Here is a 110,096-nt window from a genome sequence, read left to right on the forward strand (position 1 = left end):
CGGATCGCACATCCCAACCGGATAGGGAAACCTCTGTCTCGGTCAGAACACTAGGCGCCCAGGCCCGAGCGTTCTGCATGCCAGTTAACCCAGATCACGTTGCTGTTCCTCAACAAAGCGACATATGACTCCCGCGGGTCGTCGAGTTATCCGGAAGGCCCACGACCCGAAGCGCGTAATAATGCTCAAAGCATTACAACCTCCGAACCCGCCCGCGGTTCCGTTGGCACTGACGTCAGCCGCTCCGGCCGGAGGGGACGCGACCCCGCCCTGGGCCATCGGCCTGGCAGCCCTGCTGCTGATTTGGCCAGCCGCATGGAACGGCTACCCGCTGGTCTTCGCCGATACCGGGACCTATCTCGGCCAGGCCCTGATGGGCTATGTCGGCTGGGACAGGCCGCCCTTCTACAGCCTCTTCATTCACGCCCTGCACTGGAGAATTTCGCTCTGGCCGGTGGTGATCGGCCAGGGGCTGCTGGTGGCGCATCTGCTGCACCTCGTGCTGCGGGTCCAGCGCCAGCCGGGGCCGGTGCCGCTGGTCGTCGCTGCTGCGGCGCTGGCGATGCTGACCGGCCTGCCCTTCGTCGCCGCCCAGATCATGCCGGACGTCTTCACCGGCCTTGTCGTGCTCTGCATCTGGCTGCTTGGCTTTCACTGGTCGGCGCTCGGGCGGTGGGAGCGGCCTTACCTGCTCGGCCTCGCCAGCCTGGCGGTGGTGGTCCACCAGAGCCATGTGCCGCTCGCCATTGGCCTCGCGGTGATCTCTGCCGCGCTGCTCGGCTTCAGCCGGGGGGCTGGGGCGGCGATGCGCGGCCTCGGCCGGATGCTGCTTCCGGCGGTCCTTTCCATTGCCGCCCTGCTGGCGGTGAATGCGGCGGCGCACCGCATCATCTCCATCTCCCCCTTCGGCTCCGTCTTCCTCGCCACCCGGCTGATCTTCGACGGCAGCGGGCGTGCCTATCTCGAGCGGAACTGCCCGGCGATCGGCTACCGGATCTGCGGCGCGCTCGACCGCATCGGCACCGAGCACAACCTCTTCCTTTGGACGCTGGACGGGCCGCTCTATGCTGATCTCGGCGGGCCGAAGGCCTGGACGCCGGAGGCCCGGGCCATCATCCGCGGCGTGATCGCCGATGACCCGCTCGGCGTGGTGGCCGGCACGGTGCGGAACACGCTGCACCAGCTCGTCACCACCGCCAGCGGCGACGGCCTCGAAGCCTGGCCCAGCCTGCCCGGGCCGGAGCCGGTGATCGCCCGCTTCTTCCCAGGGGAGCATGCTGCCTACCGCGCCTCCCGCCAGCAGCAGGGCGAGGCCCGTCCCTTTGCCCACAGGCTGACGCCGCTGCATGTCGGCGCCTTCTGTCTCGGCTTGGTCGGGCTGCTGGTGCTGGCCTTCCGCCGCGGCTGGTCCCTGCCGGAACTGGCGCTGGCGGCGCTGCTGGTCGCGGCGATGATAGGCAATGCGGCGATCACCGGCGGCCTTTCCGGCCCGGCCGACCGCTACCAGGCGCGGCTGCTCTGGCTCAGCCTCTTCGTCGCCCTGGTGGTGCTGCGGCCGAAGCTGCGGGCGGCAACAAGGCCGGGCGGCAGCGAGTTAGTCGGCGCCGGCGGCACCGGCTGAGGCTGCGGGCGGCGCGCCATCCATCAGGATGGCGGCGAGCATGCCGGGGCGCGGCCTCGACGCGTAATGGGAATGCTGCCGGGAAGGGCGGCGCCGCTGCCCCGCCATGCGGCTCTTGAGCGAAGCGGGGCAACGGGCGATCCTGCCCGGCAAGGCCCGCGCTTCACGCCTCGGCCGATGCGAAGGAGGAGCTGGCCGCATGCCCGGACCGCTCGCGGGCATCCGCGTGCTCGACCTGACCACCGTGCTGGTCGGTCCCTACTGCACCCAGCTCCTCGCCGAGATGGGCGCCGAGGTCACCAAGGTGGAGGCGCCGGAGGGCGACATGGTCCGCCTGATCGGACCCGGCCGCAGCCCGGGCATGGGCGGCATGTTCCTCACCATCAACCGCGGCAAGCGCAGCATCGCCCTGGACCTGAAGCGCCCCGAGGCACGCGAGGTGCTGCTGCGCCTAGCACGCGGGGCCGATGTGCTGGTGACCAACATCCGCCCGGCGGCGATGGCCCGCCTCGGCCTCGACTATCCGGCGCTCCGCGCGGTCAACCCGCGCCTCGTCTACGGTGCCGTGCTCGGCTATGCGCAGTCCGGCCCCTATGCCCCGCGCCCGGCTTATGACGACCTGATGCAGGGCGCCGCCGGCATCGCCCACCTGCAGTCCCGCACCGGCGACGGCACGCCGCGCTACGCGCCGCTCGCCATGGCGGACCGCGTCACCGGCCTCGCCGCGCTCGGCGCCCTCTGCGCCGCCCTCGTCCACCGCGAGCGGAGCGGGGAGGGGCAGCTGGTCGAGGTGCCAATGTTCGAGACGATGCTGAATTTCGTCCTCGGCGACCATCTCGGCGGCAAGGTCTTCGACCCGCCGCTCGATGCCGGCGGGTATGGAAGGCTGCTCTCGCCCGACCGCCGCCCCTACCGCACCCGCGACGGCCATGTCTGCACGATGATCTACAACGACCGGCAGTGGCGCAGCTTCTGTGTCGCGGTCGACTGGCCGGACCTGGTCTCGACCGACCCGCGCTTCGCCAGCCACGCCACGCGCACCCGCCATATCGACGCGATCCTGGCGATGCTGGCCGGGGAATTCCTCAAGCGCAGCACCGCCGAGTGGATGGAGCTCCTGGCCGCCGCCGACCTGCCGGTGACGCCCGTGCATACGCTGGAGAGCGTCTTCGAGGACCCGCATCTCCGGGCGACCGGCTTCTTCGGCCGCGAGGAGCATCCGACCGAGGGGCCGCTCACCCGCATGGCCGTGCCCTTCGCCTTCTCCGCCTGCCCGGCCGGCGAGCGCAGCCCGGCACCCCGCCTCGGCGAGCACAGCGCTACGATCCTGCAGGAAGCCGGCTATGGGGAGGCGGAGATCGCCGCGCTGCTCTCGGCCGGCGCCGTCCGCGGCGTCGAACCGGCCGCGCCAGGGGACGTTGCACCGGCATGCGCCCCTGGATGATCCTCGCCCTTCCGCTGCTCGCCGCCTGCACGGATCACGCCGGGCGCCCGGCGCCGGGCCCGACCCGCGGCGACGCGGCCGCCGCCAATACCGGCCTGCTGCGCCCCGAGGCCGGTGTCGATCCCGGCATCCGCGCGCCCCTGCCCAATCGCAGCCCGACGACGACCCCCGTCATCCCGCCCAATCCCGCCATCCAGGGACGCTGACTGGCCGGAGCGCAGGACGGCGCCTATGCTTCCCGCGTGCCCGGCTTCACCCTCACCCCCATCGGCCATCTGGAGACACCATGGCCGAGCCCTGCGGACTGCCCGCGCAACGGCCGCCAGCCCGAGCCGCGCCCGCTCTGCCGCGCCGTCATCGCCGAGCCCTACCGCGAGGGGCTCGACCAGCTCGACAGCTTCTCCCACCTGATCCTGCTCTACTGGATGCACCTCGCGGAGCCGGCGCCGTTGACCATCACACCGCGATTCGCCGCCGGCCCGCGCGGCGTCTTCGCCACCCGTGCCCCGGTGCGGCCCAACCCGATCGCCCTTTCCGTCGTTCAATTCGAGGGCTTCGCCGCGCCCGGCGTGCTGCTGGTCCGCAACCTGGACTGCGCCAGCCTCACGCCGCTGCTCGACATCAAGCCCTATCTGCCGACGGTCGATGCCGAGCCCGAGGCGAGCATGGGTTGGCTCGCGCCCCGCTAGAGCAAACTGCGATCAAGTGGGATCACCTGCTCGGAGGAACTTGCTTGGCGGGACAATAGATGAGAGCGGCTTCCGTGAGCCAGTGCGAACGGAAACCGCTCTCGTCACACGCCGCCGCAGCCCTTCGCGCGCAGCGCCGCCACCACCCAGTCGCGCTCCCAGCGTCCGCCATCGATCGCCTCCTGCGCCCGGGCCTCCTTCGCTTGGTGTCCTTCCGCCGCCGTGATCGCCTCCGCCGCCTCCGCCGCCGGCAGCACGACGACGCCATCCTCATCCGCCATCACGAGGTCGCCCGGCATCACCACCTGCCCGCCACAGGCGACGGGATAGCCGATCTCGCCGGGCCCGTCCTTGTAGGGGCCCGAGGGCGTGATGCCCCGCGCCCAGATGCCGATCGGCAGCTCGCCGAGTTGCGCCGCATCGCGCACCGCGCCATCGACGATGACCGCCGCGATTCCGCGCCGCGCGGCCCAGCCCATCATCAGCTCGCCGGTGATGGCGATGTCGAGATCGCCGCCGGCATCGATGACGATGACATCGCCGGCCTCGGCCATGTCGATCGCCCGGTGCAGCATCAGGTTGTCGCCCGAGCGCGCCCGCACGGTGAAGGCCGGCCCCGCCACGGCGAGCGTGCTGCCGAAGGCGCGGAAGCCGCCGCGCATGGTCTGCATGCGGTTCACCACATCGCCGATATTGGCGGCCGGGATGGCAGCGGCGCGGGCGCAGAGCGCGCGATCGACGCGACTCGTCACCGGCCGGACTCGGAAGCCGAGTGTCATGGGCTGTCTCTCCATTGGATCATGGGCCTGCATCATGCCTGGCGGACGGACTCTGTCGAGCCGCGGGAGTTCGCTTCTCAAATTTGCGTGCGCCGATGACGCTACCGGATCCCTTGGTCCTCCGGCACGTATCGCAACAGTGACGTTACCGGATCCACTCGATTCCAGGACCCAGTTCCGAGAGCCGCCTGGATGATCGCGGCTCCGCTATTCTGGGGCTTAACAGCATCGTGTCCATGGATGAGCAGAGTTACCTTTGTGCGCTAACAGGAACGAAGTATTCCATCCAATAGGTTGAAAAATCATCCTGGCTACAAATCAACCGAGTGCCTGACGCCGACCCCCAACCGGAGGCTTTGATGACGACGCCGCGCCCCATCCTGATCGTCGAGGACGATGCCGCCCTGCGCGCCACGCTGGCCGAGCAGCTTGCCCTTAACGGCGACTTCACGGCCGATGAGGCCGAGAGCGCAGGCCAGGCGGAGGCCAAGCTCGCCGACGCCAATGCCCGCTACGACGCCATCCTGCTCGATATCGGCCTGCCCGATGCCGACGGGCGTGACTTCTGCGCCAAGCTCCGCCGCGACGGCCGCCGCATGCCCGTCATCATGCTGACCGGTGCGGATGGCGAACAAGATGTCGTCCGCGGGCTCGATTCGGGCGCCAACGATTACATCGCCAAGCCCTTCCGCCTGCCGGAGCTGCTGGCCCGTGTCCGCGCCCAGCTCCGCATCTTCGACAACAGCGAGGATGCGATCTTCTCCATCGGGCCATACATGTTCCGCCCGAGCGTCCGGACCCTGATGGAGCCGGCGCGCAACCGCCGCATCCGCCTGACCGACAAGGAATGCGCGATCCTGAAATACCTCTACCGCGCGGGCGGCAAGCCGGTGGGGCGGCAGATCCTGCTGAACGAGGTCTGGGGCTACAACAGCGCGGTGACGACCCACACGCTGGAGACGCATGTCTACCGCCTCCGCCAGAAGATCGAGCCCGATCCCTCCCAGGCGCGGCTCCTGCTGACCGAGGCGGGCGGCTACAAGCTCGCCCCCGCCGCCCTCGGCCTCGGCCAGGCCTGAGGAGCGTCTTGCCAGTCCTTTGGCCGGGCAGCAGCATGGCGAGCCCGCCAAAGGACGCGCCGGATGAGTGAACTGCCGAGTGCCGTCGAGCTGGAGGAGATCACCGGCGCGCCGGCCCCGGCCGCTCCCGACATCTGCCTCGGCGACTGCCTCCTGAGCGAGGGCCCGCCGCTGCCGGGCGCGGCCCGGCTCGCCCTCGCCGCTGCCATGGCCGAGGCCCGCTACCACCGCATCGGCCTCACCAGCTACCGCGATCCGGCCCGCATCGCCGATGCCGAAGCGCTGCTGCGCGGCGCTCCCCGCCGCCCCGGCCTCGTCTGGCAGGTGTTCTGTCCCGACCTCGGGGCCGTTCGCCGTGCCCTCCTCGCCCAGGACAGCGGCTGGGGGCCGGAGGAGCTGCTGCTGCCGATCGCTGCCACCGACGCCGCCGCCCGGGCGCTGTTTGGCGAGGATAGCGCCGCCCGCTGAGCGGGCATCGCCGCGATGGCGGCCGAGGCGAATGGCCGCTTCACCCTCTGCGCCAGCATCGCCGCCGCCTTCGCCGAATCCGCCATGCCCGCCGGCGTGCTGGACGATGCCGAGCGCCTGGCCGAGTTCGGCATCACCCGCATCGCCATCGCCGATGCGGAAGGCGCCGCGACGCCGCCCCGCCTCCGCGACCTGATCGGCTGGCTGCATGGCGGGCTGCCGACTGCAAGCTTCATCGCCCGCTTCGGCGACCGGCGCGGCACCGCCCTCGCCAATACCCTTGCCGCGATCGAATCGGGGATCACGGAGGCCGACGCGGCGCTGGGCGGCGCCGGCGGCTTCTGCTGCGCCGAGGAATTAGCAGCGGCGCTTGCCGCCATGGGCCTCGGCACCGGCCTCCAGCCGGCGCCGCTGCGTCGTGCCGGCCGCGCTGCCGAGCAGGCGCTCGGCCGCGCGCTGCACAGTCGCATCCTGCGCATGGAGGAGGCTGGCTAGAGCAAACCCCGGTCGGATCGAGTGATCGACTCGACCGGAAAACAGGCCGGAGCGCGTTCCGTAAGCCGGGCAGAGGAAACGTGCCCCAACGCTGCTCCCGCCCGATGCCGCCGGCGGAGGTTGCCCTCGCCCGCTGTCCGCGCCGCCGCATGGACCGGCGTGCGGCCTGCGTCAGGCCGCCAGCCGCACCCGCGCCGCCGCCTTCACGAGGTCGGCGCATTTCTCGCCGATCATGATGGCAGGCGCATTGGTATTGCCCGAGACGACCGTCGGCATGACCGAGGCATCGGCGACGCGCAGCCCCTCGATGCCCCGCACCCGCAACTCCGGATCGACCACGCTCGCCGCGTCGCCGCCCATGCGGCAGGTGCCGCTCGGATGGTAGATCGTGATGCCCGTCCGCCGGATGAAGGCGAGGATCTCGTCGTCGCTCGCCGTCTCCGCGCCGGGCACGATCTCCTCCTCCACCCATTGCCCGAGCGCCCGCGTCTGCGCCAGCCGCCGCCCGAGCTTGATGCCCTCGACCATGCAGCGCCGGTCGGTCTCGGTGGCGAGGTAATTGGCCTGGATGCGCGCCTTCGCCATCGGGTCCGCGCTGGCGAGCGTGATGCTGCCCCGGCTCTCCGGCCGAAGCTGGCAGGCGCTGATGGTCATGCCGGGGAAGGGATGCAGCTGCTGCATGCTCTTCTCCGCGCTGAAGGGCAGGAAGTGGTACTGCACGTCGGGCGTCGCGCTGCCCGGCAGCACGCGCGCGAAGAGCCCGGCCGTGCCGGCGCTCACCGTCAGCGGCCCGGTGCGGCGGATGGCGAATTCCGCCCCCATCAGGAACTGGCCCCAGAGGCTCCGAGTCCGGGTGTTCATGCTAACCGGCTTGTTGATCCGAAAGGCCAGCCGCGCCTGGAAATGGTCCTGCAGATTGGTCCCGACCGCGGGCAGGTCATGCACCACCTCGATGCCCATCTCCTGCAGATGCCCTGCCGGCCCGATTCCCGAAAGCAGCAGCAGGTGCGGCGAGGCGATGGCGCCGCCGCAGAGGATCACCTCCCGCTCCGCCCGCACGGCCAGCATCGCACCATGCCGGCGGAAGCGCACGCCGGCCGCCCGGCGCCCCTCCAGGACGAGTCCGGTGCTGTGAGCATCAGCGACGATGATGAGGTTGGGGCGGTTGCGTGCCGGCTTCAGATAGGCCTTGGCCGCGCTCACCCGCCAGCCCTTGCGCGAGGTCGTCTGGTAGAAGCCGGCGCCTTCCTGCGTCTCGCCGTTGAAGTCCTCGTTGCGCGGGAAGCCGAGCTCGACCGCTGCATCGACGAAGGACTGCGCCAGCGGATTGCGGTCGCGCAGGTCGCTGACGGCGAGTGGCCCGCCCGTGCCATGCAGCCGGCTCCCGCCGCGTTCCTGGTCCTCGGCCCGGCGGAAATAGGGCAGGACATCCTCGAAGGACCAGCCAGTGCAGCCGAGCTGCCGCCAATGGTCATAATCCTCCTGCTGGCCGCGAACATAGAGCAGCCCGTTGATGGCGGAGGAACCGCCGAGCACCCGCCCGCGCGGCCAGGGCACCCGCCGCCCCTCAAGCTCAGGCTCCGGCTCGGTCATGAGGTTCCAGGAAAGCGTCGGGTGATACATGGTCTTGGCATAGCCGATCGGCACATGCAGCCACGGGTTCCAGTCCCGCGACCCGGCCTCCAGCAGCACCACCCGCACGGAGGGATCCTCCGAGAGCCGCGCCGCCACCGCGCAGCCGGCCGAGCCGGCGCCTACCACGACATAGTCGGCGCTCACCGGCAGGTTGTCGCTCATCCTCGTCCCTCCCAGACCGGGCCTAGTGAAGCCTTGTTGCCCCCGTGCGCCAAGGGGCTTGCCGGGGCAGGGGAGGGGCGGGAGACTGCCTGCCATGCCCGTGCTCGATGCCCTGGCCGAAGCCCTCGGCCCAAGACACTGCCTGACCGACCCGGCGGATCTGGCGCCCTACGCCGTCGACTGGCGCGGCACCTCCCGCGCCATGCCGCTCGCCGTGCTGAAGCCCGGCACGGTGGAGGAGGTCTCCGCCGCCATGCGCCTCGCCAGCGAGGCGGCCATCCCGGTCGTCCCGGCCGGCGGCCGCACCGGCCTCGCCGGCGCCGCCGTGGCCCGCCCGGGCGAGCCGCGCTCCCTCATCCTCAGCCTCGAGCGGCTGAACCGCATCCGCGACGTCGATGCGCGCGACTTCTCCCTCGTCGCCGAGGCCGGATGCGTGGTGCAACAGGTGCAGCAGGCCGCCGCCGCCGTCGACCGCCTCTTCCCCATCGCCTGGGGCGCGCAGGGGACGGCGCAGATCGGCGGCATGCTCGGCACCAATGCGGGGGGCATCCGCACCATCCGCTGGGGCAATGCGCGGGAGCTGGTGCTCGGCCTCGAGGTCGTCCTCGCCGACGGCCGGGTGCTGAACGACCTCCGCCGCGTGCGGAAGGACAACAGCGGCTACGCGCTGCGCCATCTCTTCATCGGCGCCGAGGGCACGCTCGGCGTCATCACCGCCGCCGCGCTCCGCATGGTGCCGCCGCTGCGCGCCGTCGAGACCGCTTTCCTTGCCGTGCCCTCACCGGATGCGGCGCTCGCCCTGCTCTCCCGCATGCAGGCTGCCGGGGCGGAGCTGGTCGCCTTCGAGCTGATGAACCGCCTCTGCCTGGAGATGGTCGCCCGTCACGGTCCGCAGCTCCGCCTGCCGCTGCCGCTGGAGAGCCCCTGGTTCGTCATGGTCGAGCTCGCCGCGCCGCACCCCGCCGTCCCGGTCCGCGCCATGCTGGAGGCGGCGCTGGAAGCCGCGCTCGAGGCCAGCGAATGCACCGATGCCGTCCCCGCCGAAAGCGAGGCCCAGCGCCTCGCCTTCTGGCGCATCCGCGAGGACTTCCCCGAATTCGCCCGCGTCGACGGTCCGTCCATCTCCACCGACACGGCCGTGCCCGTCTCCGCCGTGCCCGCCTTCCTCGCCCGCACCGAGGCAGCGCTGGCCGAGCGCTGGCCGGAGGGCCGCATGTTCGCCATCGGCCATGCCGGCGACGGCAACATCCATGTCAGCCTGAAGGCCCCGCCCGGCCTCGCCCAGCCGGACTGGGCCGTCCGTGCCGGCGCCGCCGACATGGTGGTGAACGAGATCGCCACCAGCCTCGGCGGCAGCTTCAGCGCCGAGCACGGCATCGGCACCGGCAAGCTCCACGTCATGCAGGCGCTGAAGGACCCGCTGGCGCTGGAGCTGATGCGGCGGATCAAGGCGACGCTCGACCCGCAGGGCATCATGAACCCGGGCAAGGTGCTTCCGTCGAACTAGGCGGGCCTCAGCTCATCCAGTTGCCGCCGTCGATGTTGTAGGTCTGCGCCACGACATAGCCGGCGTCCGGCCCGGCGAGGAAGGCGGCGAGGCCGGCGATCTCCTCCGGCCGTGCCATCCGCCCGATCGGCACCGCCGCGCCGACCTGGCGCTTCTTCTCGCCCGGCGGCAAGCCCTCGTAGCGGGCGAAGCGCCGGTCCACATCGTCCCAATGCTCGTTGTCGACCACGCCCGGCGCGATGGCGTTGACGTTGATGCCGTGCCGGATGAGGTCGAGCCCCGCGCTCTGCGTCAGGCTGATCACCGCCGCCTTGGAGGAGCAGTAGACGGCGACCAGAGCCTCGCCACGCCGCCCGGCCTGGGAGGCGAAGTTGATGATCCTGCCGCCGCCGCCCTGCGCGATCATCTGCCGCGCCGCCGCCTGCAAGGTGAAGAGTAGCCCCTCGACATTCACCGCATAGACGCGGGCATAGCTTTCGCGCGTGATCTCGACGATGGGGGCCAGATCGAAGATGCCGGCATTGTTCACCAGGATGTCGAGCCGGCCGAAGTCCGCGACGGTGCCGGCGATGGCGGCGTCGATGCTCTCCTGCCGCGTGACGTCGAGATGGAGCGAATGCGCGCCCTCGCCGATCGCCTGCGCCGCCGCGGCGCCGGCCTCGGCATTGAGGTCGCCGATCATCACCCGCGCGCCCTCGCGGACATAGCGTTCGGCGATGGCGCGGCCGATGCCGCGCGCTGCGCCGGTGACCAGGGCGGATTTCCCGCGCAGCATCATGACGTCGTCCCCAGGGATGAAAGGGCAGGGTAGAGCGTCCGCCAGCGGGGCAGCCGCTCGGCATAGGCGGCGGCGAGGCCGGGCTCGGGCAGGATGGTTTCCGCCCGCTCCGGGGCGGTGCAGACCGCCTCGGCCGCCTCGCCGGTGACGGCCAGCCGGGCCAGCCGCGCCGCGCCGAAGGCGCCGCCCAGTTCGCCCGCCGCCAGGCGGTGCAGCGGGATGCCAAGCGCCGCGGCCAGGATGCCGACCCAAAGCCGCGAGCGCGACCCGCCGCCGATCACCGTCGCCTCCCGCAGCGCCGTGCCGGAGGCGGCCAGCGCATCCAGCCCGTCGCGCAGCGAGAAGGCGACGCCTTCCAGCACCGCCTGGGTCAGCGTCGCGCGCCCACTCTCCTGCGACAGCCCGGCAAAGGCCCCCCGCACCGCGCCGTCATTGTGCGGCGTCCGCTCGCCGGAGAGGTAGGGCAGGAAGAGCGCCTCGCCCGACGCCCGAACCGCCGGCACCTCCGCCAGCAGCGCCGCCTCCGACGCACCCGCGACGCCGGACCACCAGGCGAGCGAGGCGGCGGCCGAGAGCGTCACCCCCATCTGGTGCCAGGTCCCGGGCAATGCGTGGCAGAAGCTGTGCACCGCCCCCTGGGGCCAGGGCCGGTAGTGCTCCGTCGTGGCGAAGACGACCCCCGAGGTGCCGAGCGAGACGAAGGCATCGCCCGGCCTGATGGCGCCGAGCCCGACCGCGCCCGCCGCATTGTCGCCCGCGCCCCCGGCCAACAGCGGCGGCTGCTCGAACCCCCACTCCGCCGCGAGGGCCGGCCGCAGCCGCCCGGCCGGCGCGCTGCCCTCCACCAGCCGCGGCATGGCCTCCCGCGACAGGCCGGTCGCCCCGAGCAGTTCCTCCGACCAGTCCCGCCGCCCGACATCCAGCCAGAGCGTGCCGGAGGCGTCCGACATCTCCTCGGCCATCTCGCCGGTCAGCCGGTAGCGCAGCCAGGCCTTGGGCAGCAGCACATGCCGGGTGCGGGCGAAGACCTCCGGCTCATGCCGCTGCAGCCAGAGCAGCTTCGGGGCGGTGAAGCCCGGCATGGCGAGGTTGCCGGCGATGGCATGCAGCCCCGGCACCGCCGCATCCATCGCGCGGCATTCCGCGGCCGCGCGCGTGTCGTTCCAGAGGATGCAGGGCCTCAGCACCGCCCCCGCCTGATCGAGCAGCACGGCGCCATGCATCTGCCCCGAGAGGCCCACCCCCCGCACCGCCGCCCAGTCCCGTGGCCGGGCCGCCCGCAACTCGGCGGCGAGGCCGAGCAGCGCCTGCCACCAGGCCTCCGGGTCCTGCTCGCTCCAGCCCGGATGCGGCCGCGTGACGGAAAGGGGCCGCGCCGCATCCGCCAGGATGCGCTGCGCCTCGTCCACCAGCAGCGCCTTGACCGAGGAGGTGCCAAGGTCGATGCCGAGGAAGATGCTCACCCCGCCGCCTCGACCTCGGCCGCCCGCGGCAGGTCCGCCCCGCGACGGGCACAGGCGAGGCCGGCCGCGAGCTCCGCAGAGCCCAGCGCGTCGCCGAGCGCCTCCATGCCGAGCCCTGCCAGGGCCTCGCGCCGCAGCAGCCCGCGATGCCGCAGCCGGGCGAGCAGCGCCGCATGGAAGGTATCGCCCGCGCCCACCGTGTCGATGACCTCGACCGGCCGCGCCGGCACCTCCACCCGCCCGGCGGAGGACCAGCCGATGGCGCCGCGCCCGCCCTGCGTCAGCACCACGAGCGCCGTGCCCTCCGCCAGGCGATCCTGCGCCCAGGCCTCGGCATCCACGCCCTCGCCATAGGCTGTCTCGAGATCCTCGCTGCTCAGCTTGACGATCGCCGCAAGGCGCAGGAAATGCCCGAGCCGCTCCCGCCATCGTCCGAGATCGCCGACCACGGACGGCCGCAGGTTGGGGTCGAGGCTGAGGACCCGCTGCGCCGCCTCGCGCTCCGCCAGGGCGAGCAGCGTGCTCCCCACCGGCTCGACCGCCAGGGCGAAGGAGCCCATGGCGACGGCCTCGACGCCAGGCCCGAGCGCCGCTGGAAGGTCGCCGGGCGACAGGTCCCGGTCGGCGCAGTTCTCGGCATGGAAGCTGTAGGTTGGCTGGCCCTCCGCATCCGCCGAGACGATGGCGAGGGGCGTCGGCCGCGGGCTGCGGCGGGCAAGGGCCGTATCGACGCCCTCCGCCGCCAGCCGCGCGGCGAGGAAGTCGCCAAAGGCATCGCGCGACAGGCCGCCGAGATAACCCGCCGGCACCCCAAGCCGCGCCAGCCCCACCGCGACGTTGAAAGGCGAGCCGCCCGCCGTTGCCCTGACCGGCAGCGCCGCGCCGCCCGCCGCTTCGCCGAGGAAGAGGTCCATCAGCGCCTCGCCGCAGACGAGGATCATGCAGCGAGCGGATGCTGCTCGAGCGCCGGCAGCGCCTGTCCCGCCTCGTCGAAGAGATGGCAGGCAGCGCCATCGACCGCCAGGCGGACCGGCGCCCGCGCCGCCGTCTGGTCCCCGCCCTCGATCTGCACCACCAGAGGCTCGCCCCCTGCCAGCGTCACATGCAGCAGCGTCAGCCCACCGAGCCGCTCGGCCAGCCGCACCTCGCCGGCAAGCGCCCCCTCCGGGTGCGGCCGCAGCGCCTCCGGCCGGATGCCGAGGGTCGCCGTCCCGCCGGCCTGCGCACCGCTCATCGCGGCCGGCACGGTGAGTTCCGCCCCCGAGCGCAGCGCCACCCGCACCCCGCCCGCATCCGCCCCGAGGATCCTCGCCTCGAGGAAGTTCATCCGCGGCGAGCCGATGAAGCCGGCGACGAAGAGATTGGCCGGGTGGTGGTAGAGCTCGAGCGGCGAGCCGATCTGCTCCACCCGCCCCGCCTGCAGCACCACGATCTTGCTGGCGAGCGTCATCGCCTCGACCTGGTCATGCGTCACATAGACCATGGTCGCATCCAGCTCCTGATGCAGCCGGGCGAGCTCGATCCGCATCTGCCCGCGCAATGCCGCATCGAGGTTGGAGAGCGGCTCGTCGAAGAGGAAGATGCGCGGGTTGCGCACGATGGCCCGCCCGATCGCAACGCGCTGCCGCTGCCCGCCCGACAGCTCCTTCGGCCGCCGGTCGAGATAGGGTTCGAGCTGGAGGATGCGCGCCGCCTCGGCGACCTTACGCTCCCGCTCCGCCTTGGCAACGCCCGCCATGCGGAGCGCAAAGCCCATGTTCTGCCGCACCGTCATGTGCGGGTAGAGGGCGTAGGACTGGAACACCATGGCGAGGCCGCGATCCGCCGGCCCGACCTCGTTGACGCGCTTGCCGTCGATCAGCAGCTCGCCCCCGGTGATCTCTTCGAGGCCCGCGATCATCCGCAGCAGGGTCGACTTGCCGCAGCCGGAGGGCCCGACGAAGACGACGAAGTCGCGGTCCGCGACATCGAGGTTGACGCCCTTGATGACCTCATGGGCGAGATAGCTCTTGCGGATATCCTTGAGCTGGAGCGTGGCCATGGATGGGCTCCTACTTCACGGCGCCGAAGGTCAGCCCGCGCACGAGCTGGCGCTGGCTCAGCCAGCCGAAGACGAGGATGGGCGCGACCGCGACCGTCGAAGCGGCCGAGAGCTTGGCGAAGAACAACCCCTGCGGCGAGGAGAAGGAGGCGATGAAGGCCGTCAGCGGCGCCGCCTCGGAGGAGGTGAGGTTGAGGCTCCAGAAGGCCTCGTTCCAGCAGAGGATGAGCGAGAGCAGCCCGGTCGAGGCGATGCCCGGCACGGTGAGCGGCAGCAGCAGGTGCCAGAACTCGGAGCCGGTTCGGGCGCCGTCCATCCGCCCTGCCTCCAAGATCTCGCCCGGCACCTCCTTGAAGAAGGTGAAGAGCATCCAGACCACGATGGGCAGGTTCATCAGCGCGTAGATGACGACGAGCCCCGCGCGGCTGTCGAGCAGGCCGAAGGTGCGGAACAGCAGGTAGATCGGCACCAGCACGCCCACCGAGGGCAGCATCTTGGTCGACAGCATCCAGAGCAGCGTCGAGCGCGTGCGCCGCGTCGGGTGGAAGGCCATGGCATAGGCTGCCGGGATGGCGAAGGCCAGCGCCAGCACTGTCCCGCCGACCGAGACGATGACGCTGTTCAGCGCGAAATGCAGGTAGTCCGCCCGCGCCTGGACTTCCTGGTAGCTCGCGAGCGTCGGCGTGAAGAAGAGGCGTGGCGGCACCTCGATGGCCGCGACCTCGGTCTTGAAGCTGGTCAGCACCATCCAGAAGATCGGGAAGAAGAGCAGCAGCGCCACGCCCCAGCCCAGGATGGCGGTGAGCAGCATCTGCCGTCCGGTGGTGCGCATCGGCTCAGACCTCCAGCCGCTGGGCGATGGAGCGGACGAGGAAGAAGGCGACGATATTGGCGAGGATGATCGCCACCACCCCGCCCGCCGACCCGCCGCCCACATCGAACTGCAGCAGCGCCCGCGCATAGATCAGGAAGGCGAGGTTCGTCGTCGCATTGCCCGGCCCGCCCGAGGTGGTGACGAAGATTTCGGCGAAGACGGTGAGCAGGAAGATGGTCTCGATCATCACCACGACGCTGATGGCGCGCCCGAGATGCGGCAGGGTGATGAAGAAGAATTGCGCGATCGGCCCGGCGCCGTCCATCCGCGCCGCCTCCTTCTGCTCGTGGTCGAGCGACTGCACCGCCGTGAGCAAAATCAGCAGGGCGAAGGGCAGCCATTGCCAGGAGACGATGACGATGATCGCCGCCATGGGATACTCGGCGAACCAGTCCACCGGCTCCATCCCGACCGCCCGCGCCAGCACGCCGAGCACCCCGTAGATCGGGTGCATCATCAGGTTCTTCCACACCAGCGCGCTGACCGTCGGCATGACGAAGAAGGGCGAGATGGCGAGCACCCGCGCGACGCCCTGGCCCGGGAAGGGCTGGTCGAACAGCACCGCGAGCAAGGTGCCGAAGACGACGGTGATGACCAGCACGGAGCCGACCAGCACCAGCGTATTGGTCAGCGAGGCCCAGAAATCCGGGTCGGTGACGAGGAACTCGTAATTCTCGAGGCCGGCGAAGCCGCCCACCTCAGGGTTGAGCAGGTTGTAGCGCTGGAAGGAGAACCACAGCGTCATCACCAGCGGCACGATCATCCACAGCAGCAGCACGCCCACCGAGGGCGCGATGAGCGGCAGGGTGCTGCGCTTGCGCGGGCTCTCCGCGGCCGCCGGCGCGGCCGCCGGCGCGATGGCGGTGGAGGACATGGCGTGCCGGCCCTATTTCGGGTAGCCGGCCTGCCGCATGGTCCGCTCCGTCGCCGATTGCGCGCTCCGCAGCGCCTGCTCGACCGGCGCCCCGGTCAGCGTCGAGGCGATGGTCTGCCCGACCTGCGTGCCGATGCCCTGGTACTCGGGGATCGCCGCGAACTGCGCGCCCGAATAGGGCCGCGGCTCGCGCGTCTGCGCATTCGGGTTGGCGCTCATGATGGCGCGCTGCACGAAGCCGGCGAAGGGCGCCGCCTGCTGGTACTCCTGGCTGTCATAGGTCGACTGCCGCGTGCCCGGCGGCACCGAGACCCAGCCATTCTCCTGCGCAACCATGCGCACATACTCCTTCGAGGTCGCCCAGGTGATGAAGGTCCGCGCGGCGTCCTGCTGGCGGGAGGTGGCGGGGATGGCGAGGTTCCAGCTCCACAGCCAAGTCGGCCCGCCGGTGAACTCGCCCGTCGGCATGGGCGCGAAGCCGATGCGGTCCGCGACCTGCGACTGCTTCGGGTCGAAGAGCAGCCCCGCCGCGACCGTGGCGTCGATCCAGATGCCGCAGCGCCCGCCCGCCATCAGCGCCAAGTTCTCGTTGAAGCCGTTCGAGGTGGCGCCCGGCGGCCCGAATTGCCGCATCGCGTCGCTGTACCAGGTGATCGCGCTCCGCCACTGCGGCGTGTCGATCCGCGGGCGCCACTGCATGTCGAACCACTGGCCGCCGAAGGCGGTCACCAGCGGGGTGATGAAGCCCATATTCTCGCCCCAGCCCGGCTTGCCGCGCAGGCAGAGCCCGTAGACCTGGTTCGCCTTGTCAGTGATCTTCTCGGCGATCTCGCGGATCTGCGCAAAGGTTGGCTCGGCCGGCATGGTGATGCCGGCGCGCTGCAGCAGGTCGGTCCGGTAGTAGGTCATCGCGCTCTCGGCATAGAAGGGCAGCGCGTAAAGCTTGCCGTCATGGCTGATGCCGGCGCGGACGGGTGCGAGGATATCGTTGACGTCATACGCCGCCGGCAGGTTCTCGAGCGCCGAGAGCCAGCCCTGCCGCGCCCAAATCGGCACCTCGTAATTGCCGATCGTCATGATGTCGAACTGGCCGGCCCGGGTTGCGATGTCGGTCGTGACGCGCTGGCGGAGGACGTTTTCCTCCAGGACCACCCAGCGCAGCTTGATGTCGGGGTGCTGCTGCTCGAACTGCGCCGAGAGCCGTTGCATCACCACCATGTCGCCGTTGTTGACCGTGGCGATGGTGAGGGTGGACTGGGCGAGCACCGGCCCCGACGGCAAGGCGGCGGCCATGACGGCTGCCAACGCAATCGCAATCCGGCGCAACATCATTGCTGTTCCTCCCTCATGGCGTGCCGGCCCTGCCTCCGGTTGCCGGTCCCGCTGCAACATTCCTTCGCTCGTATTAGTTCCATCGCCCGCCACGGGGGCATCACGACGAGTTGCGCTAGAACCCTTCCTGCTCGGCCGCGTGCCGCAGGGTTGCCAAGCTGCCCGCAGCGTAGAGCGAGGCAAGCCAGCGCCCGAGCGGCTCCACCAGGCGCTCGTCCTCGACGAGGTCGCCGAACAGGGCGCGGATGGAGAGCAGGGGCCGCGGGTCCGGCCCGCCTTCGGCCGCCCTCTCCTGCAGCAGGGCCGCCATCGGATGCCGGATCTCGATCGTCCGGCCCTGCTCATCCTCGCCCCGGATGCGCCGGAACCAGGCCGCGAGCGCCAGGGCCAGCAGAGTCACCGTCCCGCCCGCCTGCAGCCGCGCGCGGATCGGGTCGACCAACAGGTTGATCGGGGCGTCGGTGTTGACGCGCTCCACCGTGTCCTTGATCGCAGTGTTGGCGAAGCGCTCGATGAGCTGCCGCTTGTAGCCGGCGAGGTCGACCCCCCGCACGGGCTCGAGGCTCGGCCCCGTCTCCCGATCCATCAATGCCGCCATGTAGCGGGGAAAGAGCGGATCGGCCATCGTCTCGTCGATCATGGTGTACCCGGCCAGCCGCCCAAGCCCCGCCACGGCGAGATGGCTCGCATTCAGCAGCCGCAGCTTCATCTTTTCGTAGGGCAGGACGTCGTCGACGAATTGCGCGCCGACCTCGTCCCAGTCGGGCCGGCCCTGCGGGAACCGGTCCTCGATGACCCATTGGGTGAAGCGTTCGGCGAAGACCGGCCAGCGGTCGAGGATGCCGAGCCGCTCGCGCAGCTCCTCCACCTGCGCCGGCTGCGTGACCGGCGTGATGCGGTCGACCATGGTGCTCGGGAAGCTCGCCGCGTCGCGGATCCACTCGGCGAGCACCGGCTCCTGCCGCCCCGCCAGGTCGAGCACCGCCGCCTGCAATACCCGCCCGTTGTGCTCGATATTGTCGCAGCTCAACGCGGTGAACGGCGGAAGCCCCGCATCGCGCCGTCGCCGCAGCCCCTCGACGACGACGCCGATCGCACTGCGCGGCCGCGTCGGCTCGGCGAGGTCGTGGCGGATCGCCGGATGCTCCGGATCGAGGCGCTTCGTCGCGCGGTTCAGGCAATATCCGTTCTCGGTCACCGTGAGGCTCACGATGCGGATCGCCGGATCCTCGATGGCGCGCAGCAGCGCGGCCGAGTCCTCCGCCGCCAACACCATCCCCGCCAGCGAGCCGATGATGGTCGCCTGCTCGCCGGCGCCGCTGCGCTCCACCAGCGTGTAGAGCCAGTCCTGCGGCGCAAGGCTCTCCTGCATCGCCTGGTCGCCCGGCATCAGCCCCGCGCCGAGGATGCCCCAGCGCAGCGCATCCGCCCGCCGCCCCATCAGGTCATGCACGTAGCGCGCCATGTGCGCGCGATGGAATCCGCCGAGGCCGAGATGCACGATCCCCGCCCGCACCGCCGCCACGTCATAGGCCGGCACCGCCGCCCGCGTGCCGAGCAGGGGGAGGTTGCCGCGATTGAGCGCAACCGGCGTCGCAGAATCATCCCTCGCCATGCAGTGATGCTGAAACCAAGGCGCCGCGCTGTCGAGTTCCGCAGCGCGACCCCTCACTTACAGTTGAGCGACCTACCCCTGGGCGAAGGCCGCCAGCATCCGCGCATGGCTGCGAGCGCCTTTGTGCAGGCAGCGCAGCTCGAACTTCTCGTTTGGGCTGTGCACCTGGTCGTCATTCAGCCCAAAGCCGACCAGCAGGCTGTCGAGGCCGAGCAGCCGCCGCATGCTCTCGACGACCGGGATCGACCCGCCGCTGCCGATCAGCACGGCCGGACGGCCGTATTCCTCGGCCAGCGCCCCGCGCGCGGCGCCGACCCAGCGGCTGTCCGCCGGCACCTCGATCCCCGGCGTGGTGGTGAAAACCTGCACCTCCGCCGTCGCATCGGGCGGCAGCCGCTCGGCGACGAAGCGGCGGATGCCCTCTGCCACCTTCGCCGGATCCTGCCCGGGGACCAGCCGGCAGGAGAGCTTGGCATGCGCCTCCGCCGCGATGACGGTCTTGCTGCCATCCCCCGTATAGCCGCCCCAGATGCCGTTGAGGTCGGCCGTCGGCCGGGCCCAGAGCCGCTCCAGCGCGCTGCGCCCCCGCTCGCCCGCCGGCGTCGCCAGTCCGATCTCGCCGAGGAAGGCACGCTCGTCGAAGCCGAGGCTGTCCCACTCGACGCGCTGCGTGTTGGTGACCTCGGCCACGCCGTCGTAGAAGCCGGGGATCTGCACCCGCCCGTTCTCGTCATGCAGCCCGCCCATGACCCGCGAGAGCGCGTTGATCGGGTTGAGCGCCGCCCCGCCGTAAAGGCCCGAATGCAGGTCGCGCGAGGCGGCCTTCAGGTCGATCTGCGCGTAGACCATGCCGCGCAGCCGCGTGGTGATGGCGGGCGTGTCGATGTCCCACATGCCCGTGTCGCTGATGACCGCGACATCGGCCGCAAGCTCCGCGCGGTTCTCGGCGAGGAAGGCATCGAGGCTCGGAGAGCCGACCTCTTCCTCGCCCTCGATCAGGACGGAGACGCGGCAGGGCGGCCCGCCGGCGACCTCGTGCCAGGCGCGCAGCGCTTCCAGCCACATCGCCGTCTGCCCCTTGTCGTCGACGGCGCCTCGCGCGACGACGCGCCGCCCATGCGGCCCGTCGACGGTCATGGGCTCGAAGGGCGGCGAAGTCCAGAGCGCCAGCGGATCGGCGGGCTGCACGTCGTAATGCCCGTAGAACAGCAGGTGCGGCGCAGCCCCGCCCGGCCCCGGATGATGCGCGACGACGGCCGGATGCCCCGCCGTCGGCCGGATTCCGGCGTCGAACCCCATGCCGCCGAGTTGGTCGCACACCCATTCGGCGGCGCGTAGGCAGTCCCCCGCATGCGCCGGTTGCGCGCTGATGCTCGGGATGCGGAGCCATTCGATGAGCCTCGCCTCCGCCGCGGGGGCGTTGGCATTGAGGCGGGCGAGGATGTCGGGGAGATGGGCGCTCATGCGGCTAATCCAGCACGGTAGACCCCGTCCGGGAAGTGGCAGGCGGCCCGCAGCCGGACCCGACGCCGGAACGAACGGTGCTCTGGCAACATGAGGCGGCGCCAGTGCCGTCACGCAAGGGCCGCACCACGGTCCGCCATGCGCGATAAGGACACTGACGATCCCGTTGGGAAGAGGAGGGAGGCATGCAGGTCTATCTCACGCATACGCCGGATGCGCTGGAGAACTATTACGGCCCCCGCGCCGTTGCGGCGCTCCGCCGGGTTGCCGAGGTCCGGCTCAACGAAACCAGCCGCCATCTCTCCGGCCGCGACCTGGCCGAGGCCGCCGCCGGCTGCCAGGCCATCGTCAGCTACCGGCAGTCGCCCGGCGAGGCGGCGACCTTCGAGCATGCCCCGGACCTCGTCGCCTTCCTCCGCTGCGCGGTCGACATCCGCAACGTCGATGTCGAGGCCGCCAGCGCCGCCGGCGTCCTCGTCACCCGCGCCACGCCCGGCTTCATCCCCTCCGTCGCCGAGCTGGTCCTCGGCCAGATGGTGGACCTCGCCCGCGGCATCGGCGCCGCCGCCGCCAGCTACCATCGCGGCGAGGTGCCGGCCGCGCGGATGGGCGTGCAGCTCAGCGGCAGCACGCTCGGCATCATCGGCTACGGCGCCATCGCCCGCCATCTCGCCCCGCTCGGCCTCGCTCTCGGCATGCGCGTGCTGGTGGCGGACCCCTTCGCCCGGGTCGAGGACCCGCGGATCGGGCAGGTCGAGCTGGACCGCCTGCTGGCCGAGAGCGACTTCGCCGTCTGCCTCGCCGTCGCCAACGAGCAGACGGAGAACCTGCTGGATGCCGCGGCCTTCGCGCGGATGCGGCGCGGCACCTTCTTCCTCAACCCGTCGCGCGGCAACCTGGTGGATGAGGCTGCCCTGCGTGCCGCCCTCGACAGCGGCCATCTCGCCGGCTGCGCCATGGATGTCGGCCGCGCCCCGGACCAGATGCCGACGCCGGAGCTGGCCGCGCATCCGCGGGTGATCGCCACGCCGCATGTCGGCGGCCTCACCCCGGCCGCCATCGAGCACCAGGCCTTCGACACGGTGCGGCAGGTGACGGCGCTTGCCGCAGGGCGCCTGCCGGACCATGCCGTGAATGCGGACAGGGCGCATCGCATCGCCCGCCTCGGCATCGGCGCGTAAGGGCGGCTTGCCCGCGCCGGCCGATACGGCACCATGGCCGCAAGGCGGGCGGGAAGGGATGCCATGGCGGGGATGATCGGCGTCGGGATGATCGGCCTTGGGATGGCCGTCGCACCCCATGTCCTGGCGCTTCGTGACCTCGAGGCCGCCGGGCGGGCCTGGCTGATCGGCGGCTTCAGCCCGTCCGATGCGCGCCGCGCTGGCTTTGCCGCCCGATGGGGCGTGTCCGCCTTCGACAGCCTGGACGCCCTGCTCGCCGCACCCGGCCTCGACCTCGTGCTGGTGCTGACGCCGCCTGCCGCCCATCTCCCCGTCGCCGAGGCGGCGGCTGCCGCCGGTAAGCACCTGCTGGTCGAGAAGCCTCTCGAATTCGACCTCGCCCGCGCCGAAGCCCTGGTGGCGATGGCCGGGCGCGCCGGCGTCACCCTCGGCGTGGTGTTCCAGCACCGCTTCCGCCCCGCCGCCCTCCGGCTGAAGGCGGCGCTCGACGCCGGCCTGCTCGGGGCGCCGCTCTCGGCCTCCGCCACCATCCGCTGGTGGCGCGACGCGGCCTATTTCGCCCAGCCCGGGCGAGGGATGAAGGCGCGCGACGGCGGCGGCGTGCTGCTTACCCAGGCGATCCACACCATCGACCTGCTGCTGCACCTGATGGGACCGGTCGCGGAGGCCGCTGCCTTCGCCCGCACCAGCCCGCTCCGCGCCATCGACACGGAGGACATCGTCGCCGCCGCCCTCCGCTTCGCCAACGGCGCCGTCGGCACGCTGGACGCAACCACCGTCGCCCGTCCCGGCTTCCCCGAGCGGATCGAGATCGCCGGCGCCGGCGGCAGCGCCATGCTCGTGGCGGAGCGGCTGGAGCTCCATCTGGCCGGCGCCCCACCCGAGATCCTCGACCATGGCAGCGCCGGCGGCGGCGGCGCCGACCCCATGGCCTTCGACCACGGCCCGCACCGCGCCCTGCATGCGGAAATGCTCGACGCCATCGCGGAGCGCCGGGCCCCCGGCAATTCGGGCGCCAGCGCCCTTGCCGTCCAGCGCCTGATCGAGGCGCTGCTGCGCGGGGCGGGGCAGGGGCGCTTCGTCACGCTGTAGCCCGATGGATACGGCGCCCCGGGTTGCCCCCGTCCCGCGACGGGGCCACATTGCCGGCCGAGCCCGGCGGGGCGAGCCCCGCCTGATCGGCCCCGGCGGGCAAAGGCCCGCCCAAAACAGCCAGGAGACCCCCATGGCCTATCCGACCGTCCAGCTCCACATCAACGGCGAGTGGCGTGCCAGCCGCTCCGGCAAGACCCTCGAGGTGATCAACCCCGCCACCGAGGAGGTGATCGGCGAGGTCGCCCATGCCGGCCGCGACGACCTCGACGAGGCGCTGGAGGCGGCGGCCAAGGGCTTCGCCGCCTGGAAGAAGGTCTCCGCCTTCGAGCGCGCCAAGCTCATGCGCAAGGCCGCCGACATCCTCCGCTCCCGCGCCGACGCGATCGCGGCGCTGATGACCGCCGAGCAGGGCAAGCCGCTGCCCGAGGCGAAGATGGAGACGCTGGCCGGCGCCGACATCATCGACTGGTTCGCGGAGGAGGCCCGCCGCGCCTATGGCCGCGTCATCCCCGCCCGCGCCGAGGGCGTCTACCAGCTGGTGGTGAAGGAGCCGGTCGGCCCCGTTGCCGCCTTCACGCCCTGGAACTTCCCGATCAACCAGGTCGTCCGCAAGCTCTCGGCCGCCGTCGCCACCGGTTGCTCGATCATCGTCAAGGCCCCCGAGGAGACCCCGGCCTCCCCGGCCGAGCTGGTCCGCTGCTTCGTCGATGCCGGCCTGCCCGCGGGCGTCGTCGGCCTGGTCTACGGCATCCCGGCCGAGATCAGCGAGTACCTGATCCCGCACCCGACCATCAAGAAGGTGACCTTCACCGGCTCCACCCCGGTCGGCAAGCAGCTCGCGGCGTTGGCCGGCCAGCACATGAAGCGCGTGACGATGGAGCTCGGCGGCCACGCCCCGGCCATCGTCTTCGACGACGCCGATCTCGATCTCGCGGTGAAGACCCTGGCGGGCGCCAAATTCCGCAATGCCGGCCAGGTCTGCGTCAGCCCGACGCGTTTCCTCGTGCAGGAGAAGCACTACGAGCCCTTCGTCGAGAAATTCGTCGCCGCGGCGAAGGCGGTGAAGGTGGGCAACGGCATGGAGCAGGGCGTCCAGATGGGCCCCCTCGTGCATGACCGCCGCATCCCCTGGATGGAGGGGCTGATGGCCGATGCCCGCCAGCGCGGCGCGGAAGTCCATACGGGTGGCGAGCGCATCGGCAACAAGGGCTATTTCTACGCGCCCACCGTGCTGACCGGCGTCACAAAGGAGGCGCGGATGATGAACGAGGAGCCCTTCGGGCCGCTCGCCATGATCGCGCCCTTCAAGGAGTTCGACGAGGTCGTGGAGGAGGCCAACCGCCTGCCCTACGGCCTCGCCTCCTACGCCTTCACCCGCTCGGCCAAGACGGCGAACGCCATCGCCGCCAAGGTCGAGAGCGGGATGATGACCATTAACCATCTGGGCCTCGCCCTGCCCGAGGTGCCCTTCGGCGGCATCAAGGACAGCGGCTACGGCTCCGAGGGCGGCACGGAGGCCATCGAGGCCTACCTGAACACGAAATTCGTCAGCCAGGCCGGACTCTGAGATTCGGGGAGGGCCTTGCCCTCCCCGGGCTTCGCTTGCCAGGGGCCCGCGGGCCCCTGGAATCCTTGAGTTGGATCAGCGCAGCATCGCCGTCTCGAGGCCGGCGGCCTCGTAGGCGGCCAGCGCCTCCGGCCCGGTCAGCCAGCGCAGCAGCGCCTCCGCCGCGGCCGGCGCCTCGGGCGTCAGCGCCGCGCTGTAGGTCGTGTAGGATTGCAGCTCCGGCGGCAGCGGGCCGACATAGCGCAGCTCGCGCGTCGCCCGGATCTCGGTGATCGGGGCGAAGCCGACCTCCGGCCCCGTCCCGTGCAGCAGATGTGCCATCACCTCCGCCCCGGTCCGGTAGCGGCGGGCCTTCGGCGCCACCACCCCGCCCAGCTCCAGCCGCTCGAACAGCCGCTCCATGTAGAGCCCTGTCGAGGCGCGGTTGAAGACCACCGACTGCACGCTGCTCACCAGCCGGCGTAGCCCCTCCGCATCCGCGACCGGCGGGATCGCAAGGTCCGGCCGCGTCACCACCCCGACCCCGACCCGCCCGAGCGCTACCGGCTCGCCAGCCAGCCGCCCCGCCCGCACCAGCCCGACCATTAACGACTCTGGTCCGACCATCAGCTGCGGCGCCTCGCCATCCGCCAGCGCCTGCTGCAGCATCGGCGCCGTGCCATAGCGGACCTGCACGGCTTGGCCGGAGGCACGGCTGAAGCCCCGCACCGCCGGCCCCAGCCCCGGCTCCATCGCCCCGGCGCTCATCACCTCCAACTCCGCCGCAAGGGCCGCCGGAGCCGCCATCCACCAGGTGGCGAGGGCGATCGCGAGGCGACGACGCATACCAGGACTCCGAAACATATAGGCCGCCTGCTCTACCGCGCCGCCCGCCGCCCGCCTACCGCCGGGCGTGCATGTTCCGCCGCCGTGCCTTGGCCCCTGCAACATCCAAGGCCCAGGCCGATTGCGGGCGCTCCTCCCGCCGCCCGTGGCCGACCTGGCCGCTACGGCCGCCAACCGCATGTTGCGTCGGCCCGCGCGCTGGCCGACCCTCGGCCCGCACCAGCGAGAGGAGAGGGGTATGGATCTCGGCCTTCGTGGCCTGCGGGCTATCGTCACCGGCGGCAGCAAGGGCATCGGCCGCCGCTGCGCCGAGCTCTTCGCGGCCGAGGGCGCCCATGTCGCCCTCTGCGCCCGCGATGCGGCAGATGTGGCGGCAGCCGTCGCCGCGCTTGAGGCGAGGGGCGTGACCGCCTTCGGCCAGGCGGTGGATGTCGCTGACAAGGCCGGGCTGGAGGCCTGGGTCGCGGCCAGCGCCGCCGCCCTCGGCGGCATCGACTTGGTCGTTGCCAATGTCTCGGCGCTTGCGGTCGACGACAGCGAAGAGGCCTGGCGCCGCGGCTTCGAGACCGACCTGATGCACACGGTCCGCACGGTCAATGCCGCGCTGCCGCATCTGGAGGCGTCGAAATCCGCCTCCGTCACCATCATCTCCTCCGTCTCCGGCCGCGAGATCGACTTCACCGGCCCGGCCTATGGCGCCTTCAAGGCCGCGCTCGTGCATTATGCGCAGGGCCTCGCCTACCGTCTGGCCGGAAAGGGCATCCGCGCCAACACCGTCTCCCCCGGCAACACCTATTTCGAGGGCGGCATCTGGCAGTGGATCGAGCGGAACAACGCCCCGCTCTTCGCCGAGGCCCTGGCGCTCAACCCCACGGGCCGCATGGCCTTACCCGAGGAGATCGCCCGCAGCGTGGTCTTCCTGGCGAGCCCCGCCTCCTCCTTCACCACAGGCACCAACCTGGTGATCGACGGCGCGCTCACCCGCGGCGTGCAGCTATGATGCCCGCCTGCGCTCCATGGCAGCGTGCAGGACCACTCAGACCCGCTCCAGCTCCCGCGGCCTTGCCGGGAGCCGCTTCGGGATGAGGCAATCGGGCAGCGGCTTGCCGCTGCCGCCGATCGGCAGGGGCTTCGGCGCCGGCGGCAGCGGATCCGGCCGCCAGCCGCCGCCATCGCCGCGCTTCAGGTTCCGCAGCTCGCGGATGGCAAAGACGAGCGGCACCCCGAAGCTGAGGCTGCCGCTGAGCAGAACGAAGACTTCCGGCGCCATCCACCACCTCCCTCAGATGACCCGAGCATAACGGCCCGGCACCCGGGGGATGCAAGCGCCGCATCGACAAGGCAACCGATAGCGACCTATCCTTCCCGCCCAACGGGAGCGCCGGATGCCGGACCAGACCAACCCCCCCGCCTATGTCCCGGCCCCGCTGCCGCCCGAGGCGCCGCCGCCCGGCGAGCTCCGCACCATCCAGCCCGGCCTGCTGCGCGCCCGCATGCCGCTGCCCTTCGCGCCGGGCCATGTGAACATCTGGCTGCTCGAGCATGAGGGCGGCTGGCTCGCGATCGACACCGCCATCGCCAGCCGCACCACCCGCGGGTTCTGGGACCAGCTCCTGGCCCAGCCCGCGCTCGGCGGCCGGCCGCTGACGGCGCTGCTCGTCACCCATTTCCACCCCGACCATGTCGGCCTCGCCGGCTGGCTCTGCGGGCGCTTCGGCATCCTGCCGATGATGACCCGCATCGAATGGCTGATGGCCCGCGCCCTCTGGTACGACAGCGGCCCGCACATGATGGCGCAGCAGGTCGAGCACTATGCCCGCGCCGGCTGCCCGCCCGAATTCCTCGCCTTCGTCGAGGGCCGCGGCGCCCTCTACCAGCGCGCCGTCGGCGAGCTGCCGCGCAGCTTCCACGCGCTGAAGGACGGCCGCGGCGTCACCATCGGCGGCAGCGAATGGCGGGTGATGACGGGCGCCGGCCATGCGCCGGACATGGCGACGCTCTACAGCCCAGAGCGCGGCCTGCTGATCTCCGCCGACCAGGTCCTGCCCCGCATCTCGCCCTATATCGGCCTCCATCCCGGGGAGCCGGAGGCCGACCCGCTCGGCGACTTCCTCGCCAGCAACGACCGCTTCCGCGCCCTGCCGGAGGACACGCTGGTCCTGCCCAGCCATGGCGAGCCCTTCGCCACGCTGCACCGCCGCCTCGACATGCTGGCCGCCCACCATGCCGAGCGGCTGGATGCGCTCGCCGAGGCCTGCCGCGAGCCGCTCACCGCCTATGAGGCCGCCCAATTCCTCTTTCCCCGCGCCGCGCAGGAGATGGGCCAGGTGAGCTTCACCGTGGGCGAGACGCTGGCGCATCTCCGCCGCCTGGAACGCCAGGGCCGGCTGCGCGTCGAGCCAGGCCAGGTCGCCCGCTTCCGGACCATCTGATGCCCACCGAGACCGAGATCGCCATCATCGGCGCCGGCGCCGCCGGCATCGGCGCCGCCACCCGCCTCGCCGAGCTGGGCCGGTCCTGCCTGGTGCTGGAGGCCGGCACGCGCCCTGGCGGCCGGGCCTTCACCGAGAGCGCCAGCCTCGGCACCCCCTTCGACCACGGCGCCTCCTGGCTGCACGTCGCCGAGCACAACCCGCTGACGCCCATCGCCCGCCGCCTCGGCTTCACCCTCTTCGAGGGCGAGCGGCGCCGCCGCGACATCCTGCTCATCCGCGACCGCCCCGCGACCCCGGCCGAGAAGGCGGCCCACGACGCGGCCTGCGATGCCTGGGAGGAGGCCGCCGAGGCCCGCGCCGCGCAGGGCGGGCCCGACATGCCCATCGCCGAGGCTGTGCCTCGCGGCGGCCCATGGGACGCGACCGTCTCCCACTGGCTTGGCACCACCATCTGCGGCGTCGAGCCGGAGCGGAACAGCCTCCGCGACTACGTCGACACGGGGCTCGACGGCGAGAACCCGCAGGTCGCGGAAGGCCTCGGCACGCTGGTCGCGCGCCTCGCCGAGGGCCTGCCGGTGCAGCTTGCGACGCCCATCCACCGCCTGGAGGCCGACCGCCACATCACCCTCGAGGGCCCCCGCGGCACCATCCGCGCCCGCGCCTGCATCGTCACCCTCTCGACCGGCGCCCTGGCCTCCGGCGCCCTTCGCTTCCAGCCCGGCCTGCCGGCCGAGGTGGAGAGCGCCATCGCCGGCCTTCCCATGGCGCTGCTCTCGAAGATCGCCTTGCGTGGCGGCGCCGGACTCGGCTTCGGCCCCTTCGCCCGGCTCGGCCGCATGGTGGAGGGAGAGGGGGACCGACCGATGTCCTGGGTCGTCAGCCCCTTCGGCCGCGACCATGCCATCGGCTTCCTCGGCGGCGAGGCCGCCTGGGCGCTCGCCCGCGAGGGCCTGGCCGCCGCCGAGGCCTATGCCCGGGCCGAGCTCGCCCGGTATTTCGGCGCGGCCGAGATCGCGCGCGCCTTCCCCCACAAGGCCGTCGCCACCGACTGGGGCGAGAACCCGCTCTTCCTCGGCGCCTATACCTTTGCCCGGCCCGGGGCGGCCGGCGCCCGCGCGGCGCTCGCCGGGGCGAGCCTCGCCGATGGCCGCATCCGCTTCGCCGGCGAGGCCTGCCACACCCGCTATGCCGGGACGGTCGGCGGCGCCTGGGCAAGCGGCATGGCGGCGGCGGACGCGATATCCGCTACGCTCCGGGGATGAACCGCACCACCTTCGCCGCCGAAGCCGCCGCCTGCGGGGATCGGGTCGTCGCCCTGACCCGGGCGCTGGTCGCCATCCCGTCCCCCAACCCGCCCGGCGATGTCCGCGCCTGCGCCGAGGCCGCCGCCCGGCTGATCCGCGAGCTCATCCCGGCGGCCGAGATCACCCTCCACCCGACCTCGGACCAGGTTGCGAACCTGGTCGCCCGGGTGCGGGGCCATGCCCCCGGCCGCCGCCTGGTCTTCAATGGCCATCTCGACACCTATCCGGTGAACGAGGCGCTGCCCTGGACCGTCCCGCCCCTCGGCGGCCTGCTGCGCGAGGGCCGCCTCTACGGCCGCGGCAGCGCCGACATGAAGGGCGGCATCGCCGCCTCCATCACGGCGCTGGCGCTGCTCGCCGCCCATCCCGGGCTCTGGCGCGGCGAGGCGGTGCTGACGCTGGCCGGCGACGAGGAATCCATGGGCCCGCTCGGCACGAAATGGCTGATGGACAATGTTCCCGAGGCCCGCGGCGATGCCGTGATCATCGGCGATGCAGGCAGCCCGCGCGTGCTGCGCTTCGGCGAGAAGGGCTTCCTCTGGATTGAGGTCGAGGCATCGGGCCGCGCCAGCCACGGCGCCCATGTCCATCTCGGCGTGAACGCGCTCGACCGCCTCTGCGCCGCGCTCGATGCAGTGCGGGGGCTGCGCGCGCTGCGGCCCGCGCCGCCCGCCGCCGTCATCGCCGCCATCGCCGCGGCGCGCCCCGTATCCGAGGCGCTGTCCGGCGCTGGCGAGGCGGAGGTGCTCGGCAGCATCACCGTGAATGTCGGCCGCATCGAGGGCGGCACCTCCACCAACCTCGTCCCGGCCTCCGCCCGCGCCGGGATCGACATCCGCCTCCCCGTCGGCCTTCCCTGCGCCGCCGCCGAGACCGCGCTCGCCGCGGCGCTCGACGGCCGCGAGGGCATCGCCTGGCGCATCCTCCGCCGCTTCGAGCCGAACCACACCGACCCGGAGCATGAGCTCGTCCGCCGCGCCGCCGCCGCGGCGATTGAGGTGCTCGGCACCCCATGCGCCGTCAACATGCGCGTCGGCGGCTCGGATGCTCGCTGGTTCCGCATGGCCGGGCTGCCGACCATCGTCTATGGCCCGGCGCCCCACAACATGGGCGGCGCCGACGAGTACGTCCTGGTCGAGGAGCTGCGCCAGGTCGCCCAGGTCCATGCCCTGGCGGCGCTCGACTTCCTCGCCGCATGAGCCTCAGCCTGCCCCGCATCGCCGCGGCGAGCGACACCGCCCGTGCCATCCTGTGGATGCTGGCCTCCGGCCTGCTCTTCATCCTGCTGAACGGCACGCTTCGCCTGCTCGCCCAGCAGCTCGACCCCTTCGTCACCGGCTTCCTGCGCTACAGCTTCGGTGTGCTGGTGATGCTGCCCTTCATCCTGCGCGCCGGCTGGGCCGCCTATCGTCCCGCCAACCTCGCGGGGCAGATCTGGCGCGGCGCCATCCACACCTCCGGATTGCTGCTGTGGTTCATCGCCGTGCCGCATGTGCCGCTGGCCGACATGACGGCGCTCGGCTTCACCACGCCGCTCTTCATCATGCTCGGCGCCGTCGTGTTCCTGCGCGAGCGGATGGTCGCGGCCCGCTGGGTCGCGGCGCTGATCGGCTTCTGCGGCGTGCTCGTCGTCGTCTCGCCCAACCTTTCCGGCGGCGCCGGTGCCTACGGCTTCGTGATGCTCGCCTCCTCGCCGCTCTTCGCCGCCTCCTTCCTCATCACCAAGGCGCTGACGCGGCGGGATTCGCCGCATGTCATCGTCGTGTGGCAGTCGCTCGGCGTCGCGTTGTTCAGCCTGCCCTTCGCGCTGCCGAACTGGGAATGGCCGTCGGCGGGCCAATGGGCCGCCTTCGCCTTCTGCGGCACGATCGGCACGGCGGGGCATATCTGCCTGACGCGGGCCTTCCGCCTCGCCGACATGTCGGTGACCCAGCCGATCAAATTCCTTGAGCTGATCTGGGCCTCGCTCTTCGGCTTCGCCGTCTGGGGCGACATCCCCGGCCCGGCGACCTGGATCGGCGGGCTGATCATCTTCGCCAGCACGAGCTGGATCGCGCGGCGGGAGGCTCGCCGCGCCAACCCTGCCTAGCCCGCCGCCTTCGCCTCCCGCCGCCGCGCCGTCAGGACGAACTCGGTATAGCCGTTCGGCTGCGCTGCACCCTGGAAGATCAGGTCGCAGGCGGCCCTGAAGGCCACGCCGTCATAGTCCGGCGCCATCGGGCGGTAGAGCGGGTCGCCGGCATTCTGCCCGTCGACCACCTTTGCCATCCGCTTCAGTGTCTCCATCACCTGCCCCTCGGTGGCGATGCCGTGCTGCAGCCAGTTGGCGATGTGCTGGGCGCTGATGCGCAGCGTCGCCCGGTCCTCCATCAGCCCGACATCATGGACGTCCGGCACCTTGGAGCAGCCGACGCCCTGGTCGATCCAGCGCACCACATAGCCGAGGATGCCCTGGCAGTTGTTGTCGAGCTCCGCCTGCACCGCATCCGCCGGCCAGTTGGTGTCGGTCGCCAGCGGGATGGCGAGGATGTCCTCGAGCTTCGCGCGGCGCCCGCCCTGCACCAGCTCCTCCTGCCGGGCCGCGACGTCGACCTCGTGGTAATGCAGCGCATGCAGGGTGGCCGCGGTGGGGGAGGGGACCCAGGCGGTGTTGGCGCCGGCCTTCGGGTGGCCGACCTTCTGCTTCAGCATCTCCGCCATCGCGTCGGGCGCGGCCCACATGCCCTTGCCGATCTGCGCCCGGCCGCGCAGCCCGCAGGCCAGGCCGACATCGACGTTCCAGTCCTCGTAGCCCCTGATCCAGGGCGTGCCGCGCATGTCGTTCTTGCGCAGCACCGCGCCGGCCGCCATCGAGGTGTGGATCTCGTCGCCGGTGCGGTCGAGGAAGCCGGTGTTGATGAAGGCGACGCGGTCGCGCGCGGCGCGGATGCATTCCATGAGGTTCACCGTCGTCCGGCGCTCCTCGTCCATGATGCCCATCTTCAGCGTCGCCCGCGGCAGGCCGAAGGCGTCCTCGACGCGGCCGAAGAGCTCGTTCGCCCAGGCCACTTCCTCCGGCCCGTGCATCTTCGGCTTGACGATGTAGACGCTGCCGGCGCGGCTGTTGCGCCCGCGGCCCTGGCCGCGCAGGTCGTGCAGCGCGATCGCCACGGTGCACATGGCATCGAGGATCGTCTCCGGCGTCTCGGCGCCGTCGAGCGTCACCACGTCCGTCATCATGTGGTGGCCGACATTGCGCACCAGCATCACCGAGCGACCATGCAGCGTGACGGCCCCGCCGCCTGGCTTCAGGTAAGTCCGGTCCGGGCTCAGCTTGCGGACGAGCGTCTTGCCGCCCTTCTCGAAGCTCGCCTCCAGCGTTCCCGCCATGAGCCCGAGCCAGTTGCGGTAGACCACCACCTTGTCCTCGGCATCCACCGCGGCGACGCTGTCCTCGCAATCGACGATGGTGGTGACGGCCGCCTCCAGCACCAGGTCGGCGACGCCCGCCGGGTCGTCCTTGCCGATCGGATGGTCGCGGTTGATCACCAGCTCCGCATGCAGCCCGTGATGGACGAAGAGGATGGCGGTGGGCGAGGCCGGTTCGCCCTGGTAGCCGACGCATTGGCCCGCCTGGGCGAGGCCGACGCTCCGCCCGTCCTTTAGCCCAACGGACAGCGCCCCGGCGAGGATCGCATAGGACTTCGCCTCGGCATGAGAGACGCCGCCGGCCAGCGGCGCGATCCGGTCGAGCGTCGCCCGCGCGAAGGCGATGACCTTCTCGCCGCGCTTCGGGTTGAAGCCCCGCCCGCGCTCCGCCCCGCCATCTTCGGGGATGGCATCCGTGCCGTAGAGCGCGTCATAGAGGCTGCCCCAGCGCGCATTGGCGGCGTTCAGCGCGTAGCGGGCATTGGAGACGGGCACGACCAGCTGCGGCCCGGCGACATGGCCGAACTCAGCGTCGACATTGCTGGTGCCGACCTGGAAGGCCGGCCCCTCGGGCACGAGGTAGCCGATCTCGCGCAGGAAGGCCGTATAGGCCGCCGCATCGACCGGGCGCGCCGGATTGGCCCGGTGCCACGCGTCGATCTTCGCCTGCAGCTCGTCGCGCCTGGCCAGCAGGGCGGCGTTGCGGGGGGCGAGGTCGCGCAGGATGGCGGCATAGGAGGCCCAGAACCGCTCCGGCGTCACCCCGGTGCCCGGCAGGGCCTCCTGCTCCATGAAGTCCTTGAGCAGCCGTTCGACGCCAAGCCCCGCAACCTCGACCCGTTCCGCCATGGGTAGCCTCCCTCATTCCCCGGCTAACTAGGCGGAAACGCGCCTGGCCGCAAAGGGGCGGGGGCTGACAGCTCCGGCAACGCCGCGGAGGGCCGGACGGAGCCTTCCGTTGCAGGAGGCGATGCGCCGGATCCGGTGAGGAACCAAGCGGCGGAGCAGGCTGTTAGCGGCGCCAGCGGCCGTCCCGCGGAGCAGCCTTCCCGGCGGCGGCCAAGAGGGGAAATGCCATGATCAACCGACTGTCCCAGGCCGGCTGCGCGCTGGCACTCGCCTCCGTCCTGTCCTTCGCCGACGCCGCCTTCGCCCAGGGCGATTCCGTGCCACGGCGCGACGGACAACAGACCGTCAGCGGCCTCCTCGCCCGGCAGGAGAGCGGCTCCTTCGAGACCGTGACCTTCGATCCCGGCACGGCGCCCTTCGGCCTGCGCAACAACAACTGGGTTGGCCTCAAGGGCCCCAACCTGAGCGGCCGCTGGCCCGGCCAGACCGGGGCCAATGCCAACGGCTTCGCGCGGTTCGACGACCCGGCCTATGCGGTCCGCGCCTTCATCGACCTGATGCAGCAGTACCAGGCCCGCCACAACGCCCGCTCCGCCGCCGACATCCTCCGGCGCTACTCGCCGCCGGGCGATTGCTCCGGCGCCCCCTCCGTGCCGCCGAGCGAACGGCGCGACGGCGGCGGCTGCGTCGAGAATGAGACGACCCCGCCCATCACCGCGGTGCGCGCGGCCCGCGCGGCCGGGGTCCAGCCGACCGAAGATCTCGACCTGTTCGGCCCAGAGGGGCGGATCAACCACCCGGACCGGCTCCGCGCCCTGCTCGACGCGGTGGTGACGCAGGAGATCGGCCCGTCCCACTGCCCGCAGCCGCCGCGCGGCGCGAGCTGGATCGGCTGCCGGGTGGATGACGCGGTTTATGGCCGCGCCGTCGAGCTGTTCGGCAGGCAGGGCTGAGTGGGCCGGGCCCAGGCGATCAGAGGCCGGCTCGGTCCAGCCGCAGGATGGCCCGCGTCATGGCCTGGGCCCGCGGCACGAGGCTAGCGACCTCCAGATACTCCTCCGGGCTGTGCGCCTTGCCGCCCACCGGCCCGACGGCGCAGATGGTCGGCGCCCCGACCGCGGCGGTGAAGCCACTGTCGGCGCAGCCGCCGCTGAACTCGCCGGTGATGGCGAGCCCGCTCTCCCCCGCCGCGGCGCGGTACATGTCGAACAGCCTCGCCGCCGCCTCGCTCTGCGTCAGCGGCAGGAACTCGCCGCGGATGGTGAGGCGGGAGCGCGTGCCCGGCACATAGGCCCGCTCGATGATGGCGTGGATCCTGGCCATCACCTCGTCCCGGTCCGCCGGCTCCTTGTAGCGGAGGTCGATCTGCCCCTGCGCCCAGGGCGCCACGGTGTTGACGCTCTGCCCGCCCGCGACCAGGCCGACATTCAGTGTGATGCCGCGCCGGAGATCAGTCAGCGCATGCAGCGCGGTGATCTTCGCCGCCAGCTCGCCGATGGCGCTGATGCCCGCCTCGAAATTGCCGCCCGAATGCGCCGCCTTCCCCTCGATGTCGAAGACGGAGAAGACGCCGCCCTTCCGCCCCGTCACCACCCCGCCACTGGGCCGCCCCGGCTCCGAGTTGAAGACGACGCGCGCCTCCCGCGCCGTTGCCTCGATCACCGCCCGCCCTTCCGGGCTGCCGATCTCCTCGTCGCCGGTGAAGAGCCCGACCAGCGGCCCCGCCGCCCCGCCGAAGCGCTGGAAGCCGGCGAGGACGAACATGTTCATCACCAGGCCCGCCTTCATGTCGGCGACGCCCGGGCCGGTGGCGATGCCGCCCTCGATGCGGAAGGGCCGCCGCTCCGGCTCGCCCTTGGGGAAGACCGTGTCGCGGTGCCCCATCAGCACGATCGCCTGCTTCTCGTTGCCCGAGGCCAGAGCCTCGCCGCCCGCCACCCGCGCCTTCAGGCAGTCGCCATAGCGCTCCTGCGGGATGACCTCGACCGGGATGCCCTCCGCGGCCATGAAGTCCTGAACGACCCGCCCGACCGCATCGACGCCGGGCTTGTCGTAGCTGCCGCCATCGGTGTTCACCATGGCTTCCAGCACCTTGAGCATCGCCTCCTGCTGGGTGGCGAGCCAGGCGGTGACGGCGGATTCGGTGCTCATGCGGGCCTCGTCGAAGGGCGGAGGCTCAGCCTGTCCCCGCCGCCCCCGCGAGGCAAGGGCCCCTTCCGCTCCCGCCTCGCGCCCCCATCTCGGCCCGGAAAGCGAAGGAATGCGAATGTCGGGACCTGTAGCCATCCTCGGCGCCACCGGCGGCATCGGCGGGGCGCTCGCCTGCCGCCTCGCCGCGCGTGGGGCGCCGCTCTTCCTCATCGGCCGCGATGCCGGCCGGCTTTCGGCTCTGGCCGAGGAGCTGCGCGCCCCCTCCGCGCCCTGCGACGTCACCGACCCGGCCGCCCTGAAATCCGCCATCGCCGCCGCCGGCACCCCGCTTTCCGGCCTTGCCTTCTGCATCGGCTCCATCGTGATGAAGCCGCTCGCCCGCGCGACGCCGGCGGATTTCGCCGAGACCTTCGCCCTCAACGTCACCGCCGCCGCGCTTGCCGTGCAGGCCGCGGCGCCGGCGCTGGCAGCGGGGCAGGGGAGCGTCGTCCTCTTCTCCTCCGTCGCCGCCCGTGCCGGCTTCCCGGCCCATGCCGTGATCGGCTCCGCCAAGGCCGCGGTCGAGGGATTGTCCCTTGCGCTCGCCGCCGAACTGGCGCCATCGGTGCGGGTGAACTGCATCGCCCCGAGCCTCACCCGCACCGGCATCGCCACCCCCATGACGAAGAACCCGCAGATGGCGGAGGCCATCGCCAAGCTGCATCCCATCCCCCGCCTGGGCGAGGCCGAGGATGCGGCGGCGCTCGCCGACTTCCTGCTCTCCGAGGCCTCGGGCTGGATCACCGGCCAGGTGATCGGCGTCGATGGCGGACGGTCCAGCCTCCGCGGCCGCGGGTGATGCTGCGCCGCCGCCTACCGCTGCTGACGCTGCCGTTCCTGGCCAGTCCCGCCGTTGCGCTCCCCGCCGTCACCCGTTTCCGCATCATGCGCGAGGGCAGCGACATCGGCACCCATACGGTGACGCTCAGCGAGGCCGGCGGCGAACTCACCGCCCGCACCGAGGTGGCGGTCCATGTGAGGCTGGTCGGCATCACCGTCTTCCGCCTCAACCACGACTTCACGGAGGTCTGGGCCGGCGACCGCCTGCGCTCCGCCACCTCCCGCCATGACCGCAACGGCACGGTGACGGCCATGACGGCGCGGGCCGAGGGCGGCGTCATCCTGGTCCAGGGGCCCGGAGGCCCGCAACGCCTCCCGGCCGAAGCGGCGCCGCTGACCTGGTGGGACGCGCGCCGCTTCGACCGCCCGCTCTTCGACAACGAGACCGGCAAGCCGCTCCGCCTGCAATGGGACCGCAAACCCGGTCCCGGCGGCGGCGCGACCTGGCGCGCGACCGGCGACGAGGAGGGCGAGGGGCAGTACTCCGCCGACGGCACCTGGCTCGCCTGGCGCACCAGGGGCGACGACGGCAGCCTCGTCACCTACGAGAGGGCCTGATGGGCGCCCTTCGCCTCATCCTCGGCGACCAGCTCACCCCTGACATCGCCGCCCTCGAGGGCCTCGATGCGGCCCGCGACGTCGTGCTCATGGCCGAGGTCATGGGTGAGTGCACCTATGTCCCGCACCACAAGCAGAAGCTGGTGCTGGTGCTCTCCGCCATGCGCCATTTCGCGGCAGAGCTCCGCGCCCGCGGCGTCACGGTCGACTACATCCGCCTCGACGATCCGGGCAACACCGGCACGCTGACCGGCGAGCTGGCCCGCGCCATCGCCCGCCACCGGCCGGAGGGCGTGGTCTGCGCCTTCCCCGGCGAATGGCGCCTGCTGGCGGCGATGCGCGGCTGGGAGGAAAGCCTCGGCCTCCCCGTCGAGATCCGCGAGGATGCGCGCTTCCTCTGCACGCTGCCGCGCTTCCGCCGCTGGGCCCAGGGCCGGCGGCAGTGGCGGATGGAGTTCTTCTACCGCGAGATGCGCCGCGAGACCGGCCTGCTGATGGACCCTGACGGCCCCGTCGGCGGCCAGTGGAATTACGACGCCGAGAACCGCCGCCCCCTCACCCCCGGCCTCGCCGCCCCGCCGCCCCGTCGTCCGGCGCCGGACGCCATCACCGGGGAGGTGATCGACCTGGTCGAGGCGCGCTTCCCCGCCAATTTCGGTACGCTGGAGGCCTTTGCCTGGCCGGTGACGGCAACCGAGGCGGCCGCGGCGCTGGACGACTTCATCGCCACCCGCCTCGCCCGCTTCGGCGACCACCAGGACGCGATGGCGACCGGCGAGCCCATCCTGTTCCACGCCCTGGTCTCGACCAGCCTCAACCTCGGCCTCCTTTCGCCCCGTGCCTGCTGCGAGGCCGCCGAGGCTGCCTATCGCGCCGGCCGCGCACCGCTTAACGCGGTCGAGGGCTTCATCCGCCAGATCCTCGGCTGGCGCGAATATGTCCGCGGCCTCTACTGGCTGAAGATGCCCGACTATGCGGCGCTCAACGCGCTGGAGGCGACGCGGCCGCTGCCCTGGTCCTGGTGGGGGGGCGAGACGCGGATGAACTGCTTGAAGCAGGTCGTCCGCCAGACCCGCGACCTGGCCTATGCCCACCACATCCAGCGCCTGATGGTCACCGGCAATTTCGCCCTCCTCGCCGGCCTCGACCCGGCGCAGGTGAACGAGTGGTACATGGCCGTCTATGCCGATGCCTTCGAATGGGTGGAACTGCCCAACACCCATGGCATGGCGCTGCATGCCGATGGCGGCATGATGGCGAGCAAGCCCTATGCGGCGAGCGGCGCCTACATCAACCGCATGTCGGACTACTGCCGCCGCTGCTGCTACGACGTGAAGGCGGCGACCGGGCCCGATGCCTGCCCGATGAACGCCCTCTACTGGGACTTCATCGCCCGGCACGAGCGCCGCTTCACCGGCAACCCGCGCATGGCCATGCCGCTGCAGACCCTGCGCAAGATGGCGCCCGAGAAGCGGGACGCGCTGCGCGCCCAGGCCGCCGCCTTCCTCGCCGGGCCGGAGATGCGCCCCGAGGCTTGACCCGCCCCGGCGCCGGCGCATCATCCCTGGGCAGAGCGCCGCAGGGGGCGGGGTGGGGATCATGGCCGACGAGATCGAATGGATGCGCCTCACCGCCGAGGAGCTCCGCGCCCGCGCCGCGGCGGATGCGCTGGTCGTCATCCCCGTCGCCTCGCTCGAGCAGCACGGTCCGCACCTGGCGACCGGCGTCGACATCATCCTCGCCACCGCCGTCGCCGAGGAGACGGCGCGGCGCCTCGGCGGCCCCGTCGTCGTTACGCCCTGCGTCTGGACCGGCCTCGCCGAGCACCACATGGATTTCGGCGGTACCGTCACGCTGGACTATGCGAGCTTCGCCGGCATGCTGCGTGGCATCGTGAAATCTGCCGCCCGCCACGGCTTCCGGCGGATGATGCTGCTGAACGGCCATGGCGGGAATGCCGAAGCCGTCGCCGTCGCCGCCGGCGAGTTCTCGATCGAGTTCGGCATTCGCGTCGCCGCCGCCACCTATTGGCACGCCACGCCCGAGGTCATCGCCCCGATCCTCGAGCGCCAGCCCGGCCTGATGCATGCCTGCGAGGCGGAGACGAGCATGATGCTCCACCTCCGCCCGTCCAGCGTCCGCACCGGGCGACTGCCCGAGGCGCATGGCCCGCACACCACCCGCGTCGAGGGCCAGCCCACCGGCCTCGCCCTCCGCCGCTCCTTCAAGGCGATCTCGCCCTCCGGCGTCATCGGCGACGCCCGCCTGGCGACGGCGGAGAAGGGCGAGCGCCTGCTCGATGCCATCGCCGGCCGCATGGCGGAACTCCTCCGCAACCCGAAGCTCTGGGCCTGACGCCGATGTCCGACTACCCGCTCGTCACCGGCCATGCCGCCTGGGTTGCGCTGGCGTCGCCGCCGCCCGGCATCGCCTTCGCCCGCGAGGAGGGCTGCCTCGACCCGGTGGAATACACCGCCGTGGTCCGCGACTCCGGCCTCGTCCGCCCGGTGGATGACGCGGCGCGCATGGCCGCCATGGTCGCCGGCTCCAACCTCATCGTCACCGCCCGTGACCAGGCGGGACGGCTGGTCGGCGCCGCCCGGAGCTTCACCGACTTCGCCTATGGCTGCTACCTGTCCGACCTCTGCGTCGTCCGCGCGGGACAGGGGAAGGGCATCGGCCGCGCCCTCATCGCCGAGACCAAGCGCATCCTCGGCCCCGGCTGCATGCTGCTGCTGCTTTCGGCGCCCGATCCTATGACCTGGTACCCGAAGCTCGGCATGGAGCCGGTCGGGAACGGCTTCATCATCCGCCGCGACGGTTAGGGCGGATTCCGTGAGCCAGGTCGGACGGAACCCGCTCTAGTCGCCATCCTGGTCCAGCGCATAGCCGGCGGAGCGCACGGTACGGATCACATCCGCCCCGCCATCGACGTTGATCGCCTTGCGCAGCCGGCGGATATGCACGTCGACCGTCCGCGGCTCGACATGGATGTCCCGCCCCCAGACGGCATCCAGCAGCTGTTCCCGGCTGAAGACGCGCCCGGGGTTCTGCAGGAAGAACTCCAGCATCCGGTACTCGGTCGGGCCGAGATGCAGCGGGCGGCCGGCCCGCGTCACCCGATGCGCATCCTGGTCCATGGTGATGTCGAGGTAGGAGAGCGTCCCCTTGGTGGCGATGCTCCCCGAGCGCCGCAGCAGGGCCCGGATGCGCGCCAGCAGGCTGTCCATGGCGAAGGGCTTGGCGATGTAGTCGTCGGCGCCGGTATCGAGCGCCCGGACGGCATCCTGGTCCTCGGTCCGCGCCGTCACCATGATGATCGGCAGGTCCCGCGTCGCCGGCTTGCGGCGGAGCTGCCGGCAGACCTCGATCCCCGACAGCGCCGGCAGCATCCAGTCGAGCAGGACGAGATCAGGCCTCGCCTCGGCGACGCGCAGCAGCGCCTCCTGCCCGTCGGCCGCCTCCTCGACGCGGAAGCCCTGCTTCTCGAGGTTGTAGCGCAGCAGCGTGATCAGCGGCGCCTCGTCCTCGACGACCAGGATGGTCGGCTTGGCATGGCCCTGGACCATGTCCGGCATGAGACCTGTTCCTCCCTCAGCCTGGCGGCCGGACCACGGCATAGGCGGAGCCGTCGCCCTTCGGCCGCTCATCCGGCAGGTTCTCGCCGCTCACCGCATAATGCACCGTCTCGGCGATGTTCGTCGCATGGTCCCCGATGCGCTCGAGGTTCTTGGCGACGAAGAGGAGGTGGGTCGCCGCGGTGATGTTGCGGGGATCCTCCATCATATGCGTCAGCATCTCGCGGAAGATGCCGTTATAGACCTGGTCGACCGGCTCGTCCGCCTCCCAGACCTCGTCGGCGCGCGCGGCGTCGTCATTCACCAGGGCGTCGATCGCGCCCTTCAGGTTCTCCTGCACCAGCACGGCCATGCGGTTGAAGCCATTGAGGCTGCCGACCGTCGGCTGCTGGGCGAGGACGATGCTGCGCTTCGCCGCGTTGCGCGCGTAGTCGCCGATACGCTCCAGCCCATGGCTGATCTTGAGGCAGGCGATGACCAGCCGCAGGTCCTGCCCCACCGGCTGGCGCAGCGCCAAGATGCGGATGCAGAAATTCTCGACCTCCCGCTCCAGCGCATCGATCGCGCCGTCGCGCCCCACCACCTCGGTGGCGAGGTCGGAGTCGCGCCGCACCAGCGAGGCTACGGCATCCGCCACCTGCCGCTCGGCGAGGCCGCCCATGCGGGCGATCATGTCGCGCAGCCGCTGCAGCTCCTCGCCATAGGCGCGCACGGTATGCTCGGCCATCGGTTCCATCTTCACCGCCTCCGCCTCCGCCTCAGCCGAACCGGCCGGTGATGTATTCCTGCGTCTTCGGATGCTTCGGCGCGGTAAAGAGCTGCCCCGCCGGCGCCACCTCGATCAGCTCGCCCAGGTAGAAGAAGGCCACCTGGTCGGCGCAGCGCGCGGCCTGCTGCATGTTGTGGGTGACGATCGCGATGGTGAAGTCGCGCTTCAGCTCGTCGATCAGCTCCTCGATCTTGAGGGTCGAGATCGGGTCGAGGGCCGAAGTCGGCTCGTCGAACAGAATCACCTCCGGCCGCACCGCGATGGTGCGCGCGATGCAGAGCCGCTGCTGCTGCCCACCCGACATGCCCATGGCCGAGGTGTTGAGCCGGTCCTTCGCCTCCGACCAGAGCGCCGCCCGCGTCAGCGCCCACTCCACCCGCTCGTCCATCTGCGCCTTGTTCAGCTGCTCGTGCAGCCGGACGCCGAAGGCGATGTTCTCGTAGATGGTCATCGGGAAGGGGGTGGGCTTCTGGAACACCATGCCGATCTTCGAGCGCAGCGCGTTCAGGTCGACGCTGCCGTCGATGATGTTCTCGCCGTCGAGCAGCACCTGCCCCTCCGCCCGCTGCCCGGGATAGAGGCTGTACATCCGGTTCAGCACCCGCAGCAGCGTCGACTTGCCGCAGCCCGAGGGGCCGATCATGCCCGTCACCTGCCGCGCCGGGATGTCGAGGCCGATCCCCTTCAGTGCCCTGTGCGCACCGTAGTAGAAGTCGAGCTCCCTGATCGCCAGCTTCGCCCCGTTCAGCGCGGCGTCGGAGCGTGCCTGCATGGCGCCGATATTCGGCCGGGCGGCGATCTTGTCGTCCATCGCGGACTGGCTCATAGATTGGGACTCCTTCACTTGCCGCTGCGCAGCAGGCTGCGCGCGCCGATATTCAGCAGCAGCACGGCGAGGGTGATGATCAGGGCGCCGGCCCAGGCCAGCTCGATCCAGTCCTGGAAGGGCGAGCCGGCATAGGAGTAGATGGTGATCGGCAGGCTCGGCATCGGCGCCGCGAGGTTGGTCGACCAGGCGTTGTTGCCGAGGCTGGTGAAGAGCAGCGGCGCCGTCTCGCCCGCGATGCGGGCGATGCCGAGCAGCACGCCGGTGATGATGCCCGAGATCGCCGAGCGCCAGCTCACCAGCACGATCATCTTCCATTTCGGCGCGCCGAGCCCGATCACCGCCTCGCGCAGCGTGTTGGGGACGAGGGTGAGCATGTCTTCCGTCGTCCGCACTACGATCGGGATGATGATGATGGCCAGCGCCGCGACGCCCGCCCAGCCCGAAAAGCCGCCGAAGGGCAGCACCAGCAGCTGGTAGACGAAAAGGCCGATCAGGATCGAGGGCGCCGATAGCAGGATGTCAGAGACGAAGCGCACAACGTCGCCGAAGCGCGAGCCCCGGGCGTACTCGGCGAGATAGGTGCCGACCAGCATGCCGATCGGCGTGCCGACCAGCGTCGCCAGCACCACCTGGATGAGGCTGCCGACGATGGCGTTGAGCAGCCCGCCCTCCGAGCCCGGCGCCTTCGTCACCTCGGTAAAGACCGAGAGGTTCATCGCCCCGAAGCCCTTGACGAAAAGCGTCACCAGGATCGAGGCGAGGAAGAGGAGCCCAATCCCCGTCGCCACCAGCGAGAGGCTGCGGATGACGAGGTCGGTGCGCTTCCGCCGCCGGCCGAGCCGGGCTGCCGCGCCGGCATCCTTGACCGGGGTCAGCGCGGGATGTGCCGTGGCGCTCATCGGATCAGCCCTTCAACCGGGAGCGCAGCAGGAAGCGCGAGGTGGCCAGCACGATGAAGGAGAGCACGAAGAGGATGAAGCCGAGCGCCAGCAGCGCCGACAGCTTCAGGCTTCCCGTCTCGCTCTCGCCGAACTCCAGCGCCACCACCGAGGCGATGGTGTTGCCCGGCCCGAACAGCGTCGTCGTGATGCGGTTCGCGTTGCCGATGACGAAGGTGACGGCCATCGTCTCCCCGAGCGCGCGGCCGAGCCCCAGCATGACGCCGCCCGCGACCGAGATGCGCGTGTAGGGCAGCACGACGCCCCGCATCACCTCCCAGGTGGTGCAGCCGAGGCCGTAGGCGCTCTCCTTGAAGACGGGTGGCACCTGCTCGAAGACGTCCCGCATGGTCGCCGCGATGAAGGGCAGGATCATGATGGCGAGGATGAGCGCCGCGGTCAGGATGCCCGTGCCGAAGGGCGGCCCCTGGAACAGGAAGCCGATGCCCGGCAGCTCGCCGAGGCTGTCGATCAGCGCCGGCTGGACATGCTGCGCCATCAGCGGCGCGATGACGAAGAAGCCCCACATGCCGTAGATGATGGACGGCACGGCCGCCAGCAGCTCCACCGCCGTGCCCACCGGCCGCCGCAGCCATACGGGTGCCAGCTCGGTGAGCGTAAAGGCGACGCCGAAGGCGAGCGGCACGGCCAGCAGGATCGCCAGCACCGCCGTCACCACGGTGCCGTAGATGGAGACGCCGGCCCCGAAGACCTCGGCCACCGGGTCCCATTCCGTCGACCAGAGGAAGGGCAGGCCGAAGGCCCGGAAGGCCGGCAGCCCACCGATGAAGAGCTCGACTATGATGCCGCCGAGCAGCAGCAGCACGAAGGCGCCCGCTGCCTGGCAGGCCGCCGCGAAAAGCGCGTCGCCGAGATTGCCCCGGCGCGCAGCCGAAGCCCGCCGCACGCCCGTCGTCATAGTGCTGGCCTGCGACACGCGCCGCTCCTCCGATGGTCCCGGGTCAGCCGTTCCAGACCGGCTGGCCGTTCACCTTGATCTCGGACTTCCAGGCGGCGCGGATCTTGTCCTGTACCGGCTTCGGCAGCGGGATGTAGTCGAGCTGGGAGGCCAGCTGCCCGCCATTGCCGTAAGCCCAATCGAAGAACTTCATCACGTTGCGGCTGCGCTCCGCATCGGCCGGGTTCTTCGGCAGCAGGATGAAGGTCGGCGAGACGATCGGCCAGGAGGTGGCGCCGTTCTGGTCGATCAGGCTGGCGGCCATGCCCGGCGCATCCCAGTCGGCACTCTGCGCCGCGGCGATGAAGGCCTCCTGCGTCGGCTTCACGAACTGCCCGGCCTTGTTGCGGATCTGGGTGGTGATCAGCTTGTTCGAGACCGCATAGGCGTTCTCGACATAGCCGATGGCGCCGCGGATGTTCTTCACCGTGCCGGCCACGCCCTCATTGCCGCGCGCCCCGGTGCCGGAGGGGAAGCGGACGGAGGTGCCGATGCCCACCTTCTCCTTCCATTCCGGCGACACCGCCGAGAGGTAGGAGACCCAGACAAAGGTCGTGCCCGAGCCATCGGCCCGGTAGACCGGCGCGATGGCAAGGTTCGGCAGGGTGACGTCGCGGTTCAGCTCGACCAGCTTCGAGTCGTTCCACTTGATGATCTTGCCGAGATAGATGTCGGCCAGCAGCTCGCCGGTCAGCTTGAGCTGCCCGTCCTCAAGGCCCGGGATGTTCACGATGGCGACGAGGCTGCCCATCACGGAGGGGAACTGGAGCAGGTTCGCTTCCGTCAGCTGCTGCGAGGTCAGCGGTGCGTCGGAGGCGCCGAAATCCACAGTACGGTTGCGGATCTGGTTGATGCCCGCGCCCGAGCCGACCGACTGGTAGTTCACCGTGATGCCGGTCGCGCCGCGCGCCGCCTCGGCCCATTTCTGGTAGACCGGGTTGGGGAAGGTTGCCCCGGCGCCGGTGATTTGGCCACCCTGGGCAAGGGCGCGGCCGCCGAAAGCGGTGCCGGCGGCGAGCAGGCTGGCCGTGGCCAGGAGTTGGCGACGTTGCACGAGGGTCTCTCCACGGTTGGTTCGCCGGGACTCTGTGGCCCCGGTGGCGGCGCCTTCCTAGTGTCCCCATAAGACGAAGCGATTGCCGTTGGATGAAGCTTCGATGACAGTCATCGGACGATTGCGCCAGTCATCCGGTACACACTATACGATCCCGGCGGATCGCGCCCAGTCCGGGAGACGCTTCTCGCGGAACGCCGCAAGCCCCTCCCGCCCCTCGGCCGAGGCGCGCTGAACCCAGCCCTCATGCGCCAGCAGCGCCATCGTCCGCGCATCGAGCGTCGCCCCGCTGGCGCCGAGCAGGCTGCTCTTCGCCACCGCCGCCGCCCCGGGCGCCGCCCGCAGCACCTCGCCGAGGATCGCCTCCAGCCGCGCCTCGATTGCCTCCGCCGCCACCACCTCGTGCACCAGGCCGATCCTGAGCGCCTCGGCGGCGTCGAACCGCTCGCCGGTGACGGCGTAGCGTCGCGCCTGCCGCAGCCCCATGGCCTGGACCATCTGCGGGGAGATCGGCGTCGGGGCGACGCCGACCCGCACCTCGGTCAGGCCGAAGACCGCCTCGGGCACCGCGAGCGCCACGTCGACGCAGCAGACCAAGCCGCAGCCGCCGCCGAAGGCCGCCCCCTGCACCAGGGCGAGGGTCGGGCGCGGGAACTCGTTGAGCAGGTGCATGGCCCGCGTCGTCGCCAGCGAGGCCTGGAAGGCCGCCTCCGGCGGGTAGCCGGCTACCTCGGCCAGCCAGCCGAGATCCGCCCCGGCCGCGAAATGACGCCCCGCACCACGCAGCACAAGCGCCCGGACCTCCTGGTCCCCGGCCAGCGCCTCCAGCGCCTTGGTCAGCCCGGTCAGCAGAGCGGCATCATAGGCATTGCCCCGATGCGGCCGGTTGAGCGTCGCAGTGACGATGCCGCGGCCATCACGCGCGAGCAGGACGGGCGCTTCCGCCATGATCCTTCCTCCCCTGCTCGGCGCCCCCTAGGACACCGCCGGCTGGCCGAGGAAATCCAGCACCGCGGCGTTGAAGGCGGCCGGGTTGTCGCTGCTCATCCCATGCGCCGCATCGGGGATGACCACCCGCCGCGCATCCGCCATCACCCGCTCCAGCGCCTCGATGATGGCAATGAACTGCGGCTGCGTCTGCGCCCCGTTCACCAGCAGGGTGGGCAGGCGGATCGCCTCCGCCGCCGCCCGCCCGAAGGGGCGCCGCCGCTCGTCGATCTGCCCGAGCAGCGTCTGCGCGTTGTCGAGGTTCATCGCCTTGCGGGCCGCGCTGCGCCGCTCCCAGGCCCCCGGCCCGCCGGTATGCTCGGCGAAGCGCCGCATCGCCCCCTCGGTGTCGCCGGCCTTCAGCAGTTCGGCCGCTGCGGCGAAGGCGGCCGCCTGCTTGCCCGCCCCGCCCGGCGCGCCGCCGAGGCTCTCATCCAGCTCGCCCCCCGGCTCCGCCAGCACCAGCCGCCCGACCAGCCCGGGATGCCGCTCCGCCACGCGGAAGGCGATGTGCCCGCCCCGCGAATGCCCGACCAGGTCCACCTTCCCCGCGCCGAGCGCCCTGATGAACCCCGCCACGTCCTCGACATGCCGGTCGATCTTGAAGGTCTCGCCGACGCCGTCCCACCGCTCCGGCCAGTAGTGCCGGAGGCTCGGCGCGAGGGTGCGGAAGCGCGCCCCGAACGGCTCCATCTGGGGCGCCCAGTAGCGGTAGTCGTTGAGCGAACCGTGCACCAGCACCACCGGCGTGCCGCTCCCGGCCTCCGCATAGGCCATCTCATGCCCATTGACCGTCAGGCTCGGCATCGCTTCCCTCCCAATCCTCCCGCCGAGGATGCGGGCCCCGATCCTTCCCTGCAAGGAGCCTCGATGCGCCGCCGCCACCTCCTCGCCAGCCTCGCCGCCTCCCCCGCCGTCGCCCAGCCCTCGGAGGTCGACCTCCTTCTCGCGCTCGCCGTCGACGCCTCCGGCTCCATCGACCCCGACGAGTTCCAGCTCCAGCGCGAGGGCTATGCCGAGGCGCTGACCCATCCGGCCGTCCTCGCCGCCATCCGCGGCAAGCCGCGCGGCGCCATCGCCGTCGCCATGGTGGAGTGGGGCTCGCCCGCCGGCGCCGCAACGGTGGTGGAGTGGATGCGCCTCGCCGACGGCCCCTCGGCCATCGCCCTCGCCGAGGCCATCCTCCGCGCCCCCCGCAGCCCGCAGAGCTGGAACGCCATCGGCGACGCGCTCGCTCACTGCACCCGCCTGATCGCCGCGGCGCCCTTCCAGGCCGCCGAGCGCGTCATCGACCTCTCGGGCGACGGGCCCGACCTCCGTTCGCACATCCCCGCCGCGACCGCCCGCGACGCCGCCGCCGCGGCCGGCATCACCGTGAACGCGCTCGCCGTCGCCGCCGCCGGCCAGGTCACCCGCGCCGGCGAGCCGCTGGCCGAGACCTACCGCCGCGAGGTCATCGGCGGCCCCGGCGCATTCGTGGTGACGGCCGAGGACCGCCGCGACATCGCCCGCGCGCTTCGCGCCAAGCTGATCCGCGAGATCGCCTGACGCGGCCCGCCGGCCAGCCTATTCCAGGCGCAGATTCGCCGCCCGGATCACCCCGCCCCACTTCCCAAGCTCGCTCCGGATCAGCGCCGCCATCTGCGCCTGATCCTGCACCCAGACCGTGGCCCCCGCCCGGCGGATCTTCTCCGCCGTCTCCGCCCCCTGCACGATGCCGATGATCGCTGCCGAGAGCCGGTCCCTGACCGCCTGCGGCATCGCCGCAGGCCCGATGAAGCCGAACCACACATAGACCTCGTAGCCCGGCAGCCCGGCCTCGGCGAAGGTCGGCACGTCCGGCAGGGTCGGGTCCCGCTCGCTTCCCGTCACGGCGAGCGCCTTCAGCCGCCCGCCCTGCACATGCGGCAGCACGTTCGGCAGGTTGTCGATCGTCATGTCGACGCGCCCGCCAAGCAGGTCGGCGATGCCCGGCGCGCTGCCGCGATAGGGCACGTGCACCAGCTCGATCCCCGCCTGCACGCGGAACAGCTCCGCCGCCAGATGCGGGCTGCTGCCGGCGCCGGAGCTCGCATAGCTCAGCTTCCCTGGCTGCGCCTTGGCCCTCGCCATCAGCTCGGCCAGCGAGCCGATCCCGCTCTCCGTCCGCACCGCCAGGCAGTTCATCAGCCGGGTCGTGACGCAGAGCGGCGCGATGTCCTTGGTCGGGTCGTAGCCGGTATTGGCGAAGAGGAAGGGGTTCATGGTGAGGTTCGCCGTATTGGCGACGCAGATGGTGTAGTTGTCCGCCGCCTGCGCGGTCGCCGCGATGGCGAGCGAGCCGCTCGCCCCCGGCCGGTTCTCGACGACGCCGAGCTGCCCGACCGCATCCATCATCCGCTCGCCGACCAGCCGCGCCAGCGTGTCGTTGATGGCGCCCGGGGTGTAGGGCACCAGGATGCGCACCGGCCGGTCCGGCCAGGTCTCCGCCCGCGCCCTGAAGGCGGGCAGAGGGGCGAGCAGGGCAGGGGCCGCGAGCAGCCCCCTCCGCAGGATGGTCATGGGCGTGTCCTCCCGGTTGTTCCGGGAAGGCTACACGCCCCGCAGCCGGCCGCGCAGTTCGAATTTCTGGATTTTGCCCGTCGAGGTCTTCGGCAGCGGCCCGAAGCTCACCCGCTTGGGGCATTTGAAATGTGCCAGCCTCTCGCGGCACCAGGCGATCACCTCCGCCTCCGAGGGCGGCGCGACGCCCGGCCGCGGCGTGACGAAGGCATGCGGCACCTCGCCCCATTTCGGGTCGGGCGCGGCGACGACGGCCGCCTCCATGATGGCGGGATGGGCGTAGAGCACCTCCTCCACCTCCAGCGTCGAGATGTTCTCGCCGCCGGAGATGACGATGTCCTTGGCCCGGTCCTTCACCTCGATATAGCCGTCGGCATGCATCACGCCGAGATCGCCGGTATGGAACCACCCGCCGGCGAAGGCCTCGCTGTTGGCCTCTGGGTTGCGCAGGTAGCCCTTCATCACCGTGTTGCCGCGCAGCATCACCTCGCCGAGCGTGCTGCCATCCGCCGGCACCGGCCGCATCGAGGCAGGGTCGATCACCGCCGCCTCCTCCAGCATCGGGTGGTTGACGCCCTGCCGCGCCATGAAGGCGGCCTTCTCGCCGAGCGGCATGTCCTCCAGCCCCGGCTGCCACAGGCAGATGGTCGCCGGCCCGTAGCACTCCGTCAGCCCGTAGAGATGCGTGACCGAGAAGCCCATCCCCTCCATCCCGGCGATGACGGGGGAGGGCGGCGCCGCGCCGCCCGTGGCGATCGCGACCTTTCCCTGCAGCGCCCGCTTCGCCGCCTCCGGCGCATGGATCAGCATGGTCAGCACCACGGGCGCCGCGCACATATGGGTCACGCCATGCTCGGCGATGGCGGCGAAGATCGCCCCCGGCTCGACCCTGCGGAGGCAGACATGCGTGCCGCCCTGCAAGGTGACGGCCCAGGTATAGGTCCAGCCGTTGCAGTGGAACATCGGCAGCGTCCAGAGATAGACGCTCCGCGGCGTGAGCTCGAAGGCCAGGGCATTGGCCGCCGCATTGAGATAGGCGCCACGATGATGTGCGACGACGCCCTTCGGGTTGCCCGTCGTGCCCGAGGTGTAGGACAGGCTGATCGCCTCCCACTCATCCTCCGGCATCCGGATCGGCTCCGCCGCATCCCCGGTCCCAAGGAAGGCCTCGTACTCCACCGCGCCCAGGGCCTCGCCCTCCGGCGCCTCGCTGTCGGCGATGTCGACGACGGTCATGCCCTCCGGCACCGCCCCTCGCGCCACCCTGGTGGACTCCCGGTCCACCAGCAGCAGCTTCGCCCCCGCATGCCGCAGGATGAAGCCGATCGCCGCCGCATCCAGCCGGATGTTGATCGTCAGCAGCACCGCGCCCGCCATAGGCACGCCGTAATGCGCCTCCAGCATCTCCGGCGTGTTCGGCGCCAGCACCGCGACGACATCCCCCGTGCCGATCCCCGCCCGCCTCAGCGCCGAGGCCAGCCGCCGGCACCGCGCCGCCATCTCCGCATAGGTCGTCCGCCGCCGCCCATGGATGACGGCCACCCTCCCGGGATAGACCCGCGCCGCCCGCAGCAGGAAGGAGATGGGCGAGAGTGGGACATGGTTGGCCGCCAGCCTCGGCAGGTCGCCGTCATCCACGATCGGCCCCCCACTTGAAGAAGTCCTTGCCCTGCCGCCTCAGGAAGTTCGCCAGCACCATCCGGTGCACCTCGCTCGCCCCGTCGACGAGCCGCGCCTGCCGCGCATAGCGGTACATCCACTCGACCGGGGTATCCTTCGAGTACCCGCGCGCCCCGAGCAGCTGCAGCGAGGTGTCGACCGCCTTGTGCAGCGCGTCGGCGACGACGACCTTCGCCATCGAGACCTCCTTGCGCGCCAGGCTGCCCTGGTCGAGTAGCCAGGCCGCCCGCATGGTCAGGAGCCGGCCGATGTCGAGCTCCATCGCCGCCTGGCCGACGAGCTGCTGGACCGCCTCCTTCTCGACGAGCCTGGTGCCGAAGCTGCTGCGCTGCTCGATATGTGCCATGGCGATCTCGAGTGCGCGCCGCCCCATCCCCGACCAGCGCATGCAATGGGTGAGGCGCGCCGGCCCGAGGCGGATCTGCGTCACCCGCAGCCCGTCGCCGACCCCCATCAGCACGTTCTCGTCAGCCACTTCGAGCCCGTCGAATTCCAGCTCGCAATGCCCGCCATGCTCCTCCGGCCCCATGATCGGGATGCGCCGCAGGATCCGCCATCCCGGCTGGTCGGCATGGAAGAGGAAGGCGGTGAGCCCGGTGCGGTCATCATCCGAGGTCCGTGCCATCAGGATGAAGTGCTTCGCGGTCTCGGCGCCGGTGATGTAGTGCTTCCGCCCGGTGATGACCCAACGGTCGTTCCCGCGCCGCTCGGCCTTCGTATAGGTCATGGAGGGGTCGCTGCCGCAGCCGTCCGGCTCGGTCATGGCGAAGCTCGACTGCACGCGGCCGTCGATGATGGGCTGCAGCCAGCGCTCCTTCTGCGCCTCCGTCCCCACCATGTTCAGCACGCGCATGTTGCCGTCATCGGGTGCGGCGCCATGGAAGACGACGGGGCCGAAGATGCTGCGGTTCATCTCCTCATAGAAGGCCGCCAGCGCCACCATTGGGAAGCCGCCGCCGCCCCGCTCCCTGGGCATGCCGAGCGCCCAGAGCCCTTCGGCCTTCGCCTGCGCCCTGAGCCGCTCCAGCAACGGCCGGGCGATGTTCTCGTGCTCGTCGTAGCTGGCCGGGTCGGCCTCCAGCGGGATGATCCGCTGCTCGACGAATTCGCGAATGCGCGCGCGGGTCGCCTCGACCTCGGGAGACAGGCTGAAATCCATCTTGGCTGATCCTACAGAGCGTTGACCGAATGCCCGCCATCGACGACCAGCGCGGCGCCCGTCATATGGGCCCCCGCCTTCGAGGCGAGCAGGAGAAGCGGGCCGGTAAGGTCCTCCGGCGCGCCGAGCCGCCTCTGCGGCACCCGCTTCACCACCGCCTGGCCCGCCTCTGAGGCGAAGAATGCCCGGTTGATCGGCGTCTCGACATAGCCGGGGCACAGCGCGTTCACCCGGATGCCGTACCGGGCCCATTCGACGGCGAGCTGCTTCGTCATCTGCACCAGCCCCGCCTTGGAGGCGGTATAGCCGACGACGCCCTGCAGGATGCGCAAGCCCCCGATGGACGCGATGTTGACGATCGCCCCGCCGCGCGCCGCCGCAACGAGCCGGCGCCCCGCCTCGGTCGCGACGAGGAAGCAGCCGCGCAGGTTGACGTCGAGCACGCCGTCCCAATCCTCCGGCGTCTGCTGCAGGGCCGGCTTCGAGACCGCGATCCCCGCATTGTTGACGACCACATCCGGCGCCAGGCCGAAGGCCCGCTCGGCCGCATCGAAGCAGGCGGCGATGCTGTCAGGCCTTGCGACGTCGAGCGGCACCGCGACCGCTCGGGCGCCGAGCTCCCCGGCCAGTGCCTCCAGCGCCTCCACCCGCCGCGCGGCCAGCGCCACCCGCGCCCCCGCCCCATGCAGCACCCGGGCGAAATGCGCCCCGAGCGCCCCCGAGGCGCCCGTCACCAGGGCGACCGAGCCTTCCAGCCCGAACAATCCTCGCGGATCGACCATCCCATCCCTCCCGCTTCCCCGCACTTGACCACCGGGGAAGGGGAGGGAGCAAGGCGGCAGGCTCAGGCAGGCAGCGTCTGCCGCTGGTCCACTCCGTTGCTGTAGGTGATCTCGCAGGTGCTCGCCGCCGCGTTCAGCAGCGGAAAGGCGGTCCGGATATGGATGCTGTTCCTGTCGACGCGGATCAGCTTCATCGACACCGCCCCGACCGTACCTGTGCTGATGCCGAAATTCTCGGTGATCCGCATCCCTTCCAGGAAGGAGGTCTCCGCCCGGACGTATTTCATGGCAAGGTTGGCCGGGTTGAGGATGATCGTGGCGAAGACAAAGGCCACGACGTCATTGTTGAGGTAGGTGAGCGTCGCCTGGCCCGCGCCGCTGTTGAGCGCCCGCGTCACCGCCTCCACCTGGGAGCCGTCGAAGGCGCTGACGGTCGTCTTGTGCTGCCAAGTCGCCCGGTTCAGCAGCGCCGTCACCGTGGTGCTCTGCCGGTTGCGGCCGACTGCCCGGAGCTCGTGCAGGCCTTCCGCATGTCCCGTCGCGGCACCCTGTCCCTGGACTGCGACATCCTCGCTCTTCTTCAGGATGCCGGCGACCTCTTCCTCGGTATAGGGGCGTACGATCGACATGCGGGCCTCCCTGCCTGGCTTCGTCCTTCACCTGACTATTGTCATATACGAATTATCAGGGCTCTTTGTCGACCACCGGTTGTGGCTGCCGGCCGGCCGTCGCCGCATCCATGCAGGTATCGCAGCCGGTTTGATTGCGGCAGCCGCTTGCGGCCGGACAGCGGCGAGGTGGGCAGGGGTCCCGGCCGGGGCGCCGGCCCGGAACGCAGGCGGGCCGAAGCCGACCCGGAAAGCCTGGCCTGCCGCTCCGACGAACCGTTGCCTGCCGCCTGCGCCGTCGCCCGCCGAGGCGCCTTCGCCTGGGAGGCGGAGGTCACGGCCGCGCCGCGCTGACCTCCGCCTCGATCGCCGCCAGCAGCCGCGCCGGAAAATGCTGCGGAATGCCCTGGCCGATCAGGACGACGCGCGTCCGCCTGTCGCCGCCGGGCCAGGCCGGCAGCCATTCCGGCGGATGCACCACATGTTGGATGGCATGCACCACCATCGGCCGCGCCGGCTCCTCCGCCAGCGCCACCAGCCCCTTCAGCCGCAGCAGCTTCGCTCCTGAATGCTCCGCCAGCGCCTGCATCCAGAGGGTGAGCGCCAGCGCCGGCACCGGCGCCTCCCGCTCGATGACGATGCTGCCGACGCCCTTGCTGTGCACGGCCTGAGCATCCTTCGGCACCGCCGGATCGCCCGGTGCGAAGAGCCAGCCCGGCTCCACCGCCCCACGCGCCGCCGCCCGCAGCGGGAGGCCCGGCTGCAACCCATGCACCGCCCGCTCCACCGCCGCCGCATCGCCGAGATCGGGCTTCGTCACCAGCACCCGGTCCGCCAGCATCACCTGCCGCCGCGCCTCCGGATGCCGCTCCAGCACCGCCGGCCCGACCAGCGCATCCACCAGCGTCACCAACGCCTGCAGCCGATGCGTCTCGGCGACCGGCGCCTCCGTCATCAGCGCGTGCAGGATCGGCGCCGGATCGGCGAGGCCCGAGGTCTCCACCAGCACGCGCCGATAGGCCGGGACCTCCCCTGCCGCCCGGCGCCGGGCGAGGTCCATCAGCGTCGTGCCGAGATCGGTCCGCACCAGGCAACAGAGGCAGCCGGTCGAGACATTGACCAGCACCTCCTCGCTCGCCGCCAGCAGCTCATGGTCGAGCGCCACCTCGCCGAACTCGTTGACGATCACGGCGCTGTCCGCCCAGGCCGGGTCGCGCAGCACCTGCCGCAGCAGCGTCGTCTTCCCCGCCCCGAGGAAGCCGGTGACGACGGAGACCGGGATCACGCCCCGGCCACGCGCAGCCGGCGCGCCTCGCCCTCGCCGGCGCCGACCGCATTGCGCAGCCCGCGCAGCAGCCCGGAGACAGAGGTGCATGGCCGCCGCTGCCCCGCCCGCTCGATCCACCAGCGGATCGGCGCATCCTCCCCGGCCGCCGCCGTGACGCGCAGCCCGTGCGCCTCCAGAGCCACGCCCCCCTCGGCGATGGCGACACGCCCCGGCACCTCCCACAGCGCCAGCGCATCCGCCACCAGGTCACGCAGTTCCGGCGGCGTCACAGCGCGGCGCCGGCCCTGATCTCCTCGGGAATGCGGCGCGGGATCCATTCGCCGCCCCGGTCGTCGCCCAGCCAGCGCTCGCCCTCGACGACGATCTTGCCGCGCAGGATGGTCATGGCCGGCCAGGCATCCACCTGGCGACCCTCCCAGGGCGAGTAGTCGCTCTCATGCATCGCCTCGGCCCGGACCTCGCGCCGCAGCGCCGAGTCGAGGATGCAAATGTCGGCATCCGCCCCGGGCGCGATCGCTCCCTTGCGCGGATACATCCCCATGATCCGCGCCGCATTGGTCGAGACGGCATCGACGAACTGCCGAAGCGAGAAGCCGCGCTTGCCCACCATCTCCGAATACATCACCGCCACCCGCGGCTCGACGCCCGAATTGCCACCGGTGGTGTCGTCGATCCGCCGCCCTTGCGTCTTCACCGCCAGCGAGCAGCAGAGCTCGTCGGTGGCGATGCAGCTGATCGTCCCGTCCATCGCCCCGCGCCACAGCTCGTCCTGGTCCGCCTGCGACTTCAGCGAGGGATAGGTGTGGTACATCTGCCCGTTCGGCCGCCGGTAGTCCTCCTGCGTGTAGAGCATGTACTGGTGCAGGCTCTCGCCATAGGCCGGCTGGTCGCGCGCCCGCGCCTCACGGATCGCCCGCACGCCGTCGGCGGCGGAGACGTGCAGCATGTAGAGCGCCGTCCCCGGCACCTTCTCCGCCAGCCGCAGCACGCGGCGGAAGGAGAGGTCCTCCGACAGCGTGTTGTGCACCTCCGCCATGTTCTCGAAGCCCGCGCGGCCCTCGCGGAAGAGCTTCGCGTACATGTGCATGACGATGTCGTTGTCCTCGGCATGGATGACGCCGAGCCCACCCTTCCGCGCGAGCACCTGGAAGACCTCCCAAATGTCGCCGAAATCGACCATCCGCCCCTTGCGGCTCGGGGTGATGTCGGTGGTGAAGATCTTCACCGTCGCATGCCCCGCCTCGATCGCCTCGGCGAGCTGCCCAGGCACCTCGGGCGGCAGGTCGCCCTCCACCATCGTGTGCAGCGCCCAGTCGCAGGCGCAGCCATCCGCGCGCCAGGCCGCCATCCGCTCCTCGATCGCGCCGTGGACGGTCTTGCCGTGCATCCAGCGGGTGAAGTCGATGATCGTCGTCGTCCCGCCGAACAGCGCGGCCTTGCCAACGACCGAGGGTCCCTGGGTCAGAGTCGGCGCCCCATCCGGCACCACCACCGGCCAGAGGCAATGGGTATGCGGGTCGATCCCGCCCGGCATGACGATCTTGCCCGTGGCATCGACGACCCTCACTCCCTCCGGCACCGGAAAGCCGCCCCGCTCGGCCACGGCGACGACCTTGCCGCCCCCGATCGCCACATCCGCTGCGCCGACCGCATGCGGGGTGACGACGCAATCCCCGCTGATGACAAGATCGATCATCACCGCCCTCCCTCGCCGCCGAAGACCTGCGCCCGCCGCTCCAGGTAGCGCGGCACCACATCCGGATTGATGACCCGCGGCGGCAGGCGCCCCTCGGCCGCATCGGCGAAGGCGAGCGCCGCGATGCGGGTGATGTTCGCCCGGCTCTCCTGCGTGACGCCCGCGGTGTGCTGGGTGAGGATGACATTATCCATCTGCAGCAGCGGATGCGAGGGCGGCGGCGGCTCCTGCGCCCAGACATCGAGACCGGCACCGGCCAGGTGCCCGGAGGCCAGCGCCTCGGCGAGGGCCGGCTCGTCATGGATATGCCCGCGCGCCGTGGTGACGAAGATGGCGCCCCGCTTCATGCGCGCGAAGCTTCCGGCATCCATTAACCCCCGGCTTTCGCCCGAGAGCGGCAGGTGCAGGCTGACGACGTCGCTCTCCGCGAGCAGCTCCTCCATCGCCACCTTCCTCGCGCCCCGTGCCGCGACCGTCTCCGCATCGAGATAGGGGTCGCAGGCCAGCACCGTGCAGCCGAAGGCGAGCCGGACGATCTCGGCGACCCGCGTCCCGACATGGCCGATGCCGACCAGCCCGACCGTGCGCCCGCGCAGTTCCCGCCCCATCAGCGCCTCGCGCCTCTGCGCCCGCCCGGTCCGCATCGCCGCCTGCGCCTCCGGCATGCGCTTCAGCAGCGCCAGCATCATGCCGACCGCGTGCTCCGCGACTCCCTCCGCATTGCCGCCCGCCTGGTTGACCAGCAGCACCCCCGCCCGCGTGCAGGCGGCGGAGTCGACCGTGTCGTAGCCCGCCCCCGTGCTGCCGACCATCAGCAGCCGCGGCAGCGCCGCCAGCAGCTCATCGGTGACATGGAAGCGCAGCGGCAGCTCATCCCGCGAGGCCATGCAGTAATACCCGTCCATCCCGGCCAGCGCCGCCAGCACATCCTCCTCCGGCTGGTCGAGCGGGATCCGCACCAGCTCCAGCGCCGCGCAGCCGGCGGCGGTTTCGAGAAAGGCCTGGTGCGGCAGGTGGGAGAGGTAGCCGACACGGAAGCGGCGCATGGCGTTTCCCTTGATGGTGCTTGCCCCGGTTGTATCCCCCGCCGCCCCGGGCGAAAACCCGCCCCTGACCTGTCCGGGGACGGCGGCGTGACATTCGGGATAGCCATCGTGGTGCTCGGCGGCGCGTTGGCCGGCTTCATCCAGGGCGTCTCCGGCTTTGCCTTCGGCCTGGTGGCGATGGCCTTCTGGTCCTGGTCGCTGGAGCCTGCGGTCGCCGGCCCGCTCGTCGTCTTCTGCTCGCTGGTTGGCCAGGCCATGGGCCTGCGCCTGCTGAAGCTCTCCGCCATCCCCCGCGCCATCCCCTTCATCCTGGGCGGGCTGCCCGGCGTGCCGGTCGGCGTGCTTCTGCTGCCGATGGTCGACCCGCGCCTCTTCCAGGCCGGGCTAGGCGCGCTGCTGATCCTCTGGTGCCCGGCCATGCTGCTGGCCGCACGGCTGCCCCGCGTCACCTATGGCGGGCCCGCCGCGGACGGCGTCGCCGGCTTCCTCGGAGGGGTGATGGGCGGGCTCGGCGGCCTGCCCGGGCCGATCCCGACCCTCTGGTGCGTCCTCCGCGGCTGGGACCGGGCGACGCAGCGGGGCGTCTTCCAGCTCGTCTTCCTGACGATGCATGTCGCAACGATGGCCGGCTATCTGCTGACCGGCACCGTCTCCGCCCGCGCGGCCTGGCTGTTCCCGGTGATGCTGCCGATCGTCATCGCCACGGCGCTGCTCGGCGCTGCCGCCTATCGCCGGCTGGGCGATGTCGGCTTCCAGCGGATCGTGCTCGCCCTGCTGGCGGCCTCCGGCGCGGCGCTGCTGGCGGGAAGCCTGCCGAAGCTGCTCGGTTAGCCGGGAACCGCGACCGCCCCCTGCATCAGCCGCCGCTGGGTGCGGAAGACGACGGCACTCTCCGCATGCCACCCCTCGGGCCGCCGCTCCACCTCGGCCCCCACGGTCAGCATCCCCGAGGGATGCGCCACCCGGGTCTCCACCGGCCGCTCGCCGCGCCCGGCCAGCGCATGGGGGATGCTCCCCTCCACCCGGCAGGCGACGGCCAGCGCCATCGCGCCGGTCATCGGCACCGCCCGGTGCGGCCGCTCCATCGACAGCATCCGCACCGTCACGTCATGCGAGCCGGGGTCGAGCACCGCTCCGTCCAGCGTGCACGCCGGCTGCGGCCCGGCGACGAGGGCGATGCGCGGCGCCGCCAGCCCCACCCCCTCCGGCGCCGCGGCGAGGCCCATCGCCACCCCCGCCACCCGCCGGATGCGGTCGAGCAGCGCCATGAGGTCGGCCCGCGCCTCGATCTCCTCCGGGCTCTCGCCGCCCGTCATCCCGACATCCCGCGCATCGATGAAGGCGGCCGGGTTGCCCGCATCGATCAGCGTCGCCCGGACCGAGCCGAAGCCCTCGACCTCCAGCACGTCGGCGACGCGCCCCGTCGGAAACAGGCCTGCGGTCTGCGTCCCGCCCGGCGCCAGGAAGTCGAGCCTGATCCGCGCCCCGGTCCCGGCGACGCCGGCGATGGCGAAGTCGCCCCGCACCTCGGCGCGGCCGTCGCGCACCGGAAAGCGGGCATGGATGACCTTCCGCGTGTTCACCTGGTGGATGCGCACCAGCGCCTCGCCATCCGCGGCGCGCACCAGCAGCCCCTCATCGACGGCGAAGGGTCCGACCGCGGCTGACAGGTTCCCGCAATTCCCCTTCCAGTCCACCGCCGGCCGGTCCACGGCGACCTGGGCGAAGGTGTAGTCCACATCCGCCTCCAGATGCGTCGGCGGCCCGATGATGACGGCCTTGGAGAGCGATGAGATGCCGCCCCCCATCCCGTCGAGCTGCCGCCCATAGGGGTCGGGGCTGCCGAGCACCGCGAGGAGGATCGGGTCGAGCGCAGGCCGCTCCGCCGGCAGGTCCCGCGCATGGAAGAAGACGCCCTTCGAGGACCCGCCCCGGATGAAGGCCGCCGGAATCAAGCGCTGAGTCATGCCGCCACCTTCTGCCCCTGCAGCACGCGCCACACCTTCTCCGCCGTCACCGGCATGTCGATATGCCCGATGCCGAGGGCATCGCAGACCGCCGAGACGATCGCGGGCGGCGCCCCGCAGGACCCGCCTTCGCCCGCGCCCTTCACCCCGAGGTCGTTGTTCGGGCAGGGCACCACATGGAAGCCGAGCTCGAAATCCGGCGCGTCGGAGGCACGCGGCATGCAGTAGTCCTGGAAGCTCGCCGTCAGGAACTGCCCGCTCTCCCGGTCGTAGACCGCGTGCTCGAGCAGCGCCTGGCCGACCCCGCTCATGATCCCGCCATGCGACTGGCCATGCACCAGCATCGGGTTGATGACATTGCCCACATCGTCGACGGCGGCGTAACGCGCGAGCGAGACCTGCCCGGTCTCCGGGTCGATCTCCACCTCAGCCACATGGCAGCCATTGGGGAAGTTGCATTCGGTGTTGCGCGTGTAGAGCAGCTGCTCGTCGAGCCCCGGCGCCTCGCCCTCCGGCGGGTCCTGCGCGAGCTCGTAGACCCGGTCCCAGCCGACGCGGAGGTCGGTGCCGGCGACGCGGAAGACGCCGCCCTCGAACTCCACGTCGTCGACGGCCGCCTCGAGCAGATGCGCCGCCAGCCGCCGCCCCTTGGCCACCACCAGCTCCGCCGCCCGCGCGACGGCGACGCCGCCCATCTGCGAGCTGCGCGACCCGCCGGTCCCGTTGCCCGCCTCGACGACATCGGTGTCGCCCTGTACCAGCCGCACCCGGTCGAAATCGACGCCGAGCCGGTCGTGCAGCACCTGCGCATAGGCCGTCTCATGCCCCTGCCCGTGGCTGAAGGTGCCGACGGTGACGGCGACCGTTCCATCCGGTTGGAAGCACACCCGCGCCCATTCGCTCGGCTGCCCGCCCGAGGCCTCGATGAAATAGCCGAGCCCGATCCCGCGCAGCCGGCCACGCGCCCACGCCTGCGCCCGCCGCGTCGGGAAGCCGTCCCAATCCGCGAGCGCCATGGCCCGCGCCTGGGTCTCGGCGAAGAGCCCGCTGTCGATCGCATTGCCGACGACGTTCACGTAGGGGATCTGCTCCGGCCGGATGTAGTTCCGCCGCCGGATCTCCTCCCGCCCGATCCCGAGCTCCGCCGCGCCCAAGTCGAGCAGCCGCTCCAGCACATAGGCCTGTTCCGGCCGCCCCGCCCCGCGATAGGCATCGGTCGGCGAGGTGTTGGTGAAGACGCAGCTCACCTGCGCATTCAGCGCCTGGATGTCGTAGACCGTGCCCATGATCCGCGCCCCCGCGACGGTCGGCACCCTTGGCCCGAAATCCTGCAGATAGGCGCCCATCGCCGCGAAGGTGCGGATGGCGACGCCGGTGATCCGCCCCTCCGCATCGAAGCCCATACGCGCCCGCGTCACATGGTCGCGCCCATGCGGGTCGCAGAGGAAGGTCTCGCTCCGGTCGCTCACCCACTTCACCGGCAGCCCGACCCGCCTGGCCGCCCAGAGCACCATCCCGCTCTCCGGATGGATCTTCCCGCGCAGCCCGAAGCCGCCGCCGACATCGGGCGAGACGACCCGGACCTGCTCCTTCGGCACATTCAGGATCAGCCGCGCCAGCCCGTCCTGCACGCGCATCACGCCCTGGGTCGGCGAGTGCAGCGTGTACCGCCCCGTCGCCGCGTCATACTCGCCGATGGCGACCCGCGGCTCCATCGGATTGCCGACCAGGCGGTTGTTCACCAGCTCGATCGAGACCACCCGCGCCGCCCGCGCCAGCCCCGCCTCGGCCTGCGCCTCCCGCCCGCTGTCCCAGAGCACGCAGAGATTGCTGCCATTCTCCTCCCAGAGCAGCGGCGCCCCCGGCTCCAGCGCCGCGCCCGTCTCGGTGACGCTCGGCAGGATGTCGTACTCCGCCTCGATCAGCTCGGCCGCGTCCTGCGCCTGCTGCCGCGTCTCCGCGACCACGAGCGCCACCGGGTCGCCGACGAAGCGCACCTTCCGCGTCTGCAGGATCTCCCGCGGCGTCGGGAACAGCTTGGTCCCGCCCTTGCCCGGCACCTCCACCATCACCGGGAAATGCCCGATGCCATCCTTCGCGGCGTCCATGCCCGTGAGCACCGCAAGCACGCCCGGCGCCGACCACGCCTCCACCGTATCGACCGAGACGATCCGAGCATGCGCATGCGGCGAGCGAAGCACATAGGCATGGACCTCCCCGGGCCGGCTGATATCGGCCGTATAGGTCCCCCGCCCGGTCAGCAGCCGCACATCTTCCTTCCGCCGCACCGGCTGCCCGATCCCGAACTTGTCCATGGACGCGCGTCCTCCCTTGCGCGCCAGCAAACCCCCGCCATCCCTGGCTGTCGAGAGGGGGTAGCGCCCGCGCCCGATCCGGGGCACCAATCGGGGAAGGGAGAACGTCCATGCCCAGCCTGCAATTCCCGCTCCGGGACACGCCCGCGGAGGCGCCCACCCTCCGCGCCGAGCTCCGCGCCTTCCTCGCCGAGGCCGGGCGCGACTGGCCCCCCATGGTCCCCGCCTATTCCTGGATGGGCTTCGACCGCGACTTCTCCCGCGAGGTCGGTAAGCGCGGCTGGATCGGCATGACCTGGCCCAGCGCCTATGGGGGAGGGGAGCGCACCGCCCTCGAACGCTACGTCGTGCTGGAGGAGATGCTGGCCGTCGGCGCCCCCGTCGGCGCCCATTGGATCGGCGACCGGCAATCCGGCCCCCTCATTCTCCGCCTCGGCACCGAGGAGCAGCGGCGGGAGTTCCTCCCCCGCATCATCCGCGGCGAGCTGGCCTTCGCCATAGGCCTCTCCGAGCCCGACAGCGGCTCCGACCTCGCCAGCCTCCGCACCAAGGCCGAGAAGGTCCTCGGCGGCTGGAAGGTTAATGGTCGCAAGGTCTGGACCAGCAGCGCCCATCGCTGCGACTTCATGATCGCCCTGCTGCGCACCGCCCCGGCGCCGGACCCCAAGGCGAAGCATCAGGGCCTCAGCCAGTTCCTGGTCGATCTCCGCTCCTCCGGCCTCGCCGTCCGTCCGATCCTCGACCTCGCCGGGCAGGACGGCTTCAACGAGATCACCTTCGACGACGTCTTCGTCCCCGACAGCATGCTGGTCGGCCAGGAGGGCAATGGCTGGGAACAGGCGACCGCCGAGCTCGCCTTCGAGCGCGCCGGGCCGGAGCGCTACCTGTCCTCCCTCCCGCTGCTGACCGCGGCGCTCGACGACCTCCGCGCCGAGCCCGCCGCGCCGGAGGCGGTCGGGCGGCTGCTCGCCCGCGCCGCCACCCTCCGCCAGATGTCCCTCTCCGTGGCCGGCATGCTGGAGGATGGGCAGACGCCCGCCCGCGAGGCCGCCCTCGTCAAGGATGCCGGCAATGACTACGAGCAGGCCCTGCCGGAGGCCATCCGCGGCCTGGTCGACCCTGCCCGCACGCCGCCGCAGGTGATCGAGATGCTCGGCCTGATGACCATGGTCGCCCGAAGCTACAGCTTGCGCGGCGGCACCCGCGAGATCCTGCGCGGCATCATCGCCCGCCAGCTGGGGCTCCGCTGACATGAGCGACATCCGCGACATGCTGGTCGAGCAGGTGGACCGCCTGCTCGCCGACCGCGCCGAGCCCGCCACCCTCCGCGCCGCCGAGGCCGGCACCTGGCCCGAGGCGCTCTGGGCGGAGGCCGAAGCCCTCGGCCTGCCCCTCGCCCTGGTCCCCGAGGGGATGGGCGGCACCGGCCTCGGCTGGGGCGATGCCGTGGCGCTCTGGCAGGCCCTCGGCCGCCATGCCGCGCCCATCCCGCTCGGCGAGAGCATGGCCGCCGCCGCCCTGCTCGCCGGCGCCGGCATCACGCCGCCCACCGGCTTCATCGCCCTCGGCCTGCCCGGCGAGGCCGTGGCCTGGGGCCGCCGCGCCGCCCATCTCGCCCTCGCCCCGGGCGGCGAGGCCGCGCTCCACGCCCCGGCCGAGTGGCGGCAGGGCAGGGGCCTCATCGCCCGCGAGCCGGCCGACCGGCCCATCCTCGGGGCGCCCCTGGCCGAGGGCCGCTTCCCCGCCGCCTATGGCCCCGACGCGGCCCTGCTGGCCGGCGCCCTGCTGAACGCCGCCCGCATCGCTGGCGCGCTCGAGACGGTGCTGGCGATGACCGTCGACTACGCCAATACCCGCCGCCAATTCGGCCGCGCCATCGGCGGCTTCCAGGCCGTGCAGCAGCTGCTGGCCCGCTGCGCCGGGGAAGTGGCGGCGGCCGGCGTCGCCGTCGCCAATGCCGGCCGCGCCGCCGATCGCCGCGGCCTCGCCGGCGCCGAATTCGAGATCGCCGCCGCCAAGGTGGTCGCCGGCGAGGCGGGCGGCACGGGCGCCGAGATCGTCCACCAGGTCCATGCCGCCATCGGCTTCACCGACGACCACCCGCTCCATCTCTTCACCCGCCGCATCTGGGCCTGGCGCGACGGCGCGGGGCCGGAGCGGCTCTGGGCCCGCCGCATCGGCGACGCCGCGCTCGCCCGCGGCGGCGCCAACCTATGGGCCGACCTCACCAGCCGCGACGAGGAACCCGCCGCATGAGCGACTACGTCACCTATGAGCAGGACGGCCCGGTCGTCACCCTCACCCTCAACGCACCCGAGCGCCGCAACGCCATCTCCACCTTCGCCGATTGCGATGCGGTGGTCGCGGCCGTCCACCGCGTCAACCGCGACCGCTCGGTGCGCGCCGTCATCCTCACCGGCGCCGGCACCGCCTTCTGCGCTGGCGGCGACCTAAAGGCGATGCGCGACCGGCGGGGGATCATCGAGGGCAGCCACGCCGACCTCCGCGAGAATTACCGCCGCGGCGTCCAGGCCATGGCGAACGCCCTCTACGACTGCGACGCGCCGACCATCGCCGCGGTGAACGGGCCTGCCATCGGATTGGGCCTCGATGTCGCCTGCATGTGCGACATGCGCATCGCCTCCGAGAAGGCGAGCTTCGCCGAGAGCTTCGTCAAGGTCGGCATCGTCCCGGGCGATGGCGGCGCCTGGCTGCTGCCGCGCGTCGTCGGCATGTCCGTCGCCTGCGAGATGAGCTTCACCGGCGACCTGCTGACGGCGCAGGAGGCGAAGGAGGTCCGCCTCGTCTCCCGCGTCGTCCCACATGAGGGGCTGATGGAGGCCGCCCAGGCGCTCGCCGGCCGCATCGCCGCCAACCCGCCCGAGATGGTGCGGATGACGAAGCGCCTGCTGCGCGAGGGCCAGCACACCCGCCTCTCGACGCTGCTCGAGATGTCGGCCGCCTTCCAGGCCCTCGCCCACAGCACCGAGGACCACAAGGAGGCGGTGAGCGCCATGTTGGAGAAACGGAAGCCGAGCTTCACCGGGCGCTGAGCGGGAAGGGGGCTACTCCCCCTCCACCCGCATCGCCCGGCCCATCAGGTCGAGCGCCTCGCCCTGCACGCGCTCCATCAGCTGGGCCAGCTCCTCGGCCGTCTCCAGGCCGAGTTGCCGGGCCTGGTCCAGCATGGCGAGCATCGCCGCCGCCTGGGCGGATCCGGCATCGGCCGCGGCCACCCGCCGCGCCGCCTCGTTCATCTCCTCGAAGGTGCGCCGGCTGACCGCCGCCTGCTGCGCGGCCGCGCTTTGCAGCCAGCCGAGCGCCAGCCGGTGCGTCGCCGCCATCATCTCGAGCCCGTGGCGGTGCAACGCCATCAGGTCCGGCGGTTCCGGAACCAAAGGCTGGAAGCCCCGCCGCACCGATCCTTCCATGACCGCCTCGTACCGTTCCGACCCTGCACTCGCGCAAGCTTGCCGGAAACCAGAGGCCCGGCGCCAGCGCGAAATGAACGGGGCGGCGCCACGCCGCGTTGCCGGCCCATCATCAGGACGAGGCGCGCCACCATGGATCATCTTCCGGAAATGCTCCGCAGCCAGCCCCACCAGCCCTCGGCGATGGCGGCGATCGAGCGCTGCATCGCCGCCTGCTATGACTGCGCCCAGACCTGCACGAGCTGCGCCGATGCCTGCATGTCCGAGAAGGACCCAGCGAAGCTGCTCTACTGCATCCGCCTCGACCTCGACTGCTCGGACATCTGCACCGCGACCGGCCGCATCGTCTCCCGCCTGACCAAGCCGAACCGCGCCCTGACGGAGGCCGCGCTCGAGGCCTGCATCATCGCCTGCGGCGCCTGCGGCGACGAATGCCGCGAGCATGCCGAGATGCACGCCCACTGCCGCATCTGCGCCGAGGCCTGCGACGCCTGCGCCGAGGCCTGCCAATCCCTTCTCGACGCCATGCAATAGGAGGCCCGGGCCATGGCGAAACAGTCGAAGCCCCAGCGCGAGACGATCGAGCGGGTCATGCGCGAGTTCAAGGAAGGCGAGCTGGAGACGAGCCGCGGCGCCCCCGTCCGCTCCCAGCGCCAGGCCGTCGCCATCGCCCTGCACGAGGCCGGCGCCTCGCGCGACGAGACCCCGGCGCGCAACCGCCGCAACCTCCGGCACACCAAGGCCCGCGAGCAGGACAGCGGCCAGAGCAAGGCGGCGCTGCTGGCCGAGGCCCGGCGCCGCAACATCCCTGGCCGCTCCACGATGGACAAGGCCGCCCTGGTCCGCGCCCTCAACGCGCATTAGCCGAAGCGCGGAGGACGGTGCTAGCCTTGGCCCTCCCGCAGCGGAGAGCCGAGACGATGCCCGACGCCAAGATCGCCCCCAACCTTCCGGGATGGATGCTGGAGCACATCAACCGCTACCTCTCAAGCGGCGGCACCGACGGTCACATGTACACGGTCACGCCCCCCGGCTATGCCGAGATGACCGTCCCTTCGCTGCTGCTGACGACCATCGGCCGCAGGTCGGGCGAGCGCTTCATCTTCCCGCTCTTCTACGGCCGCGCGGGCGATGGCTACGTCATCGTCGCCTCCAAGGGCGGCGCGCCGGACCACCCCGGCTGGTACAAGAACCTGCTCGCCCATCCGGAGGCCGAGATCCAGGTCGGCACGGAGCACCGGCGCGTCCGCGCCCGCACCGTCTCCGGCGAGGAGCGCGCCCGTCTCTGGGATCTGGCCCTGACCTTCTGGCCGCCCTATGCCGACTACGCGAAGAAGACTGACCGGGAGATCCCGGTCGTCGTCCTCGACCCAGTGAACTGAAGCAAGCTACGCGGCGCCGATCCCCTGGCGCCGCGCCCCGACCAGCCCCTGCTCGACGGCGAGCTCGGCGATCTGCACCGCATTCAGCGCCGCACCCTTGCGCAGGTTGTCGGCGACGCACCAGAAGGCGAGCCCATGCGGCACCGTCGGGTCGCGCCGCAGCCGGCTGACGAAGACCGCATCCTCGCCCGCCGCGTCGACCGGCGTCACATACCCGCCGTCCTCGCGCTTGTCGACGAGCTGCAACCCCGGCGCGTCGCGCAGCGCTTCGATCGCCTGCTCGACGGTGATCGGCGCCTCGAACTCCACATGCAACGCCTCGGCATGGCCGACGAAGACCGGCACGCGGACGCAGGTGGCGATGACGGCGATGTCGGGGTCGAGGATCTTCCGCGTCTCCACGGCCATCTTCCACTCCTCCTTCGTCTCGCCGTCCTCCTGGAAGACGTCGATATGCGGGATGACGTTGAAGGCGATCGTCTTGGGGAACTGCTCCGGCACCGTCGCATCGTTCACGTAGATGGCGCGGGTCTGGTTGAAGAGCTCGTCCATCCCCTCCTTACCCGCGCCGCTCACCGACTGGTAGGTCGAGACGACGACGCGCCTGATGCGCGCGATGTCGTGCAGCGGCTTCAGCGCCACCACCATCTGGATGGTCGAGCAGTTCGGGTTGGCAATGATGCCCCGCTTGCCCAGCCGCTTCAGCGCCTGCGGATTGACCTCCGGCACCACCAGCGGCACATCGTGCTCCATCCGGAAGCGGCTGGTGTTGTCGATCACCAGACATCCGGCGGCGGCCGCCCGCGGCGCATGCACCGCCGAGATCGCCGCCCCCGGCGAGAACAGCGCGAGATCCGTCCCCTTGAAGTCGAAGCTGTCGAGGCTCCGCACCTTCAGCACCGATTTCTCGCCGAAGGAGACCTCCGCCCCCACCGACCGCGCCGAGGCCAGTGCCACCACCTCGCGGACGGGGAAGTCCCGCTCCGCCAGGGTCTTCAGCATCTCGCGCCCCACCGCTCCCGTGGCGCCGACGACCGCGACCCTGTAGCTCATGCCCTGCTCCTTGCCTCACGACGCTGCGCGCTTTCTGGGGATGGCGGCCGCGCTCTTCAAGCTTGCCCGATGAGCGCCGCCGCCTCACAATCCCCGCGCGACCATTTCGTACGGAGGATATCATGGCCTGGAAGAAGCCGCGGGTGACCGAGATCTCTCTCGCCCTCGAAATCAACTGCTACGCCTGCGCCGACATCGGCTGATCCGTTCGCATTCCGCAACGCCGTGCCGGGGCAGCCCCTGCACGGCGTTGTCGCGAGAAGCCGGTCACGCCCATGTCATCCCGCCGCCGCCGCTTGTCCGCGCATGCTCTCGCCGAGCGAACCGCCACCCAGGGCGGAAGCGGAGAGGGGACCCATGAAGCACTTTGCCATCCTGCTCGGAGCCGCCATTGCCGTGGCCGCACCAGCCATGGCCCAGCAGAACCAGGCGCAGCCGGGCCGGGCGACGACCAATACCGGCGGCGCCGTCCCCGGCGAGACCAACCCGGCCGTCCGTCCGCCGCCTGCCGGCGCCGTGCCCAATGCCGGCCAAAGCAACCTCGACCGCCTCGGCCAGTTCCAGATGACCGGCACCTCGATGCAGATCGAGACGGTCCCGCAGGACGGTCGCCGCGCCGACGCGCTGCGCCGCAACCTCGAATCCATCCGCATGCCGGACGGCTTCCGCATCGAGCTCTACGCCGTCGTGCCGGATGCCCGGCACATCGCGGTCGGTCCCTCCTCCGGCGTCGTCTTCGTCGGCACGCGCAAGCAGCGCGTCTGGGCCATCACCGACCGCGACCGGGACCGCGTGGCGGATGAGGTGAAGGTCTTCGCCCCGTCGGTGCAGTTCAGCGTCCCGAACGGCCTCTGCTTCTCGCCCGACGGCTTCCTGCATGTGGTCGAGCACAACCGGGTCATCTCCTTCCCCGCAGCCGAGTTCTTCTACGAGACGCCGGATGTCGCCGCCGAAATCGTGGTCCCGCAGGGCAGCCTGATCCCCGCCGCGGAGGAGAGCTTCAACCACGGCGCCCGCGTCTGCCGCATTGGGCCCGACAACAAGCTCTACATCTCGCTCGGCCAGCCCTTCAACGTGCCGGCGCCGGCGAAGATGGAGCTCTACAACCGGGTCGGCATCGGCGGCATCGTGCGGATGGACCGCAACGGCCAGAACCGCGAGGTCTATGCGCGGGGGATCCGCAACAGCGTCGGCATCGCCTTTCGCCCGAACACCAGCGAGCTGTGGTTCACCGACAACCAGGTGGACGGCATGGGCGACGACACCCCGCCGGGCGAGCTGAACCGCATCACCGCGGCCAACCAGAATTTCGGCTTCCCCTGGTATGGCGGCGGCACCGTCCGCACCAACGAGTACCGCACCGCGCAGCCGCCGGCCGAGACCGTCCCGCCCGTGGTCGAGACCGCGGCGCACGCCGCCGATCTCGGCCTCACCTTCTATGAGGGCCGGATGTTCCCGGAGGAGTATCGCGGCGCCATCTTCAGCGCCCAGCACGGCTCCTGGAACCGCACTACGCCGATCGGCGCCCGCATCATGGTGACCTTCCTCAACCAGGACGGCACCGTACGCGAGCACAAGCCCTTCGCCGAGGGCTGGCTCGACGCCGAGACCAACGAGTATCTCGGCCGCCCGGTCGACGTGGCGATGCTGCGCGACGGCTCCCTGCTGGTCTCCGACGACATGGCCGGCGCGGTCTACCGCATCTCCTACGACCGCCGGCGCTGATGCGCCTGGCGCTCCTGGGGCTGGCCCTCGTCCTGGCCAGCCCCGCCCTGGCACAGGAAGGCGACGCCCGCGCCGGCCGTCGCCTGGCCGGCGGCCGCTGCGCCGTCTGCCACGGCAATGACGGCATCGCCGTGCAGCCGGACGCGCCCAACCTCGCCGGCCAGAATCCCGCCTATCTCGCCGAGCAGCTCCGCGCCTTCCGCGACAAGGTGCGGATGCATGAGCAGATGAACCTCATGGCGGCAGCGCTCAGCGAGGCCGACATCGCCAACCTCGCCGCCTGGTACGCCGCCATCGAGGTGACGGCGACGCCTCCCGGGCGCTAGAAGAGGGGATGCTCCGCGCCATCGTCCTCGGCGCCGCGGCCGGCGGCGGCTTCCCGCAATGGAATTCCGCCGGCCCCGGCTGCCTCCGTGCCCGCGCCGGCGACCCCGCCGCGCGCCCCCGCACCCAGGCCTCGCTGGCGGTCACGGCCGATGGCGAGCGCTGGGTGTTGGTCAACGCCTCGCCCGACCTCCGCGCCCAGCTCCAGGCGACGCCCGCCCTCCACCCGCGCCCGAGCGGCGGCGCCATCCGCCACTCCCCCATCGCCGCCGTGGTGCTGACCGGCGCTGAGGTCGACACCATCGCCGGCCTGCTGACGCTGCGGGAGCGGCACGCCTTCGCGCTCTACGCCGCCCCGCAATCCCTCGATGTGCTGGCCGCCAACCCCATCTTCCTCGCGGTGAACCCCGAGCTCGTCCCGCGCCGCTCGCTGCCGCTCGATGAGCCCATGCCGCTCACCGGGGCGGATGGCGCCCCGCTGGGCCTCACGGTCGAGGCCTATGCCGTCCCCGGCAAGATCCCGCTCTTCGCCGAGCAGGGCAGGGACCCTGGCCGCGCCGATGAGGGCGAAACCATCGGCCTCCGCCTCTCCGCGCATGGCCGCAGCCTCCACTTCATCCCCGGCTGCGCCGCGATGACAGCCGCGCTCGCCGACCGTCTCCGGGGCGCCGACTGCCTCTTCATCGACGGCACCCTCTGGCGCGACGACGAGATGATCGCCGCCGGCGCCGGCCCCAAGACCGGCGCCCGCATGGGCCATATGAGCATCGACGGGCCCGACGGCGTCCTCGCCGCCTGCCGCGACCTCGCCATCCGCCGCCGCATCCTCATCCACCTGAACAACACCAACCCCGTCCTGCTGGACGACAGCCCCGAGCGCGCCGCGGTCCAGGCCGCCGGTTGGGAGGTCGCCGAGGACGGCATGGAGGTCACCCCATGACCGACGCCCTGCTCCTGCCGGAGGAGCTGCACGCCCGCCTGGAGGCGATCGGCGCCGAGCGCTACCACGTCCACCACCCGTTCCATCACCTGCTGCATGGCGGTCGGCTGACCAAGGCCCAGGTGCAGGCCTGGGCACTGAACCGGTACTACTACCAGGCCAGCATCCCGGCGAAGGATGCCTCGCTGCTGGCCCGCCTGCCGACGCCCGAGCTCCGCCGCGAATGGCGCCGCCGCATCGTCGACCACGACGGCGACGGCACCCATCCCGGCGGCATCGAGCGCTGGCTGAAGCTGACCGACGGCCTCGGCCTCGACCGCGGCTACGTCGTCTCGCTGGAGGGCCTTCTGCCCGGCACCCGCTTCGCCGTCGACGCCTATGTCAACTTCGTCCGCACGCGCTCCGTGCTTGAAGCCGTGGCCTCGTCGCTGACCGAGATGTTCTCCCCGGCGATCATCTCCCAGCGCGTCTCCGGCATGCTCCGCAGCTACGACTTCGTCTCCCAGGAGACGCTCGCCTATTTCACCCCCCGCCTGACCCAGGCCCCGCAGGATGTCGACTTCGCCCTGTCCTATGTGAAGCGCGAGGCCCGCACCCGCGCCGAGCAGGAGCAGGTCCTCGCCGCCCTCCGCTTCAAGTGCGACTTGCTCTGGGCCCAGCTCGATGCCCTCCACTTCGCCTATGTCGAGCCCGGCTTGCCGCCCCCGGGCGCGTTCCGGCCATGACGCCGGACAGCATCCCGAAATTGGCCCGCGGCATGAAGCTCCGCGAGGACAAGGCCCGCGCCCAATGGATCGTCCTCGGCCCGGAGCGCATGTTCGTCCCGGACGAGATCGCCCTCGAGATCCTTCGCCTGCTTGACGGCCAGCGCAGCCTCGCCGCCATCGCCGACGACCTCGCCGCACGCTTCTCGGCCCCGCGCGACGAGATCCTGGCCGACATCGCCGGCCTGTTGGATGATCTGGCGGCCAAGGGCGTCGTCACCGCCTGACCCGCCGCGGGACGCCCGGCCTTGGCCGTCACGGCTGCCCGGTCATCGATTAGGGCGTCCCGCTGCCACGCGACCCGCCAGACTCCGCCATTGGCGAGAGCCTGCCCGGCTTCGACGTCCGCGCCGCCTGGGACGGGTCGGAGGGCTTCGGCCGCCGCCTCCACGGCGCGGCTGGATGCCAGGGGCCCCGCAGCTGTGCCAGGGTCGAGCAGCGCCGGGGCGGCTCCCGCTCCCGACCCTTCGCGCCGACCGGCGACGCGGCGGCGACCGAACCTGCCTGCGCCCTTTCGCCTCATCATGCGTTGCTCGCCGTGGCGCTCGACGCCCCGGACCGGGCAGGGGAGGGATTCACCTGCCGCGAGCCCGGCCGCTTGCCACCTGCCCTCGCGGTCCCACCTCTCACCTGAACCACGGAGACCCAAGCCATGTTCATGCGCGCCGCCGCCACCACCGCAGCCGCTGCCACCACCACCGGCATGATCTTCGCCAGCTTCGCCTTCCTCACCGGCGTCGGGGTCGGCGCGGCCGCGATCGGCGGCGCCTACCTCGCCCGCAAATCCATGAAGCGCCGGAGCAGCTGGAAGGACGACACCAGCAGCATGATGCCGGCCGACCCGATGCCGGATGCGGGCGAGGGGGCCACCGGCATCAACCCGATGTAGCGCCGTCATGGCCGGGCCAGGCCCGGCCATGCACGCTCAGTCCGGGATCAGCGCCGTCGCCTCGATCTCGACCCGCGCCTCCGGCTCCACCAGCGCCACCACCTGCACCAGCGTCATCGCCGGGAAATGCCGGCCCATGACGGCGCGATAGGCAGGCCCGAGCGCGCGCAGGCTGTCCCGGTACTCCGCCATGTCGGTGACGTACCAGGTCATCCGGCCGATATGCTCGGGCCGGCCGCCGGCCTCGGCCAGCACGGCGAGGATGTTGCGCAGCGCCTGATCCACCTGGCCGACGAAGCCCTGGGCGAAGCGCCCCTCCGCGTCCCAGCCGATCTGCCCGCCGAGCAGCACGGTCGTCCCGCGCCCGGCCATGCCGTTCGCATAGCCCTTCGGTGGCGGCCAGCCGGGCGGCTGGAGGGTCTCTAGGCTCACGCGACAACTCCCTGGCGCAAGGCGAAGCGTTGCAGCTTGCCGGTTTCCGTCCGCGGCAGCTGCCCGACGAACTCGACCTGGCGCGGATACTTGTAGGGGGCGATTTCCGCCTTCACATGGTCCTGCAGCGCCCTGACCAGCGCCGCATCCCCGGCCGCGCCGTCCTCGAGCACGACGAAGGCCTTCACCACCATCCCGCGCTCGTCGTCCGGCACGCCGACCACGCCGCATTCCCGCACCATCGGATGCGTCAGCAGCGCCGCCTCCACCTCGGGCCCGGCGATGTTGTACCCGGCCGAGATGATCATGTCGTCGCTGCGCGCCTGGTACCAGAAATAGCCGTCCGCATCCTGGATGTAGGTGTCGCCGGTGATGTTCCAGCCATCCTCGACATAGCGGGCCTGCCGCGGGTCGTCGAGGTAGCGGCAGCCCGTCGGCCCCCGCACCGCGAGCCGCCCCGGCTCGCCGCGCGGCAGCTCCGCCCCGTCCGGCCCGATCACCTTCGCCTCGTAGCCCGGCACCGGCAGCCCCGTCGCGCCGGGCCGGATCCGCTCCTCGGGCGCGGCGATGAAGATGTGCAGCATCTCGGTCGCCCCGATCCCGTCCATCAGCGGCAGCCCGGTCGCCGCCCGCCACGCCTCGAAGATCGGCTTCGGCAGGGCTTCCCCCGCCGAGACGCATTTCCGCAAGCTGGACAGGTCATGATCGCTGGCCTTCGCCGCCATCGCTCGGTAGGCCGTCGGCGCGGTGAAGCAGACCGTCGCCCGGTGTCGCGCGATCGCCGGCAGCAGGTCATCCGGCGAGGCCCGCTCCAGCAGCACCGCCGTCGCCCCCACGCTGAACGGGAACAGCACCAGCCCGCCGAGCCCGAAGGTGAAGGCCAGCGGCGGCGAGCCGATGAAGACGTCGGCGGGCTCCGGCCGGAGCACCTCCCGCCCATAGGCATCGCAGATCGCCAGCATGTCGCGGTGGAAATGCAGCGTGCCCTTCGGCTCCCCGGTGGTGCCCGAGGTGAAGCCGATCAGGCAGATGTCGTCGGCGGCGGTGTCGCAGGCGGCGAACTCCGCGCTCTCCGCCGCGCAGAGCCCTTCCAGCGCCCCATCCCCCCAGTGCAGCACATGCCGGAGGTCCGGCGCCTCCGCCTCCGCCAGGGCATCGCGCAGCCGCACGTCGCAGAGTGCGTGGGTGATCCTGGCCTTCCGCAGCATCTGCCCGAGCTCCTTCGCCCTGAGCAGCGGCATGGTGGCGACGACGATGCCGCCCGCCTTTAGCACCGCGAAATAGGCCGCGACCATCCAGGCCGTATTGGCGCCGCGCAGCAGCACCCGGTTGCCCGGCACCAGCCCCGTGCGGTCGACGAGGACGTTGGCGATGCGGTTCACCCGCTCCGCCAGTTGCGCATAGGTCAGCGTCTCCGCCGGCGTCACCAGCGCCGGATGATCCGCCCGGCTCGCCAGGTTCCGCTCGAGCAGCACGCTCGCGCAATTGAGCCGTGCCGGATAGCGCAGCTGCGGCAGGGTGAAGCGGAATTCCGGCCACTGGTCCCGCGGCGGCAGGCGCTCCCGCGCGAAGCCGTCGATATGCGCCGAGACGGTCTCCATCATCATGCCATCCATCGCAACCTCCCATCCCGGAGTGCAGTCGGCCGGCCGTGCGTATCCCTAGTCGCCCTTGAAGACCGGGCGCTGCTTGGCCGCGAAAGCCTCATAGGCGCGGCGGAAATCCCCTGTCGTCATGCAGAGCGCCTGGGCGACGGCCTCCGCCTCGATCGCCTGCTCGACGCTCATCGCCCATTCCATCTGCAGCATGCGCTTGGTCATGGCATGGCCGAAGCTCGGCCCCTCGGCGATCTCCCGTGCCAGCGCGGCGGCCTTGCCCTCCAGCTCCTCCGGCGCATGCACCGCGTTGAAGAAGCCCCAGGCCAGCCCCTCATCCGCGCCCATGCTGCGCCCGAGATAGAGCAGCTCGCTCGCCCGCCCCTGGCCGATGATCCGTGGCAGGATCGCGCAGGCCCCCATGTCGCAACCCGCGAGCCCCACGCGGTTGAACAGGAAGGCGACCTTCGCCCTGGGCGTCGCCAGCCGCAGGTCGGCGCTCATGGCGAGGATCGCCCCGGCCCCCGCCGCGACGCCGTCGACGGCCGCGATGATCGGCTGCGGGCAGGCCCGCATCGCCTTCACCAGCTCGCCGGTCATGGCGGTGAACTGCATCAGCCCGCGGGTGTCGCGCTCCAGCAGCGGCCCGATGATCTCGTGCACGTCGCCGCCCGAGCAGAAATTCCCCCCCGCGCCTCTAAGGACGAAGACCTTTACCTGCTCCTCGCGCGCCGCCGCCCGGAACAGCGCGCCCAGCTCGGCATAGCTCTCGAAGGTCAGCGGGTTCTTCCGCTCCGGCCGGTCGAGGGTGATCGTCGCCACCGCCCCCCCCACCGCGAGCCGGACATGCTCCGCCCGGTACTCGGCCAGAGGAATCATGCGCTACCCTCCTGCAACCCGGCCCTGACGCTCGCCTTGGTCCGCCCGAGCAGCCGATGCAGCGCCTCGCGCTCCCCGCCGCCGAGCCCCGCCAGCAGCTCCGCCACCCAGCCCTCATGCGCCGCCGATTGCCGCGCGAACTCCCGCCGCCCCTTGGCCGTCAGCCTGAGGCTCTGCGCCCGCCGGTCCGTGGCACTCACCCGGCGCTCGACCAGCCCCTCCTCCTCGAGCCTGGCCGCCAGCCCGGTGACGTTGCCGTTGCTGACCATCATCCGCCGCGAGATGTCGCCGAGTGTGAGCCCGCCCGGATGCCGCTCGAGCTGGGCCAGCAGGTCGAAGCGCGGCAGCGTCGTGTCGAACTCCGCCCGCAGCCGCCGCCGGATTTCCGCCTCGATGAGGTTGGTGCAGGTGAGCAGGCGCAGCCAGAGCCGCAGCTCGTCCTTGTGCCCCGGCGGCGTATCGGCGAGTGCCGTCTCCGCATCGAGCAGCATCACGCCTCGCCTCCCGCCACCGGCAGCGCCACGCCATTCACCGCCGCCGCCTCCGGCAGGCAGAGGAAAAGCACCGCCGCCGCCACCTCCTCGGGCCGGACGTACCGCCCCTGCGGATTGTGCCGCGTCAGCTCCGCCCGGGCCTCCGCCTCGCCGCGCCCGGTCTTCGCCATGATGCGGGCGACGCTCTCGGCCACGATCTCCGTCTCGGTGAAGCCCGGGCAGACGCAGTTCACCGTCACCCCGCGCCCAGCGACTTCCAGCGCCAGCGCCCGCGTCAGCCCGAGCAGCCCGTGCTTCGCCGCCGCATAGGCTGTGACGTAGGGGTAGCCCTTCACCGCTGCGGTCGAGGCGATGTTGACGATCCGCCCATGCCCCGCCTCGATCATCCCCGGCAGCACGCCGCGGATGACGGAAGCGGCGCCGAGCAGGTTGACCCCCAGCATCCGCTCCCAGAGCGCATCGTCGGTCCTGAGGAAGGGCGCGCTCTCCGCCGCCCCCGCCGCATTCACCAGCAGCGGGAAGCGGGGCAGGGGAGGCAACTCTCCCGCGACATCGGCCACGACGAAGCCCCGCGCCGCCCCCGCCTCCACCGCCGCCCGCAACGGCGCCTCGCGCCGCCCGAGCACCGTGACCTCGGCCCCGGCCGCGCTCAGCGCCCGCGCGCAGGCCAGCCCGATCCCGCTGCCCCCGCCGGTGACGAGCGCAGGCAGACCCCTCAATGCGGCGCCGCCATGATCCATGATGCTTGAAGCCTAAAACATCGGCGCCAGATGTCGCAACGCCCAATTCCGGTTGCGGCGGGAAATAGTTGAAGCCTAAACTATCCCGGCCAGCGGAGGCCCCATCATGCGCATCGCGATCATCGGCGGCGGCCCCGCCGGCCTCTATTTCGCCATCCTCATGCAGCGCGACTTCCCCAGCGCGCGCATCACCGTGGTGGAACGCAACCGCGCCGACGATACCTTCGGCTTCGGCGTGGTCTTCAGCGACGCGACGCTCGACGCCTTCGCCGCCGCCGACGCACCGAGCTACCGCGCCATCACCGAGAGCTTCGCCTATTGGGACGACATCGCCATTCACGCCAAGGGGGCGGTGCACCGCATCGGCGGCAACGGCTTCTGCGGCTGCTCCCGCCGCACCCTCCTGCTGCTTCTGCAGCAGCGCGCCCGCCAGCTCGGCGTCGAGCTGCGCTTCGGCGAGGAGGCGCAGCCGGAGGACTTCCCCGATGCCGACCTCGTCGTCGCCGCCGACGGCATCAACAGCCCGATCCGCTCCCGCTTCGCCGAGCATTTCCAGCCGGAGGTCACCCTTCGCCCCAACCGCTTCGCCTGGATGGGCTCGACGCGCCCCTTCGACGCCTTCACCTTCTTCTTCAAGGAGCGGCCCGAGGGCATTTTCATCGCCCATTGCTACCAGTACGAAGCGAATGCCAGCACCTGGGTCCTCGAGACCGACCCGGAAACCTTCGCCCGCGCCGGCCTCGAGGCGATGGGCGAGGCGGAGAGCGCCCGCTTCCTGGAGGAGGTTTTCGCCGAGGAGCTTGCCGGCCACCGCCTCATCACCAACCGCTCCGCCTGGCGCCGCTTCCCGGCGCTGAAATGCGCCCGCTGGACCCGCGGCAACCTCGTCCTCATCGGCGATGCCAAGGCCAGCGCGCATTTCTCCATCGGCTCCGGCACCAAGCTCGCCATGGAGGATTCGATCGCCCTCCACCGCACCTTCCTGCAGGGCGGCAGCGTGGCCGACGCCCTCTCCCGCTTCGAGCATGGCCGCCGCGAGGATGTGGAGAAGACCCAGCACGCCGCCGATGTCTCCCTTGTCTGGTTCGAGCATGTGAAGCGCTTCTGGGACATGCACCCGACGCGCTTCGCCTTCGGCCTGATGACCCGCAGCAAGGCCATCACCTGGGACAACCTCGCCCTCCGCGCCCCGGAGTTCACTGCCGAGACGCAGGCCGTCTTCGCCGCGGAAGAGGGCGGCGACCCCTCGAAGCCGCCCATGTTCCAGCCCCTCCGCCTGCGCGGCATGGAGCTGCCGAACCGCACCGTCGTCTCGCCGATGTGCATGTACAGCGCGGAGGAGGGCCTCCCCACCGACTTCCACCTGATGCATTACGGGGCGCGGGCCGTCGGCGGCGCCGGCCTCATCTTCACCGAGATGACCTGCCCCTCGCCGGAGTCCCGCATCACCCCCGGCTGCGCCGGCCTCTGGACCGACGCGCATGAGGAGGCCTGGACGCGCATCGTCTCCTTCGTCCACGCGCATGGCCCAACCAAGATCGCCCTCCAGCTCGGCCATGCCGGCCGCAAGGGCGCGACCAAACTGATGTGGGAGGGGATGGACCGCCCGCTCGAGGAGGGCGCCTGGCCCGTCCTCTCGGCGAGCCCCATGCCCTACCGCTCCGACAACCAGGTCCCGCGCGCAATGACCCGCGCGGACATGGATGCGGTAAAGGCCGACTTCCTCGCCGCCGCCGAGCGCGGCCTCCGCTGCGGCTTCGACATGCTGGAGCTGCACTGCGCCCATGGCTACCTGCTGGCGAGCTTCCTCTCCCCCCTGACCAACCGCCGCATCGATGAGTATGGCGGCCCGATCGGGAACCGCCTGCGCTACCCGCTCGAGGTCTTCGCCGCCCTCCGCGCCCTTTGGCCCGCGGACAAGCCCATGTCCGTCCGCATCTCGGCGACCGACTGGGCCGATGGCGGCGTCTCGGACGAGGACACGCTCGCCATCGCCCGCGCCTTCGCCGCCGCCGGCTGCGACCTGATCGACGTCTCGACCGGCCAGACCGTGCACGACGCCGCCCCGGTCTATGGCCGCATGTACCAGGTCCCCTGGTCGGACATGATCCGGCAGGAGGCGGGCATCGCCACCATGTGCGTCGGCAACATCACCACCGCCGATCAGGTGAACACCATCCTCGCCGCCGGCCGCGCCGATCTCGTGGCGCTCGCCCGGCCGCATCTCACCGACCCCAGCTTCACCCTCCGCGCGGCGGCGGCCTATGGCGTCGCCGACATCGCCTGCCCGCCGCAATACCGCTGGGGCAAGGACGCGCTGCTGCGCAACGCCGCCCGCGACCAGGCCGACCTGCGCGACCTCAAGCTGAAGGCCCGCCCGCGCAGCCACGCCCCGCAATTGCCGCTCGCCCGCGCCGCGGAGTAGCCTCGCCGCGTCACAGGGCAGGGGAGGGACCGGGATGATCCTCATCGCAGGCGGCGGCGTCGGCGGCCTCACCCTCGCGCTGATGCTCCACCGGCGCGGCATTCCCTGCACCGTCCTCGAGGCGGCGCAGGAGGTGCGCGAGCTCGGCGTCGGCATCAACACCCTGCCGCATGGCATCGCCGAGCTGGCGGAGCTCGGCCTGCTCCCCGCCCTCGACGCGGCGGCCATCCGCACGCGGGAGCTGCGCTACCTCAACCATCTCGGCCAGACGCTGTGGTCGGAGCCGCGCGGCCTCCATGCCGGCCACGCGATGCCGCAATTCTCCATCCATCGCGGCCGACTGCACGGCCTGCTCTGGCGCGCCGCCGCCGAGCGCCTGCCCGCCGGCGCGCTCCGCACCGGCGAGCGCCTGCTCGGCCTCGAGCAGGACGAAGCCGGCGTCACCGCGCATGTCACCTCCGGCCCCGTGCGCGGCACGGCGCTGGTCGGCGCCGACGGCATCCATTCCGCCCTCCGCGCCCTGCTGCACCCCGATGACGGCGGCATCCGTTGGCAGGGCATCCAGATGTGGCGCGGCGCCCTGGACTGGCCCGCCTTCGAGACCGGCGACGTCATGCTCATCGCCGGCGACCTCAAGGCCAAGCTCGTCTTCTACCCGATCGGCCCCGGCAGCAGGCCGGACCGCCGCCTCACCAACTGGGTCATCTACGCCCGCACCGCCAGCGGCGAGACGCCCCCGCCCCGCCGCGAGGACTGGTCCCGGCGCGGCCGCCTCGCGGACGTGCTCCCGCTCGCCCGCCGCCTGAAGCTGCCCTTCCTCGACATCGAGGCGATGATCCGCGCCTCGCCCACGCGCCTGGAATACCCGATGTGCGACCGCGACCCGCTGCCCTGTTGGACGCAGGGCCGCGTCACCCTCCTCGGCGATGCCGCCCACCCGATGTACCCAGTCGGCTCCAACGGCGCCTCGCAGGCGATCCTCGATGCCCGCTCCCTCGCCGATCTGCTGGCCGCCCACCCCGCCCCCGCCGCGCTCAAGGCCTACGAGGCCGACCGCCTCCCCAAGACCGCCGCCCTCGTCGCTAGCAACCGCCGCGGCGGGCCGGAACGCGTGGTCGACGTGGTCTGCGAGCGCGCCCCCCGCGGCTTCACCCGCATCGAGGATGTGATCCCCATGGAAGACCTCGCCGCCATCGCCCGCGGCTATGCCCAGACCGCCGGCTTCGCGGTCGCCCGCTGATGCCCGGCACCATCCGCGTCACCCACAGCGAATCGCCCGAGACCGGCCGCGTCGCCCATCTGGTGATCGACCACCAGGCCAAGTTGAACACGCTGAACCCGGAACTGATGGCCGACTTCGTCGCCGCCATGGCCAGCCTCTCCGGCGACGACGGCCTGCATGCCGTGGTGGTGACCGGCGCCGGCTCAAAGGCCTTCATCGGCGGCGCCGATATCGGCACCATGGCCGCGATCGCAACCGAGGCCGAGGCGGAAGCCTTCATCACCCAGGTTCATGACTGCTGCCGCGCCGTCCGCGCCTGCCCGGCCCCCGTCATCGCCCGCGTCAATGGCTGGACGCTCGGCGCCGGCCTCGAACTCGCCGCCGCCTGCGACCTCCGCCTCGCCGCCGAGGGTGCCCGCTTCGGCATGCCGGAAGTCCGCGTCGGCATCCCCTCGGTGGTGGAGGCGGCGCTACTGCCCGGCCTCATCGGCTGGGGCCGCACCCGCCGCCTGCTGCTGCTCGGCGAGACCATCTCCGCCTCCGACGCCCTCGCCTGGGGCCTCGTCGAACGCGTCTGCCCGGATGAAGCCCTCGACACCTCGCTCGCGGAATGGCTTTCCCTGCTCGGCGCCGCCGGGCGCGAGGCGCTCCGCCTGCAGAAGGCCCTCATCCGCCGCTGGGAGGACCTGCCGATCGCGGAGGCTATCGCCGCCGGCATCCCAAGCTTTGCCAGCGCATGGCGAACGGATGAACCCAGCCGCATGCTCGGCGCCTTCGCCCATCGGCGCCGGTAAGCCCTCCCGCGGCTTTGATGGTGCGATGCAGCGACATCGCCCCCCGCGATCGCTTAATTTATTGCGAGCGAAGGTCTGACACGCAGGAGACGATGTCGCCCGATCCCACTCCCGACCCCGTCACCGGCTGGCTCGCCCTGCCGCGCTGCCGCGTCGGCGGCCAGGTCCTGCCGCTGGTGCTGGTGCATCCGCGCTTCGGCATCGCAATCCAGGGCGGCCCGCCGGACGCCGCGGCGCTGCTCCACCAGCGGCTTGAACGCGCTCGCTTCCCGGCGGTCTTCCCCGGCCATTTGTCTATCGTCCGCATCGCGCCGGGCCAGCCGCCCGAGGCGGGTTTCGACCCGAAGCAGCCGCTGTCGCTCCCCGGCGGCGACGCTTGGTTCACCTGCGCCCGCCGCATCCTCGAGCACGACGCCCCGCAGGGCCAGGTCGTGCCCATCCCCGCCCGCCGCCGCCGACACCGCCGCACCCGGCGCCTGGCCGTCGCGGCCGGGCTGCTGGCGCTGCTGGTCGGCGGGGTCGCCGCCTCGATGCTGGGGGCGGAGCCGGCGCGATCGAACCTGGTGAGCGAGGCGCCCTGACCGCCCTCAGCCCCGCGGCGGCAGGAAGTCCACCTGGTACTCCGCGGCGATCCGCACCACCTCCGCCGGATCGCCGACATTGTGGATGCGGCTGAACAACTCATACAGCCCATGGCTCGGCGCCACCCAGAACAGCGCCGTCACCGGGCTGCCCGACTTGTTGAAGATGCCGTGCGGCAGCCCCATCGGCAGCCGCACCAGGTCGCCCTTGCCGGCGAAGGCGGTCTGCCCGTCGAGCATCAGCTCGAATTGTCCGTCGAGCACGTAGATGAACTCGTCCTGCCGCGTATGCACATGCGGCGGCACGAAGGTCCTGTCCGGAAAATAGGTGTGGAAGGCGAAGGACGCCGCCGAATGCTGCATCGGCTTGTAGGTCTGCCCGAGGATGTTCCAGGCGACACCCCCTTCGCCCTCGCCCGCCGGGGTGATCCCCGCCGTCATTGCCGGCATCTCCATTCTCGCCTCCTCCTCACAGGTGCAGGTAAGTCTCGCGCAGCTCGGGCGACGCGGCCAGCTCCGCGCTCGTCCCCGACCATACGGAACGGCCCTTCTCGACCACCACATGCCGGTCCGCCAGCCGCATCACCGCGGCTAGGTCCTTGTCGATGAGGAGGATAGCTTGCCCCTCCGCCTTCAGCGCCGCCAGCACCGCCCAGATCTCGGCGCGGATCAGCGGCGCCAAGCCCTCCGTCGCCTCGTCGAGCAGCAGCAGCCGCGGATTGGTCATCAGCGCCCGCCCGACGGCCAGCATCTGCTGCTCGCCGCCCGAAAGCTGCGAGCCCATGTTCCGCCGCCGCTCCTTGAGCCGCGGGAAGAGGCTATAGACGGAGGCCAGGCTCCACCGCGCCGCCCCCTCCGCCCGCGCGGTCGCCGTCAGGTTCTCCTCGACGGTCAGCCGCGGGAACACCTGCCGCCCCTCCGGCACCAGCCCCAGCCCCAGCCGCCCGATCCGGTGCGGCGCCAGCCCCGCCAGCGCCACCCCGTCCCACTCGGCCCGCCCACCGAGCACCCGCCCGCCGAGCCCCGGCAGCAACCCCATCACCGCACGGACCGTCGTCGTCTTCCCCATCCCGTTGCGCCCGAGCAGCGTCACCACCTCGCCCGCGCCGATGGTGAAGGAGATACCCTGCAGCACCTGGCTCTCGCCATAGCCAGCCCGCAGCGCCTCGACGACGAGGGTCACGCTGCCTCGTCCTTGCCGAGATAGGCCGCACGCACCGCCGGATCCGCCCTGATCGCCTCCGGCCTGTCGGTGGCGATCACCCGCCCGTAGACCAGCACCGAGATCCGGTCCGCTAGCGCGAAGACCGCCTGCATGTCGTGCTCGACCAGCAGGATCGCATAGGCGCTCTTCAACCCGCGCAGGATGCCGATCAGCCGCTCCGTCTCCTCCGGCCCGGCGCCCGCCAGCGGCTCGTCCAGGAGCAGCAGCCGCGGCCGCATCGCCAGGGCGATGGCGAGCTCGAGCTGCCGCTTCTCCCCATGCGACAGCCGCCCCGCCAGCACCCCCGCCCGCGCCCCGAGGCCGACGGCTTCCAGCGCCGCTAGCGCCCGCTCGTTCAGCGCCCGCTCCGAGGCCGCGGCGCGGAAGAAGCGGAAGGACGATCCGCTCCCCGCCTGCACCGCCAGCGCCGCATTCTCCAGCGCCGAGAAGCCCGGCAATACGGAGGTGATCTGGAAGCTCCGCGCCAGCCCCAGCCGCGCCCTGCGCGCAAGGCCCATCCCCACGATCTCGCGCCCGCCGAAGCGGATGCTCCCCGCATCCGGCCGCAGCGTGCCGGAGAGCTGATGGATCAGCGTCGTCTTGCCCGCCCCGTTCGGCCCGATGACCGCATGGATCTCGCCGGCCGCGACATCGAAGGAGACGTCGTCCGTCGCCGCCAGGCCGCCGAAGCGCTTGCGCAGCCCCGCGACGGCCAGCAGCGCCTCAGCCACGGCGCAGCGCCCCGACCAGGCCCCCCTTCAGGAACAGCACCGAGAGCACCAGCAGCGGCCCGAAGATCAGCCGCCAATGCTCGGTGAGGTGCCCCAGCCACTCCTCCAGCAGCACGAAGCCGACCGCCCCGAGCACCGCCCCTTGCAGGGAGCCGAGCCCGCCGAGGATCACCATGAAGAGCAGGTCCCCCGACCTTTGCCAGGCGAGGTAGGAGGGCGCCACGAATTCCGCCGCATTGGCCAGTAGCACGCCGGCCAGCCCCGCTACGGCGCCCGCCACCGCATAAGCGACCAGCCGGTATGGGTATGGCGAGAACCCCACCGCCTCCGCCCGCATCGGGTTCTCCCGCGCCGCCCGCAGCACCCGCCCGAAGCGCGAGCCGAGCAGCACCTGTCCGCCCAGCAGCGCCAGTGCCAGCACCGCAAGGCAGAGGTAGTGGAACACCATCCGGTCCTCCAGCCACCGATGCCCGAGCACGGTCGTCCGCCCATAGAGGGTGTAGCCGTCATCCCCCCCATAGGCGGCGAGCGAGGAGGCGGTGAAGAAGGCCATCTGCCCGAAGGCCAGGGTGATCATGATGAAATGCACCCCGCTGGTGCGGATCGCCACCGCCCCCGTCGCCAGCGCGAAGAGCCCTGCGGCCCCCATCGCCACCGGCACCACGACGGCGGCATCGGTCACGCGAGCATCGTCGAGCACGACGACGGCATAGGCCCCGATCCCGACCATTGCCGCATGGCCGAGGCTGACGAGCCCCGCGCCGCCGACCAGGAGCCACAGGCTGACCGCCGCCATCGCCAGGATCATCACCCGCGCCAGCAGCGTCAGCGCATGGCTCTCGCCGAAGCCGAGGAAGGGCGCTGCCCCGAGCGCCGCCAGCAGGACCAGCGCCGCGCGCATTCAGCCCCGCACCGGAAACAGCCCGCGCGGCCGCACCGCCAGGATCAGCGCCATGGCGATGTAGACGAGCATGGAGCCGAGCGCCGCCCCGGCCTGGCGCGCCGGCGAGGCCGCCATCACCAGCCGCAGCAGGTCCGGCAGCAGCGACCGCCCCAGCGTCTCGATCAGCCCGACCAGCAGCGCCGCGATGAAGGCCCCGCGCACGCTGCCGATCCCGCCGATGGTGATGACAACGAAGGCGAGGATCAGCACCGTATCCCCCATCCCCGGATCGACCGAGAGCACCGGCGCCGCCATCACCCCGGCGAAGCCCGCCAGCATCGCCCCGAAGCCGAAGACCAGCATGAACAGCCCGCGGATGTCGACGCCGAGCGCCGCCACCATCGGCGCATGGGTGGCGCCGGCCCGCACCAGCGCCCCGATCCGCGTCCGTTCCACCAGCAGCCAGAGCAGCCCGGCGACGGCGAGCCCCGCCGCCAGGATGGCCATGCGATAGACCGGGTATTGCAGCCCCGGCATCAGCTGCACCCCGCCCTCAAGCAGCGGGGGGATGGGCATCTGCAACGGCGCCGAGCCCCAGATTGCCCGCACCGCCTGGTTCAGGAAGAGGATGACGCCGAAGGTCGCCAGCACCTGGCTCAAGTGGTCCCGTTCGTAAAGGTGGCGGAAGACCAGCCACTCCAGCACCAGCCCGCAGAGCAAGGCGGCCGGCAGGGCCAGCGCCAGCCCCAGCCAGAAGCTCCCCGTCCAGGCCGCGAGGCTCGCCCCCAGATAGGCGCCGAGCATGTACTGCACGCCATGCGCCAGGTTGATGAAGTCCATCACCCCGAAGACCAGCGTCAGCCCCGCCGCCACCAGGAACAGCAGAACCCCGAATTGCAGACCGTTCAGCCCCTGGACCAGCAGCAGGCCGAGGCTCATCGCATCCGGCACTCCGCCGCATAGGGGTCGGTGTCGTGCGACAGCACCTTGCGCACGGTCTCGGTCTGGAATTTGCCGTCCGCCCGCTTCGCCACCTGGCAGAGCCAGAAATCCTGCACCGGATAATGGTTGGTGCCGAACTCGAAGGGCCCGCGCACCGACTGGAACTGCGCCGCGCGGATTGCCGCCCGCAGCGCATCCTTGTCGCCGAGCCTGCCGCCCACCTTGCGGATCGCGCTGTCCAGCAGCATCGCCCCGTCATAGGCCTGCGCCGCATAGGTCGCTGGCACGTAGTTGTGGGCAGCCTCGAAATCCTTCACGAATTTCGCATTGGCAGGATTGTCCATGTTCGGCGCCCAGGACGCCGCCGAGTAGAAGCCGAGCGCCGCATCCCCCTGCGCCGGCAGCGTCGCCTCGTCGACGGTGAAGGTCGAGAGGAAGGGGATGTTCGCCAGCCCCGCCTGCCGGTACTGCCGGACGAGATTCACCCCGAGCCCGCCCGGCATGAAGCTGAAGACCGCATCCGGCTTCGCCGCCGCGATCTTCGCCAGCTCGGCGGAGAAGTCGAGCTGCGTCAGCGGCACATAGACCTCGTCCACCACCTCGCCCTTGAAGCGCGACTTGAACCCGGCGGCGGCATCACGCCCCGCCTGGTAGTTCGGCGTCATGACGAAGACGCGCCGGTATCCGCTGTCCTGCGCCGCCTGGCCCATCACGCTGTGGACCTGGTCGTTGTTGTAGGAGGTGGTGAAGAAGAACGGGTTGCACCCGCGCCCTGCGAGCGTCGACGGCCCCGCATTGGTCGAGATGAGGAAGGTCCCGGCTTCCGTGACCGGCCGGATGATGGCGGCGAGGATGTTCGAGAAGACCACGCCCATGACGAAATCCACCTTGTCCCGCTCGATCGCCGCCCGGACCTTGGTGACGGCGACCTCCGGTCTGAGCTCGTCGTCGATGACCAGCACCTCCGCTGGCAGCCCGCCCAGCTTGCCGTCCAGGTGCTTCATTCCCTGCAGGAAGCCGTCGCGCAGCTGCGTCCCGAGCGCTGCCTGCGGCCCGGTCTGCACCGCGACCAGCCCGATCTTCACGCCAGCCGCTTGCGCCCGCGCCCGCACCGCCGGCATCGCCAGCACCGCCCCCGCGGCACCCAGCACGCCCCGCCTGCCGATCCCCGTCATCCCCGCTCTCCCCGGCCTCAATGCTTTAAGCTTCAACCATATCGCTTGCCATCTCAAGCAGCTTCGTAGAGCCCGATTTTGTGCGGAAGAAGCTCCCGCTCGGCAGATGACGTGCAGTCCCGCAATGAACGAATCCCGTGCTGCTTTGTTGTGTCGCCAGACGAGGCCGGCAATCGCCACGGGAATCCATAATAGTGTCACAGAACAACGAAATGCCGGTCTCGGACGATACTGATACGGTTCCCGTTTTGGAGGAACGTCTCAGCCTAGGGACGCGCGAGGTCGAAACGGGTCGCGTGCGGGTCCATCTCCGCACCAAGACCGAGGACACGCAACTCCATGCCGACCTCCGCTCCGAGGCGGTCGAGGTCGAGCGCGTCGCCATAGGCCGCGAACTGGCCGAGGGCGAGGCGCCGCCGCAGCCGCGCGAGGAAGAGGAGGGCAGGGTGCTCGTCATTCCCGTCCTCGAGGAGGTGCTGGTGGTCGAGAAGCGCCTGGTGCTGCGCGAGGAGCTCCGCCTCCGCCGCACCAGCGCCATCCGGCCGGTCGACGTGCCGGTCACGCTTCGCCGCCAGCAAGCGGAAGTCGAGAGGCTGCCGCCCAACACCGAAACCAACGCAGGGAATCCCACCGTATGAGCAACCGCACGATCACCGCCGTTTTCGACTCCGCCGCCGAGGCCGAGGCCGCCTCGCGCGACCTCGCCACCCAGGTGGGCGGCGTCCGCGCCGCCATCTTCACCTCCTCGAACGATACCCGCGAGTTCCACAACCTCGGCATTGCCGGCCCCGACCGCAGCGTGCTCGAGGAGGCGATCCGTCGCGGCAGCGTCGTCCTCTCCGCCACCGTCCCGCAGGACCGCTTCGGGGCCGCCGCCGACGTGATCGAGAGCGCCGGCGCCGTCGACCTCGACAGCCGCGAGGCGGAGTGGCGCCAGTCCGGCTGGAGCGAGGGCAATGTCGCCGAGCACGGCAGCGCCACGACCGCGACCGCGCCTGCCGCCCCGCTGGCCACCACCGGCCTCGCCGCCAATGCCGGCACCCCGACGCCGGCGACCACCAGCCGCACCGGCACCGGCTCCGCCACGACCAACCTCGCCACCGGGAGCGAGGAAGCCATCCCGGTGGTTGAGGAGCACCTGCGCGTCGGCAAGCGCGAGACCGCGCATGGCCGCGTCCGCCTCCGCTCCTATGTCGTCGAGACCCCGGTGCAGGAGCAGGTGACGCTGCACCAAGAGCATGTGCATATCGAGCGCCGCCCGGTCGACCGCCCGCTCGAGGCCGGCGCCGCCGTCTTCCAGGAGCGCACGATCGAGGCGACCGAGACCGCCGAGGAAGCGGTCATCGGCAAGGAGGCCCGCGTGAAGGAGGAGGTCGTCATCCGCAAGACGGCCGACGACCAGACCCGCACGGTGCAGGACACGGTTCGCCGCACCGAGGTGGAGATCGAGGACGACCGCCAGATGGGCACGCGCACCAGCGGCACGGGCACCACAACGGATACCACGACGGGCACCACCCCGACCCGCGATCGCTGAACTACCTGGCGAGCAGGGCAGCGCGCTCCACCAGCGCGGTGCCCGGATCGGCGAGCGGCTCGAGCACCGTGAAGTGGTCCAGCCCCGCCAGCTCCTCCGCCGTGCCGCCCCAGCGGGCGGCGAATTCCCGGGTCTGCCGCCGGAACTCGTCGCTCTCGGCCCCGCCGACCACGGCGTGGAGCGCAGCCCCCGCGGGCCGCGCCAGCAGGGCAGGGGAGAGCGCCCGCGCCTCCGCCTCGTCGAGGCCGAGGCGCGCGCCGATGCTGGTCCCGAGCAGCGGCCACAGCTCGAACACGCCGGAGATCGCCACCCCCCGTGCGACGAAATCCGCCGGCATGCCGCGCTGCGCCCAATCCGTCGCCATCAGCATCGCCGTCAGATGCCCGCCGGCCGAATGCCCCATGGCGAGCACCCGCGCCGCGCCGCGCCGGTGCAGCAGCCCCACCGCCTCCCGCATCTGCTCGACGATCGCCCGCAGCGCCACGCCCGGGCAGAGGTCGTAGGACGGCACCGCCACCGCCACGCCCCTCGCCAGCAGCCCCCGCGCGCAATGGCTGACGAAGCTCCGGTCCAGCGCCTGCCAATACCCGCCATGGATGAACACCGCGACCGGCCAGTCCCCGCCCGGCCCCGGCCGGAACAGGTCGAGCCTCTCCCGCTCCCCCACCCCATAGGCGATGCTGAGCTCCTTCTCCGCCCAGCCCTCGCGGAAGGCCGCCGCATCGCGGGCCCAGCCGGCGATGATCGCCCCGCTCTCCGGCACGCGCGCCCGGTTGTTGTATTCCGCCTCCAGGTCCATCGCGCTCGCCCTAGTCCCGTCGCTAAGCTATAGGAATATGGTCATAGCCGGCGCTCCGTTCCCGCTGCGCCCGGCCCCCTCCCAAACCTTAAAACCTTCAAGGAAACCACGGAAAAGCCGTGGCTTTCCAACAGCTTCGCCGCCGGGCGGTCATCCGCCTTGAGGCGAATTGAAGCGCCGTGGCCTGAGCCCCGCCTGGAACCACGATACCATCGAGTAGACGTCATGGACCGGCCGCCCAACCGCCTCGCGCAGCGCCGCGGCATAGGGCGGCATGTTGGTGCATTCGAGGACGATCGCCCCGACCTCCGGATGCGCCGCGACCAGCGCCCGCCCGGCCTCGAGGATGTCCAGCTCGGCCAGCCCGATATCGAGATCCTCCTTCTCGGCCTTGATCAGCACGCGGAAGAACTCCCGCCCGTCCTCGGTCCCGGCGACGGGCGCGTCGGGCGGCACCCCCGCCGCCGCCAGATGCGCCGCGGTCAGCGAGGCCTTGCTCACCGTGACGATCCCGACCCGCTGGCCCGGCGGCAGCATCGCCTGGAGGAAGGGCACCTGCATCAGCGCGGAGGTGGCGACCGGCACCGCCACTGCCTCCGCCAGCTCTCGCTGGAAGAGCGAGAGGAACCCGCAATTGGTGGTAATCGCCTCCGCCCCCAGCTCCACCAGCTCGCGCGCTGCGGCAATGAAGTCTGGCAGCAGCCCCTGCGCGCCCCGGAGCACCACCCGCTCCGGCGTCGCCCCCCGCACCACGCGGAACAGCACCGGGAAGGGCCAGGTCCCGCCATGGCCCATGTCGCCTGGGATGCGCGGAAAGCGGGCGTCCAACATCAGGATGCCGAGGGGCGCGCCATAGATGGCCTTGCCGCCGCGCGCGACGCGGCCGTGGGGACTGTTCATCCCCCGAGCCTATCCCACACCATGCACGCCTCGAAACCGGAAGGAGAAGCGGGATGCTCCGCTGGATTGTCGCTGCCCTGCTGGCCACCGGGACCGCCGCCTGGCCCGCCCGTGCCGATGAGGCCTGGCCGAGCCGCCCCATCACCATCCTCGGCGGCTTCCCGAACGGAGCCGGCACCGACATCTACGCCCGCAAGCTGGCGGAGCCGCTGAGCCGCGCCCTCGGCCAGCCTGTGGTGGTTGACAACCGCAGCGGCGCCGGCGGCAACATCGCCTCGGATGCCGTGGCGAAGGCGCGGCCGGACGGCTACCTCTTCCTCCTCGGCACGGCGGGGACGCATGCCATCAACCCCGGCCTCTACCGCAGCCTGCCCTTCGATGCGCTGCGCGACGTCACCCACGTCATCCTCCTCGGCGACGTACCCAACGTGCTGCTGGTCAGCCCGGAGAAGCGGCCGCAATACCGCACCTGCCAGGACCTGCTGGCCGCCGCCCGCGCCCGCCCCGGCGCGCTGAACTACTCCTCCACCGGCAACGGCGCCTCGACCCATCTCGCCGCCGCGCAATTCGCTGCGGCGGCCGGGATCAGCCTCACCCATGTGCCCTATCGCGGGCAGCCCGGCGCCATGTCGGCCCTGCTTGCCGGGGATGTGGACCTCTTCTTCAACCAGACGGGCCCGGCCATCGGGCCGGTGCAGCAGGGCCAGGCGCGCGCCCTCGGCACCACTACCCTGGCCCCCGTGCAGGCCCTGCCGGGCGTGCCCACCATCGCAGCGGCCTGCAACCTGCCCGGCTTCGAGACCAGCACCTGGTACGGGCTCCTCGCCCCGCCCGGCCTTCCGGCGGCGGTCCAGGCGCGCATGAATGCCGAGATCGGGCGCATCATCACGACCCCCGAGTTCCGCGGCTGGCTGATCGAAAGCCAGGGCATCACCCCGCCCGCCGACCTGACGCCGGACGGCTTCCGCCGCATCCATGAGCGCGACATCGCCCGTTGGGGCGAGATCATCCGGGCGTCGGGCGCCAGCGTCGACTGACCGCGCCGCCGAGGCCCCGCTCCCGGCACGGCGGGCCTCGCCGCCGTGCCTGGTGGGTGCGGCGCTTCCGGTTCCTTAAGGACTCGCCTGCGAGACTTCCGGCCATGCACGGAACTCCTGCGTCATGACCTTGTCCCGCCTCGGCGTCCGCGCGTGCATCTTCGCCGGCTGCGCCGCGCTGATCGGCCTCGCCCTGGTCGTCGCGGTCAACGCGATGCTGGGCTTCGGCAGCCTGCGCCAGGATACGGTGGCGGGTGAGGCATTGCTGCGGTCCACCATGGCGGCGAAGCTGCTGCTCACGCGGGCCGAGACGGCGCGGCGCTCGCTGCTCCGCTTCCGCCTCGACAGCACCCAGCTCGACGAGCACCTCGTCAGCACCGAGGCGTTGGTCCGGGAGCTTGCCGTGCTGCGGGACGAGCTGGCCGATCCGGCGCACAAGGCCGGCCTCGCTGCCCTGCACGGGCGCCTGCTCCCGGCCATGGCCCAGCGCGACGCCTTCGTCGCCGCCACCCAGGCCCTGGTCGCCAGCCGCCAGGCCCTGTTCGGCCGTGGCGATGCGATGAACCGCCTGATGAACCAGATGGCGGGCCTGAGCACCGGGCCGGAGGCGCAGGAGGCGATCCGCGCCGCCAACACCAGCGTCCTGCTCCTTCGGATCTACAACTGGCGCTTCCTCGCCACCGGCGATCCGAACGGCGTTGCCCAGGTCCGCGACGGGGCCGACCGGCTCAACCAGGCGCTGGCCGAGCTCGCCCGCCTGCCGCTGAGCGCTCCGGCCGCCGAACTGCCGGAGGGCCTGGCGCGGAGCGCCGCCGCCTATGCCGCGGACTTCGAGGCCTTCGCCCGTGCCTCGGCCCGCGCGACGCAGCTTTATGACGAGGCGGTCATGCCGCCGCTGGCCGACGCCGGCGCCCAGCTCACCGCCCTGGCAGACTCATTGACCGAGGCGATGCGGGCCAACCGCCTGCGGCTGCTGGAGACCATCGGCACGACCGACCGCCGCCAGATGCTGCTCGCGGGCCTCCTCCTGCCGCTCGGCCTGGTCCTGGCTTGGTGGATGAGTCGCGGCATCGTCCGCCCGGTCGGCGCTATGGCCGCCGCCATGCATCGCCTCGCCCAAGGCGAGACAGGGATCCAGATCCCCTCCCGCGATGCGCGGGACGAGCTGGGAACGATGGCTGGCGCTGTCGAGGTCTTCCGCCGCAACGCCGAGGAGCGCGCCCGGCTGGAGGCCGAGCGGCAGCACGCCGAAGCCCGGGTGGAGGCGGAGAAGCGGCAGGCCCTGCACCGTCTTGCCGAGGCGTTCCAGGAGAAGGTCGGCGGCATCATCGAGGGCGTCGCCGTCGCCGCCAGCCAGATGCGGGCGACGGCCGAGACGATGAGTGGCGCCGCCCGCCAGGCTGCCGACGTCCCGGCGCCGTCGCCGCCGCCGCCGCCTCCGAGGAGTCGAGCGCCGGCGTGCAGATGGCCGCCAGCGCCACGGAGGAGCTGACCGCCTCGATCGGCGAGATCGGCAGCCGGGTGGACCCGCCGCCATCGCCACGGAGGCCGTCGGCGCCGCTCGGCGCGCCGACCTGACCGTCGAGCAGCTGGCCCGCGCCGCCGAACGTATCGGCGAAGTCGTCCGGTTGATCGGCGGCATTGCCGGCCAGATCAACCTCCTCGTCCTCAACGCGACGATCGAGATCGCCCGCGCCGGCGAGCATGGCAAGGGCTGCGCCGTGGTGGCGAGCGAGGTGAAGGCGCTGGCTGCACAGACGGCGAGGGCAACGGAGGAAATCGGCAGCGTCATCGCCGCCATGCGCGGCAGCACGGCGGGCACGGTGCAGGCGCTGCGCGAGATCGGGCGCACCATCGGCCAAATGCACGAGATCGCCACCGAAATCGCCGCTGCGGTCGACCAGCAGGGTGCCGCGACGCGCGAGATCGCCGGCAGCATCGCCCAGACCGCCCGCGGCACGGAGAAGGTGAACGGCAACATCCAGGGCGTGACCCGCGCCACCGAGGCGGTCGGCGGCGCCTCCAGCCAGGTGCTGACGGCAGCGGAGGGCCTCACGGAGCAAGCCGTCCGGCTTCGCGGCGAGGTCGGCCGGTTCCTCCACGGCGTCCGCGCCGCCTGAGCGGGTGAACTCCGGCCTGCCTGCCGCGCTCTGCCCGCGAAGGTTGGGGCGACAGATGCATTGGCGGCGATGGGCATTGGGCTTGGGCCTGCCGTTGCTGGCGATCGGCGCGTTCCTCGCGCTGTTCCGTTGGGACTGGCTGATCCCGATCGTGGAGGCGCAGGCGAGTGCGAAGCTTGGCCGGCGGGTGACGATCGAGCACCTGCACGTATCGCTTGGCCGGATCACGACCATCAGCGCCGAGGGGCTCAGGATCGGCAACCCGCCCGGCTTCGAGGATGCGCCGCCCTTCGCCGACGTGCAGCGCGCCAGCCTCGACCTCGATGTCGGCGCCTATATCGGGAACAGCGCCATCGTCATCCCCGCCGTGACGCTGGAGCGGCCGCGGTTCGAGGTGCTGGGCAAGCCGGATGGCAGCACCAATTACGGCTTCAATCTCGGCGGCTCCTCCACCGGGGGTGGTTCGCAGCCGCGCATCGGCGCGTTGCGGCTGGTGGAGGGCGAGGCGCATGTCGCCATCGCCAGGTTGAAATCAGATTTTCGCATCACCGCCTCCACCGAGGATTCGCCGGGCGAGGAGCCGCGGCTCGTCGCCCGCGCCGAGGGCACCTATGCCGCGCAGCCGATCTCGGCCGACCTGCGCGGCGGCGCCATCCTCAACCTCAGGGACAAGGAGCAGCCCTGGCCAATCGACCTCAACCTGGCCAACGGGCCGACCCAGGTCGCGCTCCGCGGCACGGTGCAGGACCCGCTGGCGCTGGCGGGCGCCGATATCCGCCTCGACATCAAGGGGCAGGACATGGCGCTGCTCGCGCCGCTCACCGGCGTCGCCGTCCCGGCAACGACGCCGTTCCGGGTCACCGGCAAGCTCGACTATGGCGACCGGGCCTTCCGCTTCACCGATGTCGAGGGGCGACTCGGCCGCAGCGACCTCAACGGTCGCTTCAGCATCACCCCGGGCAACGAACGTCCGGTGCTGGATGCGGATGTGTTCTCGCGCAGGGTGGATCTTGCCGATCTCGGCGGCTTCGTCGGCACGACGCCGGGCCGCGTCGGCACGCCCGGGCAGACGACGCAGCAACGCCAGGCACTGGTCCAGGCGGAAGCCAGCCCGCGCCTGCTGCCGATTCAGCCGATCAGCATCCCTCGGCTGCGGGCGGCGGACATCCACCTCCGCTATCGCGCAGCCTCGATCGAGGGCCGGGGAATGCCCTTCGACAGCCTGGAGGTCGTGGCCGATATCGAGGACGGAAACATCCGCTTGCACCCGGTGCAGTTCGGCGTCGGGCGGGGGCGAATCTCGGGCGACTTCACCCTGACGCCACAGGAGAACGGCGCCTTGCGCGCGAAGGGCGAGCTCGACCTGCGGCGGGTCGACATCTCCCGATTGCTGCGGGCGGCGGGGGCGGGCGGCTCCGGAACGCTCGGCGGGGTCGGCAAGATTGACGGCACGGGGCGCTCGGTCTCGGAACTGCTGGGCAATGCCAATGGGGAGCTGACGCTGGTGACGGTGGGCGGCAACCTCTCCTCGTTCCTGGTCGATCTCTCCGGCCTGCAATTCGGCAATGCGCTGCTCTCGGCGCTCGGCCTTCCTGCGCGGACCGAAATCGAATGCCTGATCGCCGATTTCGGGCTGCAGCGCGGCCGCCTGGAGACGCGGACGCTGATCCTGGATACCGACAGCCATGTGGTGAGCGGCGGCGGCATGGCCAGCCTTGGCCGGGAGCTGCTTGACCTCTGGCTGCGCACGAGCAGCAAGCATTTCACCGTCGGCTCGCTGCCGACGCCGATCGGCATCGGCGGAACCTTCAAGAAGCCCTCGATCTCGCCTGAGGTCGGGGAGCTGGCGGTGCGCGGCGGCGCGGCGGTCGGGCTCGGCCTGATCTTCCCGCCGCTCGCGCTGCTGCCGACCATCCAGCTCGGGGTCGGCGAGAACAACCAATGCGAGCGGCTGACGCGCCGGGCCAACTGATCAGGGCGTGGCGCGGCCGGAGAGGCATGTCTTCATGAAGTCCCGCCGCGGCTGGCCGTGCAGCTGCTGGCCGGCGGCCTGGGTGGCGCAGCTCCGCATCTTTGCCTGCTGAGCACGCTGAGCGGGGCTCGGCTCGCGCCGGGTGGCAGCCTCGGCAAGGCTCGGGGCCAGGGCGAGGGAGAGAGTCAGGACCAGCCACCGCATCACATCGTCTCCGTAACGAATAATCGATGCGTGCCATGTCCGCCGTCTGGCTTCAACCGGAAATTTGGGCGAGCAGGCTGGTGGCGCGGAGCCTCGTCGCAGCGTTAAGCCGGCGGATGCCGGTCTGCAGGGCACCGGTTTCGGCCGCTGGGGGCGGTGCCGTTCGGTGGGTGGCGTCGAACCGGCCTTGTGGAGGCCATGCGGCCACAACAGGCTTTTCGGCGACTGACGCGACCCGCAAGGTCCGGTCTGCTGCACGGATGGCTCCGGGTCGGGGGCGCGCCAGGCGCATGCTAGGCGGCACCCAGCACCGGCGGGCGATTCCCTCAAGGCGGCGATCAGTGACAGGACCGGCCCGAAGCCGGCGCGGCTGCTGCAGGCTTGGGTGAGGCTGCTCTCACTGTGGGGGCGAGAAGGCAGAACCGACGGTGCGGACGACGCAGGACGAGGCGTTCACACCGCGCAGGATCGGCCCCCTTGGGTCGAATGGTCCTGCCCGCCAGGGGCAGGACCGGTCGCCTCGAGCTCAGACGAAGAGCATGTCGGCGGTGGTCAGGTTGGTGACATGCGGGAGGAAGACGTTTTCCGCCGTCGCGTCGAAGATGACGAGCTTGCCAGAGACGCCACCCTCGCTTGCCGCGACGATGTGCATCGTCGCCTTGTCGAAGCCCTCGAACTGCAGCTTGTCGACGCCCGTGGTGAAGCGGTCGATCACCATGTCGCCGTCGCCATGCTGCACGGCGAAGACATCCTTGCCGGTGGTGCCGCTGAAGGTGGCGCCGAGCCCGTCCGCCGTCTTGGTGAAGCGGAAGTCGTCCGGGCCGTTGATCTTGAAGGCCGCGGAGTGCTTGCCGAGGGCCGAGCCGTTGAAGCTGGCGTCGTCGACATAGAGGTTGCGATCGCCGCCGGAGCCCGAGGCGTCATTGATGAAGCGGACGGTCAGCTTGTGGTCGCCGGTGCCCCAGTCGCCCTTGACGGTGATCGTGTCCTCGTTGCCCGAACCGTGCAGCGCGCCGGCCGACAGCGTGCCGCCGACCTGCTTGCCGTCGACGAAGAGGTTGTACTGCGCGTTGCCGTTGTAGGCGTCCTGGCTGACCTTCAGCATCAGGCTGTCGGCGCCGGTGCCGACCGTCTTCACCACCGCGGTGCCCAGGCCGGGGGCAGGAACCGGGGCGGCGGCACCGTCGGTGAAGGCGAAATCGACCGGCCCGTTCCTCAGCAGGTCGGCCGTGCCCTTGGCGAGCGCCGTGCCGTTGTAGGTGATGCCGTCGACATGCAGGTTGCGGTCGGTCGCCGCGCTGCCGCCATAGGCGTCGTTGAGGAAGGTGACCGTCACCTTGTGCGCGCCGGGCGCCCAGTCGCCCTTTACGGTGATGATGTCGTCCTGGCCCGCGGCATGCGAGGCGCTGGCGGTCAGCGCGGTGCCGATCTGCTTGCCGTCGACGCTGATGGTGTACTGCGCGTGGCCGTTATAGGCATCCTCGCTGATCTTCAGCACGAGGCTGTCGGCGCCGCTGCCGATCGTCTTCGGATTGCCGGGGCTCGGGATGGGCAAGGTCGGATTTGTCGGCTCGGACGGCGCCGGATTGGATGTCGAGCCCGAGCCCTTGGCGAGGTTGGCGACCATGCCCTTCATGTCGGCGGCGAGGCGGTCGGCGACAAGGATGGCGTCCGCCTGGCCCATATGGCTGCTATGCGCATAGCCGTCGCCATCCATGGCGAGGCCGTTCATCGCCGTGCTGTCGAACATGGCGTTGAAGGACGGGTCGGCCGAAAGCTGGCGCATGCCGGCCTGGATGTTGGCCGGGCTGCTGCCCTGGGCATAGGCGTAGGGGACATAGGTGAAGACATAGGGCGTCGTCGCCGCCGACTGGCCGAGGGCGTCGCGCACCAGCGCGGCGTCCGTCTTCACTTCGGAAACCCAGTTCGCCGTCGTCACGCCGCCGGTGTTGCCATCATACTCGTTGTGCATCCACAGCGTGACGGTCGGGTTGTTCTTGATGTCGGCCGGCTCGGCCTTCACGTAGTTCAGCAGGCCCTGCTGCTGGCCGTCGGTGTCCCATTTCAGGAAGGCCGTGCCGGAATAGATCGTCGAATTCTTGTCGCCATAGTGCTGGATGAGGTTGACGTTGACGCCCGGCAGGCTGGCCTCAAGCTGCTTCTCGAGTTCGCGTGCGCCGCCATCGGCCACGAAGAGGAGCGCGTTGCTCTGGCCCCGGATGAGAATGTTCACGTCGGTCGTCATCGTTCCGTCCGTTCTGCCCCGTGAAACATGGGGCGGCCCACGGAGGGCCCTGTGAGAGAGGCCCGCAAGCCCCCAGGAATGTTCCAGGCACCAAACCCTCACGGTGCCGTGAGGAACGGTATATCGTATTCACGGATTTTTGCACATTAAATCCCTCAGGGGTTGAGAAGAACGGCAGTGACTCTTCGAGCTCGACGCGCCAACGCTCGGGGTCAGCTGCGCAACGCCTTGATCTGACTGGGATAACTGGCCGGATCGACCTGGACGTCCAGCAGCACCGGCCCGGTTGCGTCCAGCGCGCTTGCAACGGCTTCGCGGAACTCCGTTTCATTGCTGGCGCGTAAGCCGGTGCCGCCGAGGGCCGTGAAGGCTGCGGCGAAATCGGCCGGCGGCCAGCCCAGCGCCGCGGCGGGGATGCTCCGGCCGTCCTTCTTGATGTCGATCAGCGAGAGCGTCGCATCGTTGAAGACGATGACGGTGAGCCGGACGCCGAGCACCGCCGCCGTCGCCAGCTCGCCGAGCGCCATCAGCAGCCCGCCATCCCCGGTGAAGGCGATGGCGCCGCGCGCCGGGTCCTGCAGCGCCGCCGCGATGCCCGCGGGCAGGGCGAAGCCCATGGTGGCGAGGCCATTCGAGATCAGCAGGTCGCCTGGGCGCTCGGCCCGCCAGAAGCTGGTGCAGGGGAACATGTGCGCGCCGGCATCGACGGTGACGCGCGGGTGGGCCCCGGCCGCGCGGCAGGCCGCCTGCGCCAGCTCCACCACGGCCTGGGGCGAGAGGCCGCGATTGCCGCTCGGGCCATTGCCGAGCGAGTCGTGCCACCGGCGGCGATGGCTGGCGATCGCCTCCACCGTCCAGGCGCTGCGGGGCGCCTCCAGCGCGGCGAGGGCAGGGGCGAGGGGCCCGTGCAGCGCCACCTCCGGCGCGCGGTAGGCCAGCGGCCGCGGCGCCGTCGCCAGCTCGATGACGGGGGCCTGGTAGCGCCAGGGCTGGGGGATGAATTCAACCGGGTCGGCGCCGGCCAGCAGGATGCAGTCGGCCTCGGCGAGGATCGGTGCCTCGGCCGCGCCGCCGGTGAAGACGCCGGCGAAGAGCGGGTCGGCGTCCGGCACGACTCCCTTGGCCTTGTAGGTGACGAGGGCAGGGCAGCCGAGCCGGGCGAGCAGGGCGCGGAGCGCGGCGCAGGCGGCGGGCTCCGTCGCCTCGAGGCCGGCGATGAGCACCGGCCGGCGGGCCGCGGCCAGCAGGCGGCGCCCCTCGGCCAGCGCGGGGCCCGGCGCGAAGCCAGGGGGGGCGGCATCGGCGAGCGGCGGGGGCAGGGCCGGGGCGCGGGCCGCCGCGGCCGAAAGCTCCAGCAGCACCGGGCCGCGCGGCGCCGCCAGCGCCAGGGCGAGCAGGCTCGCGGCCATCGTCCCGGCGGCGCTGCCGGGCTCCACGGCGCGCGCCGCGCCCTTGGTCACCGGCGCCAGCAGCGCGGCCTGGTCGAAGAACTGGTGGTTGGCGAAGGCGCGCTCGGCACCGGTGAAGCCATCGGCCAGCAGCAGCACCGGGGCGCGGTCGAGGCTCGCCTGGGCCATGCCGTTGGCGGCGTTGGAGACGCCGGGGCCGCGCGTCACCAGCACGACGCCGGGCCGGCCGGTCAGCTCCGCCTCGGTCGCCGCCATGATGACGGCGGCGCTCTCCTGCCGGGCGAGGATGAAACGGATGCCGAGCGCCGCGGCCGCCTCGATCAGGGCAAGGCTCGATCCCCCGCCCGGGACGCCATGGATACGCTCGACCCCCGCCGCCGCCAGCGCCGCGGCCACCGCCTCCGCACCCGTCATCGCCCTTCTCCCCTGCAACCACGGCGATCCTAAGGGGAGCGTCCGCTGGCGCCAAAATCGCCGGGGCGTGGCCAAGCGGTGGGCAGAACGGTCCTGGCCCCGGCATTTCGCCGCGGGTCTGCGCTTGCGGCCGGGCTGCCCTCCGTGCAGCCTTGGCACACCGGGAACGCAGAATGGGGGCCGCATCGTCCGTGTCGCAGGCCAGGATCGCCGCTTTCGACGAAATGCGCGCAGAGGAGGGCGTCCGCGCCGCCTATGCCGAGATCGACCGATGGCTCCGCGCCACGCCGCGCGAACAGCTCGACGCCAAGCGCCGGGAGGCGGAGCTGCTGTTCCGCCGCATCGGCATCACCTTCGCCGTCTATGGCGAGGGCGGCGACCCGGAGCGGCTGATCCCCTTCGACATCATCCCCCGCATCATCGCCCGTGCCGAATGGGAGAGGATGGCGCGCGGCCTCCGACAGCGGGTTCGGGCGCTGAACGCCTTCCTCGCCGATGTCTATGGCGGCCAGGAGATGATCCGCGCCGGGCGCATCCCGGCGCCGCTGGTGCTGGAGAACGGGGGCTACCGGGCGGAGATGGTCGGGCTGCTGCCGCCGGGCGGCGTCTACACCCATGTCGCCGGCATCGACATGGTGCGCACGGGCCCCGACGAGTTCTACGTACTCGAGGACAATTGCCGCACGCCCTCCGGCGTCTCCTACATGCTGGAGAACCGGGAGGCGATGCTGCGGCTCTTCCCCAAGCTCTGCGCGCAGCACCGCGTGGCGCCGGTCAGCCGCTACCCGGAAGAGCTGCTGGAGACGCTGAAGGCCGTCGCCCCGGCGCGGGCCGGGGCCGACCCCTGCGTCGTGCTGCTGACGCCCGGCCCCTACAACAGCGCCTATTACGAGCACTGCTTCCTCGCCGACGAGATGGGCGTCGAGGTGGTGGAGGGCGCCGATCTCTGCGTCGACGAGGACGTCGTCTACATGCGCACGACGGCGGGGCCGAAGCGCGTCGACGTCATCTACCGCCGCATCGATGACGAATTCCTCGACCCCAAGGCCTTCCGCCCGGACAGCCTGGTCGGCGTGCCGGGGCTGATGGCGGCCTACCGCGCCGGCAATGTCGCGCTGGCCAATGCGCCGGGCGCCGGGATCGCCGACGACAAGTCGGTCTACCCCTACGTGCCCGAGATGGTGCGCTTCTACCTGGGCGAGGAGCCGCTGCTCGCCAATGTGCCGACCTTCCTCTGCGACCGCGACGAGGACCGCAAATATGTCCTCTCCAACCTCGACAAGCTGGTGGTGAAGCTCGCCAAGGGCTCCGGCGGCTACGGCATGATGGTCGGCCCGCATGCGACGCGCGACGTGCGGGAGGAATTCCGTGCCCGCATCCTCGCCAGGCCCGGGGACTATATCGCCCAGCCCACGCTGGCGCTCTCGACCTGCCCGACGGTGGTCGAGCAGGGCATCGCACCGAGGCATGTCGACCTCCGGCCCTTCATCCTCTCCGGCAAGGAGATTCGCATCGTGCCCGGCGGGCTGACGCGCGTCGCCATCCGCGAGGGATCGCTTGTCGTCAACTCCTCCCAGGGCGGCGGGACCAAGGATACCTGGATCCTCGAGGATGACGGGCCGGGCGAGGCCGGCTTCCAGTCCCAATCCCAGTCCCAGTCGACGGGGGGCTGATGCTCAGCCGCACCGCCGACAACCTGTTCTGGCTGGCCCGCTACACGGAGCGCGCGGGGAATGTCGCACGCGGCCTCGGCGTCGCCTCACGCATGGCCGCCGTCTCCGCCCGGCTCGGCGCCGAGGTGGACGAGTGGCGCTCGCTGCTGACCGCCTCGGGCGGGGATGCCGCCTTTTACCGTAAATACGAGGCGCCGACGGCGGACTCGGTTGTCACCTGGCTGATCTTCGACCCGGACAACGCCTCCGGCATCCTGTCCTGCATCGAGGCGGCACGGCGCAATGCGCGGGCGGTACGCACGGCGCTGACCGTCGACATGTGGGAGGCGCTGAACGACACCTGGAACCACCTCCGCGCCCTGCCGCCGGAGGCGATGGAGGGGGAGAGGCTCGCCGACTTCCTCGGCTGGGTGCGCGAGCGCGTCACCCTCTTCAACGGCGCGGCGCAGGACACGATGCTGCGGAACGAGGCCTGGCACTTCGTCCATCTCGGCACCATGCTGGAGCGTGCCGACAACACCGCCCGCCTGATCGACGTGAAGCACGACCTGCTGACGGCGGAGGCGGAGGGCGCGGTCGACTACGTGCAGTGGCAGGCGGTGTTGCGCTCCGTCTCGGCGCTCCGCTCCTACCAGTGGATCTACCGCGACCGGCTGAGCCCGCGCCGCATCGCCGAGCTGATGATCCTCCGCCCCGAGCTGCCGCGCAGCCTGATGGCCTGCCTCGCCGCGGTCGCGGAGACGCTGGAGGCGATCGCCCTCGGCCAGGGCGGGCGGCGCGGCGAGTGCCACCGCCTGGCCGGCACGCTGGCGGCGCAGCTGCGCTACGGGCGGATCGAGACCATCCTGAACGAAGGGCTGCATGCTTTCCTCACCACCATGATCGAACGCACCGACCAGCTCGGCGGCGAGATCGACGCCTTCTACATCCGGCACTGACCCGATGACCTATTGCGTCGGCCTGCACCTGCGCGAGGGGCTGGTGCTCCTCTCCGACACGCGGACCAATGCCGGCGTCGACAACATCTCGACCTTCGGCAAGATGCAGGTGGAGCAGGTGCCGGGCGAGCGGGTGCTGGCGATGCTGTGCGCCGGCAACCTCGCCATCACCCAGGCGGTGTGGAGCCGGCTGCAGGAGGGCGTCTCGCTCGGCGGCGAGACGCTGACGCTCCGCAGCGTCTCCAGCATGTTCCGCGCGGCGCAGCTGGTCGGCCAGGCGGTGCGGGAGGTCTATGCGGCGGACGGGCCCGCCCTCTCGGCGCAGGGGGTGGGGTTCGACATATCGCTGATGCTCGGCGGGCAGATCGCCGGCGGGCCGCCGCGGCTCTTCCTCGTCTATGCGGCGGGGAATTTCATCGAGGCGACCAGCGACACCCCCTTCCTCCAGATCGGCGAGCACAAATACGGCAAGCCGATCCTCGACCGCGCCGTCGGCTTCGACACGCCGCTGATGGACGGGGTGAAGCTGGTGCTGATCAGCATGGACAGCACGCTGCGGTCCAACCTGACGGTCGGGATGCCGGTGGACCTGCTGGTCTATCGGACCGACGGCTTCGACGTTGCCCTGCGGCGGCGGATCACCGAGGAGGATCCCTATTTCCGGGCGATCTCGGAGGGCTGGTCCCGGGCGCTGCGCAACGCCTACATGGCCCTGCCGCGCCCGGACTGGCTGGCGGAGGCGCCAGGGCCGGGCTAGCCTCGTGGCCAAGAATGGTCCCGAGGGAAATGTCCATGCGCCGCCGCATGCTGCTCGCCGCGCCGTGCCTGCTTGCCCTGCCGCGCCCCAGCGCCGCGCAGGCCTGGCCGAGCCGGCCGGTCCGCATCGTCGTGCCGTTCGGCCTCGGCGGCTCCGCCGACATCGCCGCCCGCGTCCTCGCCGAGCCCCTGAGTGCGGCGCTCGGCCAGCCGGTCGTCATCGAGAACCGGCCGGGGGCCGGGGCGGTCATCGGCACGGACGTGGTGGCGAAGTCGCCGCCCGACGGCCACACGCTGTTGCTGATGTCGAACACCCACACGGCGAACGAGACGCTGCTGCCCAACCGCCCCTATGTGCTGATGCGTGACCTGGCGCCGGTCGCGGCGATCAACATCGCCTACCATGTGCTGGCGGTGCATGGCTCGCTCGGGGTGCGGACGGTGCCGGAGCTGATCGCCAGGGCGAAGGCGGCGCCCGGCAAGCTCGACTACGCCTCCTCCGGGCCCGGGACGCCCTATCACATCGCCTCCGAGGTCTTCGCGGCGATGGCGGGGATCGAGCTCAACCACATCCCCTTCCGCGGCAGCAACGAGGCGCGGACGGCGCTGGTCGCCGGACAGGTGCCGATCATGTTCGACGCCATCCCGACCATGCGGGAGCAGATCGTCAACGGCCGCCTCCTCGGCCTCGGTACCAGCGGCCCTGCCCGCAGCCCGCTGCTGCCGGAAGTGCCGACGGTGGCGGAGGCGGTGCCGGGCTTCGAGGCCTCGATCTGGCTCGGGCTGATGGCGCCGGCCGGGCTGCCGGGCCCGGTGGCGGGGCGGCTGCATGAGGAGGTGGGGCGCGTGCTCGCCTCGCCGGCGGCGCGCGATGTCATGACGAAGGGCGGGGCCGAGCCCATGCCGATGACGATCGCCGAGTTCGACGCCTTCCTCCGCCGCGACATCGAGCGGCAGCGGGCGTGGATCCGCATGGCGAAGATCGAGATGGGCTGAGGCCGATGCCCTCCTTCACCGTGAACGGCAAGGCGGTCGCGCCCGACATGCCGGGGGACGTGGCGCTGCTGCATGCGCTGCGCGGCCCGCTCGGCCTCTCCGGCCCGCGCTTCGGCTGCGGCAACGAGCAATGCGGCGCCTGCATGGTGCTGGTGGAGGGCGAGCCGCGCACCGCCTGCACCCTGGCCCTCGCCGCAGTCGCCGGAAAGACGGTGGTGACGGTGGAGGGGCTCGGCACGCCGGACGCGCCGCATCCGCTACAGGCGGCCTTTCTGGCCGAGCAGGCGGGGCAATGCGGCTACTGCCTCTCCGGCATCCTCGTCAGCGCCGCGGCGCTGCTGGCGCGCGACCGGCAGCCTGGCGAGGACGCGATCCGCGCGGCGCTGGAGCCGCATCTCTGCCGCTGCGGCAGCCACAACCGCATCCTCCGGGCGGTGGCGCGCGCGGCGCGGGAGACGGCGTGATGCACCGGCTCCCGGGCAACCTCCAGACCAACCGCCGGCTGTCGCAATGGCTGGCGATCCATCCGGAAGGGCGGGTGACCATCACCCCTGGCAAGGTGGAGCTGGGACAGGGGATCCTCACCACCCTCAGCCAGATCGCGGCCGAGGAGCTGGAGGTCGATCTTGCCCGCATCGAGGCGCGGCCCGCGGCGACGCCCGACAGCCCGGATGAGGGCGTCACCTCCGGCTCCCTCTCGACGCAGGACAGCGGCGGGGCGCTGCGCCATGCCTGCGCGGCGGCGCGGGCGGTCTTCCTCGGCGTGGTGGCGCAGCGGGTCGGCGTGCCGGTGGAGGCGATCCGCATCGAGGACGGCATCTTCCACGGCCCCGCCGGCCCGGTCGGCAGCTACTGGGCGCTCGCCGACCAGGCGCTGCTGGAGTGCGAGGCGCCGGCCGAGGCGCGGCCGCGCACGCCGGCCGAGCGGCGCATCGCGGGGCGGTCGGTGCCGCGCGTCGACCTGCCGGACAAGGTCTTCGGCGCCGCACGCTATGTGCACGACCTGCGCCTGCCGGGGATGCTGCATGCGCGGACGGTGCGCCCGCCGGCCCGCGGGGCGCGTCTGCTGGCGCTCCGCGAGGGCCCTTTGCCGGGCGAGGCGCAGATGGTGCGGGACGGCAGCTTCCTCGCCGTGCTGGCGGAGACGGAGTGGGATGCCGAAGCCGCCGCCGCGCGCCTCGCCGCCCGGGCCGAATGGGAGGCGGCGGATAGCCTGCCGGAGCAGCCCCTGCTCGCGGACTGGCTGCGCGAGGCCGCGACGCGCGGCGAGCGCAGCCCCGTCGCCAGCCGCGCCGAGCCCGCGCCGCGCGCCGCGCAGACGCTGCGGCGCAGCTTCCACCGTCCCTACCTGGCGCATGCCTCCATCGCCCCGTCCTGCGCCGTGGCGCGTTGGGAGGGCGGGCGCGTCGAGGTCTTCAGCCATAGCCAGGGGCCCTACAACCTGCGCTCCGACCTGGCCAAGGTACTGCGCTGCGACCCGGCGCTGATCACCGTCCGGCACCGCGAGGGCGCCGGCTGCTACGGCCATAACGGCGCGGACGACGTGGCGCTGGACGCCGTGCTCGCCGCCCGCGCCGTGCCCGGGCGGCCGGTGCGGCTGCTCTGGTCGCGGGCGGAGGAGCTGGGCTGGTCGCCCTTCTCCCCGGCCATGCTGGTGGATGTGGAGGCCGATCTCGACGCGGCGGGCAGCCTCGTCGGCTGGCGCAGCCATATCGTCAGCAACGGCCATTCCAGCCGGCCGGGGCGGGACCCGGAGCCGACGCTGCTTGCGGCCTCCATGCTCGCCGCGCCCTTTCCGGTGAAGCCGAGCATCAACCCCGCCATGGCGGCGGGCGGCGGCGCGCCGCGCAACGGCGTGCTGCTCTACCGCATCCCGGCCATGAACGTGGAGACGACGCGGCTGCTGGAGATGCCGATCCGCACCTCGGCGCTCCGCGGCCTCGGCGCCACGCTGAACGTCTGGTCGATCGAGAGCCTGATGGACGAAGCGGCCGCGCTGGCCGGCGCCGACCCGCTCGACTACCGGCTGCGGCATCTCGACGACCCGCGCGCCGTCGCGGTGCTGCGGCGCGTGGCCGACCTCGCCGGCTGGGCCGGGCGGAGGCGGCGGGAGGGCTTCGGCATGGGCATCGGCTTCGCCCGCTACAAGAACACCGGCGCCTGGGCCGCCGTCATCGCCGAGGTGGAGGCGCTGGAGCGCGTCCTTTGCCGCCGCCTCTGGATCGCGGGCGATGTGGGGGAGGCGGTCAACCCGGACGGCGTGCTGAACCAGCTCGAGGGCGGCGCGATCCACGGCGCCTCCGTCGCGCTGCTGGAGGAGGTGCGCTTCGACCGCCGCACCGTCACCAGCGACCAGTGGGAGGGCTATCCGATCCTCCGCTTCTCCGAGGTGCCGCGGGTGGAGCTCGCCCTGATCGACCGGCCGGAGGAGCCCTTCCTCGGCGCCGGCGAGGCGAGCATGGCGCCGACCATCGCGGCCATCGCCGGCGGCATCGCCGAGGCGCTCGGCGTCCGGCCGCGGCAGCTTCCCTTCACCCCCGAGACCCTGACCCGCGCATGAGCCGACTGACCCTGAGCCTTGCCTGCCACGCCTCCGACCGCACGCGGCCGCTGCTGGACGGGCGCGTCACCATCCCCGGCGTCGAGCTGGTGCCGCTGCCGGGCGAGCCGGAGGACATCTTCCGCCGCGCCTTGCGGGACAGGGCCTTCGACGTGACCGAGCTGTCGATGGGCTCGCATATCGTCACTACCGCGCGGGGCGACAGCGCCTATACCGGCGTGCCGGTCTTCCCGAGCCGCGCCTTCCGCCATTCGGCAATCTATGTCCGCAGCGACCGCGGCATCGCCGCGCCGGCCGACCTGGCGGGGCGGCGCGTCGGCCTGCCGGAGTACCAGCAAACGGCGGCGCTCTGGGTGCGCGGCATCCTGCGCGAGCATTACGGCCTGGACACGCGGGGCATCGCCTGGCGGACGGGGGGCGAACGCGTCGCCATCACGCTGCCCGAGGGCTTTGACGTGCAGCCGCTCGGCCGCGACCCGGTGGCGGCGCTTGCGGCCGGCGACGTCGATGCGTTGATCGCCCCGCGCCCACCGGAGGTCGCGGACGTGGCCCGGCTCTATCCCGACTACAAGGCCGAGGAGATCGCCTGGCACCGCGCCACCGGCTTCTTCCCGATCATGCATTGCGTCGCGCTGCGGCGGGAGCTGGCGGAGCGGCATCCCTGGCTGCCGGTGGAGCTGTTCCGCGCCTTCGCCCGGGCCCGTGCGATGGCGCTCGGCGAGCTGCAGCTCGTGAACGTCCTCCGCGCCTCGCTGCCCTGGATCGCCGCGGCCTATGAGGAGCAGGCGGCCATCATGGGCGGCGATCCCTGGCCCTATGGCTTCGCCCGCAACCGCGGGGAGGTCGCGGCGATGATCCGCTTCGCGGTCGCCGACGGGCTGGCGGCGGAGGCGATCCCGCCCGAGGCGCTGTTCCATCCGAGCACGCTGGGGGAGGCGGCATGACCCGACCCGCGCCGCTGGCCGAGGCGCTGCTCCGGCCGCGCGCCATCGCCCTCATCGGCGCGACGGCGGACCAGTCGAAGACCAACTCCCGCGCCCAGCGCATCCTGACGAAGGCGGGCTATGCCGGCCGCGTCCTGCCCATCAACCCGCGGGGCGGCGAGATCGGCGGGCTGCCGGCCTATGCTTCGGTGCGCGAGGCGCCGGGGCCGGTCGACCATGCGCTGGTGATGCTGCCCGCGGCGGCGGTGCCGGCGGCGATCGAGGATTGCGTCGCGGCGGGCGTCGGCGTTGCCACCATCTACAGCGCGGGCTTCGCGGAGCTGGGCGAGGAGGGCCGGCGCCTGCAGGAGCGCATCCTCGGCATCGCGCGGGCGGGCGGGCTGCGGCTGGTCGGGCCGAACTGCCTCGGCCTGCTCAACGTGACCGACGGCATCCCGATCACCCTCAACGCTGCGGTCGAGGCGGAGCCGCTGCTGCCCGGCTGGCTCGGCATGGTCTCGCAGAGCGGCAGCATGATGGGCGCGCTGCTCTCGCGCTGCGCCGCGCGGGGCTTGGGCTTCTCGAAGCTCGTATCGGTCGGCAACGAATGCGACCTCGGCGTGGGCGAGATCGCCGGGATCCTGGCGGAGGACGAGGCGACCCGGGCGATCCTGCTCTTCCTCGAGACCTTCCGCGATGCGGAAGCGCTGGCCCGTGCCGCGCATCGGGCGCACGCGCTCGGCAAGCCGGTGATCGCCTACAAGCTCGGGCGGTCGGAGCTTGGGCGGCGCATCGCCGTCTCCCATACCGGGGCGATGGTGGGCGGCGACGAGCTGGCCGCGGCCTTCTTCCGCGAGCACGGCATCCTCCGCGTCGAGACGCTGGAGGGGCTGGTCGAGCTGCCGCGCCTGGTGCTCGGCCACAAGCCCGGCACGGGCGCGCGGCGGCGCGTCGCGGCCCTGACCGGCACCGGCGGCGGGGCGGGGATGATCGTCGACCGGCTCGGCCTGCTCGGCGACGAGGTGCCAGTACCGCCGGAGCCCCTCCGTGCGGCGCTCGTGGCGGAGGGCGTGCCCGTCTCCGACTCGCCGCTGATCGACCTGCCGATGGGCGGCACGAAGGGGCAGTACCCGGCGGCGCTGCGGGCCCTGCTGCGCTCCGACCACTGCGACGCGGTGCTGGCGGTGCTCGGCAGCACGGCGCGGCTGAAGCCGGAGAGCCATGTGGAGGAGTTCATCCTCGCCGCCGGGCCGGGGGCGAAGCCGCTTGCCGTCTTCTGCGCGCCGCAGGCGGACGGCGCGCTCGCCGTGCTGGACCGGGCCGGCGTCGCGGGCTTCCGCACGCCCGAGAGCTGCGCCGATGCGCTGCATGCCTATCTCGCCTGGCAGGCGCCGCGCCGGCGCCCGCCGGTGCCGGCGCAGGCGATGGAAGGCCCGCGCGCGATGCTCGCCGGCCGCGCCGCCGGCGTGCTGGACGAGGCGGAGTCCTGCGCCCTCTTCGCCGCCCTCGGCCTCGAGGTGCCGGGGCTGCAGGTGCTGCAGTCGCCCGAAGCATTCACCGGCGAGGGCCGTTTCGCGGTGAAGATCCTCTCGCCCGACATCGCCCACAAGACGGATGCGGGGCTGGTCCGCCTCGGCCTTGAGGGCGAGGCGGCGGTGCGCGAGGCGGCGGCGGAGCTGCTGGCCCGGGCGCGCAGCCGCTTCCCCGGGGCACGGCTGCGCGGCGTGCTGGCGGCGCCGATGCAGCAGGGCCTGGCCGAGGTCATCCTCGGCTTCCGCCGCGACCCGGAGATCGGGCCGGTGGTCGTGCTCGGCATGGGCGGCGTGCTCGCCGAGCTGCGCCGCAGCTTCACCCTCCGCCTTGCCCCGATTCCGGTCGGCGAGGCGCGGCAGATGGTCGATGAGCTTGCCGAGCTGAAGCCGCTCGCCGGCTGGCGCAACCTGCCACGCGGCGATCTCGGCGCGCTCGCCCTCGCGGTCGCCCGCTTCTCGGCGCTCGCCGCGCTGGCCGAGGTGCAGGAGGCGGAGATCAACCCGCTGCTCATCCGCGCCGAGGCGGAGGGCGGGGTGGTGGCGTTGGACGGGTTGGTCCGGCTGGGGCAAGCCCCAGAGGGGTGGGACGCCCGGAAGGGGTAACCGCCCGCGGGACAGGGAGCCCGGCCCGTGTCCGCGAGCGGCGCGGGGCGGAAACCGCGCGAGCCGGGCAATCGCGAGAACGGCATCCCGGCATGCGCCGGCTGCATGGTTTGATCACCGCACGGATGCGGGAGGACCAGCCTCAATGACGACCCTGACCATCAACGGCATGGAGCGCCGCTTCGAAGGCGACCCGGACATGCCCTTGCTCTGGTTCCTGCGCGACGAGCTCGGCATGACCGGCACCAAATTCGGCTGCGGCCAGGCGCTCTGCGGCGCCTGCACCGTGCATGTCGACGGCACGGCGGTGCGCGCCTGCCAGACGCCCGTCTCCGCCATCGATGGCGCCAAGGTCACGACGATCGAGGGCCTCTCGCCCGATGGCGACCACCCAGTGCAGGTTGCCTGGCGGGCCCTCAACGTCTCGCAATGCGGCTACTGCCAGGCCGGGCAGATCATGCAGGCCGCCTCGCTGCTGAAGGACATCCCCGATCCCAGCGACGACGACATCGACACGGCGATGAGCGGCAATCTCTGCCGCTGCGGCACCTATCCGCGCATCCGCGCCGCCATCAAGCAGGCCGCGAAGGGGGGCCGGCCATGATCGTCAATCTCAGCCGCCGCGGGCTGCTGGGCGGCCTCGCCGCCGGCGGCCTCGTCCTCGGCATCGGCCTGCCACGCGGCGAGGCGCAGCAGGCGGGCTTCGGCGCCGACGGCATGCCGAATGGCTGGCGCGACGACCCGCGCCTCTTCATCGCGATTGCGCAGGACGGCATCGTCACCGTCACCTGCCACCGGCAGGAGATGGGGCAGGGCGTCCGCACCTCCATCCCCATGGTCGTCGCCGAGGAACTGGAGGCGGACTGGTCCAAGGTCCGCGTGACCCAGGCGGATGGCGACGAGGCGCGCTTCGGCAACCAGGACACCGACGGCTCGCGCAGCCTGCGCCATTTCTTCATGCCGATGCGCCGGGCCGGCGCCGCGGCGCGGACGATGCTGGAGGCGGCGGCCGCCAAGCAATGGGGCGTCCCCGTCGCCGAGGTGCGGGCGGCGAATCACCAGGTGCTGCACGAAAAGAGCGGACGTTCTCTCGGCTATGGCGCGCTGGCCAAGGCGGCGGCCGACATGCCGGTGCCGGACCGTGCCAGGGTGCGGCTGAAGGACCCGGCCAATTTCCGCCTCATCGGCAAGGAAGGCATCGAGCTCCTCGACAACCGCGACATCACCACCGGCCGCGCGATCTACGGCATCGACGCGCGGGCGGAGGGGATGCTCTACGCCGTCGTCGCCCGGCCGCCCGTCTTCGGCGGCAAGGTCACCTCCTTCGACGCGGCCGAGACGATGAAGGTGCCGGGCGTGGTCAAGGTGGTGGCGATCGACCCGCCGGCGATCCCATCCGAATTCCAGCCCCTGGGCGGCATCGCCGTCATCGCCCGCAACACCTGGGCGGCGATGCAGGGGCGCGACAAGCTGAAGATCGCCTGGGATGACGGGCCGCATGCCGTCTATTCCTCGGACACCTACCGGGCGCAGCTGCAGGAATCTGCCCGCAAGCCGGGCAAGGTCGTGCGCAACTCCGGCGATGTTGACAAGGCGATGGCGGGTGCCGCGAAGCGCGTCGAGGCGGAATACTACATCCCGCACCTCGCGCAGACGCCGCTCGAGCCGCCCGCCGCGCTGGTCCGCATCGCCGACGGGCGCTGCGAGGCCTGGGCCTGCACCCAGGCGCCGCAGGCCACGCGCACCCGCCTGGCGCAGCGGCTGAAGATCCCGGAAGACAAGGTCACGGTGCATGTGACCCTGCTCGGCGGCGGCTTCGGGCGGAAGTCGAAGCCCGACTTCGTGCTCGAGGCGGGGCTATGCAGCCAGGCCATGGACGGCGCCCCGGTCAAGATGACCTGGACGCGCGAGGACGACCTGCATCACGGCTACTACCACACCGTCTCGGTCGAGCGGATCGAGGCGGGGCTGGATGCTGCCGGCAAGCCGGTCGCCTGGCTGCACCGCAGCGTGGCGCCGACCATCGGCTCCATCTTCGTGCCCGACCCGAAGCATGAGCTGCCGCTCGAGCTCGGCATGGGGCTGGTGAACACGCCCTTCGCCATC

The 110,096-nt window shown here is 71.6% G+C and carries 109 protein-coding genes (1 of these 109 running past the window's edge); 57 read left to right on the forward strand and 52 right to left on the reverse strand.

Features of this window, described 5'->3' with window-relative positions:
- Positions 1–223 precede the first annotated feature (223 nt).
- The 4 genes from AC5JJ1_RS10295 to tsaA all read left to right on the forward strand — a co-directional run bounded on the left by AC5JJ1_RS10295 (position 224) and on the right by tsaA (position 3,754).
- Complete coding sequence (locus AC5JJ1_RS10295) at positions 224–1,621, forward strand: hypothetical protein (protein ID WP_495785026.1); 1,398 nt, start codon at positions 224–226, stop codon at positions 1,619–1,621.
- Positions 1,622–1,820: 199 nt separating this feature from the next.
- Positions 1,821–3,065, forward strand: coding sequence for a CaiB/BaiF CoA transferase family protein (locus AC5JJ1_RS10300; RefSeq protein WP_495785027.1), 1,245 nt, complete (start codon positions 1,821–1,823; stop codon positions 3,063–3,065).
- Positions 3,062–3,271, forward strand: a complete 210-nt coding sequence (locus tag AC5JJ1_RS10305; RefSeq protein WP_495785028.1) for a hypothetical protein — start codon at positions 3,062–3,064, stop codon at positions 3,269–3,271. The genes AC5JJ1_RS10300 and AC5JJ1_RS10305 overlap by 4 nt, the downstream gene beginning before the upstream one ends.
- Before the next feature lie 36 nt (positions 3,272–3,307).
- Positions 3,308–3,754: a tRNA (N6-threonylcarbamoyladenosine(37)-N6)-methyltransferase TrmO gene (gene tsaA, locus AC5JJ1_RS10310; RefSeq protein WP_495785029.1), complete on the forward strand. Its 447-nt coding sequence runs from the start codon at positions 3,308–3,310 to the stop codon at positions 3,752–3,754.
- A 104-nt stretch (positions 3,755–3,858) separates the two neighbouring features.
- On the opposite strand, the gene AC5JJ1_RS10315 is transcribed toward tsaA, so the two are convergent.
- Positions 3,859–4,533, reverse strand: a complete 675-nt coding sequence (locus AC5JJ1_RS10315; protein ID WP_495785030.1) for an RraA family protein — start codon at positions 4,531–4,533, stop codon at positions 3,859–3,861.
- A gap of 359 nt (positions 4,534–4,892) precedes the next feature.
- Between AC5JJ1_RS10315 and AC5JJ1_RS10320 the strand changes: the two genes are divergently transcribed.
- The 3 genes from AC5JJ1_RS10320 (at position 4,893) to AC5JJ1_RS10330 (ending at position 6,575) form a co-directional block, all read left to right on the forward strand.
- A complete protein-coding gene (locus AC5JJ1_RS10320; protein ID WP_495785031.1) occupies positions 4,893–5,612 on the forward strand; it encodes a response regulator transcription factor in 720 nt (239 codons plus the stop codon).
- A 63-nt stretch (positions 5,613–5,675) separates the two neighbouring features.
- The gene (locus tag AC5JJ1_RS10325) at positions 5,676–6,080 is read left to right on the forward strand and encodes a hypothetical protein (protein ID WP_495785032.1); all 405 of its coding nucleotides are present in this window, start codon (positions 5,676–5,678) and stop codon (positions 6,078–6,080) included.
- Between the two features lie 15 nt (positions 6,081–6,095).
- Entirely contained in the window at positions 6,096–6,575 is a 480-nt protein-coding gene (locus AC5JJ1_RS10330) for a hydroxymethylglutaryl-CoA lyase-like TIM-barrel protein (RefSeq protein WP_495785033.1), read from the forward strand.
- Between the two features lie 171 nt (positions 6,576–6,746).
- On the opposite strand, the gene AC5JJ1_RS10335 is transcribed toward AC5JJ1_RS10330, so the two are convergent.
- Entirely contained in the window at positions 6,747–8,372 is a 1,626-nt protein-coding gene (locus AC5JJ1_RS10335; protein ID WP_495785034.1) for a GMC family oxidoreductase, read from the reverse strand.
- Positions 8,373–8,466: 94 nt separating this feature from the next.
- Between AC5JJ1_RS10335 and AC5JJ1_RS10340 the strand changes: the two genes are divergently transcribed.
- Positions 8,467–9,879 carry an FAD-binding oxidoreductase gene (locus tag AC5JJ1_RS10340; protein WP_495785035.1) on the forward strand — a complete coding sequence of 471 codons (1,413 nt, stop codon included), beginning with the start codon at positions 8,467–8,469 and terminating at the stop codon, positions 9,877–9,879.
- Between the two features lie 7 nt (positions 9,880–9,886).
- Here the strand turns inward: AC5JJ1_RS10340 and AC5JJ1_RS10345 are convergent, their stop codons facing one another.
- From AC5JJ1_RS10345 to AC5JJ1_RS10385, 9 genes are all read right to left on the reverse strand, one after another.
- Positions 9,887–10,657 carry an L-iditol 2-dehydrogenase gene (locus tag AC5JJ1_RS10345; protein WP_495785036.1) on the reverse strand — a complete coding sequence of 257 codons (771 nt, stop codon included), beginning with the start codon at positions 10,655–10,657 and terminating at the stop codon, positions 9,887–9,889.
- On the reverse strand, positions 10,654–12,114 hold the full coding sequence (gene xylB, locus AC5JJ1_RS10350; protein ID WP_495785167.1) for a xylulokinase: 1,461 nt from the start codon (positions 12,112–12,114) through the stop codon (positions 10,654–10,656). Before xylB ends, AC5JJ1_RS10345 begins: the two co-directional genes overlap by 4 nt.
- Before the next feature lie 2 nt (positions 12,115–12,116).
- The gene (locus AC5JJ1_RS10355; RefSeq protein ID WP_495785037.1) at positions 12,117–13,061 is read right to left on the reverse strand and encodes a carbohydrate kinase family protein; all 945 of its coding nucleotides are present in this window, start codon (positions 13,059–13,061) and stop codon (positions 12,117–12,119) included.
- On the reverse strand, positions 13,058–14,161 hold the full coding sequence (locus tag AC5JJ1_RS10360) for an ABC transporter ATP-binding protein (protein WP_495785038.1): 1,104 nt from the start codon (positions 14,159–14,161) through the stop codon (positions 13,058–13,060). Before AC5JJ1_RS10360 ends, AC5JJ1_RS10355 begins: the two co-directional genes overlap by 4 nt.
- 10 nt (positions 14,162–14,171) lie before the next feature.
- Entirely contained in the window at positions 14,172–14,993 is an 822-nt protein-coding gene (locus AC5JJ1_RS10365) for a carbohydrate ABC transporter permease (protein WP_495785039.1), read from the reverse strand.
- A gap of 4 nt (positions 14,994–14,997) precedes the next feature.
- A complete protein-coding gene (locus AC5JJ1_RS10370) occupies positions 14,998–15,909 on the reverse strand; it encodes a carbohydrate ABC transporter permease (protein ID WP_495785040.1) in 912 nt (303 codons plus the stop codon).
- A 12-nt stretch (positions 15,910–15,921) separates the two neighbouring features.
- Positions 15,922–17,202 (reverse strand): ABC transporter substrate-binding protein, encoded by a 1,281-nt coding sequence (locus AC5JJ1_RS10375; RefSeq protein ID WP_495785041.1) that lies wholly within the window; start codon positions 17,200–17,202, stop codon positions 15,922–15,924.
- A 154-nt stretch (positions 17,203–17,356) separates the two neighbouring features.
- Positions 17,357–18,856 carry a mannitol dehydrogenase family protein gene (locus AC5JJ1_RS10380; protein WP_495785042.1) on the reverse strand — a complete coding sequence of 500 codons (1,500 nt, stop codon included), beginning with the start codon at positions 18,854–18,856 and terminating at the stop codon, positions 17,357–17,359.
- 72 nt (positions 18,857–18,928) lie between these two features.
- Complete coding sequence (locus AC5JJ1_RS10385) at positions 18,929–20,320, reverse strand: dipeptidase (RefSeq protein ID WP_495785043.1); 1,392 nt, start codon at positions 20,318–20,320, stop codon at positions 18,929–18,931.
- A gap of 185 nt (positions 20,321–20,505) precedes the next feature.
- Here AC5JJ1_RS10385 and AC5JJ1_RS10390 point away from each other — a divergent pair, with 185 nt between their 5' ends.
- From AC5JJ1_RS10390 to AC5JJ1_RS10400, 3 genes are all read left to right on the forward strand, one after another.
- Positions 20,506–21,501, forward strand: coding sequence for an NAD(P)-dependent oxidoreductase (locus AC5JJ1_RS10390; protein ID WP_495785044.1), 996 nt, complete (start codon positions 20,506–20,508; stop codon positions 21,499–21,501).
- 63 nt (positions 21,502–21,564) lie between these two features.
- Complete coding sequence (locus tag AC5JJ1_RS10395; protein WP_495785045.1) at positions 21,565–22,593, forward strand: Gfo/Idh/MocA family protein; 1,029 nt, start codon at positions 21,565–21,567, stop codon at positions 22,591–22,593.
- 133 nt (positions 22,594–22,726) lie between these two features.
- The gene (locus AC5JJ1_RS10400) at positions 22,727–24,163 is read left to right on the forward strand and encodes an NAD-dependent succinate-semialdehyde dehydrogenase (protein ID WP_495785046.1); all 1,437 of its coding nucleotides are present in this window, start codon (positions 22,727–22,729) and stop codon (positions 24,161–24,163) included.
- Positions 24,164–24,238: 75 nt separating this feature from the next.
- Here the strand turns inward: AC5JJ1_RS10400 and AC5JJ1_RS10405 are convergent, their stop codons facing one another.
- Complete coding sequence (locus AC5JJ1_RS10405; protein ID WP_495785047.1) at positions 24,239–24,988, reverse strand: substrate-binding domain-containing protein; 750 nt, start codon at positions 24,986–24,988, stop codon at positions 24,239–24,241.
- Positions 24,989–25,226: 238 nt separating this feature from the next.
- Here AC5JJ1_RS10405 and AC5JJ1_RS10410 point away from each other — a divergent pair, with 238 nt between their 5' ends.
- Positions 25,227–25,988 (forward strand): SDR family NAD(P)-dependent oxidoreductase, encoded by a 762-nt coding sequence (locus tag AC5JJ1_RS10410; RefSeq protein WP_495785048.1) that lies wholly within the window; start codon positions 25,227–25,229, stop codon positions 25,986–25,988.
- A 36-nt stretch (positions 25,989–26,024) separates the two neighbouring features.
- On the opposite strand, the gene AC5JJ1_RS10415 is transcribed toward AC5JJ1_RS10410, so the two are convergent.
- Positions 26,025–26,258 (reverse strand): hypothetical protein, encoded by a 234-nt coding sequence (locus AC5JJ1_RS10415; RefSeq protein ID WP_495785049.1) that lies wholly within the window; start codon positions 26,256–26,258, stop codon positions 26,025–26,027.
- A gap of 115 nt (positions 26,259–26,373) precedes the next feature.
- Between AC5JJ1_RS10415 and AC5JJ1_RS10420 the strand changes: the two genes are divergently transcribed.
- Genes AC5JJ1_RS10420 through AC5JJ1_RS10435 form a run of 4 tightly spaced genes read left to right on the forward strand, consistent with a single transcriptional unit; the run spans position 26,374 to position 30,816 of the window.
- Positions 26,374–27,420 (forward strand): MBL fold metallo-hydrolase, encoded by a 1,047-nt coding sequence (locus AC5JJ1_RS10420; RefSeq protein ID WP_495785050.1) that lies wholly within the window; start codon positions 26,374–26,376, stop codon positions 27,418–27,420.
- On the forward strand, positions 27,420–28,685 hold the full coding sequence (locus tag AC5JJ1_RS10425; protein ID WP_495785051.1) for a flavin monoamine oxidase family protein: 1,266 nt from the start codon (positions 27,420–27,422) through the stop codon (positions 28,683–28,685). Before AC5JJ1_RS10420 ends, AC5JJ1_RS10425 begins: the two co-directional genes overlap by 1 nt.
- Positions 28,682–29,926, forward strand: a complete 1,245-nt coding sequence (locus AC5JJ1_RS10430) for a M20/M25/M40 family metallo-hydrolase (protein WP_495785052.1) — start codon at positions 28,682–28,684, stop codon at positions 29,924–29,926. Before AC5JJ1_RS10425 ends, AC5JJ1_RS10430 begins: the two co-directional genes overlap by 4 nt.
- The gene (locus tag AC5JJ1_RS10435; RefSeq protein ID WP_495785053.1) at positions 29,923–30,816 is read left to right on the forward strand and encodes a DMT family transporter; all 894 of its coding nucleotides are present in this window, start codon (positions 29,923–29,925) and stop codon (positions 30,814–30,816) included. The genes AC5JJ1_RS10430 and AC5JJ1_RS10435 overlap by 4 nt, the downstream gene beginning before the upstream one ends.
- On the opposite strand, the gene AC5JJ1_RS10440 is transcribed toward AC5JJ1_RS10435, so the two are convergent.
- A complete protein-coding gene (locus AC5JJ1_RS10440; protein ID WP_495785054.1) occupies positions 30,813–32,984 on the reverse strand; it encodes a malate synthase G in 2,172 nt (723 codons plus the stop codon). The genes AC5JJ1_RS10435 and AC5JJ1_RS10440 overlap by 4 nt on opposite strands.
- 227 nt (positions 32,985–33,211) lie before the next feature.
- On the opposite strand from AC5JJ1_RS10440, the gene AC5JJ1_RS10445 reads away from it, so the two are divergent.
- Positions 33,212–33,937: a hypothetical protein gene (locus AC5JJ1_RS10445; protein ID WP_495785055.1), complete on the forward strand. Its 726-nt coding sequence runs from the start codon at positions 33,212–33,214 to the stop codon at positions 33,935–33,937.
- 19 nt (positions 33,938–33,956) lie between these two features.
- Here the strand turns inward: AC5JJ1_RS10445 and AC5JJ1_RS10450 are convergent, their stop codons facing one another.
- Entirely contained in the window at positions 33,957–35,135 is a 1,179-nt protein-coding gene (locus AC5JJ1_RS10450) for a M20 family metallopeptidase (protein ID WP_495785056.1), read from the reverse strand.
- A 115-nt stretch (positions 35,136–35,250) separates the two neighbouring features.
- On the opposite strand from AC5JJ1_RS10450, the gene AC5JJ1_RS10455 reads away from it, so the two are divergent.
- The 5 genes from AC5JJ1_RS10455 to AC5JJ1_RS10475 all read left to right on the forward strand — a co-directional run bounded on the left by AC5JJ1_RS10455 (position 35,251) and on the right by AC5JJ1_RS10475 (position 39,397).
- On the forward strand, positions 35,251–35,973 hold the full coding sequence (locus AC5JJ1_RS10455) for an SDR family NAD(P)-dependent oxidoreductase (RefSeq protein WP_495785057.1): 723 nt from the start codon (positions 35,251–35,253) through the stop codon (positions 35,971–35,973).
- On the forward strand, positions 35,973–36,572 hold the full coding sequence (locus AC5JJ1_RS10460; RefSeq protein WP_495785058.1) for a DUF6134 family protein: 600 nt from the start codon (positions 35,973–35,975) through the stop codon (positions 36,570–36,572). The genes AC5JJ1_RS10455 and AC5JJ1_RS10460 overlap by 1 nt, the downstream gene beginning before the upstream one ends.
- Entirely contained in the window at positions 36,572–38,110 is a 1,539-nt protein-coding gene (locus tag AC5JJ1_RS10465; protein WP_495785059.1) for a cryptochrome/photolyase family protein, read from the forward strand. The genes AC5JJ1_RS10460 and AC5JJ1_RS10465 overlap by 1 nt, the downstream gene beginning before the upstream one ends.
- Before the next feature lie 61 nt (positions 38,111–38,171).
- The gene (locus AC5JJ1_RS10470) at positions 38,172–38,927 is read left to right on the forward strand and encodes a creatininase family protein (protein ID WP_495785060.1); all 756 of its coding nucleotides are present in this window, start codon (positions 38,172–38,174) and stop codon (positions 38,925–38,927) included.
- A gap of 5 nt (positions 38,928–38,932) precedes the next feature.
- Positions 38,933–39,397 carry a GNAT family N-acetyltransferase gene (locus AC5JJ1_RS10475; protein ID WP_495785061.1) on the forward strand — a complete coding sequence of 155 codons (465 nt, stop codon included), beginning with the start codon at positions 38,933–38,935 and terminating at the stop codon, positions 39,395–39,397.
- 36 nt (positions 39,398–39,433) lie between these two features.
- On the opposite strand, the gene phoB is transcribed toward AC5JJ1_RS10475, so the two are convergent.
- The 8 genes from phoB to AC5JJ1_RS10515 form a co-directional block, all read right to left on the reverse strand.
- Positions 39,434–40,150: a phosphate regulon transcriptional regulator PhoB gene (gene phoB / locus AC5JJ1_RS10480; protein WP_495785062.1), complete on the reverse strand. Its 717-nt coding sequence runs from the start codon at positions 40,148–40,150 to the stop codon at positions 39,434–39,436.
- 16 nt (positions 40,151–40,166) lie between these two features.
- Positions 40,167–40,886, reverse strand: coding sequence for a phosphate signaling complex protein PhoU (gene phoU, locus AC5JJ1_RS10485; RefSeq protein ID WP_495785063.1), 720 nt, complete (start codon positions 40,884–40,886; stop codon positions 40,167–40,169).
- Positions 40,887–40,908: 22 nt separating this feature from the next.
- Complete coding sequence (pstB, locus tag AC5JJ1_RS10490; protein WP_495785064.1) at positions 40,909–41,745, reverse strand: phosphate ABC transporter ATP-binding protein PstB; 837 nt, start codon at positions 41,743–41,745, stop codon at positions 40,909–40,911.
- A 14-nt stretch (positions 41,746–41,759) separates the two neighbouring features.
- The gene (gene pstA / locus AC5JJ1_RS10495; RefSeq protein WP_495785065.1) at positions 41,760–42,647 is read right to left on the reverse strand and encodes a phosphate ABC transporter permease PstA; all 888 of its coding nucleotides are present in this window, start codon (positions 42,645–42,647) and stop codon (positions 41,760–41,762) included.
- 4 nt (positions 42,648–42,651) lie between these two features.
- The gene (gene pstC, locus AC5JJ1_RS10500) at positions 42,652–43,605 is read right to left on the reverse strand and encodes a phosphate ABC transporter permease subunit PstC (protein ID WP_495785168.1); all 954 of its coding nucleotides are present in this window, start codon (positions 43,603–43,605) and stop codon (positions 42,652–42,654) included.
- A gap of 43 nt (positions 43,606–43,648) precedes the next feature.
- Complete coding sequence (pstS, locus tag AC5JJ1_RS10505) at positions 43,649–44,698, reverse strand: phosphate ABC transporter substrate-binding protein PstS (RefSeq protein WP_495785066.1); 1,050 nt, start codon at positions 44,696–44,698, stop codon at positions 43,649–43,651.
- A gap of 144 nt (positions 44,699–44,842) precedes the next feature.
- Entirely contained in the window at positions 44,843–45,646 is an 804-nt protein-coding gene (locus AC5JJ1_RS10510; RefSeq protein ID WP_495785067.1) for an enoyl-CoA hydratase-related protein, read from the reverse strand.
- A gap of 27 nt (positions 45,647–45,673) precedes the next feature.
- Positions 45,674–46,492, reverse strand: a complete 819-nt coding sequence (locus AC5JJ1_RS10515) for an alpha/beta fold hydrolase (protein ID WP_495785068.1) — start codon at positions 46,490–46,492, stop codon at positions 45,674–45,676.
- A gap of 63 nt (positions 46,493–46,555) precedes the next feature.
- On the opposite strand from AC5JJ1_RS10515, the gene AC5JJ1_RS10520 reads away from it, so the two are divergent.
- Entirely contained in the window at positions 46,556–47,233 is a 678-nt protein-coding gene (locus AC5JJ1_RS10520; protein ID WP_495785069.1) for a DUF1194 domain-containing protein, read from the forward strand.
- An 18-nt stretch (positions 47,234–47,251) separates the two neighbouring features.
- On the opposite strand, the gene AC5JJ1_RS10525 is transcribed toward AC5JJ1_RS10520, so the two are convergent.
- The 9 genes from AC5JJ1_RS10525 to AC5JJ1_RS10565 all read right to left on the reverse strand — a co-directional run bounded on the left by AC5JJ1_RS10525 (position 47,252) and on the right by AC5JJ1_RS10565 (position 56,485).
- On the reverse strand, positions 47,252–48,226 hold the full coding sequence (locus AC5JJ1_RS10525; protein ID WP_495785070.1) for a Bug family tripartite tricarboxylate transporter substrate binding protein: 975 nt from the start codon (positions 48,224–48,226) through the stop codon (positions 47,252–47,254).
- 30 nt (positions 48,227–48,256) lie between these two features.
- Positions 48,257–49,864, reverse strand: a complete 1,608-nt coding sequence (locus AC5JJ1_RS10530) for an AMP-binding protein (protein WP_495785071.1) — start codon at positions 49,862–49,864, stop codon at positions 48,257–48,259.
- Entirely contained in the window at positions 49,857–51,065 is a 1,209-nt protein-coding gene (locus tag AC5JJ1_RS10535; protein ID WP_495785072.1) for an acyl-CoA dehydrogenase family protein, read from the reverse strand. The genes AC5JJ1_RS10530 and AC5JJ1_RS10535 overlap by 8 nt, the downstream gene beginning before the upstream one ends.
- A gap of 11 nt (positions 51,066–51,076) precedes the next feature.
- Positions 51,077–51,847 (reverse strand): SDR family NAD(P)-dependent oxidoreductase, encoded by a 771-nt coding sequence (locus AC5JJ1_RS10540; RefSeq protein WP_495785073.1) that lies wholly within the window; start codon positions 51,845–51,847, stop codon positions 51,077–51,079.
- A gap of 62 nt (positions 51,848–51,909) precedes the next feature.
- A complete protein-coding gene (locus tag AC5JJ1_RS10545; RefSeq protein ID WP_495785074.1) occupies positions 51,910–52,476 on the reverse strand; it encodes a hypothetical protein in 567 nt (188 codons plus the stop codon).
- A 313-nt stretch (positions 52,477–52,789) separates the two neighbouring features.
- Complete coding sequence (locus AC5JJ1_RS10550; RefSeq protein ID WP_495785075.1) at positions 52,790–53,740, reverse strand: CobW family GTP-binding protein; 951 nt, start codon at positions 53,738–53,740, stop codon at positions 52,790–52,792.
- Positions 53,737–54,012 carry a hypothetical protein gene (locus tag AC5JJ1_RS10555; protein WP_495785076.1) on the reverse strand — a complete coding sequence of 92 codons (276 nt, stop codon included), beginning with the start codon at positions 54,010–54,012 and terminating at the stop codon, positions 53,737–53,739. Before AC5JJ1_RS10555 ends, AC5JJ1_RS10550 begins: the two co-directional genes overlap by 4 nt.
- Complete coding sequence (locus AC5JJ1_RS10560; protein ID WP_495785077.1) at positions 54,009–55,439, reverse strand: amidohydrolase family protein; 1,431 nt, start codon at positions 55,437–55,439, stop codon at positions 54,009–54,011. The genes AC5JJ1_RS10555 and AC5JJ1_RS10560 overlap by 4 nt, the downstream gene beginning before the upstream one ends.
- Entirely contained in the window at positions 55,439–56,485 is a 1,047-nt protein-coding gene (locus AC5JJ1_RS10565; RefSeq protein ID WP_495785078.1) for a hydroxyacid dehydrogenase, read from the reverse strand. Before AC5JJ1_RS10565 ends, AC5JJ1_RS10560 begins: the two co-directional genes overlap by 1 nt.
- Positions 56,486–56,656: 171 nt before the next feature.
- Here AC5JJ1_RS10565 and AC5JJ1_RS10570 point away from each other — a divergent pair, with 171 nt between their 5' ends.
- Complete coding sequence (locus AC5JJ1_RS10570) at positions 56,657–57,316, forward strand: sulfite exporter TauE/SafE family protein (RefSeq protein WP_495785169.1); 660 nt, start codon at positions 56,657–56,659, stop codon at positions 57,314–57,316.
- On the opposite strand, the gene AC5JJ1_RS10575 is transcribed toward AC5JJ1_RS10570, so the two are convergent.
- Together AC5JJ1_RS10575 and AC5JJ1_RS10580 are read right to left on the reverse strand one after the other, a co-directional pair.
- Complete coding sequence (locus AC5JJ1_RS10575; protein ID WP_495785079.1) at positions 57,313–58,452, reverse strand: 2-methylaconitate cis-trans isomerase PrpF family protein; 1,140 nt, start codon at positions 58,450–58,452, stop codon at positions 57,313–57,315. The two genes, AC5JJ1_RS10570 and AC5JJ1_RS10575, sit on opposite strands and share 4 nt — an antisense overlap.
- Complete coding sequence (locus AC5JJ1_RS10580; protein WP_495785080.1) at positions 58,449–60,767, reverse strand: xanthine dehydrogenase family protein molybdopterin-binding subunit; 2,319 nt, start codon at positions 60,765–60,767, stop codon at positions 58,449–58,451. Before AC5JJ1_RS10580 ends, AC5JJ1_RS10575 begins: the two co-directional genes overlap by 4 nt.
- A gap of 110 nt (positions 60,768–60,877) precedes the next feature.
- On the opposite strand from AC5JJ1_RS10580, the gene AC5JJ1_RS10585 reads away from it, so the two are divergent.
- From AC5JJ1_RS10585 to AC5JJ1_RS10595, 3 genes are read left to right on the forward strand one after another with little or no spacing between them, the layout of a single operon-like run.
- The gene (locus AC5JJ1_RS10585) at positions 60,878–62,017 is read left to right on the forward strand and encodes an acyl-CoA dehydrogenase family protein (protein ID WP_495785081.1); all 1,140 of its coding nucleotides are present in this window, start codon (positions 60,878–60,880) and stop codon (positions 62,015–62,017) included.
- A 1-nt stretch (position 62,018) separates the two neighbouring features.
- Positions 62,019–63,023: an acyl-CoA dehydrogenase family protein gene (locus tag AC5JJ1_RS10590; RefSeq protein WP_495785082.1), complete on the forward strand. Its 1,005-nt coding sequence runs from the start codon at positions 62,019–62,021 to the stop codon at positions 63,021–63,023.
- A complete protein-coding gene (locus AC5JJ1_RS10595; protein ID WP_495785083.1) occupies positions 63,020–63,820 on the forward strand; it encodes a crotonase/enoyl-CoA hydratase family protein in 801 nt (266 codons plus the stop codon). The genes AC5JJ1_RS10590 and AC5JJ1_RS10595 overlap by 4 nt, the downstream gene beginning before the upstream one ends.
- Positions 63,821–63,832: 12 nt before the next feature.
- Here the strand turns inward: AC5JJ1_RS10595 and AC5JJ1_RS10600 are convergent, their stop codons facing one another.
- Positions 63,833–64,141: a hypothetical protein gene (locus AC5JJ1_RS10600; RefSeq protein WP_495785084.1), complete on the reverse strand. Its 309-nt coding sequence runs from the start codon at positions 64,139–64,141 to the stop codon at positions 63,833–63,835.
- Between the two features lie 189 nt (positions 64,142–64,330).
- Between AC5JJ1_RS10600 and AC5JJ1_RS10605 the strand changes: the two genes are divergently transcribed.
- Genes AC5JJ1_RS10605 through AC5JJ1_RS10615 form a run of 3 tightly spaced genes read left to right on the forward strand, consistent with a single transcriptional unit; the run spans position 64,331 to position 65,580 of the window.
- Positions 64,331–64,732 (forward strand): four-helix bundle copper-binding protein, encoded by a 402-nt coding sequence (locus tag AC5JJ1_RS10605; protein WP_495785085.1) that lies wholly within the window; start codon positions 64,331–64,333, stop codon positions 64,730–64,732.
- A 12-nt stretch (positions 64,733–64,744) separates the two neighbouring features.
- Entirely contained in the window at positions 64,745–65,062 is a 318-nt protein-coding gene (locus AC5JJ1_RS10610) for a DUF6496 domain-containing protein (protein WP_495785086.1), read from the forward strand.
- Positions 65,063–65,118: 56 nt separating this feature from the next.
- Complete coding sequence (locus AC5JJ1_RS10615) at positions 65,119–65,580, forward strand: nitroreductase family deazaflavin-dependent oxidoreductase (RefSeq protein ID WP_495785087.1); 462 nt, start codon at positions 65,119–65,121, stop codon at positions 65,578–65,580.
- Between the two features lie 6 nt (positions 65,581–65,586).
- Here the strand turns inward: AC5JJ1_RS10615 and AC5JJ1_RS10620 are convergent, their stop codons facing one another.
- Positions 65,587–66,633 (reverse strand): aspartate-semialdehyde dehydrogenase, encoded by a 1,047-nt coding sequence (locus tag AC5JJ1_RS10620; RefSeq protein ID WP_495785088.1) that lies wholly within the window; start codon positions 66,631–66,633, stop codon positions 65,587–65,589.
- A gap of 122 nt (positions 66,634–66,755) precedes the next feature.
- Here AC5JJ1_RS10620 and pqqA point away from each other — a divergent pair, with 122 nt between their 5' ends.
- The 7 genes from pqqA to AC5JJ1_RS10655 all read left to right on the forward strand — a co-directional run bounded on the left by pqqA (position 66,756) and on the right by AC5JJ1_RS10655 (position 71,275).
- Positions 66,756–66,836 (forward strand): pyrroloquinoline quinone precursor peptide PqqA, encoded by an 81-nt coding sequence (gene pqqA, locus AC5JJ1_RS10625; RefSeq protein ID WP_495785170.1) that lies wholly within the window; start codon positions 66,756–66,758, stop codon positions 66,834–66,836.
- 154 nt (positions 66,837–66,990) lie between these two features.
- On the forward strand, positions 66,991–68,358 hold the full coding sequence (locus AC5JJ1_RS10630) for a PQQ-dependent sugar dehydrogenase (protein WP_495785089.1): 1,368 nt from the start codon (positions 66,991–66,993) through the stop codon (positions 68,356–68,358).
- Positions 68,358–68,684, forward strand: a complete 327-nt coding sequence (locus AC5JJ1_RS10635; protein ID WP_495785090.1) for a c-type cytochrome — start codon at positions 68,358–68,360, stop codon at positions 68,682–68,684. The genes AC5JJ1_RS10630 and AC5JJ1_RS10635 overlap by 1 nt, the downstream gene beginning before the upstream one ends.
- Before the next feature lie 8 nt (positions 68,685–68,692).
- Positions 68,693–69,622 carry a pyrroloquinoline quinone biosynthesis protein PqqB gene (pqqB, locus tag AC5JJ1_RS10640; protein WP_495785091.1) on the forward strand — a complete coding sequence of 310 codons (930 nt, stop codon included), beginning with the start codon at positions 68,693–68,695 and terminating at the stop codon, positions 69,620–69,622.
- Complete coding sequence (pqqC, locus tag AC5JJ1_RS10645; protein WP_495785092.1) at positions 69,619–70,347, forward strand: pyrroloquinoline-quinone synthase PqqC; 729 nt, start codon at positions 69,619–69,621, stop codon at positions 70,345–70,347. Before pqqB ends, pqqC begins: the two co-directional genes overlap by 4 nt.
- On the forward strand, positions 70,344–70,613 hold the full coding sequence (gene pqqD / locus AC5JJ1_RS10650; RefSeq protein WP_495785093.1) for a pyrroloquinoline quinone biosynthesis peptide chaperone PqqD: 270 nt from the start codon (positions 70,344–70,346) through the stop codon (positions 70,611–70,613). Before pqqC ends, pqqD begins: the two co-directional genes overlap by 4 nt.
- Before the next feature lie 425 nt (positions 70,614–71,038).
- The gene (locus AC5JJ1_RS10655; RefSeq protein WP_495785094.1) at positions 71,039–71,275 is read left to right on the forward strand and encodes a hypothetical protein; all 237 of its coding nucleotides are present in this window, start codon (positions 71,039–71,041) and stop codon (positions 71,273–71,275) included.
- 36 nt (positions 71,276–71,311) lie between these two features.
- Here AC5JJ1_RS10655 and AC5JJ1_RS10660 read toward each other — a convergent pair whose 3' ends face one another.
- The 5 genes from AC5JJ1_RS10660 to AC5JJ1_RS10680 are packed head-to-tail and all read right to left on the reverse strand — an operon-like array spanning position 71,312 to position 75,394.
- On the reverse strand, positions 71,312–71,707 hold the full coding sequence (locus tag AC5JJ1_RS10660) for a RidA family protein (protein WP_495785095.1): 396 nt from the start codon (positions 71,705–71,707) through the stop codon (positions 71,312–71,314).
- Positions 71,704–73,323: a benzoate-CoA ligase family protein gene (locus tag AC5JJ1_RS10665; RefSeq protein ID WP_495785096.1), complete on the reverse strand. Its 1,620-nt coding sequence runs from the start codon at positions 73,321–73,323 to the stop codon at positions 71,704–71,706. Before AC5JJ1_RS10665 ends, AC5JJ1_RS10660 begins: the two co-directional genes overlap by 4 nt.
- 45 nt (positions 73,324–73,368) lie before the next feature.
- Positions 73,369–74,181 carry an enoyl-CoA hydratase family protein gene (locus tag AC5JJ1_RS10670; protein ID WP_495785097.1) on the reverse strand — a complete coding sequence of 271 codons (813 nt, stop codon included), beginning with the start codon at positions 74,179–74,181 and terminating at the stop codon, positions 73,369–73,371.
- Complete coding sequence (locus AC5JJ1_RS10675; protein ID WP_495785171.1) at positions 74,178–74,672, reverse strand: MarR family winged helix-turn-helix transcriptional regulator; 495 nt, start codon at positions 74,670–74,672, stop codon at positions 74,178–74,180. The genes AC5JJ1_RS10670 and AC5JJ1_RS10675 overlap by 4 nt, the downstream gene beginning before the upstream one ends.
- Positions 74,672–75,394 carry an SDR family NAD(P)-dependent oxidoreductase gene (locus tag AC5JJ1_RS10680; RefSeq protein WP_495785098.1) on the reverse strand — a complete coding sequence of 241 codons (723 nt, stop codon included), beginning with the start codon at positions 75,392–75,394 and terminating at the stop codon, positions 74,672–74,674. The genes AC5JJ1_RS10675 and AC5JJ1_RS10680 overlap by 1 nt, the downstream gene beginning before the upstream one ends.
- 127 nt (positions 75,395–75,521) lie before the next feature.
- Here AC5JJ1_RS10680 and AC5JJ1_RS10685 point away from each other — a divergent pair, with 127 nt between their 5' ends.
- The 4 genes from AC5JJ1_RS10685 to AC5JJ1_RS10700 all read left to right on the forward strand — a co-directional run bounded on the left by AC5JJ1_RS10685 (position 75,522) and on the right by AC5JJ1_RS10700 (position 80,437).
- The gene (locus tag AC5JJ1_RS10685; protein WP_495785099.1) at positions 75,522–77,840 is read left to right on the forward strand and encodes a bifunctional salicylyl-CoA 5-hydroxylase/oxidoreductase; all 2,319 of its coding nucleotides are present in this window, start codon (positions 75,522–75,524) and stop codon (positions 77,838–77,840) included.
- Between the two features lie 34 nt (positions 77,841–77,874).
- Entirely contained in the window at positions 77,875–79,080 is a 1,206-nt protein-coding gene (locus AC5JJ1_RS10690) for a flavin-dependent oxidoreductase (protein ID WP_495785100.1), read from the forward strand.
- On the forward strand, positions 79,080–79,856 hold the full coding sequence (locus tag AC5JJ1_RS10695; RefSeq protein WP_495785101.1) for an enoyl-CoA hydratase: 777 nt from the start codon (positions 79,080–79,082) through the stop codon (positions 79,854–79,856). The genes AC5JJ1_RS10690 and AC5JJ1_RS10695 overlap by 1 nt, the downstream gene beginning before the upstream one ends.
- Positions 79,857–79,948: 92 nt before the next feature.
- The gene (locus AC5JJ1_RS10700; protein ID WP_495785102.1) at positions 79,949–80,437 is read left to right on the forward strand and encodes a hypothetical protein; all 489 of its coding nucleotides are present in this window, start codon (positions 79,949–79,951) and stop codon (positions 80,435–80,437) included.
- 6 nt (positions 80,438–80,443) lie between these two features.
- Here AC5JJ1_RS10700 and AC5JJ1_RS10705 read toward each other — a convergent pair whose 3' ends face one another.
- The 6 genes from AC5JJ1_RS10705 to AC5JJ1_RS10730 are packed head-to-tail and all read right to left on the reverse strand — an operon-like array spanning position 80,444 to position 85,372.
- Positions 80,444–80,893, reverse strand: a complete 450-nt coding sequence (locus AC5JJ1_RS10705) for a cupin domain-containing protein (protein WP_495785103.1) — start codon at positions 80,891–80,893, stop codon at positions 80,444–80,446.
- A 13-nt stretch (positions 80,894–80,906) separates the two neighbouring features.
- Positions 80,907–81,620, reverse strand: a complete 714-nt coding sequence (locus AC5JJ1_RS10710; protein WP_495785104.1) for an ABC transporter ATP-binding protein — start codon at positions 81,618–81,620, stop codon at positions 80,907–80,909.
- Entirely contained in the window at positions 81,617–82,372 is a 756-nt protein-coding gene (locus AC5JJ1_RS10715) for an ABC transporter ATP-binding protein (RefSeq protein WP_495785105.1), read from the reverse strand. Before AC5JJ1_RS10715 ends, AC5JJ1_RS10710 begins: the two co-directional genes overlap by 4 nt.
- Positions 82,365–83,273, reverse strand: a complete 909-nt coding sequence (locus AC5JJ1_RS10720) for a branched-chain amino acid ABC transporter permease (RefSeq protein WP_495785106.1) — start codon at positions 83,271–83,273, stop codon at positions 82,365–82,367. The genes AC5JJ1_RS10715 and AC5JJ1_RS10720 overlap by 8 nt, the downstream gene beginning before the upstream one ends.
- Positions 83,274–84,194 carry a branched-chain amino acid ABC transporter permease gene (locus tag AC5JJ1_RS10725; protein ID WP_495785107.1) on the reverse strand — a complete coding sequence of 307 codons (921 nt, stop codon included), beginning with the start codon at positions 84,192–84,194 and terminating at the stop codon, positions 83,274–83,276.
- Positions 84,191–85,372, reverse strand: a complete 1,182-nt coding sequence (locus AC5JJ1_RS10730; RefSeq protein WP_495785108.1) for an ABC transporter substrate-binding protein — start codon at positions 85,370–85,372, stop codon at positions 84,191–84,193. Before AC5JJ1_RS10730 ends, AC5JJ1_RS10725 begins: the two co-directional genes overlap by 4 nt.
- Positions 85,373–85,584: 212 nt before the next feature.
- Here AC5JJ1_RS10730 and AC5JJ1_RS10735 point away from each other — a divergent pair, with 212 nt between their 5' ends.
- Together AC5JJ1_RS10735 and AC5JJ1_RS10740 are read left to right on the forward strand one after the other, a co-directional pair.
- A complete protein-coding gene (locus AC5JJ1_RS10735) occupies positions 85,585–86,010 on the forward strand; it encodes a YsnF/AvaK domain-containing protein (RefSeq protein ID WP_495785172.1) in 426 nt (141 codons plus the stop codon).
- Entirely contained in the window at positions 86,007–86,909 is a 903-nt protein-coding gene (locus tag AC5JJ1_RS10740; RefSeq protein WP_495785109.1) for a YsnF/AvaK domain-containing protein, read from the forward strand. The genes AC5JJ1_RS10735 and AC5JJ1_RS10740 overlap by 4 nt, the downstream gene beginning before the upstream one ends.
- A 1-nt stretch (position 86,910) precedes the next feature.
- On the opposite strand, the gene AC5JJ1_RS10745 is transcribed toward AC5JJ1_RS10740, so the two are convergent.
- Together AC5JJ1_RS10745 and AC5JJ1_RS10750 are read right to left on the reverse strand one after the other, a co-directional pair.
- The gene (locus AC5JJ1_RS10745) at positions 86,911–87,708 is read right to left on the reverse strand and encodes an alpha/beta hydrolase (protein ID WP_495785110.1); all 798 of its coding nucleotides are present in this window, start codon (positions 87,706–87,708) and stop codon (positions 86,911–86,913) included.
- A gap of 150 nt (positions 87,709–87,858) precedes the next feature.
- Positions 87,859–88,608: an aspartate/glutamate racemase family protein gene (locus AC5JJ1_RS10750; protein WP_495785111.1), complete on the reverse strand. Its 750-nt coding sequence runs from the start codon at positions 88,606–88,608 to the stop codon at positions 87,859–87,861.
- 53 nt (positions 88,609–88,661) lie between these two features.
- Here AC5JJ1_RS10750 and AC5JJ1_RS10755 point away from each other — a divergent pair, with 53 nt between their 5' ends.
- The 4 genes from AC5JJ1_RS10755 (at position 88,662) to AC5JJ1_RS10770 (ending at position 93,737) form a co-directional block, all read left to right on the forward strand.
- On the forward strand, positions 88,662–89,645 hold the full coding sequence (locus tag AC5JJ1_RS10755) for a Bug family tripartite tricarboxylate transporter substrate binding protein (RefSeq protein ID WP_495785112.1): 984 nt from the start codon (positions 88,662–88,664) through the stop codon (positions 89,643–89,645).
- A 124-nt stretch (positions 89,646–89,769) separates the two neighbouring features.
- Positions 89,770–91,137 (forward strand): HAMP domain-containing protein, encoded by a 1,368-nt coding sequence (locus AC5JJ1_RS10760; RefSeq protein WP_495785113.1) that lies wholly within the window; start codon positions 89,770–89,772, stop codon positions 91,135–91,137.
- 136 nt (positions 91,138–91,273) lie between these two features.
- A complete protein-coding gene (locus AC5JJ1_RS10765) occupies positions 91,274–91,765 on the forward strand; it encodes a methyl-accepting chemotaxis protein (RefSeq protein WP_495785114.1) in 492 nt (163 codons plus the stop codon).
- A gap of 82 nt (positions 91,766–91,847) precedes the next feature.
- Positions 91,848–93,737, forward strand: coding sequence for an AsmA family protein (locus AC5JJ1_RS10770; RefSeq protein WP_495785115.1), 1,890 nt, complete (start codon positions 91,848–91,850; stop codon positions 93,735–93,737).
- On the opposite strand, the gene AC5JJ1_RS10775 is transcribed toward AC5JJ1_RS10770, so the two are convergent.
- The 3 genes from AC5JJ1_RS10775 to AC5JJ1_RS10785 all read right to left on the reverse strand — a co-directional run bounded on the left by AC5JJ1_RS10775 (position 93,738) and on the right by AC5JJ1_RS10785 (position 98,009).
- A complete protein-coding gene (locus AC5JJ1_RS10775; RefSeq protein ID WP_495785116.1) occupies positions 93,738–93,941 on the reverse strand; it encodes a PsiF family protein in 204 nt (67 codons plus the stop codon). It abuts the gene before it with no gap.
- Positions 93,942–94,467: 526 nt separating this feature from the next.
- A complete protein-coding gene (locus AC5JJ1_RS10780) occupies positions 94,468–96,174 on the reverse strand; it encodes a carbohydrate-binding domain-containing protein (RefSeq protein ID WP_495785117.1) in 1,707 nt (568 codons plus the stop codon).
- Between the two features lie 224 nt (positions 96,175–96,398).
- Complete coding sequence (locus tag AC5JJ1_RS10785; protein WP_495785118.1) at positions 96,399–98,009, reverse strand: thiamine pyrophosphate-binding protein; 1,611 nt, start codon at positions 98,007–98,009, stop codon at positions 96,399–96,401.
- A gap of 191 nt (positions 98,010–98,200) precedes the next feature.
- On the opposite strand from AC5JJ1_RS10785, the gene AC5JJ1_RS10790 reads away from it, so the two are divergent.
- The 10 genes from AC5JJ1_RS10790 to AC5JJ1_RS10835 form a co-directional block, all read left to right on the forward strand.
- Positions 98,201–99,682, forward strand: coding sequence for a circularly permuted type 2 ATP-grasp protein (locus tag AC5JJ1_RS10790; protein ID WP_495785119.1), 1,482 nt, complete (start codon positions 98,201–98,203; stop codon positions 99,680–99,682).
- On the forward strand, positions 99,682–100,620 hold the full coding sequence (locus tag AC5JJ1_RS10795; protein ID WP_495785120.1) for an alpha-E domain-containing protein: 939 nt from the start codon (positions 99,682–99,684) through the stop codon (positions 100,618–100,620). Before AC5JJ1_RS10790 ends, AC5JJ1_RS10795 begins: the two co-directional genes overlap by 1 nt.
- Before the next feature lie 4 nt (positions 100,621–100,624).
- Positions 100,625–101,377, forward strand: a complete 753-nt coding sequence (locus AC5JJ1_RS10800; protein ID WP_495785121.1) for a proteasome-type protease — start codon at positions 100,625–100,627, stop codon at positions 101,375–101,377.
- Between the two features lie 35 nt (positions 101,378–101,412).
- Positions 101,413–102,372: a Bug family tripartite tricarboxylate transporter substrate binding protein gene (locus AC5JJ1_RS10805; RefSeq protein WP_495785122.1), complete on the forward strand. Its 960-nt coding sequence runs from the start codon at positions 101,413–101,415 to the stop codon at positions 102,370–102,372.
- A 5-nt stretch (positions 102,373–102,377) separates the two neighbouring features.
- Positions 102,378–102,836, forward strand: a complete 459-nt coding sequence (locus AC5JJ1_RS10810; RefSeq protein WP_495785123.1) for a (2Fe-2S)-binding protein — start codon at positions 102,378–102,380, stop codon at positions 102,834–102,836.
- Positions 102,836–104,932 carry a xanthine dehydrogenase family protein molybdopterin-binding subunit gene (locus AC5JJ1_RS10815; protein WP_495785124.1) on the forward strand — a complete coding sequence of 699 codons (2,097 nt, stop codon included), beginning with the start codon at positions 102,836–102,838 and terminating at the stop codon, positions 104,930–104,932. Before AC5JJ1_RS10810 ends, AC5JJ1_RS10815 begins: the two co-directional genes overlap by 1 nt.
- Entirely contained in the window at positions 104,929–105,876 is a 948-nt protein-coding gene (locus AC5JJ1_RS10820; RefSeq protein WP_495785125.1) for a substrate-binding domain-containing protein, read from the forward strand. Before AC5JJ1_RS10815 ends, AC5JJ1_RS10820 begins: the two co-directional genes overlap by 4 nt.
- On the forward strand, positions 105,873–107,990 hold the full coding sequence (locus AC5JJ1_RS10825) for an acetate--CoA ligase family protein (protein ID WP_495785126.1): 2,118 nt from the start codon (positions 105,873–105,875) through the stop codon (positions 107,988–107,990). Before AC5JJ1_RS10820 ends, AC5JJ1_RS10825 begins: the two co-directional genes overlap by 4 nt.
- Before the next feature lie 145 nt (positions 107,991–108,135).
- Positions 108,136–108,594, forward strand: a complete 459-nt coding sequence (locus tag AC5JJ1_RS10830; protein WP_495785127.1) for a (2Fe-2S)-binding protein — start codon at positions 108,136–108,138, stop codon at positions 108,592–108,594.
- Positions 108,591–110,096, forward strand: partial view of a xanthine dehydrogenase family protein molybdopterin-binding subunit gene (locus AC5JJ1_RS10835; RefSeq protein WP_495785128.1) — the 5' portion only. The gene runs 762 nt beyond the window's last position; the window shows 1,506 of its 2,268 coding nt (coding positions 1–1,506); the start codon lies at positions 108,591–108,593; its stop codon lies beyond the right edge, outside the window. Before AC5JJ1_RS10830 ends, AC5JJ1_RS10835 begins: the two co-directional genes overlap by 4 nt.

This window comes from Belnapia sp. (assembly GCF_059504005.1).

Coding starts and splice junctions, on each gene's coding strand:
- AC5JJ1_RS10300 (WP_495785027.1), top strand. CDS start 1,821: ATGCCCGGACCGCTCGCGGGCATCCGCGTGCTCGACCTGACCACCGTG.
- AC5JJ1_RS10305 (WP_495785028.1), top strand. CDS start 3,062: ATGATCCTCGCCCTTCCGCTGCTCGCCGCCTGCACGGATCACGCCGGG.
- AC5JJ1_RS10315 (WP_495785030.1), bottom strand. CDS start 4,533: ATGACACTCGGCTTCCGAGTCCGGCCGGTGACGAGTCGCGTCGATCGC.
- AC5JJ1_RS10320 (WP_495785031.1), top strand. CDS start 4,893: ATGACGACGCCGCGCCCCATCCTGATCGTCGAGGACGATGCCGCCCTG.
- AC5JJ1_RS10325 (WP_495785032.1), top strand. CDS start 5,676: ATGAGTGAACTGCCGAGTGCCGTCGAGCTGGAGGAGATCACCGGCGCG.
- AC5JJ1_RS10330 (WP_495785033.1), top strand. CDS start 6,096: ATGGCGGCCGAGGCGAATGGCCGCTTCACCCTCTGCGCCAGCATCGCC.
- AC5JJ1_RS10335 (WP_495785034.1), bottom strand. CDS start 8,372: ATGAGCGACAACCTGCCGGTGAGCGCCGACTATGTCGTGGTAGGCGCC.
- AC5JJ1_RS10340 (WP_495785035.1), top strand. CDS start 8,467: ATGCCCGTGCTCGATGCCCTGGCCGAAGCCCTCGGCCCAAGACACTGC.
- AC5JJ1_RS10345 (WP_495785036.1), bottom strand. CDS start 10,657: ATGATGCTGCGCGGGAAATCCGCCCTGGTCACCGGCGCAGCGCGCGGC.
- AC5JJ1_RS10355 (WP_495785037.1), bottom strand. CDS start 13,061: ATGATCCTCGTCTGCGGCGAGGCGCTGATGGACCTCTTCCTCGGCGAA.
- AC5JJ1_RS10360 (WP_495785038.1), bottom strand. CDS start 14,161: ATGGCCACGCTCCAGCTCAAGGATATCCGCAAGAGCTATCTCGCCCAT.
- AC5JJ1_RS10365 (WP_495785039.1), bottom strand. CDS start 14,993: ATGCGCACCACCGGACGGCAGATGCTGCTCACCGCCATCCTGGGCTGG.
- AC5JJ1_RS10370 (WP_495785040.1), bottom strand. CDS start 15,909: ATGTCCTCCACCGCCATCGCGCCGGCGGCCGCGCCGGCGGCCGCGGAG.
- AC5JJ1_RS10375 (WP_495785041.1), bottom strand. CDS start 17,202: ATGGCCGCCGCCTTGCCGTCGGGGCCGGTGCTCGCCCAGTCCACCCTC.
- AC5JJ1_RS10380 (WP_495785042.1), bottom strand. CDS start 18,856: ATGGCGAGGGATGATTCTGCGACGCCGGTTGCGCTCAATCGCGGCAAC.
- AC5JJ1_RS10385 (WP_495785043.1), bottom strand. CDS start 20,320: ATGAGCGCCCATCTCCCCGACATCCTCGCCCGCCTCAATGCCAACGCC.
- AC5JJ1_RS10390 (WP_495785044.1), top strand. CDS start 20,506: ATGCAGGTCTATCTCACGCATACGCCGGATGCGCTGGAGAACTATTAC.
- AC5JJ1_RS10395 (WP_495785045.1), top strand. CDS start 21,565: ATGGCGGGGATGATCGGCGTCGGGATGATCGGCCTTGGGATGGCCGTC.
- AC5JJ1_RS10400 (WP_495785046.1), top strand. CDS start 22,727: ATGGCCTATCCGACCGTCCAGCTCCACATCAACGGCGAGTGGCGTGCC.
- AC5JJ1_RS10405 (WP_495785047.1), bottom strand. CDS start 24,988: ATGCGTCGTCGCCTCGCGATCGCCCTCGCCACCTGGTGGATGGCGGCT.
- AC5JJ1_RS10410 (WP_495785048.1), top strand. CDS start 25,227: ATGGATCTCGGCCTTCGTGGCCTGCGGGCTATCGTCACCGGCGGCAGC.
- AC5JJ1_RS10415 (WP_495785049.1), bottom strand. CDS start 26,258: ATGGCGCCGGAAGTCTTCGTTCTGCTCAGCGGCAGCCTCAGCTTCGGG.
- AC5JJ1_RS10420 (WP_495785050.1), top strand. CDS start 26,374: ATGCCGGACCAGACCAACCCCCCCGCCTATGTCCCGGCCCCGCTGCCG.
- AC5JJ1_RS10425 (WP_495785051.1), top strand. CDS start 27,420: ATGCCCACCGAGACCGAGATCGCCATCATCGGCGCCGGCGCCGCCGGC.
- AC5JJ1_RS10430 (WP_495785052.1), top strand. CDS start 28,682: ATGAACCGCACCACCTTCGCCGCCGAAGCCGCCGCCTGCGGGGATCGG.
- AC5JJ1_RS10435 (WP_495785053.1), top strand. CDS start 29,923: ATGAGCCTCAGCCTGCCCCGCATCGCCGCGGCGAGCGACACCGCCCGT.
- AC5JJ1_RS10440 (WP_495785054.1), bottom strand. CDS start 32,984: ATGGCGGAACGGGTCGAGGTTGCGGGGCTTGGCGTCGAACGGCTGCTC.
- AC5JJ1_RS10445 (WP_495785055.1), top strand. CDS start 33,212: ATGATCAACCGACTGTCCCAGGCCGGCTGCGCGCTGGCACTCGCCTCC.
- AC5JJ1_RS10450 (WP_495785056.1), bottom strand. CDS start 35,135: ATGAGCACCGAATCCGCCGTCACCGCCTGGCTCGCCACCCAGCAGGAG.
- AC5JJ1_RS10455 (WP_495785057.1), top strand. CDS start 35,251: ATGTCGGGACCTGTAGCCATCCTCGGCGCCACCGGCGGCATCGGCGGG.
- AC5JJ1_RS10460 (WP_495785058.1), top strand. CDS start 35,973: ATGCTGCGCCGCCGCCTACCGCTGCTGACGCTGCCGTTCCTGGCCAGT.
- AC5JJ1_RS10465 (WP_495785059.1), top strand. CDS start 36,572: ATGGGCGCCCTTCGCCTCATCCTCGGCGACCAGCTCACCCCTGACATC.
- AC5JJ1_RS10470 (WP_495785060.1), top strand. CDS start 38,172: ATGGCCGACGAGATCGAATGGATGCGCCTCACCGCCGAGGAGCTCCGC.
- AC5JJ1_RS10475 (WP_495785061.1), top strand. CDS start 38,933: ATGTCCGACTACCCGCTCGTCACCGGCCATGCCGCCTGGGTTGCGCTG.
- phoB (WP_495785062.1), bottom strand. CDS start 40,150: ATGCCGGACATGGTCCAGGGCCATGCCAAGCCGACCATCCTGGTCGTC.
- phoU (WP_495785063.1), bottom strand. CDS start 40,886: ATGGAACCGATGGCCGAGCATACCGTGCGCGCCTATGGCGAGGAGCTG.
- pstB (WP_495785064.1), bottom strand. CDS start 41,745: ATGAGCCAGTCCGCGATGGACGACAAGATCGCCGCCCGGCCGAATATC.
- pstA (WP_495785065.1), bottom strand. CDS start 42,647: ATGAGCGCCACGGCACATCCCGCGCTGACCCCGGTCAAGGATGCCGGC.
- pstC (WP_495785168.1), bottom strand. CDS start 43,605: ATGACGACGGGCGTGCGGCGGGCTTCGGCTGCGCGCCGGGGCAATCTC.
- AC5JJ1_RS10510 (WP_495785067.1), bottom strand. CDS start 45,646: ATGGCGGAAGCGCCCGTCCTGCTCGCGCGTGATGGCCGCGGCATCGTC.
- AC5JJ1_RS10515 (WP_495785068.1), bottom strand. CDS start 46,492: ATGCCGAGCCTGACGGTCAATGGGCATGAGATGGCCTATGCGGAGGCC.
- AC5JJ1_RS10520 (WP_495785069.1), top strand. CDS start 46,556: ATGCGCCGCCGCCACCTCCTCGCCAGCCTCGCCGCCTCCCCCGCCGTC.
- AC5JJ1_RS10525 (WP_495785070.1), bottom strand. CDS start 48,226: ATGACCATCCTGCGGAGGGGGCTGCTCGCGGCCCCTGCCCTGCTCGCC.
- AC5JJ1_RS10535 (WP_495785072.1), bottom strand. CDS start 51,065: ATGGATTTCAGCCTGTCTCCCGAGGTCGAGGCGACCCGCGCGCGCATT.
- AC5JJ1_RS10540 (WP_495785073.1), bottom strand. CDS start 51,847: ATGGTCGATCCGCGAGGATTGTTCGGGCTGGAAGGCTCGGTCGCCCTG.
- AC5JJ1_RS10545 (WP_495785074.1), bottom strand. CDS start 52,476: ATGTCGATCGTACGCCCCTATACCGAGGAAGAGGTCGCCGGCATCCTG.
- AC5JJ1_RS10560 (WP_495785077.1), bottom strand. CDS start 55,439: ATGATCGATCTTGTCATCAGCGGGGATTGCGTCGTCACCCCGCATGCG.
- AC5JJ1_RS10565 (WP_495785078.1), bottom strand. CDS start 56,485: ATGCGCCGCTTCCGTGTCGGCTACCTCTCCCACCTGCCGCACCAGGCC.
- AC5JJ1_RS10575 (WP_495785079.1), bottom strand. CDS start 58,452: ATGACTCAGCGCTTGATTCCGGCGGCCTTCATCCGGGGCGGGTCCTCG.
- AC5JJ1_RS10580 (WP_495785080.1), bottom strand. CDS start 60,767: ATGGACAAGTTCGGGATCGGGCAGCCGGTGCGGCGGAAGGAAGATGTG.
- AC5JJ1_RS10585 (WP_495785081.1), top strand. CDS start 60,878: ATGCCCAGCCTGCAATTCCCGCTCCGGGACACGCCCGCGGAGGCGCCC.
- AC5JJ1_RS10590 (WP_495785082.1), top strand. CDS start 62,019: ATGAGCGACATCCGCGACATGCTGGTCGAGCAGGTGGACCGCCTGCTC.
- AC5JJ1_RS10595 (WP_495785083.1), top strand. CDS start 63,020: ATGAGCGACTACGTCACCTATGAGCAGGACGGCCCGGTCGTCACCCTC.
- AC5JJ1_RS10600 (WP_495785084.1), bottom strand. CDS start 64,141: ATGGCGTTGCACCGCCACGGGCTCGAGATGATGGCGGCGACGCACCGG.
- AC5JJ1_RS10605 (WP_495785085.1), top strand. CDS start 64,331: ATGGATCATCTTCCGGAAATGCTCCGCAGCCAGCCCCACCAGCCCTCG.
- AC5JJ1_RS10610 (WP_495785086.1), top strand. CDS start 64,745: ATGGCGAAACAGTCGAAGCCCCAGCGCGAGACGATCGAGCGGGTCATG.
- AC5JJ1_RS10615 (WP_495785087.1), top strand. CDS start 65,119: ATGCCCGACGCCAAGATCGCCCCCAACCTTCCGGGATGGATGCTGGAG.
- AC5JJ1_RS10620 (WP_495785088.1), bottom strand. CDS start 66,633: ATGAGCTACAGGGTCGCGGTCGTCGGCGCCACGGGAGCGGTGGGGCGC.
- pqqA (WP_495785170.1), top strand. CDS start 66,756: ATGGCCTGGAAGAAGCCGCGGGTGACCGAGATCTCTCTCGCCCTCGAA.
- AC5JJ1_RS10630 (WP_495785089.1), top strand. CDS start 66,991: ATGAAGCACTTTGCCATCCTGCTCGGAGCCGCCATTGCCGTGGCCGCA.
- AC5JJ1_RS10635 (WP_495785090.1), top strand. CDS start 68,358: ATGCGCCTGGCGCTCCTGGGGCTGGCCCTCGTCCTGGCCAGCCCCGCC.
- pqqB (WP_495785091.1), top strand. CDS start 68,693: ATGCTCCGCGCCATCGTCCTCGGCGCCGCGGCCGGCGGCGGCTTCCCG.
- pqqC (WP_495785092.1), top strand. CDS start 69,619: ATGACCGACGCCCTGCTCCTGCCGGAGGAGCTGCACGCCCGCCTGGAG.
- pqqD (WP_495785093.1), top strand. CDS start 70,344: ATGACGCCGGACAGCATCCCGAAATTGGCCCGCGGCATGAAGCTCCGC.
- AC5JJ1_RS10655 (WP_495785094.1), top strand. CDS start 71,039: ATGTTCATGCGCGCCGCCGCCACCACCGCAGCCGCTGCCACCACCACC.
- AC5JJ1_RS10665 (WP_495785096.1), bottom strand. CDS start 73,323: ATGGATGGCATGATGATGGAGACCGTCTCGGCGCATATCGACGGCTTC.
- AC5JJ1_RS10670 (WP_495785097.1), bottom strand. CDS start 74,181: ATGATTCCTCTGGCCGAGTACCGGGCGGAGCATGTCCGGCTCGCGGTG.
- AC5JJ1_RS10675 (WP_495785171.1), bottom strand. CDS start 74,672: ATGCTGCTCGATGCGGAGACGGCACTCGCCGATACGCCGCCGGGGCAC.
- AC5JJ1_RS10685 (WP_495785099.1), top strand. CDS start 75,522: ATGCGCATCGCGATCATCGGCGGCGGCCCCGCCGGCCTCTATTTCGCC.
- AC5JJ1_RS10690 (WP_495785100.1), top strand. CDS start 77,875: ATGATCCTCATCGCAGGCGGCGGCGTCGGCGGCCTCACCCTCGCGCTG.
- AC5JJ1_RS10695 (WP_495785101.1), top strand. CDS start 79,080: ATGCCCGGCACCATCCGCGTCACCCACAGCGAATCGCCCGAGACCGGC.
- AC5JJ1_RS10700 (WP_495785102.1), top strand. CDS start 79,949: ATGTCGCCCGATCCCACTCCCGACCCCGTCACCGGCTGGCTCGCCCTG.
- AC5JJ1_RS10705 (WP_495785103.1), bottom strand. CDS start 80,893: ATGGAGATGCCGGCAATGACGGCGGGGATCACCCCGGCGGGCGAGGGC.
- AC5JJ1_RS10720 (WP_495785106.1), bottom strand. CDS start 83,273: ATGCGCGCGGCGCTGGTCCTGCTGGCGGCGCTCGGGGCAGCGCCCTTC.
- AC5JJ1_RS10725 (WP_495785107.1), bottom strand. CDS start 84,194: ATGAGCCTCGGCCTGCTGCTGGTCCAGGGGCTGAACGGTCTGCAATTC.
- AC5JJ1_RS10730 (WP_495785108.1), bottom strand. CDS start 85,372: ATGACGGGGATCGGCAGGCGGGGCGTGCTGGGTGCCGCGGGGGCGGTG.
- AC5JJ1_RS10735 (WP_495785172.1), top strand. CDS start 85,585: ATGCCGGTCTCGGACGATACTGATACGGTTCCCGTTTTGGAGGAACGT.
- AC5JJ1_RS10740 (WP_495785109.1), top strand. CDS start 86,007: ATGAGCAACCGCACGATCACCGCCGTTTTCGACTCCGCCGCCGAGGCC.
- AC5JJ1_RS10745 (WP_495785110.1), bottom strand. CDS start 87,708: ATGGACCTGGAGGCGGAATACAACAACCGGGCGCGCGTGCCGGAGAGC.
- AC5JJ1_RS10750 (WP_495785111.1), bottom strand. CDS start 88,608: ATGAACAGTCCCCACGGCCGCGTCGCGCGCGGCGGCAAGGCCATCTAT.
- AC5JJ1_RS10755 (WP_495785112.1), top strand. CDS start 88,662: ATGCTCCGCTGGATTGTCGCTGCCCTGCTGGCCACCGGGACCGCCGCC.
- AC5JJ1_RS10760 (WP_495785113.1), top strand. CDS start 89,770: ATGACCTTGTCCCGCCTCGGCGTCCGCGCGTGCATCTTCGCCGGCTGC.
- AC5JJ1_RS10775 (WP_495785116.1), bottom strand. CDS start 93,941: ATGCGGTGGCTGGTCCTGACTCTCTCCCTCGCCCTGGCCCCGAGCCTT.
- AC5JJ1_RS10785 (WP_495785118.1), bottom strand. CDS start 98,009: ATGACGGGTGCGGAGGCGGTGGCCGCGGCGCTGGCGGCGGCGGGGGTC.
- AC5JJ1_RS10795 (WP_495785120.1), top strand. CDS start 99,682: ATGCTCAGCCGCACCGCCGACAACCTGTTCTGGCTGGCCCGCTACACG.
- AC5JJ1_RS10800 (WP_495785121.1), top strand. CDS start 100,625: ATGACCTATTGCGTCGGCCTGCACCTGCGCGAGGGGCTGGTGCTCCTC.
- AC5JJ1_RS10805 (WP_495785122.1), top strand. CDS start 101,413: ATGCGCCGCCGCATGCTGCTCGCCGCGCCGTGCCTGCTTGCCCTGCCG.
- AC5JJ1_RS10810 (WP_495785123.1), top strand. CDS start 102,378: ATGCCCTCCTTCACCGTGAACGGCAAGGCGGTCGCGCCCGACATGCCG.
- AC5JJ1_RS10815 (WP_495785124.1), top strand. CDS start 102,836: ATGCACCGGCTCCCGGGCAACCTCCAGACCAACCGCCGGCTGTCGCAA.
- AC5JJ1_RS10820 (WP_495785125.1), top strand. CDS start 104,929: ATGAGCCGACTGACCCTGAGCCTTGCCTGCCACGCCTCCGACCGCACG.
- AC5JJ1_RS10825 (WP_495785126.1), top strand. CDS start 105,873: ATGACCCGACCCGCGCCGCTGGCCGAGGCGCTGCTCCGGCCGCGCGCC.
- AC5JJ1_RS10830 (WP_495785127.1), top strand. CDS start 108,136: ATGACGACCCTGACCATCAACGGCATGGAGCGCCGCTTCGAAGGCGAC.